The sequence below is a fragment of the Pseudoalteromonas sp. APC 3358 genome (genome assembly GCF_030408075.1).
GTDB classification, from domain to species: Bacteria; Pseudomonadota; Gammaproteobacteria; order Enterobacterales; family Alteromonadaceae; genus Pseudoalteromonas; species Pseudoalteromonas arctica.
On sequence record NZ_JASDCE010000005.1, the window covers coordinates 115344 to 230686 of the forward strand.

The following is a 115343-nucleotide window of genomic DNA, read 5'->3' on the forward strand; positions in this document are numbered from 1 at the left end:
CAATAACTAATAGGAATAATAATGAAGATCAAACAACAATTTTATACGCTAGAAGAAGTCGCTGATGCAATGCGTATTTCAAAACAGACTTTATACAATAAGCTTTGCGATAATCGAAAAGGTAAATCAGAGCACCTGCTACCACCATATATTAAACAAGGTGGGAAAACTTTATTCCCAATAAGTGAGTTTCATAACTGGATAAAAGAGCAACCACTGATAAAAAGTGAATCGGTGATGCACCAATGAGTACTGATGATCAGATTGAAGAGATTGTAAAATATTGTCCTTATAAGATGAAAACAGTTGGTTTTTATCCTGCATTTTTAATTGACCCGTGTGTTTTACCTCTTAAAGAAACAGATTTATCTGAGGTTAAGAGCTTCGGAAAATACGCAACAGTCATATTGAAAAGTTCGAAGCCTTTGCCGCATGGGCACTATGCGAGATTGATTATTACTTACCTAACAACTGAAATTGCCAGAAGACCAGAACTCCCATCTCATGTAATTGCTAATTCGGTAAGTGATCTGTTTAAGCAAGTTACTGGGCAAAAGGAAATATCAGGTGGTACATACGCAAACTTCATGCTAGCCCTTGAGAGAGTATTTGATATTACCTTTACTATTGAACCAACTGCAAAGTCTAAAGATAAATTGAGAAGAAGAGGCTTTTTTGCAGAAGCTGATAACTTACTGGGTGATCATCATTTAGGCAACTACAACGCAAAATACAAGGAAGTTCTCTATACCCCATCGAATAGCTTTAAAACACTTGTAGCCTATCAGAAGAGTATTATTTCTATCGACTTACGTTTTCTTAAGCTTGCAAGGAGTAAGGACATTGTTCTTGCTCATGATTTATACATCTACTTGGTTCGCCGAGGTTATGAAAAGGGTGGAGTTAGTTTCGTGCCGTGGGTCACTCTTCATAAAGATATATTTCCATATCTTAAAATGCTTGAACTCAGTAGATTTAAACGACGCTTTACACGTGCTTTAGATCTCATTCTTACATGCCATCCAAATGCAGGAGTTTCAATCGCCAGCTCAGATCTAGGTATTCTTATCGCTCCCAGTAATAACTTTCTCCGTGGAAAGAAATTAGATACCTCATGAGTAACGAAAAGCCTCACTGTATACTGAATAAGATATGTATAAGTAATAAATAGTAACGTCACTCATGGACAAAAGTTTGTCACTGGTGAACGATTTTATGTCACTGACGGCCAAATGTTTGTCACTGGCGTACAGATGTTTGTCACTGATGAACAGTAACACCTTTGCAGCCCTTTATTATCAGTAGATACAGCGTGCTACTTAATAGCTTTAATAACTAAAAAACAAAAAAACTTAATTTATTAGGCAACGAATTGTGAATAAAAATTATGTGTATGAAAAGAGCCGGCTTACATAAAAGACGTTTAGTCTTATATAGACTTACTTTGAGTTTGAATCACTTGCGAATAACTACTTAAGTGACATAATGAATAGAGATGATTAAGGTTTTATATGACACCAGAAGAACTAGAACAACAGGCTATATCCTTTGCAAAAAGCAATAGAACACGTATAGCTCGCGATCTAACAGATAAAAACAAGTTCCCATCAGACATAAGGCCAGTTTCTGTTTTCATGGCTGGTTCACCTGGTGCAGGTAAAACTGAAGCTTCAAAAGCCTTTTTGGAAGAAATTGGTGCTGATAATGTATTAAGGCTTGATCCTGATGAACTGAGAGAGCTTATACCTGGTTATACAGGTAATAACTCGTATTTATTTCATCGTGCTGTATCTTTTATTGTTGAGCGAACACTTGACCATGCGTTTAAAAACAAGCAGTCTTTTTTGTTAGATGGAACTTTGGCTAGTTATGATGTTGCAAAAAAGAATATTGAACGCTCTACCCGCAAAGGAAGGCAAGTACTAATTCTATTTGTATATCAAAAACCAGAGCTCGCTTGGGAGTTCGTTGAGGCAAGAGAAAAGCTAGAAGGACGTAGAATTCTACCTAATACTTTTATTGATCAGTTCTTTGCTTCTCAGAAGGTTATAAGGGAACTTAAGTTAAAGTTTGGTAGTCAAATTCAAGTGGATTTATTAGTTAAAAATAATAAGGGCAAAACACGTTTTTACCACGATAACGTTCAGGCAATAGAACATCATTTAGATGAAAAATTCACTAGAGAAGATCTGGAGAGCCTGATAGAATCACCATCCAGCTCAAAAAACGAGCTTTAGGAGTGTTTATGTTTTCAAATTTAATTAAGCCAAAGCCAACGCAAAACTCTAAGCTTTCAGATTTTGTGTTAGATTCTAGCTCAAGCGAGAAGAAGCGAGTTTATAGTCAAGTTATTGAGCGCGCTATTACCTCTCAAGTGCAGCTTGTCAATAAAGCGTCTGCAACTCAAAGATAATCAACAAAAAGTCCCACTAAGGGACTTTTTAGATTTAAAGTAAACTGATTCAGCATAAACTTTAATTTAGCAAAGTACTCATAAGCTCAATTTTTTGTTCTTTAGTTAAGTTCGCGAGCAAAATTTTCATTTCAGTCATTTTATTTTCTGGCTCTGGCTCGATCAAACCTGCATATTTGGCAATTGTTTCGGTTACTTTTTCTGCGGGCTCTTTAAGCTCCTCAGCAGTTAAAATTAAATAACCAGCAGTTACGTCGCTTTTATCTGTTATATGGTTCAGCAGGCGTTTTAGGAGGTACCCTGATACACCACTACTCTCAGCCATAGATGTAAATGTTCTGCGTAAATCATGCGAAGTGATTTTTACTCCTGCAATTTGGCATACATGTTTCAACGTTTTTTTAGGATCAGTTAAGTAGCCCTTTTTACTGTTTGTCCCAAAAACATAGTCAGATACCTTGTATTCTTTTCGTCGATTAAATATCTCAGCTAATCGATCTGTAATAGGAAACTCGACGTCCAAGCCATTTTTTGTATCCTCTAAAATGAATATCCTATCTTCAAGGTGTACTTGTGACCATGGGAGTTGCAGTAGCTCAGATCTCCTCAAGCCAGAAAAGGTTAAAAACTCTAAGTAATCACAAAAACCGACACGACTATTTTGACGATATTTAGCAGCTTCATTTCTAACTTCATATAATGCGTCTATGAATGGTTTTAGTTGTGAACGACGCAGTCTTGTTGTTTTACGCTTTACATTATTCCAGCTTCGTTTTTCAGAAAGTGCATCTACAGGGTTTTCTGGAAATAATGAGCGACCTTCTGAAGACTTGTATTCAGCTTTAGCAAAGTTAAATAAAGCACGCATTAGGCGCATGGTATAATTTGCCTGAGCAGGGCTTCTTGAGGTTATTTCTCGCTGGCGCTTTAAAATCATTGTTTGATTTATATCGGCTAGGCGCTTGTTATGCCAGTCTGGCAGGTAGCAGTTTATTTTTTGCTGATAACCACTTTCAGTTATAGGCTTTAGATCTCTAGATTCGATATATGAATCAAAGGCTTCTTTCAAGGTAATTGAAGCCGCTCTAAATTGGCGCTTAAGATCGTTTGGGTTTATACCCTCAGCAATATCTGCCATTACTTTTTTGGCCATTCGCCTTGCATCATCAAGTGTAATTGATGGGAAGTATCCAAGAGTGACATTAATAGGGGTATCTCTTCCTGGTATCTTTTTATAAACTCTAAATGATTTCTTACCAGCTACGGTTACATCTAAAATTAGTCCTGCCAATAGGTTGTCGTAATAGCGAGTGCGTTTACTGTTTGATTCTATCTTTTCAAGCGATAATTCTGTGAAGCGAAATTTTGTGTCTGACATATGGTGCTACCTCTGTGCTACTTTGAACGTAAAATTTAACGTTTTGAAATACATAATGATTTATGCATCAGAGGTGGGTTTTATTCAATAACCCTATGATATAGCTATGAAAATTAGTAAATAGTTATATCAAAAAGTAACTCGTAGTAAGTCCTTGTTTTGCAACTCATAATCGTTAGGTCCCCAGTTCGAGTCTGGGAGGGGCCACCACTTTTGCAAACTTTCCAAAAAATACCTACTCAAATTATTTGAAGCTACATGAACTTAATATCGTGTAATTTATTATTCTTTATTTACCTCTAATAATAAATATAATTTAAATAAAGTTAATCCATAGATTAAGCTAAGCTTTCTTAAATTTGAAAGAGTGCGAATGCACTATTAAATTCCAGCGTTAGATCGGACGCTATTCATGCTCTGTTTTGTAAATGACAATGAGCTGCACCTGATTTTAGAATACAAAAAAAGCCCCTATTGGGGCTTTTTACTTACTAGTGTTTACTTTTATTGCTCAAAACTACAAGAGTTAACTAATTTTTACGGTATATCTCATGCTCAATATCGTAAATATTTACGCTTAAACTGTCTGATGCTCTGCAGTATGTTTTTAAGCATGAAAGTAGCAGTTCGCTTAACATTTGTTTTTGCTCAATTGAGCGTCCCGCTAAAATATGTACCGCGATATGTATAAACCCTGATTTTCCTGCGCCAAGTTGATATTGCTGATAAGCAATAGCGCGTGTTTTGATGGTTTCTAATTCAAATAAGTTACTTTCGAAAGCGGTAGTGTGAATTTTTTCTACCAGTACTTGTGGTAAAACAGGGAGGTCTTCTGAGTGTTCAATAATAATGTGCGGCATTTAGGCGTTTCCTATTATGAGTTACTGCATGAGCGAGAGTTAATTGTATCAAATACAACAGGGTTCGCTAAACCCTGAGCTATCTAAAATCTTTACTTTAAACTAATTTAGTCGTATTTATTTTTGATGTTAGTATAAAAACAAACAGGTGAACCTTCGCTTAGTAACGTAGGTGCTAAGTTACTTATATATTAATTAAGGATAAGTATGAAATTACCACAAAAATTTAAACGTTTAGCTTTACTTACAGGTGCAGTTGTTACATTAAGTGCTTGCTCTGACGATGTTGCATCGGTAAGTCTGGGATTATTTACAACTAAAGATGTTGTGGTTAATTCGCAGCAAGATCCAATCCTTAAAGGTGTTACTTGTCATATTAGTCATATAGAGGCTAATTTGGACTTTTCTGATCCGTCTGATATGTCTATAGCATGTCGTCAAACAGGTCCTATTACAGCGCAGCAGCTACAAAAAATAGACCGTAGCAAGTCGGGCGAGGTGATATTCAAATCATCTAAAAGTATATTATTTAAATCACTAAAAGTGCGCCGTATTTACGATGCTGAGAATCGTACTTTATTGTACTTATCGTATTCAACTAAAGAATCCAGTGGTAGCCACCACCATGCACTATCAACAGTGCCGCTATACAATACTCAAGCGTGGGATTGGGCGCTTACACAAAAAAACTAAACTAGCACTAAAACTTATAAGAGCACCTTATGTTAGCTTTATTTAAATCGGCACCTTTATTGGAAGATCAAGAGCAGCAATGGCTTATTGATACATTTATTTGGGCTGTAGAAAATTTTGATGCAGAGTTTTTTACAAAGCACACTCAAATAATACTGCCAACGGCCACTTTTTTCCCTGATTCGGTATCGAGCATTGAGGAAATGGCGAGTAATGTTTTTACCCGCGTTACTAATTACGCGGGTATGAACGCATGGCCTATTCAATTAATCGCACCTCAGCAGTTACAACCGCAAGTTTTTCCGCACTTTGAATTTAGTGATGAAATACGTGGCGAAGGCAGCCATCTAATTGTGCCGCCAAGCCATAAGGTCAGTATCTCTTTTAATCCTAATCAGATTAATCAGCCACAAGATTTAGTGGCTAGTTATGCGGGTACTCTGGCCACCATACTTATTCATCACGTTGGGGTGCTACCGCCAGGCGGTAGGGAGTATTTACCACAAGCTGCCGATGCACTTGCCTGTTTTTTAGGGTTTGGTGTGATGATGAGCAACACGGTGTATCAGTTTAAAGGCGGTTGTGGCTCTTGTTATAATCCATACGCTAACCGTGAAGCTAAGTTAAGTGAAACACATACGGTATTTATGCATGCCCTGATTAGCTACTTTAAAAACGATAAAGTGTCTAAAAAGCATTTAAAGCCGCATTTACGTGGTCAGTTTAAAAAAGCACAAAAAGAAATTAAAGCATTGGTAAATAACTCGGCTAACCCGCTGTTATTAGCTTATTCGCCAAACTAGCAAGGATCTGCGTGGAATACTTAGATGAATTTTTACTGATTGTTATTGCTCATTTTTTTGCAGTAGCAAGCCCAGGGCCCGACTTTGCCGTAGTACTTAAGCAAAGTGTGCAACAAGGAAGGCGCAATGCATTGTGGACAAGCGCCGGTGTTGGCGCTGCTATTTTACTGCACGTTGCCTATTGCGTTTTAGGTGTTGCGCTTATTTTAACGCAATCGCCTAGTTTATTTATGGCGCTTAAGTATCTTGCCGGTGCATATTTAGCTTATTTAGGCGTACAAGCACTCAGAGCTGCAAAACCTCCAGCAAGTAATGAAGGCGAGGCTGCAAAAGATGTTGAAAACAAAACCGTCCAAGAAGAATCCGTTTGGCTTGCTTTTAGGCGCGGCTTTTTCACAAATGCATTAAACCCAAAAGCCACGTTATTTTTTATGTCGTTATTTACACTCGTGATTAGCCCAACAACACCGACTAGCGTACAGGTCGGTTACGGTGTGTACATGGCATTGGCTACTTGGGCGTGGTTTTCAATGCTTTCAATAATACTTTCTAGAAATAATGTAAGGGGTTTTTTCCAACAACGCGGTTATTGGTTTGACCGTGGAATTGGCGTTATTTTAATTGCCCTTGCAGTACGTGTTGTTATTTAACTTATTTAAAAAGTACAGGAGATAAAATGCCGTTATATAATTTCTCGTTTGGCTCTAATATGTCATCTAATCGTTTGTTAGCGCGCTTACCTAATGTAAAGCGTGTAGGAACAGCGGTACTTAAAGGTTACGAGCTAACTTTTGATATGCTATTTAAAGATGGCTCTGGCAAATGCAGTATTTGCCCAAGCGATAAAGAAGACGCGCTGGTTTACGGCGTTATTTATGAGCTTAATGAAGATGAAAAAGTTATTTTAGATGGTATTGAGGGCGTAGGTTACGACTGCGTAGATATAGCCCCAACGCTTCTAACGGGTGAGACTGTAACTGCACATTGTTATATAGCTAATACCCACAACAGCGATGTACTCCCATACGATTGGTACATAAAACACGTTCATCGCGGATCACTTGAAGCGGGCGTACCAAAAGAATACAGTGATGCGATATTAAATCGCGCACAAAAAAGCGATACCAATCAAGAGCGCGCAGCAATTGAATTTGCAGTTCATCAAAAATAATAAAATAGGATTGATATGAAATTAACCAAACTTGCCGCAATTGCACTACTAGCAGGCACTTCGTTTAGTAGCTGGGCACAAGTTGATACCAACAAAATTGATGACGTTATTAAAGCGTCAATGGCGCGTTTTGACGTACCCGGTATGGCAGTCGCCATTGTTGAAAACGATAAAGTAATATTTGCTAAAGGCTTTGGTGTAACTAACCTCGATACCAACAAAAAAGTAAACAAAGACACCTTGTTTGGTATTGCTTCAAACACGAAAGCGTTTACAACAGCAGCGCTTGCCAAGTTGGTTGATGAGGGGAAGTTAAGCTGGGATGACCGCGTAATTGATCATTTACCAGAGTTTAGATTATACGACTCATACGTAACACGCGAAATGCGTATTCGTGATTTATTAAGTCACCGCAGTGGGCTAGGGCTTGGGCAGGGCGATTTAATGATTTGGCCAAGTACCGATAAGTCAGTTGATGAAATTTTAGCGGGATTACAGTATTTAAAACCAGCGAGCAGTTTTCGTAGTAAATACGCTTATAACAACCTGATGTTTGTTACCGCTGGTGAGGTGGTTGCACGTGTGTCGGGTATCAGCTGGAACGATTATATCGAAAAAAATATATTACAGCCGCTGCACATGGATAACTCACGCGCGGGATTTTCACGTATTCCAAAAAGTAATAAAAATTGGGCGACAGGTCATATTCCTATGGATGGCACGCTTCATCCATTTTTTGTGAATTACTTAGAAGATTTTAGAGGCGCAGGTGCCATTGCTTCAAGTGTAAGCGACATGAGCCAATGGCTTCGTACGCAATTAGCGGGCGGTAAAATGCCAAGTGGCGAGCAGTTGTTTAGCGAAAAGCAACAAGCGCAAATGTGGCACCCACATATTACGTCTATGGCGTCTAAAAGTGCGTTTGAATCGTATCATCAGCAGTTTAGGGGTTATGGGTTAGGTTGGAGTATTGAAGACTACCACGGCTTTAAAAAGCTAGGTCATGGAGGTGGTATTTTAGGGATGGTATCGCAAGTTACTTTATTGCCTGAGAAAAAACTCGGTATTGTTATTTTATCTAATCAACAAGCTTTCGGTGCGCTTTCGGCAGTAACCCATGAAGTACTTGAAGATGCACTTGAGCTCGAAGATAAAGACTGGGTAGAGGATTTAGCTAAAAGTCATTTTGAAGGTAAACAACAGGCGTACGCTAATGCAAAACCAGAAGCACCCGCTGACTACCAACCACAATTACCAAATATTAACTATACCGGTACATTACATGATGATTGGTATGGCGATGTAATTATTGAACAGCTTGATAGTAAGTTACATATTGATTTTACGCATACCAAGCGCTTAAAAGGCACTCTTGAGCATTACACTGGTAATACATTTATAGTTAAGTGGGATGAAAAGCTGCTTGAAGCGGATGCGTTTATTCGTTTTGAAATGAGCTCACAAAACCGTGTAAACAGCGCTAAAATGCGTGCAGTATCAACACAAGTTACCGACTTTAGCTTTGATTTTAGAAACCTACATTTAAAAGCAAAATAGCTAATAACATTAGTATTTAAAGTACCGATATTTAAAGTATCGATATAAACCAAAGTCGCAAAGCCACCCGTCGGTGGCTTTGTTATATTAAGCATTCAATTTACTTTGGTTAGGAGCACTTTATGCGTACAGCAGTTATTTCACATCCTCATTGCCGTAAGCATAAAATGATAGACGACCATCCTGAGTGCCCAGAGCGCTTAGATGCAATTACCGACAGGTTATTAGCCAGCGGTGTAGATGTTGGCTTAACACACCTGCAGGCACCTAAGGCCGAGCGTGAGCATTATTTACTTGCTCACGATGAGGCTTTAGTTAAGCACGTAGAAACTACACTACCAACCGAAGGACTCGCTAATTTAGATGGCGATACGTGGCTGTGCCCCGATTCGTTTAAAGCGATAGAGCGGGCAGTAGGTGCAGGGTTGTTAGCTGTTGATGAAATACTTGCCGATAAACTCGATGCTGCTTTTTGCTCAGTTCGCCCGCCTGGGCATCATGCAAATAAAGATTCATCATCCGGGTTTTGTGTATTTAATAACTTAGCTATTGCCGTTAAGTATGCACAAAGCAAAGGGGTTAAGCGTATTGCGATTGCTGACTTTGATGTACACCACGGTAATGGCACGCAAGACATTTTTATCGATGACGAAAACGTGCTGCTTTGTTCGTTATTTCAGTATCCGTTTTACCCAAATACAGCGGTTAAAAATAATAGTCATATAGTTAATTCACCTCTGCCAATTGCTAGTAATGGCGACGACCTAAAAGAGGTGTTTACTGGGCAATGGTTACCAAAATTAAAAGCGTTTAAGCCTGAATTACTTTTTATAAGCGCAGGGTTTGATGCACACCTAGAAGATGATATGGCGAGCTTAAAGTTTGTAGAGGATGACTACATTTGGCTTACCGAGCAACTATGTGGTGTTGCTAAAGAGGGCGGCTGCAAAGGTGTTATTTCGTATTTAGAAGGTGGCTATGCGCTATCAGCTTTAGGTCGCAGTGCTGTAGCGCATATAAAAGTGCTTACTGATATCTAAATAAAGAGAGTGTTTATAGCCCTAATAAATCAAACGCTTGCGCTGTGCTTAGGGTTTTGATTTTACCAAGGCAGCATTGTCCTTCATTTAATAAGTAAGCTGTAACAAGCTGTGCTAGTTGCTCGCCATTCAATTCAGGGCAAGCAGTGCCTTGTAAATTAAGGTAGTCACCTTGCTTATTAAGTACTCGCACATCGCTTAGTTCACTTTGCATAACGCTGTGTAAGCACTCTTGTTGCTCTTGTTGGTTATGGGCTATCTCAAGCTCATTATAAATAACCAATAACTGTGGGTAGCTGTTTAACATAGCCCGTTAGCCTACGGTTACTTCATAAGACGTAAATTTACGAATATTAATAACGCCTTTTTCAAAAATTAAGTACTGGCCTTTAATACCTTGTAAAACACCACTTACAACAGGGTCTTTATCAAAGTTAAATGAGCTGATTTTTGTTGGGTATTCGGTTACTGGAAAGTTTAAATCAACCACATCTTCATCAAGTTGTTCTATTGCTGTTGCGCCAAATAATTCACTGAGCTCGTTTAGCTTTTCACTAATTTGTGGGATCAGCTCGGCTGCAGCTGCTTTTAAGTCAATTGCTTCGTTTTGACCTTTTAGCATATTGCGCCAATTCGTTTTATCGGCAATAAATTCAGCCAATGCAACTTCCACTAAACCTGATTGCAGGCGAGTTTGCACTTTAAAAATAGGTAATGCCTGAGTCGCGCCTTGATCAACCCAACGAGTCGGTATTTGTGTGTGGCGGGTAATACCTACTTTTAACCCAGAGGTGTTAGCGAGATATACATAGTGCGGGATCATGCAGTTTTCTTCGCCCCACTGTGGCTCTCGGCAAGTACCTTGATCGTAGTGGCAGGTTTCTGGTTTCATAATACACATATCGCAACTAGCGAGCTTGCGCATGCATACAAAACAGTGACCTTGAGAATAGCTTTTTTTGGTTTTTTTACCGCAGTTAGAACATAAAATAGTGCCACTAAAGGTAAGCGTAAGCTCCTTACCTATAAATGCATTTAAGTCTACTAGGTGTTCACCTACAGGTAAGTGATATTGTACTGGTTCGGTTAAGCTCGATTTTAATTTACGCAGTGTGCCTTGCATCTTTACTTGGCCCCTAAAGATGTTAAAGAGAGGAGTCTAACATTTTTAAGCTATATTGGCTTTTTAAGAAGTGTAAATAGTCGGTGTAAGGCAGTGCTTTTGCGTATAAATAACCTTGGGCGCAATCAGCATTCATATCTTTGAGCAAGTGATGGATTTCTTGGGTTTCTACCCCCTCAATTGTTATTGATAAATTGAGGTTATGCGCCATATCAATGGCTGTTTGTACAATAACCTGGTGAGTAGGGTTATTAGGTAAATCAAAAACAAATGACTTATCTATTTTAAGTTCACTAAAGTGATAATTGACTAAGTAGCTAAGTGACGCATAGCCTGTCCCAAAGTCATCCAGTACTACTTTAATACCTAATGCGGTTAGCTCATCAACTAACTTTATAAGTGCATCTTGGCTATCTACGAAGGCTGATTCGGTTAGTTCAAATTTAAGTAACTGTGCCGGCACTTGGTATTTAATTAAAATATTTTCTACTTTTTCGGCTAAGTTATTTATAGTTAAGTTTTTAGCGCTTAAATTTACGCTAATTGTGTGCTCGTTATAGCCATTTTTTGTAAGCTTGACTATGTCTTTACAGGCTTGCTCTATTACCCACAGTGTTAGCTCGTTAATAATGCCTGTGTGCTCAGCAAGTATTATTAGTTCTTCAATTGATAAGTTGCTGTAAGTTGGGTCGGGCCAACGTAATAAAGCTTCAGCACCACTTACGTGGTTACTTAATAAGTTTATTTGAGGTTGGTAATAAAGTGCCAGTTGATTTGTTTTGATGGCTTGTTGCAGCTTAGCGGCTAGAGCAACGTCCATCATTAGATTATTACCGTTTGACGATGACCCAACTTGATTAACGCTACCTTTTGCTTTTTTAAGCGCTAAATATCCACGCTTTAACCAATATTCAAAGTCGTTACTCTTACCTGCACTACTAATACCTATACTGTAACTAAGCTGCAGGTTTAGCCCTTTAATTTCATATTGTTTTGGTAGGCTGCTAATTATTTTAGTCAGTAGTGCTTCTAGCATTTCTTGGTTTTGTGTTTTAGTAGAAATACAGGCAAATACGCCACTGCTTAAATCGGCTAAGCGTGGGCTGGTGTTTAAATCTGTTTCGAGGTTTGTAAATTCGCGTTCATGGCTGAGTTCTAATTCAAGCTCTTTGGCTACATGCTTTATAAGTGTGTAGCCCTGAGAAGAGGTAATAATTGTATTGAGCGAATTAAAGTGACGTATTTTTATTAAACATAAAGTTGTTGAGCGGTTTTGGCTTTGTAGCGCCATAAATGCTTGTTTTAGCTTGGAGCTATTAAGTAACTTTGTTTGTTGTGTGTGCGTGGCATGGTAAAGCGCACGTTCGCGCTGATACCTTACTCGGTCAGCTAACGCCATTGCCATTAAAATAACTTCGCACAAAATAGCCATTAAAAAGGCATGGCGGGAGGTAAAGCTATAAGCCAAAAAGCCGGTGAGCTCCATAGGCTGTATTACCGCACCAAATATCAGCGGTATCCACGAGAGTACATAAAACTTAGCCCACCTAAAGCCGCTACGTAGCTTGTTATAAATTAAAATAATACAAACAACGTATAAAAGTGCCATTACACAAAAAAACAACGGGGCTGCAATGTACTCAGGAATAAATAAACTAGCTATAGCCATTACTGACATAAACAAAAGCAGTTTTACGCTCATTTTGTATCGCCAGCAATTGTCCTTGTGATAGCGTAAAAACATAGTACAAAAGGCGAGAGTGAAAAATGATATTGCGTAGTTAAAAAATATGACTTTTTCGTGAATATATAACTGCCATTGCACTGGCCATAAATAAAATCCAAAACCAAGCACTGCACCCAATAAGGTTAACGCACTAATGATATAGCCAATATAAATTAAATAAACACGGTCTTTTATGCCAAAATAAAGCACCAAGTTATAAAGCGCAGCCATCAATAGCACGCCTACAAAAATACCCCAGATCCCAGTTTGAGAGCGCACTAAGTCAATAAACTCTTTATCACGATATAAGTTTACAGGTGTTTTACTTATGCCGACTGTGTCTATTTTCATTACTAGGCGCTGTGACGATTTTCTTTCTACTAAAAAACGAATATGCGGTACGCTGTATTCAAACAAAGAGAGGGCTTCTTCTTTATCGCCGAGTTTGTATGTTTCAATTAGTTTGTTGTTTTTATCGAGGCGATACACCGTAAGGTGATCGACCATAGGGTTGTCAAAATGTGCCACAACATTTTGCTTGTTAAGGCTTTTATTTTCTAAATCAAGAAACAACCAATAGTTTTGCTGGCTAAAACTCCATGGAACATCTGAAAATGGTTGATGAGTAAGTAATTCAGGTTGGTTAATGATGGTATCGAATGTTTTAGTTTTGGTTTCGTCAATATAGTAGGCGTAATCGAGGTACATTGGAGCCGTTTTATCAATTGTATATCGTGTAGGCACGACAAGGTTTGATGCCAATGTACTGATTATAAAAAATATAAATATCAGTATGGCAACAGCAATTGCATGGTAACGTAAAGTTCTTAGTTCCAACGTTAATTTACTTTTAAAAAACCTTTTAATTAGTGTAGCACTAAAAAAGCGCAGATAAACTGCGCTTTTGTAGTTAAATTAACTGGTTATACCAATGAATAGGTATTACAGGCTATTGCTCGCGTGCAATAGCACGGTAAGCTATATCAGTACGATATTCCATACCATCCCAGCTAATTTGTTTAACAAGCTCATAGGCGCGCTGCTGCGCTTCTGTAACAGTGTTACCAAGTGCTGTTGCGCATAATACGCGACCGCCTGCGGTTACAACGTCATTGCCACTTTGCTTAGTACCCGCATGAAACACTTTTTCACCCGCAGGGTAATCAACTTTTAGCCCCGAAATTGCATCACCTTTAGGGTAATCACCAGGGTAACCTTTAGCTGCAAGTACAACACCAACGGCTGCGCGTGGGTCAAACTTAATCGTTGTTTTATCAAGTTCTACACGGTTAGCAGCTTCAATCAATTCAACTAGGTCTGATTGTAAACGTAGCATCATTGGTTGAGTTTCAGGGTCGCCAAAGCGACAGTTGTACTCAATTACTTTAGGGGTACCTGTTTCGTCAATCATCAAACCTGCGTATAAAAAGCCGGTGTACGGATGGCCTTCGCTTGCCATGCCTTCTACCGTAGGGTAGATCACTTCGTTCATAATACGCTGGTGGATTTCATCCGTAACAACTGGCGCAGGTGAGTATGCACCCATGCCACCCGTGTTAGGACCGGCATCGCCATTGTAAGCGCGTTTATGGTCTTGACTGGTAGCAAATGGTAATACGTTTTTGCCATCAACCATTACAATGAAAGACGCTTCTTCACCCTCTAAAAATTCTTCAATAACAACACGGCTTCCCGCATCGCCAAAAGCATTACCCGCAAGCATATCGCGAATAGCATCTTCGGCATCGGCTTCCGTCATTGCTACAATTACGCCTTTACCTGCAGCTAAACCATCTGCTTTTACAACAATTGGCGCGCCTTTTTCTTTTAAATAAGCTAGGGCTGGGTCAATTTGTTCAAACGTTTGATAATCGCCTGATGGGATATTGTGGCGCGCTAAAAAATCTTTAGTAAACGATTTAGAGCCTTCAAGCTGGGCTGCGCCTGCCGTTGGGCCAAAAATAGCCATGTTATGTTCACGAAACTTATCAACAACACCCAGTACTAACGGTATTTCTGGACCTACAATAGTAAGCTCTACCTTGTTTTGCTGTGCAAAACTAAGTAAACCATCTAAGTCGTCAACGTTTATTGCTACGTTTTCAAGTTTTGGTTCAAGTGCAGTACCTGCATTACCAGGGGCTACAAATACAGTATTTACTTTGGTGTTTTGAGCGGCTTTAAACGCAAGTGCGTGTTCGCGGCCGCCGCTGCCAATGACTAAAACATTCATGGCGAAAATTCCTATTTAAAGCGGTTTCTTAAATTTCAGCGTCATGCGGTCGCTTTCACCAATGGCTTTATATTTGTCAGCATCTTGTTCGCCGAGTCTTAAGCTTGGTGGTAGCGTCCATACACCTTTAGGGTGATCGGCTGTATCTTTTGGATTTGCATTTATTTCACTGCTTGCTACTAATTCAAACCCAGCTTGTTTAGCAAGGTCTACTACGTAGCTCTGCTTCATATAACCTGATGTTTTTTGATCTTCGTCAGCACGCTCTTCAGCTAAACGGTGTTCAACTAAACCTAATGTACCACCTGGTTTAAGGGCTTTATAAAAAGCTTGGAATGCACTTAATGCACCGCTTTTATCTTTGCCCATATACCAGTTATGCACATTACGGAAAGTTAAAACCATATCGGCACTGCCAGCTGGCGCAATATCTAAATGTGTTACAGGTGCAAACTCAGTAATTTTAACGCTACTAAAGCGCTCATCTTCAGCTACTTTTTGTTTAAAGCCCGCAAGAGAGCGTTGGTAGTAGCCAACTGATGAATCAGCAGGAAAGTGCGCGGCATAATAAGTACCTTGCTCTTTTAGTGCTGGCGCTAAAATTTCACTATACCAACCACCGCCTGGCGCAATTTCAACAACTGTCATAGTTGGTTTAAAGCCAAAAAATGCAAGTGTTTGAGCCGGGTGACGATATTCGTCACGAACGCTGTTTTTAGCGCTACGTTCGCTTGATTGAAGTGCATGCTCAAGGCTCGATTCGTGGTTATGGCTAAGCGCCATAGTCGATGTCATCGTTAGTGTGGCTACAAGTAGCGATTTTAGCGCAAATTTCATTGTTTGTTCCTTCACATTATAATTTTAAATAGGTTATTGAATAATCAGAATACGTGAATTTATAGCAAACAAAAAGGGTTAAACCAACGTTTAACCCTTTGTGTGATTAGTGGCGGAAATGGCGCATACCAGTAAGTACCATTGCCATGCCAGCTTCATCAGCAGCTGCAATCACTTCTTCATCACGCATTGAGCCACCTGGCTGAATTACCGCAGTAATACCAGCGGCTGCTGCTGCGTCAATTCCATCACGGAATGGGAAGAATGCATCAGACGCCATAACTGAACCTTTAACTTCAAGGTTTTCGTCGGCAGCTTTTATGCCTGCAATTTTAGCTGAGTATACGCGGCTCATTTGGCCTGCGCCTACACCAATGGTCATACCGTCACGGGCATAAACAATTGCGTTTGATTTAACAAACTTAGCTACTTTCCAACAAAATAGTAAATCTTTAAGTTCTTGCTCTGTAGGTTGGCGCTTAGAAACAACTTTTAAGTCGCCTTGCGTTACCATGCCTAAATCGCGGTCTTGAACTAAAATACCGCCGTTAACGCGTTTAATATCTTGGCCAGCTGCTTTACCTGTCCACTGTCCACATTCTAATAAACGAACGTTCTTTTTAGCTTCAACAATTTTTGCAGCGTCGCTCGAAATACTAGGTGCGATAATTACTTCAACAAACTGACGATCAACAATTGCTTGTGCAGTTGCGGCATCTAGCTCTCGGTTAAAGGCAATAATGCCACCAAATGCTGATGTAGGGTCTGTTTTAAAAGCGCGCTCGTATGCTTGTAGAATATTGTCCCCAATTGAAACACCACACGGGTTAGCATGTTTTACAATTACGCACGCAGGTACGTCAAATTCTTTAACACATTCAAGTGCTGCATCGGTATCTGCAATGTTGTTAAACGAAAGGGCCTTACCTTGCAATTGAGTTGCTGTTGCAACTGATGCTTCAGCAATGTCACTTTCAACATAAAAAGCAGCATCTTGATGTGAGTTTTCACCGTAACGCATATCTTGCTTTTTAGTGAACTGCATATTGATAGTACGTGGGAATTTAGTCTCTACAGCAGCTTCCTCGGTGTAATCAGGAACCATTTTACCGAAGTAGTTAGCAATCATGCCATCGTATGCGGCAGTGTGCTCGTAAGCTGCAATCGCTAAGTCAAAACGTGTTTTATATGTAGTAGAGCCATTATTGTTTTGCATTTCACTAATAACACGGTCGTAGTCACTCGCGTTTACCACGATTGTTACGTCTTTGTGGTTTTTAGCGGCTGCACGAACCATTGTAGGGCCGCCAATATCAATATTTTCAATAGCATCTTCAAGGCTGCAGTTTTCTTGAGCGACTGTATTCGCAAAGGGGTATAAGTTAACTACAACTATGTCGATAGCAGAAATGTTGTTATCTGCCATTACGCTTTCATCTTGTCCGCGACGGGCTAATATGCCGCCGTGAATTTTTGGGTGAAGAGTTTTTACGCGACCATCCATGATTTCAGGGTGGCCTGTGTGATCTGATACTTCAGTCACTTTTATGCCGTTATCAGCAAGTAGTTTACATGTGCCGCCAGTTGATAATATATCAACGCCTTGCGCTTCTAGTGCGCGGGCAAATTCAACAATACCGGTTTTATCAGACACACTTAATAGTGCGCGACGAATGGGACGATGAGTATCCATTGTAGTTTGATTTCCTCAGTTAATGAGCTAGCTTAGAAGCGGGCATTTTAACTGATTACAACTCAAAAAACGACTTATAAAGCGCCGATGAGGGTGAGCATTTTGCAACTCGGCTATTAAACTACGGGCATAAAAAAAGCACCCTAGGGTGCTTTTTTAATAATTAGCTGTGATAAATCACAGCCAGCATATTAGTTCATGCCGTATTTTTTAAGCTTTTTACGTAAAGTACCACGGTTGATACCTAGTAAAATTGCTGCACGAGTTTGGTTACCACGTGTATATGTCATTACTTCTTCAAGTAATGGCGCTTCTAGCTCTGAAAGAACAAGGTCGTAAACGTCTTGCACATCTTGACCGTTAAGCTGCTTTAAATAGTGGTGAACAGCTTTTTTTACTGCATCACGCAATGGCTGCGGTTTCTCGTGTGACTGAACATGAGGGTTAGTGATAAATGGAGAAGTCACGTTTTGTTCGAACATTATTAAGTCTCTTTCTTTCTTAGTTAGCTGCTAGTGTTTTAAAGTATTGCTCTAATGCGACGACCTGTGCTTGTGGGTTGTCGAGCGCATTAAATACTCGCCTAAACTGACCATCACTGTCATGGGTTTGCAAATACCAAGATACATGTTTGCGAGCAATTCGCGCTCCCATTGGCTCACCGTAAAACAGATGGAGGTTTGTTAAATGCTCCATTAAAATACTGCGCACCTCTGCAATAGCAGGCGGCTGTAAGTGTTCCCCAGTTCGCAAATAGTGGTCTATCTCCCTAAATATCCAAGGGCGACCTTGGGCGGCTCGGCCAATCATAATGGCATCTGCACCCGTATAGTCTAAAACCTGTTTTGCTTTTTCTGGTGATGTAATATCACCATTGGCAACAACAGGAATCGACACTGAACGTTTTATATCCCTAATCGTGGCGTACTCAGCATCACCTTTGTACATACATGCGCGCGTACGCCCATGTACAGCAAGTGATGCAATGCCATAACGTTCAGCTATTCTCGCAATCTCTACACCATTACGGTTATCCGGATCCCATCCTGTACGGATTTTAAGTGTCACAGGTATATCAACAGCATTAACGACTGCATCAATAATCTCTTCCACAAGTTCAGGAAACTGTAATAAGGCAGAGCCTGCGAGTTTCTTGTTCACTTTTTTTGCTGGGCACCCCATATTGATATCTATGATCTGTGCACCGTTAGCAACATTGAATTGTGCGGCCTGCGCCATAAGCTCAGGATCTGCTCCTGCAATTTGCACAGCGCGTATACCCGACTCACCGCTGTGATCCATACGGTTCATCGACTTTTCCGTTTTCCAAACCTTAGGATTAGACGATAGCATTTCAGAAACAGCTAGCCCTGCGCCTAAACGACGGCAAAGTTGTCTAAATGGTCTGTCTGTAATGCCAGCCATTGGCGCGACAATTACATTATTCTCAAGTTGGTATTTACCGATACGCACTATATTCAATAGGCCTCTTTTCAAGGGGCGCTAAGTTTACGGTTTTTTTCACAAAAATCAAAGGCTATAAATTGAACAAAAGTAACTTTTTTTTGCCCTTTTCGTATTGACATTTGATAACCACATGACAAGTAGGTTGATTTGTTTGAAATTTATACAAGTTTTATTTTTTACACAATAATCAGAAAACTTTTAATATGTAAAAAAATAGTAAAGCCTGTTAAATACAGGCTTTACATGCAGGTTTTGAGTTAATGCTCTAAATTTGGTTATGCAGTTTATTACGCTTTTTTAGTGCCACTTACTCGAGTCCAATCACCTTCAACGGCAATGTCATCTAGTTCAATAAACGGTGCATAAATATCAGCAACTGATTGTGCTTGTTCTTCTAAAATACCCGACATTGCAATCTTGCCGCCAGGCTTTAATAAACCTAAAATTACACTGTGCAATTCGCGAAGTGGCTGGGCTAATATATTTGCCACTACTATGTCGGCGGTAAACTCAGGTTGGTTTTCTGGAAGGTATACTTCAAGTTTGTCTGCAACGCCATTACGGTTAGCATTATCTAAACTTGCCTCAAGCGCTTGAGGATCAATATCAATCCCAATCATGCGCTCTGCGCCTAGTTTTATAGCTGCAATACCTAAAATGCCTGAGCCACAACCAAAATCAACAACCGTTTTACCTGTTAGATCTTGGCTTTCTAACCACTTAAGACATAAGGCCGTTGTTGCATGTGTGCCCGTACCAAAAGCAAGGCCAGGGTCAAGCAGTACATTTACTGCATCAGGATCTGGAATGTCGCGCCAGCTTGGACAAATCCATAGCCTTTCACCAAATTGAATAGGGTGGAAGTTATCCATCCATTCACGTTCCCAGTCTTTATCCTCAAGCTGCTCTATTTTGTATACTAAATTGTCCTTTAGTTCATCATGGCGTTTCAATAACGCAACGACTTCATTCATATCGTGATTAGCTTCAAACAAGCCAATTACTGTTGTATCAGCCCAAAATACAACGGTGCCAATTTTGGGTTCGTAAATAGGGGTGTCTTTTGCGTCAATAAAGGTTACTGAAGCACTACCCGCTTCCATTAATAGGTCACTTACTGCATCTGCTGTTGCAGCATTGGCGTTAATACGAATTTGGATCCAAGCCATGATTATTTCCTTCAAATAGAAAAAAGGCCGCTATAGCGGCCTTTTTAGTTTATATAGTAGCGCTAAATTATTTAGCGTCTAAAAAGCTTTTCAGTAAATCTGAGCGAGAAGGGTGGCGTAATTTACGCAGCGCTTTCGCTTCTATTTGACGAATACGTTCACGTGTTACGTCAAACTGTTTACCTACTTCTTCTAAGGTGTGGTCGGTATTCATATCAATACCAAAACGCATACGTAGTACTTTAGCTTCACGGGCTGTTAGGCCTGCAAGTACATCGTTAGTTGCGCCACGAAGAGACTCCATTGTTGCCGAATCAATTGGCGAATCAATAGTTGTATCTTCGATAAAGTCACCTAAGTGAGAATCTTCATCATCACCGATTGGTGTTTCCATTGAAATTGGCTCTTTAGCAATCTTAAGTACCTTACGGATTTTATCCTCAGGCATCATCATGCGTTCTGCTAATTCTTCTGGATTTGGCTCACGACCCATTTCTTGTAACATTTGACGAGAAATACGGTTAAGTTTATTAATCGTTTCAATCATATGCACTGGAATACGGATTGTTCTTGCTTGGTCAGCAATAGAGCGGGTGATTGCTTGACGTATCCACCACGTAGCATAAGTAGAGAACTTATAACCACGGCGATATTCAAACTTATCAACTGCTTTCATCAGACCAATGTTACCTTCTTGAATTAAATCCAAGAATTGTAAGCCACGGTTTGTATATTTTTTAGCAATTGAGATTACAAGACGTAAGTTAGCTTCAACCATTTCTTTTTTCGCACGGCGTGCTTTCGCTTCACCAATGCTCATTCGACGGTTAATGTCTTTAATACGCTCAATGCTTAAACCTGTTGTTTGTTCAATAACAGATAGTTTATTAATGCTACGAATGATTTCTGGCTTAACTTCTTCAAGTTTAGCTGAGTATTTTTCGTTACCTGAAATTTCTAAATCAACCCATGAAGCGTCAGTTTCGTTATTAGCAAAATGCTTAACGAATGTTTTCTTCGGTAATTTAGCAATTTGTACAGCTTGTTTCATGATTAGACGTTCTTGAACGCGAACGCGATCCATCATTTCACGCATGTTATTTACCATGCGGTCAAACTGTTTAGGTATTAATTTAAAGGTTCTGAAAAGCTCACCAATTTCAAAAATGGCTGCTTGTGATTCAGGATGCGAACGACCTTTAGCTTCAAACGTATCACGTGCTTTATTGTATAAATCACGTAAATTTTCAAAATGAATGCGCGCTTCTTCAGGATCTGGCCCTGTGTCTACTTCTTCTTCATCTTCGTCATCGCTATCAGCATCATCTTTGTCATCTTTATCGTCATCAAGTTGCTTAGCACTTAATTCTGAACCGATATTAGTTGCTGAAATTGGCGCTGTATCTTCATTAGGATCGATAAATCCAACGATGATATCGCTTAAACGCATTTCTTCAGCTTCAAACTTATCCCACTGCTCTAGCAGGTAAGTGATTGCTTCAGGGTACTCTGCAACAGAAATCTGTACTTGGTTAATGCCTTCTTCGATACGTTTAGCGATTACAATTTCGCCTTCACGTGTAAGAAGTTCAACAGTACCCATTTCACGCATGTACATACGAACCGGATCCGTTGTACGGCCGATTTCTTTTTCTACAGTCGCAAGGGCTGCAGCGGCAGCTTCAGCTGCGTCTTCGTCTGTCGTTGTTTCTTGCATCATTAATTCATCAGCATCAGGCGCGTTTTCGCTAACCTTGATACCCATATCATTAATCATGCTTATGATATCTTCTACTTGATCTGAGTCTATAATGTCTTGTGGAAGGTGATCATTTACTTCTGCAAAAGTTAAGTAGCCTTGCTCTTTACCTTTTTGAATCAGAAGTTTTAATTGTGACTGAGGAGTTGGATCCATAGAGATTGTTTCTTCCACTCTGATAAGTTGATACAACAGGCGCCATCATGTAGTTTGCATTAAAGCCAACTAGAATAATGTGACGCAGTGAATAGCACAGTATAACAGTTTAAATCAATTTTGACTAGCTGTTAGTGGCTTTTAACGCTGTCATTAACAAATGACACTCAAGTCTTTCGTCGCTACTAAGGCCTTGAGTCTTGTCCTTTATTAATAGGGTCTCGAGTCGATAATTTAAACACTGATCTTCAATAAACTTGAAAGTATTTTTAAAAACCGTCTCTAAACGCTCTTCATTTATGTCGTGTTGCCACGTTGCAAGCTTGATTAAGGGCTCGTAATCTTCAGTTCCTCTAAAAAATTCGAGTAGTTGCGCTGTGGTAATGCTTTCTTTTTCTAAAGCTTGCTCTTGTAAGCGTAATAATAGCCCTATACCAGCAATATTCATTTGTGCGAGTTCAGGTAAATATGGCACATTTTTAGCTAAGTTAGGATGTTGAATTAAAATACCAATCGCTTGACGCATTGGTGTTATTTTAAACTTACGTTCAATCGAATGCTGTTGCTTTGGGGTTTTTAAACGGTTATTTAATTGCTCACGTGTTCTTCCGATTAAACGCCCTAATTGTTCAAGAATGTTTTCTTGATAAAATTCACTTGGGATTTTTTCAATGAGTGGAAGTGCTGCACTGAGTAATTTAGCTTTTCCTGAGTCGAGTGTTAAATCAACTTCTTGGCTTAATTTATTAAACAATACTTTGGTAAAGTCATCTGCTTGGCTTAGGCGCAATTCGAATTGCTCCTTACCTTCTTTTTGTACAAGAGAGTCAGGGTCTTCGCCATCGGGTAAAAAAGTAAATTGCAGTGCTTTACCATCATTTAAATAAGGAAGTGCGTTTTCAAGCGCCCTCCAAGCTGCATCACGGCCAGCTCTGTCGCCATCGTAACAACAGATTACTTTATCTGTTGTTCTAAACAGCGTATGCATGTGCTCGCTTGTTGTTGCGGTACCTAGTGATGCAACGGCATATTCAATCCCTTGCTCGGCTAAGGCAACAACATCCATGTAACCTTCCACAACCATTACATGCTCAAGTTTTTTATGGGCTTGCTTTGCTTCATAAAGTCCGTAAAGCTCAAAGCCTTTATGAAAAATTCGGGTCTCTGGCGAGTTTAAATATTTTGGCCCTTGGTCGGCTTGCATTACACGCCCACCAAATGCAATAACGCGTCCGCGTTTATCGCGAATAGGGAACATTAATCGGTCGCGGAAAAAATCAAATTGTCTGCCCGGTGTTTTTTCTGAAGCTAGCTTTAATTCAACTAATTGCTCTTTTTGTTCTTTATTACGGCCAAGCTGAAGACATAATCCATCCCATTCGCTGGGGGCGTAGCCAATCATAAACTTTTTAACTGTCTCACCACTTAAACCACGGCCTTTTACATATTCAATAACGGCGGCAGAATTACTGTGGTGTTTTAATTGGTGCTGATAAAAGCGCGCAGTATGAAGCATTAAATCGTAATCAGAGCGCTTTTGCGCAGCAGTACGTTCTGGTGCTGAGTTTGTGCCTTGTTCTCGAGGTACTTCTAAGTTAAGCATGCTTGCTATTTCTTCAATAGCATCTACAAACTCAAGCTTTTCATACTCCATTACAAACGAAATAGCATTACCATTAGCGCCACAACCAAAGCAATGATAAAACTGTTTGTCTTGCGATACGGTAAATGAGGGCGATTTTTCGTTATGGAATGGGCAACAAGCTTGATAATCCTTACCTGCTTTTTTTAGACCTACTTTTGAGTCTATCAGGTCGACAATATCGGTTCTGGCAAGTAAATCGTCTATAAAGTTACGTGGGATCTTTCCAGCCATTAGTAAAATACAGTCCTGAAATAATAAGAAGAATAACGAATATGAAATTTACTTTTTTATACTTGCTTGATGCAAAGTATAGCGTGCTTTAACTTACCAAAATGATAACAAAATAAATAGGGAAGCTATAAAAAATTTCATTTTAAAGTAACCTAGTAGGTGTACTTTTTATTAAAGTTAAAAACAAAGAAACCGAGCGCAAGGCTCGGTTCACTTCAATCATACTTTAATGTATGTGGGAGTATTAGGCAGTTAATCGTTGCTTAATTAAACCAGAGATTTTGCCCATATCGGCACGACCTTCGGCTTTGCTTTTGATTATACCCATTACTTTACCCATGTCTTGCATACCTGCTGCGTTAGTATCAGCAATAGCCGCATCAATGAGAGCAATGATTTCTTCTTCACTCAATTTTTGAGGTAAGAAAGTTTCAAGTGCCACTATTTCATTGGCTTCAATATCAGCTAAATCATCACGCCCAGCATCTTTGTACTGAGTGTAAGAGTCACGACGTTGTTTAACAAGCTTCACTATAACGGAGGTAATACCTGCGTCGTCTAGTTCTATGCGCTCGTCAATTTCACGTTGCTTGATTGCAGCAAGTACCATACGAATAGGGTTAAGACGTTGTTTGTCTTTAGCTCTCATCGCATCTTTTTGCGCATCTTTTAGCGTTATTAAAAGGCTCATTTATACAAGACCTAATATATTAGTATAATTTAACGCGACGTGCGTTATCACGAGAAAGTTTTTTCATGTGACGTTTTACTGCAGCAGCTTTTTTACGCTTACGCTCAGCTGTTGGTTTTTCATAGTGCTCGCGACGACGAACTTCTGAAAGGATTCCTGCTTTTTCACATGAACGCTTGAAGCGACGAAGTGCTACGTCAAACGGTTCGTTCTCTCTTACTTTAATTACTGGCATTAAAAATTCACCTACCTAAATTATGAGCGTTGCTCAAGTTGATCAAACATTGATCAAGTGGTTCAAAAATGGTGCGGTATTGTAATCCGAAGCAACACCACATGTAAAGGACAATATTAACAGAAACGCATCATGTAAAACAGTATTAATTTGCTTGGCGCTGGTAGAGTTTGCAAAACACTTGGCCTGCCTTTTTTTCTTTAATTAACAACCAGTTGCTCGGGTTCTTGAAGGTGGTTAACTCTGTTTCTACTTCAACATAAATTAATGCATCATCGCTTAACCATTGGTTTTTTTCTAATAAATCGCAGGTTGTTTGCGCTAAATCTTTACGAAATGGTGGGTCAACAAATACAAGATTAAACGCTTCGTTTGTGTTTTTTTGCTCTAAAAAGGAGAGTGAATTAGTATGTTTAACGTATGCGTTGTCGAGTTTTAAAGTGCTAATGTTTTGTTCTAATTGCTTGGCAGCTGACGAGTCGAGCTCGATAAATGTGGCGTTTTTAGCAAATCGAGATAGCGCTTCAAATCCTAACCCACCAGAACCTGCAAAACAATCAAGTACATTTGTGTCACGCGTATCTTGCATTAGCCAATTAAATACAGTTTCTTTAATTCGATCGGTAGTAGGTCTTAAGCCTTCTACATTTTTAACAGGGAGTTTTCGGCCTCGAAATTGGCCACTAATCACTCTAATAAAGCCATCACTGGGCTTGTTAGTAGCTTTATTTTGCGTTGTTTTTTTTCTCATTTAGCTCACTAAAAAATGGTATATGGTATCTAGCTCAGATAATATTATGGGTGATTACGTGTAGCTTCATTTTTCAACCGTATTAAAAGTGTTACTATTGAACACTTACGTTTTGAATGGTTGTATTTATTAGCAACTATTGCTGGGCATTGCCAAGCTATTTCAAATTTTAGTTTATCAGATTTTTATAAGTGGTTATTAGCAAGTATGACAAAAAAAAGTAAATTCATGTCGTGGCTCGGTTTTGGCAAGTCAGATAAAAAAGAAGCAGAGCAAAAAGCAGCCGCTGATAAACAACAAGCATTAGCGCAAGAAGAAGCGCAGAAGCTAGAGCAAGAAAAGCTTGCACAGCAAGCTGAAGTTGAACGTTTACGAGCCGAGGCGGAAACAGAGCGTTTAGAGCTAGAGCGTATTGCTGCTGAACAAATTGAAGCCAAACGTTTAGAGCAAGAAAAGCTAGCACAGGAGCAAGCTGAAGCTGAACGTTCAAAAGCAGAAGCCGAAACAGAGCGCTTAGAGCAGGAGCGTATTGCTGCTGAACAAATTGAAGCTAAACGTTTAGAGCAAGAAAAGCTAGCACAGGAGCAAGCTGAAGCTGAACGTTTAAAAGCAGAGGCCGAAACAGAGCGCTTAGAGCAGGAGCGTATTGCTTCTGAACAAATTGAAGCAAAACGTTTAGAGCAAGAGCGTGCTGAAAACGCAGAAAAGATTGCCATTGAGCAGGCCAATGCTGAATTGCTTGCAAAACAACAAGCTGATGCAGAAGCGCAAAGACAAGAACATGCACAACGTTTAGCCGATCAAGAAACGCAGATGCTGTTAGAGCAAGAGCGATTGGCTGCAGAAAAAATAGAGGCTGAGCGACTAGAGCAAATACGCCTTGAAAAAAAGGATGAAGCTGTAAAGGCTGAAAAGCTTGCAATAGAGCAAGCGAATGCTGAGTTATTAGCAAAAGAACAAGCAGATGCTGAAGCACAAAGACAAGATCAAGCAAAACGTTTAGCAGAACAAGAAGCGCAAATGCGTTTAGAGCAAGAACGTATTGCTGCTGACAAAGCAGAAAGCGAACGTTTAGAACAAGAACGTATTGCGGCTGAAAAAGCAGAAAATGAACGTTTAGAGCAAGAGCGCATTGCTTTAGAAAAAGCAGAAAACGAGCGTTTAGAGCAAGAGCGCATTGCGGCTGAAAAAGCAGAAAACGAGCGTTTAGGACAAGAGCGCATTGCTTTAGAAAAAGCAGAAAATGAACGTTTAGAGCAAGAACGCATTGCTTTAGAAAAAGCAGAAAATGAGCGTTTAGAGCAAGAGCGCATTGCGGCTGAAAAAGCAGAAAAAGAACGCTTAGAGCAAGAACGCATTGCTGCTGAAAAAGCAGGAAATGAGCTTTTAGAACAAGAACGTATCACAGCAGAACTTGCAATTGAAGAAGCTAAAAAAGCAGAAAAGCCGAAAAAAGAAGGGTTTTTCTCTCGCCTCAAAAAGGGCTTGTTAAAAACTCGCGTTAATATAGGTTCTGGCTTTGCATCTATTTTTAGTGGTAAAAAAATAGATGATGAATTATTTGAAGATCTTGAAACACAGCTGCTCACCGCCGATTTAGGCGTTGATACCACCATGAAGTTGATTGATAGCTTAACTGATGCTGCAAACCGTAAGCAGTTAAAAGATGGTGATGCGCTTTATGAGTTAATGAAACAAGAAATGGCGGCGATGCTAAAAACGGCTGAACAGCCTTTAGTAATTACCAAAGATAAAAAGCCATTTGTTATTTTAATGGTGGGCGTAAATGGCGTTGGTAAAACAACGACTATTGGTAAGATGGCTAAGCAATTTCAAAGCGAAGGTAAGTCGGTTATGCTGGCTGCTGGCGATACGTTTAGAGCGGCTGCTGTTGAGCAACTTCAGGTTTGGGGTGAACGTAACAGCATTCCTGTTATTGCACAGCATACGGGTGCAGATAGTGCATCGGTTGTTTTTGATGCATTCCAAGCTGCAAAAGCACGTAATATAGATGTGTTAATTGCAGATACAGCGGGTCGCTTGCAAAATAAAGATAACTTAATGCAGGAGCTTGAAAAAATAGCTCGTGTTATGAAAAAAATTGATCCTGATGCGCCGCACGAAGTGATGCTAACCATTGATGCTGGCACAGGTCAAAATGCAATTAGCCAAGTGAACTTATTTAATCAATGCGTTGGCTTAACTGGTATTACGCTTTCAAAACTTGATGGGACTGCAAAGGGTGGTGTTATTTTTGCGGTTGCAGATAAGTTTAATATTCCAATTCGTTACATTGGTGTTGGTGAAGGTATTGATGATTTACGCGCTTTTAAAAGCGATGACTTTATTGATGCGTTATTTAGCCAAGATGAGGACGACGTTTAATTTACCAAAAGAGGGAGCTTGCTCCCTCTTTAATTGCGAGGAATACCAATTTTATTAGTAAACTAATTGAATTGGCATAATAAAAAGATGATAAATTTTCAGCAAGTAAGTAAGACTTATCCTGGAGGGCACCGCGCCCTCGAAAAAGTTAATTTTCATGTTAAACCGGGTGAACTTGCCTTTTTAACCGGCCACAGTGGTGCGGGTAAAAGTACATTGCTTAAGTTAATTAGCTTAATGGAACGTCCATCGGCAGGCACTGTATTTATCAACGGTGTTGATTTAAATAAAGTAAACTCGCGTCAAATTCCTTATGCTCGCCGTGATATAGGTATTATTTTTCAAAACCACCGTTTACTAGAGCGCTATACTATTTTTGATAACGTGGCACTGCCTCTTATTATTGAGGGTACTCACCATAAGCAAATAGCTAAACGTGTTCATGGTGCGCTTGATAAAGTAGGCCTGATAGACAAAATAAAATGTCATCCGTCTATGCTCTCTGGAGGCGAGCAGCAACGTGTTGGTATTGCCAGAGCAATTGTAAACTCTCCGCCAATTCTGTTAGCCGATGAGCCTACAGGTAACCTAGACCCTGAGCTTTCAATGGAAATCCTAAAGCTGTTTGAGGACTTTAATAAACACGGCACCACTGTTCTTATAGCGACGCATGACTTAGGTTTGGTTGCACGTATGAAGTACCGCAGTCTAACCTTAAAAGATGGCCGCATGCTTCAAGATCCGCTCGCTGAGGGAGCACTATGAGTTTACTTTTTAAAAGTCGTCAAAATAGTAACGACAAGCAAAAAAAATCAGTATTAGCTGGCGGTTACTTTTTCATTATTAATATTTTTCGCCAAGGTGTTCATAGCTTAGGTGAAATGTGGCGTACGCCGCTTGCATCTATGATGACTATTGCTGTACTTGGTTTGAGCCTAACGTTACCTGCAACACTTTATCTCGTTGTTAAAAACGTACAGCAAGTAAGTAGTGGTTTTGAAGAAGCGAGTGAAATATCGTTGTTTGTAAAAGAAAGTATGAACGAGCAAGAAACGCAAACATTAGTAAAGCGTTTAGCACTTTATCCAGAAGTGGAAAGCGTTGAATTTATTTCAAAGCAAAAAGCACTAACAGAATTTAAAGACGTATCTGGCTTTGGGCAAGCTTTAGAGTATTTAGATAAAAACCCATTACCTGATGTGGTACTTGTTACTCCTACAAAACGTCATAGACACCCAAATGCCGCTAAAGTACTGCTAACTAAATTAGAAAGTGAACGTGAAGTTGATTTTGGTAAGCTCGATATAGCGTGGCTAGAGCGTTTAAATGCATTACTAGATTTACTGAAAGAAAGTGTAATAACCATCGCATTATTACTGCTTACCTCGGTGACGCTTATTATTGGTAACACCATCCGTTTGTCGATCATGGATAAAAAAGAAGAAATACAAGTAATGAAGCTAGTCGGCGCAACTAACACCTTTATACATGCCCCATTTTTGTGGACCGGTATTTGGTATGGTGTAATAGGTGGTTTATTTGCCTTTATATGCGTAGGACTAATGATGTGGTGGCTTTCAAGCGCTGTGAGCAGTGTAGCGGGGGTGTATCAAACAAGCTTTTCGTTAATTGGATTATCGCTTAATGAGCTCGGCTTTTTAGTGTTACTTGCAACAAGCTTAGGATTTGTAGGCTCGTACCTTTCTGTAAATCGATATATTAAAGAAATAGAACCCGATAAAGTATAAAAAATCCTGCAAACTATAAGTGAACCAACCCAGCTTGATATGCGTATCTTACCGAACTGGGTTGTACCTCCTGTTATTAAAACTGTCATATTTATGTACTATCCTCCCATGAAGTAATGAGTTGTAAATAAGGTGATGCAGCGAGGTTAACCTGCTGCAGCCCCTCAATTCATCACTTATTCAGTCGCTTGTAGTAGACTAAACACATACTAAAAACTGCTTGATTTATACTTTAAAAAAGTTTTAAATTGGGGTTAGCACTCTTAAAGAAAGAGTGCTAAGATAGTTTCAAATGTTTATCACCGAGGTGAAAAATGAGTAAAGATTTATACGCAATGGCACTTACAGTCGGACAACAAAGCGCAAGCATGGACGGTTACCTTCAAGCGGTAAGCACTATTCCTATGCTTAAAGTTGAACAAGAGCAAGAACTTGCTAAAAAACTTCAGGAAGAAGGCGATCTTAGTGCTGCCAAGCAACTCATTATGTCGCATTTACGCTTTGTAGCGCATATTGCTAAAGGCTACTCGGGATACGGCTTACCACAAGCTGACCTTATTCAAGAAGGTAATATAGGCCTGATGAAAGCGGTTAAGCGTTTCGACCCTACTGTGGGTGTGCGTTTAGTATCGTTTGCAGTGCATTGGATTAAAGCCGAAATTCACGAGTTTGTGCTTAAAAATTGGCGCATAGTTAAAGTTGCAACCACTAAAGCGCAACGTAAATTGTTTTTTAATCTTCGTAAAAACAAAAAGCGTTTAGGTTGGTTTAATCAAGCTGAGGTTAGTACCGTTGCTAGCGAGCTAGGTGTGAGTGAAAAAGAAGTACGTGAAATGGAATCGCGCATGAGCGGCCAAGACATGGGCTTTGACCTAACGGGCGATGATAACGACGACGCACCAACAAGCACGTACTCTCCAGTGCAATATTTAACAGATGGCGCAGCTGATTTAGCTGACGACGTTGAACAAGAACAGTGGAAAGAGCAAGCGCATACTCGTTTATTTAGCGCACTTAAAACACTAGACGAACGTTCACAAGATATTGTTAGCGCACGTTGGTTGTCTGATGATAAGGCGACTCTTCAAGAGCTTGCACAAAAGTACAGTGTATCTGCTGAACGCGTTCGCCAGCTTGAAAAAACAGCGATGAAAAAGTTACAAAGCGCTATGAGCTAAACACACCTCTAGCAGTAAAATTTAAAAAGCCCTGCATGAAAATGCGGGGCTTTTTGCTTTCGCGTAAGTTGGTTTGAGCGAAGCGAAACCCAACGATAAAATATCCTATCAAGTAATACCGATACTCTGCATTATTGAATGGTTAGTTTATCATTCGGATATAGCATTATTTAAAGCTTATATCACCGAGCACTAATCTCTTTTCTCTTAGCTTGCGCTAACTGAATGTATTTACGCTCAACCAGCTGCGAAACCGGCACGAGCTCAAAACCTTGTTTAGTTAGCTCGGGTAAGGCATGACGTAAAAATTCGATTGTTTCTGGGTAGGGATGAGCAATTGCAATAGCGGAATTATGAGTGATGGCTAGTTGTTTTAATTCTTCAAGCCTTAGCTGCAGTTGTTCTGGTGTAGTTATATTGTCTAAGAACACTTGGCGACTAATATTGGCAACACCTAAAAAGTTAGCAGCATTTTGTGCTTGGCTTAAATCGGTTGTGCGGCTATCTAAAAAATATAAATGGCGCTTTTTAAGCACTTCCATTGTCCACTTCATAGCTTGGCTTTGCTGCGTAAGCGCTGAGCCCATGTGGTTATTAACGCCTTTAACTTGCGGTAAACTAGCGAGAGCGGTTCCTAGAGTTTGCTGAAGCTGCTCTTTATTCATATTTAAAGTAAGCGCGCCAGGTCCGAGTTCTTTACCGTTAAGTGCCTGCATAGGTACATGAAGTAATAACTCTTTATTTGATTGACTAGCAAGCGTTGCAAAAATTTGCGAATAAGGAGTATGGGGCAAAATTGAATACGACAATTGCCCTGGTAAGGAAAGGAACTCTAAGTCCCGTTGATGATAGCCTATATCGTCTATCACTATTGCTATTTGTTTAGCGCTAATTGTTGCTGAGCTAAAACAAATAGCTAATATTAGCCATTTTATTATTTTCACGTTTATAGTTTTTATTATCTTTTTAGCTTTATTTATACAGCTTATACAAGCTATTGCATGCTGAGTAATTGTTTTGCTTTAACTAATTGTAAATCTGCTAAGTTACCAGTAAGTAATTGCGCTTTACTGTTAGTGTGTTCATTTTTTATTATAACGGCTTTATTACTTTGTGAAAGGTTTGTTTGATTAACCGCCACATCTGGGGTTATTCCTATTCCATCAATCGATTTACCTAGCGGCGTAAAGTATTTAGCTGTGGTGAGCTTTAATGCAGTGTTGCCATCACCTAGAGGAATGAGCGATTGTACAGAACCCTTCCCAAAAGATTGACTGCCAACAACGGTTGCTCGTTTATTGTCTTTAAGTGCTGCTGCAAGTATTTCGGCTGCAGAGGCTGAATTTTCATTTATAAGCACAACAATGGGGGCATTTTTTAGAATGTCTCCACGCTTTGCATAAAATGCTTGGTTGGCATCGTAAAAACGTCCTTTAGTAGTCACTATAGTGCCACTTTGTAAAAATAGGTCTGATACCGCTACTGCGCTTTGTAATGTACCCCCTGGGTTATCACGTAAATCAATTACTAAGCCTTTAAGTGGGTAACCAAAGTGGCTTTGCAGGGCAGCAACTTGCAGAGCAACCTCATGCAATGTGTGGTTAGAAAAATTATTGATAGCTATATAACCAGTACCAAAATCTAGAAGTTCGCTTGTTACGCTTTCGAGGTTTATTTGGCGGCGTGCTACATGAAACGTGAGTGGGTTTTTATTGTTATCACGACTTATAATTAGTTCTATATTTGAAAATTTACTGTTTCTTATTAGTGTTGCTACTTCATCGATTGTAAGGTTTTGGGCTGCTTGGTTGTTTACACTTACAATAATATCACCTTGCAAAATACCCGCTGCTTTTGCGGGGGAGTTATTAACCACATTAACAATAGTCATATTCTCGTCGATATTTTTAACCTCAATACCAATACCTGTATAGCGCCCGTTTGTGTTATCAAATAATGAGGTTAGTTCGTGCTCATTTAAGTACTTAGAGTAAGAGTCGAGCTTTGAATATAAGCGCTCAAACTGTTGGCTATTATATTTAATGTGGTGGCTATTTTGTAAGGTGAGATCTTCAACGTAGTAGGCATGGATGTTAAAGAGTATTTCGTCTATTTGTTGTCTTTTAAGATCTTTAATCGAGCTTGCTAGTACGTTACTAGAAAAAGCGATTAAGGTTAGTAATACAAGTAAATACAGACTTATATAAAAGCCTGTATTTTTTTGAACAATGGTAATTACTGCAGTTTTTTTAGTTGTCATCAGCTGCTCCAGAGCGGTGCAGCGATTTATTTAATTAAATGCGTTTGCACCATTTTACAGGATTTACTGCGCGTCCTTTGTGGCGTATTTCAAAGTATAGACCAGAACTAGCTTGTCCGCCGCTTTGGCCAACTAAAGCAAGGGTTTCGCCTTCGCGTACCATGTCGCCTACATCTCTTAGCAGTGTTTGGGCATGACCATATAGGCTCATAAAACCTTCACCATGGTCTACAACAATTACCCAACCATAGCCCTTTAGCCAATCGGCAAATACAACTTGGCCGTTATGTACGCTATTAATATTAGTGCCTTCTTTTGCACCAATTAATACGCCTTTCCAATCAATACCACCATGTTTACGTTGGCCGAATGTGTGCTCTAACTTGCCTTTGCTCGGCCAGTCTAATTTGCCTTTGTTTTTATTTAGGCCCAGTAATTCAATTTTCTGTGTTTTTTCTTTTTCGAGCTCTTCAATTGTTGCTACTAAAGTTTGTTGGTTTTCTTTTAAATAGTTTATTGAACTTTTGGTGCTGTTGAGCTGAGCTTGTAAATTTTTAAGATTAGCTTGGCGTTCACTTTGTGCATTAAGCAATGCAGTTTGACGTCTTTTTTGCTCATCAAATAAAAGCGCTAGTTTTTCTTGTGTTTTAACAAGCTCTTCTTGGTTTTGTACTATTTGCTTTTGAAGGTCTTTTAGATCTTCAATTTGTTCAATACGGGCTTTATTTAAGTAGTTGTAATAACTAAGTGTGCGCTCAAATTTTGCAGTGTCTTCTTGATTTAACAGCATTTTAGAGTAGTCGTCGCCACCGGCCATATAGGCGCTTTTAAGCTGCGCGGCTAAAATTTTCTGAAATTGAGTGTGCTTTTTATCGAGCTCATCGGCTTTATTTTGTAGCTCTTTTTGCTGTGTTTTAGTTTCTTTTACTGATTGTTCTGCCATGTTAAGTGCTTTAGCATTTTTAGCTATATCGAGTTCATGGCTTTTTAGGTTTTTTTGTAGTGACGCTATTTTTTTTCTTTGGGCGTTATACTCAGCTTGGCTTTGCTCAAGTGCATTTTGAACTTCTGATAAGTCTTTTTTAGTACGATCTTCATTAGCAACTGCAGATGCAGTCACTAATGAAGTTAGTATTAAACCGCACTTAATTAACCGGTTAATACGTCTATTCATGTGTTATTTCAACATCATGATAGGCGTACCAGTCATTTCGTTTGGTTGCTCCATGCCCATTAAGTGAAGCATTGTAGGGGCTACATCACTTAATGCTTTACCTTGCATAGGCTCTGCATCGCGACCAACATAAATAAAATGTACCGGTTCACTAGTGTGAGCTGTATGCGCTTGGCCTGTTTTAAGATCAGCCATCTGCTCAGCATTACCATGATCGGCTGTTATTAGTGCTTCACCACCAAACTCTTCAAGTGCATCAACAACACGTCCGATACAACTATCTACAGCTTCACAAGCTTTAACAGCAGCTTCAAATACACCAGAGTGACCAACCATATCGCCGTTAGGGTAGTTACAAATAATAGCATCGTATTTACCGCTTTTAATTGCTGCTACTAGTTTGTCGGTTAGCATTTCTGAGTTCATTTCAGGTTGTAAGTCGTAGGTTGCAACTTGCGGCGAAGGAATTAGCTCGCGTGTTTCGCCTTTAAATTCACTTTCGCGCCCGCCACTAAAGAAAAACGTAACGTGTGCGTACTTTTCGGTTTCTGAAATGCGAAGCTGTGTTTTGTTATTTTTTTCAAACCACTCACCAAGTACGTTTACTAACGGTGTTGAACCAAAGGCAATAGGTGCATTTATATCAGCTGCGTACTCTGTCATCATTACAAATGCACTAAGCTCTGGCGTTCTTTTTCTTGCGAATCCATTAAAATCAGGCTCAACAAAAGCGCGAGTAATTTCGCGGGCTCTATCTGCTCTAAAGTTGGCAAAAATTAGAGTGTCGCCATCGTTTATTGAAGCAGGAGCAGCGCCTGTTGGTGTAATGGTTGTAGCGGCCACAAATTCGTCGTTTTCGTCGCGCTCGTACGCTGCATTAAGTGCCTCTACGCCGTTATCAAAATTAAAGTCACCTTCAGCTAATGCAATTACGTTGTACGCTTTTTCTACGCGGTTCCAACGGTTGTCTCTGTCCATTGCGTAGTAACGGCCAATAAGTGACGCCAAACGACCGCATTTAAGTTCGCTAAATAACGCTTCAATACGTTCGATTGACGCTTTAGCACTACGTGGAGGTGTATCGCGGCCATCTAAAAAGCCATGAAAGTAAACTTCTTTAGCGCCACGTTTTGCAGCAAGTTTTATGCTCGCAACTATATGGTCTTCATGGCTATGCACACCACCTGGGCTTAAAAGACCCATTATGTGAACTGCTTTTCCTGCACTTACCGCTTTATCTATGTTTTCAACTAAGGCTGGGGTTGAATCAAATTCGCCATCGTTAATTGCTTTAGTGATACGGGTAAAATCTTGATAAACAATGCGACCAGCGCCTAAGTTCACATGGCCAACTTCTGAGTTACCCATTTGACCATCAGGAAGACCAACATCTAAACCCGAAGCTGATATTAATGTGTGTGGCCGTGTGGCCCATAAATTGTCTAATACCGGTGTGTTAGCTGCAAGAATAGCATTACTTTGCGTATCTTCGCGGTATCCCCAACCGTCTAAAATCATTAATACCAGTGGTTTTTTATGCTCTGTCATAATAGCTCCTGAAAATTAGTATCTGTTGATGGATACTGTGCACCTAAAAGGTTTATTAGCGTGGTTTTAGCATACCGTGTTTTTAAGCTAGGATCAGCATTGAAAACAAGATATTAAATTTTTTCACTTATACCTCATTGACTAACCTGAACTCTGCTTGAGATAGATTTATTATCAAGAGTTCTTGTTAACTATATATGGGGGGCTTTATCGTTTTTTAAACGTCTCTAAGTGCTCCTAAACTCGCATTTTAGGTTGGTTTGGGTATACTTGCGTGGCTAAAGTACAAAATCCTTAAAATATTAGGGCGTGTTGCACTTTGGTGGTTGAATTTACAGCAGTATGTTTGGTTTTTAGGCAAGGCAGAGCCTATGAAGTGTGGTTACTCCCCATAAATAGGCGATAACGTAGCATAAAAACCAAACATACGCTGCCCGTTGGGTTCTTTCTAGGGACTATTATCTCTTTGTTGCTCGGTTTTTACTTAGCCCACTAGGTTACAAATCTCGCGCCGCGATTTAATCGCCCCTAGATTGAACAAATTTCAATCCACAAAGGCCAACACGCCCTAGGTTTAAAACATAATTTCATAGTGGAAGTAGAATGGATCAATATATTGAATTTATTACAAATCATCCCATTTTAAGCCTTGCTTGGGTTGGTATTGTTTTCCTTATTGTTAGTGGCTGGATAAAGAGTAAGCTTTCAGCTGTTCGTCAAATAAATCCTCAGCAGCTTACGTTACTTATTAACCGTGATGACGGTCAAGTAATCGATATACGTGCGCAAAAAGAGTTTAATGCAGGGCGTATTTCTGGTGCTGAGCACTTAAGCCCAGAGAATGCGAAAAAATCTGACTTTTCAAGCCTTGAAAAGTACAAGACTAAACCCATTATAGTTGTATGTACTACAGGTATGACTGCCCAAGGTACTGCAGCCGCTATGAGTAAAGCTGGTTTTGAACGAGTTTACTTATTAGCAGGTGGCATGGGTGCGTGGCAATCTGCCAGCTTACCAACTACAACAGGTCGCTAATCAGTTTAGCTAGGCCGATAGAGGATTTATTATGAGTAATGTTGTTTTATACACCAAGGCGTATTGTCCATTTTGTCAGCGTGCTCTTTCGCTTTTAAACAGCAAAGGCGTTGAATACACAAATTATGATATTGGTGTACAGCCTGAGCTACGCGATGAAATGATTGCCAAAGCAGGTGGTGCAAGCACAGTACCGCAAATTTTTATTAATGATGAACATATCGGTGGCTGCGACGACATGATGGCTATTGAAGCGCAAGGTAAACTTGACGCTAAGCTAAACGCTTAATTTAATTATAATAACGAACAAGTTAGGAATAACAATGAACGAAGAAAATCAAAACGTAGCAGCTGCACAAGACGGCGCACAATTTACTATTCAACGTATTTACACTAAAGATGTATCGTTTGAAACGCCAAACTCTCCGGCCATTTTTCAAAAAGAATGGACGCCAGAAGTTAAGCTAGACCTAGATACACGCTCTAACAAACTAGACGAAGGTGTATTTGAAGTTGTTTTAGCGCTAACTGTAACCGCTTCTCTTGGTGAAGAAACTGCGTTCTTATGTGAAATTCAACAAGCAGGTATTTTTACTATTGCTGAAGTTGAAGAAGTGCAACTTGCGCACATGCTAGGTGCATTTTGTCCTAACGTGTTGTTCCCATATGCACGTGAAGCTGTTTCAAACCTTGTTAACCGTGGTACTTTCCCACAGCTTAACCTTGCGCCAGTTAATTTTGATGCGTTATTTGCACAATACATGCAACAACGTACTGCGCAAGCTGACCAGGCTTCAGCAGACGCATAACTTATGAGTACAGCAACTACAGCTGTTACTGTATTAGGGGCGGGGTCTTACGGCACCGCCCTTGCTATTTGTTTAGCCCGAAATGGCCACCACGTGACACTTTGGGGAAGAAATAGCGACGACGTTGCCACGCTTGCAGCTGAGCGGAAAAATCAACGTTACTTACCTGATGCTCCTTTTCCAGATACTCTTACTCTTGAAGCTAACTTACAACATGCCGTTGCTAGCAGCGCTATTGTACTTGTTGTTGTGCCAAGCCATGCTTTTGGCGACACACTTGCGCAGATCAAACCTGCATTGCAAGACGGTGCTAAAGTAGCGTGGGCAACTAAAGGGCTTGAGCCTAATACTGGACGTTTGTTACAAGAAGTGGCTTTGCAAGAATTGGGTGATGATATTCCACTTGCGGTACTGTCGGGCCCTACGTTTGCAAAAGAAATGGCGATGGGGTCACCTACAGCTATTTCAGTGTCTTCTACGTCACCTGAATTTGCTCAGCAGCTCGCTGATTTACTTCATTGTGGTCGCTCATTCCGTGTGTATAACAATGATGATTTTATTGGTATACAACTCGGTGGTGCGGTTAAGAATGTAATTGCCATTGGTGCCGGTATTTCGGACGGTGTTGGTTTTGGCGCTAATGCGCGTACCGCACTTATCACCCGAGGCCTTGCAGAGCTTACTCGTTTAGGTTGCGCTCTTGGTGCTAAGCCAGAAACCTTTATGGGAATGGCAGGCCTTGGCGATTTAATACTAACGTGTACAGATAACCAATCACGTAATCGTCGATTTGGTTTAGCGTTAGGTAAAGGCGAAAGCGTTGATGCTGCTATTGAATCAATTGGTCAAGTAGTTGAAGGCTTTAGAAATACCAAAGAAGTGTATTTATTAGCGCAGCGTAGCGGTGTAGAAATGCCGATTACCGAGCAAATTTATAAAGTGCTTTATGAAAATAAAGATATGAAAGAAGCTGCAATGGCGCTATTAGGCCGAGAGCAACGTTCTGAATAATTTTATAAGCGTTTATAAAACTAAAAAACCGACGTTATGTCGGTTTTTTGTTGTTTAGCTCAAAGCTATTTACTGCGCGTTAGGAAAACCCAACTGGCGCCACGACTCGTAAACAAACACGGCTACTGCGTTTGATAAGTTCATGCTGCGGCTATTAGCTTGCATAGGAATACGCACACGCTGCTCTTTTGGTAATGCTTGAATCATATCATCAGGTAGACCGCGGGTTTCAGGTCCAAATACTAAGCAGTCGCCGGCTTCGTATTTAGCTTCATGATGGAATTGACTACCTTTGGTTGTACATGCATATATTTTTTTTGGTTTACATTTTTCAAGGTAATCTTCAAATGAGGCATGGCGTTGAACATGACTAAATTCATGATAATCAAGTCCTGCACGTTTCACGCGCTTATCGTCCCACTCAAAACCTAGCGGCTCAATTAAATGTAATGCATAGCCGGTATTAGCACATAGGCGAATAATATTACCAGTGTTAGGCGGTATTTCAGGTTGGTATAAAACAATATCCAGCATAATGAGCCTTATAAAATAATCTGTAGTTTGACGAAGGGCAGTATACACGAAACCTTTTAAAAAAATGATATACTCACACTATTGAGTACTCCTAATTATCGGATTAAAACGTGCATAACCGTAGCTACGAATTTTGGGTTAAAACTTCAAGCATTGTTACCATGGTAATGGTTAGTTTAATGATTGGCGCAAAAACATGGGCATGGCTGGCTTCTGGCTCTGCCTCAATGCTTGGCTCGTTAACTGATTCGTTAATGGATATAACAGCCACTGCTATGAGTTTTTTAGTGCTAGGTTACGCACTGCGCCCAGCAGATGATGACCATAGGTTTGGGCACGGAAAAGCTGAAGCACTAGCTGGACTTGGGCAAGCTGCGTTTATTGCAGGCTCAGGTTGCCTACTTGCTTTTCATGGTATTGAGCGGTTATTTAATCCTATACAGTTAAGCCATTCTTTATTAGGTGTGTGGGTAAGTATTTTTGCTATTGCGTGTACGTTGGTCATTGTATTTGTACAAAACAAGGTGGTTAAATACACCGATTCAATTGCTATAAAAGCCGACTCAGTACATTACAAAGGCGATTTAATATTAAATGCCGCTGTGCTATTAGCTATTTTGTTAGCTTATTATGGTGTGTTGTATGCCGATCCTGTTTTTGCGATAGGTGTAGCGGGCTACTTACTTTATAACAGTTGGGATATTGCTCGCGATAGTGCCGATCACTTAATGGATAAAGAACTGCCAGATGATGAAAAGCAAAGCATATTTGATATAGCCAGAGCCCATGCTGATGTACATGGTGTGCATGATATTCGTACGCGCCAAGGCGGAAAAGTTAAGTTTATCCAAATGCACTTAGAGCTTGATGATCATTTAAGTTTGATTCGCGCACATAACGTAGCTGATGAAGTAGAGGCAATGCTTAAAGAACGCTTTGAGTCTGAGGTAGATATACTGATCCACCTCGACCCTTTGTCGGTACTTATTAAGCCGTCACCGACTCACAAAACTGATACAAGCTCTTAAGTAATGGCTGGCGTATTTCATCACGTTCAAAAAACAGCTCGTGTTTAGCGCCTTCAAAGCTTTTAAGTACCGTGTTTACGTGCCTGTTTGCTAATTTATATTGGGCATTGTTATCAACCACTTCGTCGTTTTGCGCACTGGCAATATAAAGTGGAATAGTCACGCTCAAGTTATCCACAGAAGTTATAAATGCAAACGTCGCATTTAGCCAGCCGTAAGTAACACCGCCGAGCTGTAGTAATGGCTCTTCTTGATATGTTTGCCTAAATAGCTCGTAACGCACTGGGCTGCTGGTTAATACATTTGTAGCAAACTCATCGGGTATGTAATCGGTTTGCCCTAGTGCGTAATTGTCTTTTTGACCCAAAAGGGTTGCAGTACTTGCTATTAATTTAGCTAAAGGCTTTGGTGTGTTTTTTGTATAAATATCAAGCATAGGCGCTGATGAAAACGCGCCACTAAAGTTGTGTTCAAAATGCGCAAGATAGTCAAATGCTATGGCGCCGCCCATTGAATGACTCACTAACACCTTTTTACCTTGCCAATGAGTATCCACTATTTGTGTATTAAATAAGTTTAGGTCTGCGCTGTAATCTTTAAATTGATTAACATGGCCTTTGTGCTTATTTAGTAGGTGGCGATAAGAGCGGCCTTGTCCTTGGTGATCGGCTATGAATATGGCAAAATTATTGTTATACAGCTCCCATAACAACTCTTTATATTTATCTAACCCTTCAAGGCGCCCAGAGCTTATTACAATGGCATTTTTGGCTTTATCTGGTATGGCATAAGCATAAAATAATTGCCCGTTAGGTGTATCTAAATAAGCTTTAATTAGCGTGTTTTTATAAAAGTTATTAATTGTTATTTGATTACTCTTAAGCTCACGCTCACTACTATAAAACATGCTTTACTCTTTTATTAATGGCAAGGTTATATTAGCACACAAGCCACCTAGTTCTTTATTTGATAATACTAAACTGCCGCCATGCGCAGTAATAGCATTTTTAGAAATCGCAAGACCTAAACCCGTGCCACCACTTACGCGATCCCGCGCATCTGACTGTCTAAAAAAGGGCTCGCAAAGCTTACTCAGTTGATCATCTGGCACACCAGAGCCATCGTCACATATTTCTATATAAATGGCATCAGCATGCTTTAGAGTAATGCTAATCGTATTATTTGCGTATTTAATGGCGTTGCGAAGTAGGTTTTCAAGCGCACTGGCAATAAGGCCTTCGTCGCAATTAATGTTTATGTCTACAGCGCCCACTATATTTAGCTGCTTATTATTTTGTTTTGCTTCAAACTGCGCATCGTTAATAACGTGATCTACAATTATTTGTAATGATTGTTTTTGCAGTGAAAGTGCTTGGCTTTTTGCTTCTAAGCGAGAAACTTGCAGCACGTCGGCAATCATCTTATCAAGCTGGTTTGCTTCTTTTTCTATGCGTAATAAATACGATTGGCTAGCGTCGTTAGCTTGCATTTGTGCAAGTCCGGTAGCCATTTTTAAACGTGTAAGAGGCGATCGTAATTCATGTGATATGTCGGCTAATAAGCGTTTTTGTGAGCTGATTAAAAGCTCTAACTGATTAGCCATGCTGTTAAAATCTCGCCCTAGTATTCCTAGCTCATCTTTTCGGTTTACAGAAATGTCGGCTCTTGCGCTTAGGTTACCCGCTGATAGTTTAATTGCCGCTTTTTTAAGGCTATTTATAGGGGCTATTAAGTTACGGCTAAATACAAAGCTTAAAATAAGAGAGGCAACAATTGCGATGACTATTTTCATCCAATTAGGCATAAGCTTAAAGCGCATTATTAGCGGTGGTTGATGGTTAATATCTATTTCATAAAGATAAAAACTCCCTTCAGGCACGTTTATATTAACAGGACCGAAGGCTTGATATTTCTCAGTGAAAATAATTTGCGGTGACATATTTTGAGTGAAGTTTAATAAACTTAAATCGATGCTCTCTGGCACCTCTTTACTACTAAGAGAGTCCTCGCTTTGAGCTGCGCTTAAGTATAAAAGTTTACGCTTTGATAGGCGAGGGTGTACTAATACTTCGCTTAGACTGCGCTTATGCTTAATGGCAGTACGCTCAATACTTTTGGCGGTGTATATTAGGTTTTTTTTCATTGGGCCATAAAGTGGCTCGTTAGATACCGCATTAATAGCGGTTATATTACTTAAAAATATAAGCGCTGCTACGGTGCCGATTATAGTTAACCAAAACCAAATAAATACTTTAAAAAACAGGTAGTGCCCAGGGTGTTTTAACCAAGCAAAGTAAGTGCTTTTATTCGCCTTGGATAAAGACATAACCCGTACCTCGCATTGTTTTAATTCGCTCACCTGAAATATGCTCAGCTATTTTTTTACGGATATTACTTACATGCATATCGATAGAGCGATCAAAAGAAGCTAAACGCCTGCCTAGTACTTCTTCGCTAATTTGCTCTTTACTAACCACTTCGCCTGCATTTTTACACAATAGTGTGAGTATTTCGTACTCTGTACCAGTAAGGGTCAGTGTAGAGCCGTCGATTGAGGCCTCTCGCGCTGCAAGGTTAACAGTAATACCATTAACGAGTAACTTACTCGTTGTGGCTGCATTTAAGCTATTAATGTGCTCTATACGGCGTGTTATTGCTTTTACGCGGGCTAGTAATTCACGATGATTAAAAGGCTTTGGTATGTAATCGTCAGCGCCTAGCTCTAGGCCAAAAATACGGTCAAAGTCTTCACCTTTTGCAGTAAGCATTATTACCGGTGTGAGTTTTGTTTGCCTAAGTTGTTTAAGTACTTCAAAACCATCAAGCGTTGGTAACATTACATCTAGCAATATAAGGGCGTAGTCATTTGCTTGTGCTAGTTTAAGGCCCTGCTCACCGTCGTGTATGCTTTGTATTTCAAACCCTTGGGCCGTTAAATACTCACTTAATAGCTCACAAAGGCCAGTGTCGTCATCAATCATTAATAGTTTCATTTACAAACCCTTAGAGTTGTTTATAGCGTTATTTTACCCGCTAAATAGTGCAAAGGTGAATCTTTACACAACCTTTACACTGCTTTGCGTTACTTTGCATTGAGTTAGGTATAGTTAACTCACTGGCTTAGCAGCCACAATCGCTCAACCAACCAATTCAATATTAAGGTAATGATTATGACTAAATTAAACACACTTTCAAAATTAGTACTTATCTGTGGCTTAGCAACAGCAACGCTTGGTGCTGGTAGCGTATTAGCTAAAGGCGACGGACATAAACAAGGCCATTCTCAAGCTCGCTTTTTACTTTCTGAGCGCGGCGTTGAAAAGTTAAGCTTAACAGATGAGCAGCAAACTAAGCTAAAAGCTATTTTTGAAGCGCAAAAAACACAAATGAAAGCGTTGCGTGGCGACGATAAAGAAGCCCGTAAAGCGATGCGTGAAGCGCATAAAGCTAAAATGGATGCATTGCTTTCGGCGGCAACATTCGACGAAAATGCAGCAAAAGAGCTATTAAATGAACGTCATGAAAAAGGTGAGCAATTTGGTTTAATTAAACTAAAAACGCAACACCAAGTAATGCAAGTACTTAACGCTGAGCAAAAAGAGAAATTTGCTAAAATGCAAAAGCGTATGAATAAAAAGCACCGTAAACAAAAAAGTTAATTATACTTTTTGTAAATACTAAAAAACCAGCTTAATGCTGGTTTTCGTATTTAGGGCATAATGAAGATAAATTACTTAAAAAAGTCATCTTCATTTTTAGCCAGCATAGCTTCAATATCTTCAATCATGTCTTGGCTAAACTCTTCTGCGGACGTGATTGGTGCAGAAATTCTGTTATTTTCAAACGACCATTCACCTAAATCAATTAGCTGACAGCGTTTTGAGCAAAAAGGGCGAAATGGGCTTTGCTCTGACCATTCAACTTTAGTTTTACAGGTTGGGCAGTTTACAATAGTAGGCATAATTTACTCTTTACAATCTTTTTCTGCATTTTACATTACTTAGATATGAGTCTCTAGGTATAAGTAAGGCTCTGAATTTAGTGTTCAGAACCTTGTAGCTTTTACTATGGATCTTTAAAAATTAGTCACGCGATTAATTTCACCAAGGGATGTAAGGCCATCGGCTGCTTTGCGTAAACCCGATAAACGTAAATTATTAAATCCGGCTTTAAGTGAAACGTCAGCTATTTCAAGCGAGTTACCACCGCGCATAATAATTTGGGCAATTTCAGGGGTAATTTGCATTACTTCGTAAATACCCACTCGGCCTTTATAACCATCGGTACAGCTATCACACCCTTTAGGCGTATATAACGTCATTTCTTCAATTTGCTTGGCGCTAAATCCTTGGCGAGCCAGTTCTTCACTCGGAAGTTGTTCTGGCGTTTTACATTTAGGGCACAAACGACGTGCTAAACGCTGGGCTATAATTAAGCTGATCGAACTTGCTACGTTATAAGCGGGCACACCCATATTTAATAAACGGGTGATTGTTTCTGGTGCTGAGTTTGTATGCAATGTTGATAAAACCAAGTGACCTGTTTGCGCCGCTTTTATTGATATTTCTGCGGTTTCTAGGTCACGTATTTCACCTACCATAACTACATCAGGATCTTGACGTAAAAATGCACGCAGTGCATTGGCAAAAGTCATATCGGCTTTAATGTTAATTTGTACTTGGTTTACACCTTCAAGGTTAATCTCAACCGGATCTTCCGCAGTACTAATATTACGCTCAGGTTGGTTTAATATATTTAAACCTGTGTATAGCGATACTGTTTTACCAGAACCGGTTGGCCCTGTTACTAGTATCATCCCTTGAGGCTGGGCAAGTGCATCCATATAGAGCTTTTTCTGCTCAGGCTCATAGCCTAGTACATCAATGCCTAACATAGCGCTTGATGAATCAAGGATACGCATTACTATTTTTTCGCCCCACAAGGTAGGCATGGTACTTACACGAAAGTCGATACTTTTTCGTTCAGTTATTTTTAGCTTTATACGACCATCTTGTGGTTTGCGTTTTTCGGCAATATCGAGTCGTGACATAACCTTAATACGCGCAGAGAGCTTAGTTGCTAACGTATTAGGTGGGCTCGCTACTTCATGCAAAATGCCATCAATACGAAAGCGAATACGGTACTTGTGCTCGTAAGGTTCAAAGTGTAAATCAGAGGCGCCTTTTTTAATGGCATCCATTAAAATTTTGTTGATGTAAACGATGATAGGCGCATCATCTTTATCATCATCTTGTGGTGCTGTATCTCTTTGGCTTTCTGAGTCTAAATCAGCAAATTCCTGAAACTCGTCATCGGTTAGATTTAAACTGCCAGTAGCATCTAGTAATTGCTCAATTTTGGTATCGAGTTGAATATAATCAACAACAACAATTTCGCATGAAAGACCGGTACTAAACTCAAAGTTTTCGAATGCGCCGTAATCTGTTGGGTCTGATGCTGCTATATAAACTTTTCGATCTTTTTGAACAAGCGGCAAAATATGATGTTTACGTATAAGTTTTTCTTTTACGAGATCGGCCGGGATTCTTGTAGGATCAAAGTCTTTTAAATCAAAATAAGGTACGCGAAACAAATCAATACATTGTTCAGCTAAATCTTTACTATCGATTTTTCCACATTTAGAAATAAGCTCAGCTGTTGAGGCAAATTCATTTTGTTTGTTTTTAACCGTGTCGGCATCAATGCGGCCAAGGGTTATAAATTTTCTCAATAACGGTGAGTTAATATTCATTGCGCACCTGTTTTATTCCTTCAATAGTAAGCAATTTATCAGAAAAAAGAAGGTGATTACATCACCTTTCATTCTTTGTTGTGATTTTACTAACTAAAATACGAGTTTGTGTGAGTTAGGACAGTGTTAATGTGAGTTAGTTTTGTTGTGTAATGCATATTGTAGGTACTTTTTATGTAGATCAACAAGCTCTATATGCACTAGGTTTAAACTACGGTCATTATTTAAAATATCATCCGCTTTTTGCTGTTTATCGACGCGTGACATTTGCGAGGCAATAATACTTTTAACTTGCTCAATACTTGTGCTGTCGCGTTTTGCCGTACGCGCTATTTGTACTGAGGTTGGTACGTCAATAAGTAGGGTATGGTCGCAGTATTTATCAAGGTTGTTTTCAAACAATAAAGGTGCAACTAAAACAACATAAGGGCTGGTTGCATTGTTTAAATCGGTTAGTATTTTTATCCGTATAAGAGGGTGCAATAACGCATTAAGCCATTCTTTGTCATTGTTGTTAGTAAATATTTTTTCGCGAAGCTCTGCTCTATTTAATGTGCCATCAGGCAATAAAATATGTTCACCAAAGTGTTGGGTAATCGCTTTTAGCCCTTTGCTATTTGGGAGTACTACTTCGCGCGCAATTATATCGGCATCAACAATTGTAATACCAAGCTTTTCAAACATGTTACTGACGGCCGTTTTACCACAGCCAATACCGCCTGTTAAACCTAATACCCAGCTGTTTACTTTAGTAATTTGCTCACTCATTTTAATAACCAATTAAATTAAAATAAGTGCCTTGAATTTGGTTGCCCCAAAGCATTGCAATCCAGCCAGCTATCGCTAAATAAGGCCCAAAAGGGATAGGGGTCGCTTTGTCTTTACCTTGTATGCTCAGCAGTGCAATACCTATAATGGCACCCACTACGCTCGAAAGCAGAATAATAGTAAGTAATGACTGCCAGCCAAGCAAAGCACCAAATACAGCAAGCAATTTAAAGTCGCCATAGCCCATGCCTTCTTTTCCGGTTAGTAACTTAAATAACCAAAACACGCTCCACAAACTTAAATAACCGCAAGCCGCACCAATAATGGCATCGGTTGGTGTAATTGTGTAACCCATTACAGAGGCAATAAGTGCAAGCCATACCAGCGGAAGTGTAAGTTGATCTGGCAGCAGCATGTGGTCAATATCAATAAAGGTCAGTGCAACTAAAATCCACGTTACAAAAATATATAAAAGGGCTTGCTCGGTCGCACCAAAGCTGTAGGCAACAATTAAACTTAATATAGCAGTAATTAGCTCTACAGCAGGGTATCGGGCCGAAATAGGATTACTGCAACTTGCGCATTTACCTTTAAGTGCTAACCAACTAATAATAGGAATATTCTGCCAAGGCTTAATGGCAGTTTTGCATTTAGGGCAGGTAGAGTTGGGTTTTACTAAGTTAAAAGGCTTATTGATATTGGCTTGTTTAGATTTATTCCCTGTAAGTTCATCCTCTAGCAGTAGCCTGCATTCACTTTGCCACTCACGTTGCATCATCAACGGTAAGCGATAAATAACCACATTTAAAAAACTACCAATACATAAACTAATTAGGCCAATAGTGGTTAAATAAAACCACAGCTGGCTTTGCATTACTTCAATAATACTTTGCATTTATTTACCTAAAACTAAAATATTTCAATAATACAATTAGGAAGGCGCGATATAAAATCGCTGCTACATGTGCTTCCCTCTAAAATCGCAAGGTTTCTTATATTTTTTAAAGAAATTAAATAACAGCGCCAAGTTGGAAAATAGGTAAATACATCGCGATAATTAAGCCACCAATAAGCACACCTAGCACAGCCATAATAAGTGGCTCTAGTAGGCTAGAAAGGCCATCTACAGCATCATCAACTTCCTGCTCGTATATAGTAGCCACTTTTGCGAGCATGCCATCAAGGGAGCCTGACTCCTCACCAATCGCGACCATTTGTATTACCATATCAGGGAATATTTTTGAGTTACGCATAGCCCAGTTCATCTGATTACCTGAACTAACCTCAACTTTTATATCTAAAATAGCATATCGGTACACTGCATTACCGGAAGCCCCTGCAGCAGAATCAAGCGCATCAACAAGCGGCACACCTGCAGCAAACGTGGTCGAAAGTGTACGAGCATAACGTGCAACAGCTGCTTTATTTAAAATCATACCGATAACAGGGAGTTTAAGTATTAATCGATCAGTTGCATCTCTTAATTTTTGGCTTTTCAGCAGTGCTTCTTTATAGCCATAACCAAACGCAGCAATAATTAATGCAATTACCCACCAATATTCTTGCATGAATTCAGATATTGCAATCACGAGTAGAGTAAATGCAGGTAACTCAGCTCCAAAACCAGCAAAAATATCTTGAAATTGTGGAACAACAAAAATTAATAATATGGATGTTACAATTAGTGCTATGACTAATACGGCTGTAGGGTAGAACATTGCTTTTTTAATTTTTGATTTTAAAGCTTCTGATTTTTCTTTATATAAAGCGACACGATCAAATATTCTATCAAGCGCACCTGACTGCTCGCCCGATGCTACTAAGTCGCAATATAAGTCATCAAAATAGCGAGGGTGTTTTCTAAGCGCTGTAGATAAAGGTTGGCCTGCTTTTACTTCATCCGCAATGGTTTCCATTAGTTTACCGAGGCTTTTATTTGTTGCTCCGGTACCAATCATTTCTATTGATTGGATTAATGGTACGCCAGCCATGAGCATAGTTGCAATTTGCCTTGTGACCATTGCAATATCTTTGGGAGTGATTTTTTGAAGGCGAGTTCCAAAAAGAGGTTTAGGTTTCCGTTTTACTTTTGATGGTGTAATACCTTGCTTTCTAAGTTGAGCTTTTACAAGAGCAATACTATTTCCTGTAAGCTCGCCTTCAAGTTTTTTGCCTCTTGCACTTACTCCAACCCATACAAAGGTATCTTGCCCTTTTTTTTCTTGTTGTTTAGCCATTATGATCCTGAATATCAGTATGAGGTATAAGATTTAATCGAATAATATATAATAGCCACAAAGTTGAACTTAAACAATTGATGCACCTACTTTTAGTACTAAATAAATTACGGAGAATTTAAAGTGTTTTCTAAAAATATTAATAAAAAATTAAAGTGGTCAAGTATACACTTTATTACAGGCGCTATTTTATTATGCTTACTTGGATTATTTATTATAAATGTTTGGTTTGATAATGGGCGTTATTTATTAACTGATTTATTTGGTTTAGCTGTAATCATTTTATCACTAGACTTAATATTAGGACCTTTATTGAGCTTATGGTTACTTTCACCAATTAAATCATTTAAAGAAAATGCGATTAATATTAGCGTCATTTTGCTACTTCAGTTTAGCTCCTTAGGTTATGGAGTGTTGCAAATAGACAGCCAAAGGCTCGCTTACATCATAAAATGGCAAGGTTCTTTCTTTGCTGTTACTAAAGGCGATTCAAGAAAAGGTAATAACCAAGAGCAATTTTATACATTTAAAGAACCTGCAATTGGAAGTGAGCTGAGAGCTAATTACGAAAGTCTAATTAAGAGAGCTGTTTCGCCAATTGAAATGTTTGAGTTTTTTGAAAAATCAAGTTTTGAAAAAGAGTGCGGAACGATATGTGGGGTAATTACAAAAAAAGGTATTGTAAATGTAACAAAAGAAAACAAAGAGTTAGCTTTTAACAAGTCCCTTCACTGATACATGTACTAAGAGGAGAAACCTCCCACAGCAACTGATTGGAATTTATCGTTGCAGTCATAATATAAGTATCTCCTGAGCTTGATGCAGATGCTTCACTTGTTGCAGTTGATTTTATTTGATAAGTACCAGGTGAGTTAGATATTTCTATGTCAGATATGTAGCTAGGTGCTATAAAGTCAGATTTTTTAGAGCTTGTTTTTTCAAAAGAATCGCATTCATTAAGAGCATGCTTAGTATAAAAACAAATTTCTACTTGGCGCTGAAGTGCGTTAGAAGCAAGAACAACCTCGGTAAATTTAGAGCGTTTAAAGTGATTGTTATAAGCAGGTAGAGCTAATGATATTAATATCCCCATTATAGCGATAACTATCATTAGCTCTATTAAAGAGAAGCCAAAAGCTTTTCTCATTTTTATATTTCTATTAACAAATACCAGCGGCAATACATGTACCTGTTTGAGCCCAAGTAAGAGTGCCTAATTTAGTTGTTCCATCAACAGCTTCAGTAGGAGTCAATACGTAAGTTACGCTATCTACCGATGCTTCACCAGTAGCTGTAATTACTGCTGTAGTCGTTGCGATTGCAACGCTCGCTACATTAGTTCCCGCAGCTGCACCATCTTCATTTAAACCAATTTCACCTGCAGCATCACAATTAGCTAAATCACCAGCCCCACGCGTTTGATAACAAACATCAACTAAGCCTTTAGCTGAAGAAGCAGCTAGTACAACCTCAGAGAAACGTGCCTTTTTAGTGTATGTTTGGTACTGAGGTAAAGCGATAGCTGCCAAAATACCGATGATTGCGATAACAATCATTAATTCAATTAGGGTGAAACCCTGTTGTTTTTGAGTCATTGTTTTCATGTTTCCTCTCCTAAAGGATAGATTTTTGTAACTTAAATCACTTAAGCGGCAAAATGCCTCACTTAATTTAACCGATTTACTTTACAGTTTTACTTAAAATTAATTTTATTACACTTTAGCTTTAGATTATGAAACACAAAAGCCGTATGTGAATTCATTATGTTTAGTACTAGCTATAAAAGTTTACTAAGAGCACTACATGTTGTAGCAACAAATAGTATAGGCATAAAGTAAGTAGTTTAGTTGCTTTAGTTTTTAATTATGTCTTTAAAAACTAAAGGTACTAGTTATTTATGACTACCTTTTAAAATAAAATAGTACAACAGAATTAGTCTACCATTTTATTTTAGTATTTAGCACGTATCTTCTTATAAAAAAGCGATTTTATTTAACAAAATGTTACAAAGTAAGCCTTTCGGGTTATTTAATGCTTTTTTACTTAACTTGTCAATCGATTAGCGGTATTAATTGGCAGTTGTTGCTTTAAAATTGTTCAAAACGCATCGATAAATCGATTGATTGTAAGTTTTTTGTTAACGCTCCGCTTGATATAAAGTCGACTCCTGCTTGTGAATAAGTTTTGAGCGTTTCTAGGGTCATATTGCCTGAAACCTCTAGTTTTGCGCGTTTGTTGGTTAAAATTACAGCTTGCTTAATTTGCTCTACGCTAAAGTTGTCTAGCATAATTATGTCGGCGCCAGCTTCAATTGCTTGCTTAAGTTCAGGGAGTGATTCTACTTCGACTTCGACAGGTTTGTTCGGGTGGTTTTGTTTAGCTTGAGCTACGGCTTTGTTTATTGTGCCACAAGCCGCTATATGATTTTCTTTAATTAAAAAAGCGTCAAATAACCCAATACGATGGTTTGCACCCCCGCCACATTTTACTGCGTATTTTTGAAGAGCACGCAGACCAGGTATGGTTTTGCGTGTATCGAGTAGTTGCGTAGTTGTACCACTTAACTCTTTTACGTAATGCGCTGTAGTAGTTGCAGTGCCTGATAACGTTTGCACAAAGTTAAGGGCAGTTCGTTCGGCAGTTAATATTGAACGAGCCGAGCCAATAGCGGTAAATAATGTGCTGTTTGCTTTAACTGCGTCGCCGTCGTTTATTAGTACATTAACCTTAACGCTTGGGTCTACTTGTTTGAATACTTCAAGGATGATGTCTTTTCCGCAAAAAATGCAGTCTTCGCGAGTGATTACTTTGGCGCTTGCTTGCTCATTTTTTGGGATCAATTGCGCGGTAATATCGCCTTCTTGTGCGGTTTGATAATTTAGATCTTCGTCGAGTGCAAGAGTGACAAGTTGGCTAACTAAAGAGTGCGGGATAGACATAATAAAAGCTCATAAGCGTTAATAAATTAAGCAAATTTTACTATGTTTATAAAAGAAAGAGAAGCGATTGCCTTTTCGCTAATATAAAGATAAGCGCTTGAAGTAAATTCGCACCTACGTGTGGGTTTGAATTATTTGTAGGTGAGGTTTTATACCTCGCTTGTTACTATCATTTTTTTAATAAATCCTTTAGCATCAGCGATATGTATATCTTGATATTTATATAATAAACGTATCATGAAAATAGATTTAGACGGTGTTTTAAGTACGGTAGCACAGCGGCCTTGTTCGCATTTTGATGAGCGACCTGATGAGGCTGGTATTTCTTTATTGGTGATTCACAATATATCATTGCCAGCAGGGCAGTTTGGTACACCTTTCGTTGATGAGTTATTTATGGGTAGCATAGATTGTAATGCTCATCCGAGTTTTAGTGACTTAAAGAATTTACGTGTATCGGCCCATTGCTTTATAAAGCGCACCGGTGAGGTTATACAATATGTGCCTTTTGAAAAGCGCGCTTGGCATGCAGGGCAATCCGAGTTTGAGGGGGTATGTGCTTGTAATAACTTTAGCATTGGCATTGAGCTTGAAGGTACCGACACCACGCCATATTCTTTAGCGCAGTACAAAACATTAACTATTATTAGTAAATCTATAATGCAACGCTACCCAAAAATTACCCCTTCGCGTATTGTGGGGCATTGCGATATTGCCCCTGGGCGTAAAACAGATCCTGGCAGTAGCTTTAATTGGCCATTGTTTTTTAATATGCTTGAACAACTAAGTTAAGAGAGTTATTCCCATGATTTTAGTTTCTATAATAATTGCATTAATACTAGAGCGCTTAGGAGCTCGGTCTAATTACTGGCAGATAAGTTATTACGCAAATGGTTATTTAAATCGCTCTAATAAATTACTTGGTGATAAGGGCTTATTAAGCTCAGCACCGGGCTTTTTAATTTGGCTTTTACTTCCAGTGATTGCGATGGCACTAATTTATTGTTTATCTGATTTTGTTTTGTGGCAGTTGGGCATTAATATCGCGGTGCTTTTGGTTTGCTTTGGTTGTGCTAAGCAGCGTGCTTTATATAAGTCGTATTTAAATGCGTTAACGCGAGATGACGGTACTGCTGCATCTTTATATGCGTTGCAAATAGGTCAAAAGCGTACTGATGATCAAGATGGTGGCGAAACCTTTGGGCAAACATTGGCGTGGGTAAACTTTAGATTTTACTGTGCGGTTATTTTTTGGTTCGTTGTTTTAGGCGCGCCAGGTGCGGTTTTATATGCACTGGTACGTACTTTAGCTGATTTAGTACGAGAAGATCATAAAGTAATATTTGCTAAGCGTTTTAAACTTATACATAAATTATTGTTTTGGCTCGACTGGTTACCTGCACGTATTACCAGCTTTGGTTATTTAGTAATAGGTAACTTTAATAAAGGCACAAGCTGTTGGCTACGTTACGTACTTAACTTTAAATCTCCAAACCGAGAAGTAGTAACATGTACTGCACTAGCCGCAGAGCAAGTTGAAAAGCGTTATTACGGCTGTACCTACGAGGCCACTTGTATGATTAAGCTTGTTAAGCGCAATGTATTATTTTACTTAGTACTTATAGCGCTACTTACATTATTTGGTGGACTATCGTAGTCGCGATTTTACATCGCGCATCGTATTTTTCGGTTGGGAGATTAGTTGCCAAATGTCGCGGGGTAAACCCGCTGCTACGATATTGCGTAGTCGCGATTTTATATCGCGCATTGTGTTTTCCGGTTGGGAGATTAGTTGCCAAATGTCGCGGGGTAAACCCGCTGCTACGATTGCGTAGTCGCGATTTTACATCGCGCATCGTTTTTTCGTTTGGGAGATTAGTTGCCAAATGTCGCGGGGTAAACCCGCTGCTACGATATTGCGTAGTCGCGATTTTATATCGCGCATTGTGTTTTTCGGTTGGGAGATTAGTTGCCAAATGTCGCTGCTACGAGTTTAGATAAATACTATCCCAATATGGGTAGTCTGCAATATTTTCTATTAAATTTGCACGCAAAGGGTTTGCGACTATGTATCTAGCACTGCTATTTAAGTCTTCGGTATTTCTTATTAAGTGATCATAAAACCCTTTTTGCCAAAGCTTTTGTCTGCCAAATTGTCTATACACCGTGGCTGAGCGTCCTTTGAAGCTTCTAATTACCTCACTTAATGTTGCGCTATCGGATAATTGTAATAACCAATGAATATGGTTTGGCATTATCACGAAAGTATTTGATTTAATTAGTTGCTCTCTTTCTAATCCCCTCATTTCATTGATAATAGCTCTATTAATTATTAAGCTTGTGAATAGGTTGTTTCGCTCATGACAAACCAGTGTAATAGCGTAATAGTGATTTGCTTTTGATACTCTTCCCTTTCGTAATAAATATGAACGATGCATAACATACCCGTATTTTAGCAATCACAGACCCACGAATTTAAAGCATATGCAATTTTTATAAATTTGCGTAGTCGCGATTTTACATCGCGCATTGTGTTTTACGTTTAGGTAATTATTTGCACAATAGTCGCGGGGTAAACCCGCTGCTACGATATTGCGTAGTCGCGATTTTACATCGCGCATTGTGGTTTACGTTTAGGTAATTACTTGCACAATAGTCGCGGGGTAAACCCGCTGCTACGATATTGCGTAGTCGCGATTTTACATCGCGCATTGTGTTTTACGTTTAGGTAATTACTTGCACAATAGTCGCGGGGTAAACCCGCTGCTACGATATTGCGTAGTCGCGATTTTACATCGCGCATTGTGTTTTACGTTTAGGTAATTACTTGCACAATAGTCGCGGGGTAAACCCGCTGCTACGATATTGCGTAGTCGCGATTTTACATCGCGCATTGTGTTTTACGTTTAGGTAATTACTTGCACAATAGTCGCGGGGTAAACCCGCTGCTACGATATTGCGTAGTCGCGATTTTATATCGCGCATCGTGTTTTTTTGGTTGGGAGATTAGTTGCCAAATGTCGCGGGGTAAACCCGCTGCTACGATATTGCGTGATCGAAATTTTATAGCGCGCATTATGTTTTATATTTAGTTGACTGATCGTGTGTAAATTGCAGCTATTTCTTTGGTACTTTTATCCTGTTGTTAATTTCTTTAATAAATTCAACTAGAGTTAACACTCTATTTTTCTGGTCAGACCAATTGTTTTCATCCTATTAACGTTATAACAATTTTTGTAAATTGCGCATTGTTTAATCTTCGTTCAAAATGCGTTACGCTACTTTAATTGCTCAAGTTACCTGTAAATTGACAGCTAATAAGGTTTTTGATACCGTATTGAAAATTTTTGGTATGACCAATTTACCTTTTGGGTAAATCATACTACTCAAAGCCCCGCTTTATGGGCTCTTGGTATTTATACAACGCGGACGTTGATTCATGTCTTTAAAGATCAAAGCAGCAAAGTTATCTGATGTTATTTTACAGCAACTCGAGAACATGATTCTTGAAGGCTCGTTAGCACCAGGTGAAAAGTTGCCACCAGAGCGTGAACTAGCAAAGCAATTTGAAGTGTCTCGCCCGTCACTGCGTGAGGCAATTCAAAAATTAGAAGCGAAAGGTTTAGTTACGCGTCGCCAGGGTGGCGGCACGTTTGTAAAAAATCAGCTCGAAGAAGGGCTTACTGATCCACTTTTTGATTTGATTAGTAAACACCCTGAGTCGCAGTTTGATTTACTTGAATTTCGTCATGCATTAGAAGGGATTGCTGCTTACTACGCGGCACTGCGCGGGACCAGCAACGATTTTAGCAAAGTGAAAGAAAGCTTTGATAAAATTGCCCTTGTTAATGATGATTTACAGCAAAAAGCAAAAGCAATTAATGCATTTCACTTTAGCGTGGCAGAAGCCTCGCATAATGTGGTGTTACTGCATTTAGTAAGAGGCATGAAAGCGCTGCTTGAGCAAAATGTATTGCAAAATTTAACTGTTTTATTAAAAAAGTCAGATATTAGCAGTCAATTAGCCCAACACAGGCGTTTATTAATGGATGCCGTTATTGACGGTAATCCAGAACAAGCCCGTTTAGCAAGTAATGCGCACTTAGCATTTATAGAAGAAGCACTACTTGAAGCAGGCAAAGAACATTCGCGAATTGAACGTAGTTTAAGACGCACTAAACAAAATTAAGTTAGTACATAACTACTTTGAACACACAAATTAAGTAGCTGTGATATTAAATTAACAATATTCGTATTTTAAACATAAGGAAACCTCCATATGTCTGAAGTCAATAAAATTGACGTAGACGCGCTAGAAACACAAGAGTGGTTACAAGCTCTTGAATCAGTTGTGCGCGAAGAAGGTGTTGAACGAGCTCAGTTTTTACTTGAGCAAGTATTAGAGCAAGCCCGTTTAGACGGCGTTGATATGCCAACGGGTATTACCACGAACTACGTTAATACTATTCCTGTAGATCAAGAACCTGCTTACCCGGGTGATGTAAATCTTGAGCGTCGTATTCGTTCAATTATACGTTGGAACGCGATTATGATCGTTCTACGTGCATCTAAAAAAGATCTCGACTTAGGCGGCCATATGGCGTCTTACCAATCATCTGCTGCATTTTATGAAGTGTGTTTTAACCACTTTTTTAAAGCGCCAAATGATGTAGACGGTGGTGACTTAGTTTATTACCAAGGTCATATTTCTCCAGGTATTTATGCACGTGCATTTGTTGAAGGTCGTTTATCGGCTGCACAACTAGATAACTTCCGCCAAGAAGTTGATGGCGAAGGCTTACCATCGTACCCTCACCCTAAGTTAATGCCTGAATTTTGGCAGTTCCCTACGGTATCAATGGGCTTAGGTCCTATTTCGTCTATTTACCAAGCACGCTTCTTAAAATACTTAGATGGTCGTGGCTTAAAAGATACTAAAAACCAACGTGTATACGCGTTTTTAGGTGACGGTGAAATGGATGAGCCAGAATCGCGCGGTGCAATCTCTTTTGCTGCACGTGAAAAACTAGATAACCTTTGTTACTTAGTTAACTGTAACTTACAGCGTTTAGACGGCCCAGTTATGGGTAACGGTAAAATTATTCAAGAGCTAGAAGGCTTGTTTAAAGGCGCTGGCTGGAACGTAATTAAACTAGTGTGGGGCAGCGGTTGGGATATTCTTCTAGCTAAAGACACAACGGGTAAATTACTACAGTTAATGAACGAAACTGTTGATGGCGATTACCAAACATATAAAGCTAAAGATGGCGCGTACGTACGCGAAAACTTCTTTGGTCGTTACCCAGAAACAGCTGCACTTGTTGCTGACATGACAGATGACGAAATTTTCGCGCTTAAGCGTGGTGGTCATGAGTCATCAAAATTATTTGCTGCATTTAAAAAAGCAGAAGACACTAAAGGCCGTCCAACTGTAATTCTTGCTAAAACTGTAAAAGGTTACGGCATGGGTGAAGCAGCTGAAGGTAAAAACATTGCGCACCAAGTGAAAAAAATGGACATGTCGCATGTTGCGCATTTACGTTCACGCCTTGGTCTTGATGATTTAGTATCTGAAGAGCAACTTGCAGAACTACCTTATTTAGAGCTTGAAGAAGGTTCACCTGAGTATAAATATCTACATGCTCGTCGTGATGAACTTAAAGGTTATACACCTAAGCGTATTCCACGTTTTAGTGAAAAACTTACGTTGCCAGAAGTAGACGCGTTTAAGCCGCTACTTGAAGAACAAAAACGTGATATTTCAACCACTATGGGTTTTGTTCGTGCACTTAATATCTTATTAAAAGATAAAGGCATTGGTAAAAACATCGTACCAATTATTGCCGATGAAGCGCGTACATTTGGTATGGAAGGTTTATTCCGTCAAATCGGTATTTACAATCCGCATGGCCAAAACTATACGCCACAGGATCGTGATATTGTTTCTTACTACAAAGAAACTGTATCAGGGCAAGTGCTTCAAGAAGGTATTAATGAGTTAGGTGCAATGTCGTCATGGGTTGCTGCTGCAACTTCATACAGCACTAACGATTTACCAATGATCCCATTCTACATTTACTACTCTATGTTTGGTTTCCAACGCGTTGGTGACATGGCATGGATGGCGGGCGATCAACAAGCACGTGGTTTCTTATTTGGTGCTACTGCGGGTCGTACAACGTTAAATGGTGAAGGCTTGCAACATGAAGATGGTCACAGTCATATTCTTGCTAATACGGTTCCTAACTGTATTTCTTATGACCCAACTTACGCGTTTGAAGTAGCTGTTATTGTACAAGACGGTATTCGTCGTATGTACGGTGATGACCAAGAGAATATTTACTACTACCTAACGCTTATGAACGAAAACTACCATCAGCCAGCTATGCCAGAAGGCGCTGAAGAAGGTATCCGTAAAGGTATTTACAAGCTTGAAAGTTACGAAGGTAAAAAAGCCAACGTACAGCTATTAAGCTCAGGTACTATTATGACTGAAGTACGTAAAGCCGCTACGATTCTAAGCGAAGAGTATGGCATTGCGTCTGACGTGTTCTCTGTTACGTCTTTCAATGAATTAACGCGTGAAGGTCAAGATGTTGAACGTTTCAATATGCTTAACCCTGAAGGCGAGCAAAAAACAGCATTCATCACAAGCGTATTAAACGACTCTGTGACTGTTGCAGCAACGGATTACATGAAAAACTACGCAGAACAAGCGCGTTCATTCATTCCAAGCAGCAACTACAAAGTGTTAGGTACCGATGGTTACGGTCGTTCTGATAGCCGTGAAAACCTACGTCGTCACTTTGAAGTTAACGCGGGCTACGTTGTTGTTGCTACGTTATCTGAACTTGCTAAACGCGGTGAAGTTGAGAAGTCAGTAGTTGTTGAAGCGCTTAAAAAGTTCAACATCGACACTAACAAACTTAACCCACTGTACGCATAAGAGGTTTGCAATGAGTATTGAAATTAAAGTACCAGATATTGGTGACGACGAAGTAGAAGTAACCGAAATATTAGTAAGCGTTGGCGACAAAGTAGATGTTGACCAATCATTATTAAATGTTGAAGGCGACAAAGCATCAATGGAAATACCTGCTTCGCAAGCGGGTACAGTTAAAGAAATTAAAGTAAACGTTGGCGACACCGTTACAACTGGCTCTTTAGTATTTTTGTTTGAAGGCGAGAGTGAAAGCACTGGTGAAGAAAAAGCATCAGCCGCTGCTCCAGCTAAATCTGAAGAGGCAGCACCTGCTGCTTCTACAGGTTCTTCAACTAAAGAAGTAACCGTACCAGATATTGGCGATGATGAAGTTGAAGTAACTGAAATCATGGTTGCTGTTGGCGACACCGTTTCAGAAGAGCAATCTATCTTAAACGTGGAAGGCGACAAGGCAGCAATGGAAGTTCCAGCTCCATTTGCCGGTATAGTTAAAGAAATTAAAGTCGCCGCTGGCGATACAGTTAAAACAGGCTCATTAGTGTTTGTCTTTGAAGTAGCAGGAAGTGAATCTGCAGCACCGGCTAAAGAGTCGGCTCCTGTAGAAGCGCCAGCAGCTAGCTCAACAGCAAACGCAGCACCAAGTACTAAAGAAGTGAATGTACCTGATATTGGTGGCGATGAAGTTGAAGTAACTGAAATTATGGTTGCAGTTGGCGATACGGTTGAAGAAGATCAATCAATCTTAAACGTTGAAGGCGACAAAGCTGCAATGGAAGTACCCGCTCCATTTGCAGGTACAGTTAAAGAAATTAAAGTAGCCGCTGGCGATAAAGTATCGACTGGCTCATTAATTTTTGTATTTGAAGTTGCAGGCAGCGCGCCAGTAGCAGCACCTGCACCCGCTGAAAAATCAGCACCTGCAGCTGCGGCTAAAACTGAGTCGGCACCGGCTCAAGCGGCACCAGCAAAAGCAAGTAATGAAAGCTTCACAGAAAACAGCGCGTATGCTCATGCATCACCTGTTGTTCGCCGTTTAGCGCGTGAGTTTGGTATTAACCTAGCTAATGTTAAAGGCACTGGTCGCAAAGCCCGTATAGTTAAAGAAGACGTGCAAAACTACGTTAAAAACTTAGTTAAGCAAGTTGAGTCTGGTCAATTGTCAGCAGGTAGTAGCGCTGGTGGTAGCGAGCTTGGTCTTATTCCATGGCCTAAAGTTGATTTTGCTAAGTTTGGCGAAATTGAAGAGCAAAAGCTGTCTCGTATTCAAAAGCTATCAGGCAAAAACTTACACCGTAACTGGGTGCAAATCCCACATGTTACACAGTTTGACGAAGCTGATATCACAAGCCTTGAAGTATTCCGTAAAGAGCAAAATGTGCTTAGCGAGAAGAAAAAGCTGGGTGTTAAAATTACGCCGCTTGTGTTTGTAATGAAAGCAGCTGCAAAAGCACTTGCTGAATTTCCAAAATTCAACTCATCGCTTTCTGAGGACGGCGAAAGCTTAATCCTTAAAAAGTACATTAACATTGGTGTTGCAGTTGATACGCCAAACGGTTTAGTTGTACCAGTGTTTAAAGATGTTGATAAAAAAGGCATTATTGAACTATCACGCGAATTAATGGAAGTATCTGTTAAAGCACGTGACGGGAAGCTTACATCGTCTGATATGCAAGGTGGTTGTTTTACTATTTCTAGCCTTGGCGGTATTGGCGGTACGGCATTTACGCCGATTGTTAATGCACCAGAAGTGGCTATTTTAGGTGTGTCTAAATCTGAAATGAAACCTAAATGGAATGGCAAAGAGTTTGAACCAAAACTAATGGTTCCGCTGTCTATGTCATACGACCATAGGGTTATTGACGGAGCCTTAGCTGCACGCTTTACTGTGACTCTTGCAAGTTACATGAGCGATATTCGCCAATTGGTGATGTAATCGCTGGACAATGAATAGAATCAAATCCCAGCCAGTTGTTTTTAGCTGGGATTTTTACCATTTGCAATGATACAATCTTTGCACAAATTTGTGATCTGCTCTCACTTTCTGCCTTGCAGAAACATGGCAGTTAAACTTTAGGGCAGTGTCCCGTTCAAACAATTAAGGTAATAGCATGAGCAACGAATTAAAAACTCAAGTTGTTGTACTAGGCGGTGGTCCTGGTGGTTACTCTGCGGCATTCCGCGCTGCTGACTTGGGCTTAGAAGTTACATTGGTAGAATCTCGTGAAACATTAGGCGGCGTATGTCTTAATGTTGGTTGTATTCCTTCAAAAGCACTTTTACACGTAGCTAAAGTGATTGATGATGCAGCTGAAATGTCATCTCATGGTGTTACTTTTGGCGCACCAAAGATCGATCTTGACCAAGTTCGTACTTGGAAAGATTCTGTAGTTGGCCAGTTAACTGGTGGACTAGAGGGCATGGCTAAAATGCGTAAAGTGAAAGTTGTATCTGGTTACGGCAAATTCACTGGCAGCAATACTTTAGTAGTTGAAGGCGAGAAAGACTCTACAACTATCACGTTTGATAACGCGATTATTGCAGCAGGTTCTAAACCAGTTAACTTACCTTTCATCCCACAAGATGACCGTGTAATTGATTCAACTGGCGCGCTAGAGCTTAAAGATGTACCAGAAAAACTACTTGTACTTGGTGGTGGTATTATCGGTCTTGAAATGGGTACGGTTTACCGTGCACTAGGTTCTGCAATTGATGTTGTAGAATTTGCTGACCAATTAGTTCCAGCAGCTGATAAAGACATTATCAAAATTTACCAAAAATACGTAAGCAAAAAATTCAACGTAATGCTTTCAACTAAAGTTGTTGGTGTTGAAGCTAAAAAAGATGGCTTATACGTAACGTTTGAAGGTAAAAACGCACCAGCAGAACCTGTACGTTACGACAAAGTGCTTGTTGCAGTTGGCCGTACTCCAAACGGTAACTTACTTGATGCTGAAAAAGCGGGCGTAAACGTTGATGAGCGTGGCTTTATTAATGTTGATAAGCAATTACGTACTAACGTAAGCCATATTTTTGCAATTGGTGACTTAGTTGGCCAGCCTATGCTTGCGCATAAAGCGGTTCATGAAGGTCATGTTGCTGCAGAAGTTATTTCTGGTCAGAAGCATTTCTTCGACCCTAAATGTATTCCTTCGATTGCGTATACTGACCCAGAAATCGCTTGGGTAGGTGTTACTGAGAAAGAAGCAAAAGAGCAAGGCCTAAAAATTGAAACTGCGGTATTCCCGTGGGCAGCATCTGGCCGTGCTATTGCATCATCTCGTACTGAAGGTTCTACTAAACTTATTTTTGATAAAGAAAGTGGCCGTATAATCGGTGGTGCTATGATCGGTATTAACGCGGGCGAAATGCTTGGCGAAATCGGTTTAGGTATTGAAATGGGTGCTGATGGTGAAGACTTAGCGCTTACTATTCATGCTCACCCTACATTGAATGAATCAATCGGCCTTGCAGCTGAAATTTTTGAAGGTTCGATCACTGACTTACCAAACAAAAAAGCAGTTAAAAAGAAGTAATTTAACTTTTTAGCATTTGTTTGAAAAACCCAACTTCGGTTGGGTTTTTTTATGCCTGGTTTTTAATTTAAGAGATGTTGAATTAATTCAATGATACCAATCTGCTTATATATGGGTCTATTTAACGTTAAGAAAATTACGCTAGAACTAGGCAAAAGTTTTTGTATCTAGTTGTTCTAAATAAAAAATTTTTAACGAAGTTATAGTGCAATTTAATTCGTTAAATTGATCAAAGATTTATGCAGGTTGGTATGGCTATAAATATAAGATTAAATTGCGATAAGTCGTTACAATGCGCGCTTAATTAATTGAAGGTAAATACAGTGAAAAACTCAGTTTTAGCATTACGCGCTCAACAAATAAGTGAATCCCGTCGAGAGTTTAATGCTCGAGGCGGTAAATTAGATCGCTGTGAGCAATGCTTAATAGCTAAGCACTACTGTATTTGTAAAGGTGTTGAGCATGCAGATTGTAAAGCAGCTGTGTGCTTATTAATGTATCACAATGAGAGTTTTAAACCTTCTAATACTGGGCGCTTAATTGCTGAAATAGTGCCAGATAACCACGCATTTAGATGGGATAGAACAGACCCTAACCCCGCTCTTTTAGCTTTGATAAGCGATTCACAATATCAGCCAATGGTAGTATTCCCTGCTGAAGATGTAGAAGAGGGCAGGGCCATTACCGAAATAAGTATTGAAGAGGGTAAAAAACCGCTATTTATATTTTTAGATGGTACCTGGCGTGAAGCTAAAAAAATGATTCGCAAAAGCCCATACTTAGATAACTTGCCTGTACTTTCTGTTACTGCTGATAAACTATCTGATTACCGATTACGTGTTGCCCCTCATGCGCATCAACTAGGCACTGCTGAAGTGGCTATTATGGTGCTAGCGCTTGCGGGAGAAATGGATGCATCTTCTAAATTAGAACAGCATTTTATTAAGTTTCGTGATGCGTATTTGCTTGGTAAGCGCAATAAAGGCCGACCGCTAGAAGAGTAGTTTTACGCAGTTAAGCGAAAGCTTGCTGCTCTTTTAAGTGAGCAAGTGCTTTATTTTGAATTGCTCTGAAGCCTTCTTCAGATGTTAATTGTAAAACCGTATTATATAATTGGCTTACGCTGTTGTGAGCCTGAATAAACGAGGTGCAGTCCTCACCAATCATATCCTTAGCCTCTTCGACTCGCTTTAAAAAGTAACAGCTAATATCGGTTTTTCCCTTAAAGTGAGTAGTCGCAATAGCGTTTGCTATTCTATTAAGCTGATAACTAAATTCATCAGGTCGAGAACCCTCACCCCATTTACTAATAGAAATATCGCTTTCTAACTGGATAATTACGTTAAGTATGTTTTTAAACTCACTCATTGGCATATTTAAAAAGTTATAACCTTTGGGGCTAAATAAAGCTTTATACGGATTTTTGTTGGGAGTTTGGGCACTAAAAACACCAATTGGTTTTGCTGTACTTGCGTCTGATACTTTACATAAAAAGGTATTGCTTTGCGGCGTTTTAAAATTCATATCCATTGAGTATTTATGATCCTTGCGTTACTTAGTTATCGGCGCAATTAATGAAAAACTTAGCGAAATTTAAAATATTAATAAAGTATTTGAAGGTATTAATATTGATTAGCTGGGATGCAGTATTACCCTGCAAAAGTTAGTGGTAGTTGCTTAGAGCTTTACTAAACCCAAATTTTAGGCAAAGAAAAGCGCGCTCTATCTCTAGGCGCGCTTGCGGAATCTTCTAATTTTCTGCATCCTGCAATTGAACTTAATCAACTCCAATTTTTACTAATCCATGTTTATTACTATATTACTTTTTAGTTCTATGTAATGTAGACCATCCGGGCCTGTATCCTTAAATTCCTAAACATCCTGTAGGGTAAATACTATTACCAAATCCTTAATTACACTTCCTAGTGTATCCCTATTTTAACCAATCCATTGTGTTGCCTTAAAGGCCTGTCCATTTATTCCTTAAACATCCTGTTAAACAACTTAGCCGTGTTGTTATCCTTTTCGCATCTTCCTGACGCTGTCCTTTTTACAACATTGCGTTGTGATACTCATCCTGAGCCTGTCCTAAAATCCGTGTTGTCCTGGTAACCTAATCATTGGTTGGTTGAGTAAGCAGTCCATTTCCTTTTACTCAATAAGCGTCATTGCTTGGTTGATGCGTAAATTATAGTGCAATAGAGCAACTAAAATAAGGATAAAACTACATTCAATTAGTATTTACGCAATAGTAATAATGTGAAAACTCAATTAATACAGGTGCTTAGGTTGTTTTTGTGTGTTTTTTATCTTGATTTTTACTCATTAGCTGTCACATCCGTGAGACATCTCTTACGCTGCATTTCCTTTTTGGGCGTTATTTACATATTTACATTTATTTAAAGTGTGCACTTTTTGAATGAGCGCGGTAGAATTCGATGATAATAACAATTATTTAGGTGAAATAATGAAGACAGTATTTACACTTGTTTTAGGATTAGCAGCATCGGCACCAGCCTTTGCAAGTGACGTTGTTAATATCTATTCTTTTCGTCAGCCGTTTTTGATTCAGCCAATTTTAGAAGATTTTACAAAACAAACGGGAATAAAAACCAATGTTGTTTTTGCTAAAAAAGGGTTAATTGAGCGTGTTAAACGTGAAGGTAAACATAGTAAAGCCGATTTAGTATTAACCTCTAATTTTAGTGCGCTTATTCAATTAGAAGATTTAAAATTAACACAAACTATAAAAAGTGACAGTGTAAATAATAACGTGCCTGCAGCTTTTCGTGACGGTGATGGCCAATGGGTCGCGCTTACTAAGCGAGTTCGTAATGTGTATTCATCAAAAGAGCGAATTGGTGCGTTACCTAAGCTCACTTATGAAGATTTAGCAGATCCTAAATACAAAGGACAAATTTGTACGCGTTCTGGCAAACATCCATATAACTTAGGTTTAGTGGCTTCTATGATTGCACACCATGGTGAAGCGCAAACCAAAGAGTGGCTTGAAGGTGTTAAGGCTAATTTAGCACGTAAACCTCAAGGTAACGATCGTGCTCAAGTTAAAGCCGTTAAAGAAGGTTTATGTAACTTGGCATTAGGTAATAGTTACTACCTTGGTAAAATGCTAGAAGATAAAGAACAAAAAGGTTGGGCTGAGGCCGTAAATATTAACTTTCCGAATCAAACTAATCGTGGCTCACACATAAATGTTTCGGGTGCGGTTATTACCAAATATGCTAAAAACCCTGAAAATGCATTAAAGCTCATAGAATATATGACCGACGGTAAAGCACAAAACATGTATGCCTCATTAAATATGGAGTATCCAGTTAAGTCGGGTGTTGAACTATCAAGTTTGGTTGCCTCTTGGGGGAGTTTTAAAGAAGACAGCTTGCCACTTGATGAGATTAGTAAATATCGTCCGTTAGCGCTTAAGCTAATTGATGAGGTGAAGTTCGATCTTTAATGACTAATAAATTTAAGCTGTCTAAATGGCAGCTCTTTGCGTGGTCGACTGGCTTAATTCTATCGGCCCCGTTGTTTTTTCTTCTTTTTGAATCTCTACAAGGTAGCTCTGAGGTGTTTTCTCACCTGTGGGATACCGTGCTTTGGGATTACATAACCAATACCGTATTGCTTGTTTTAGGTGTTTGCGTCCTTAGCTGCGCCATAGCTTTGCCACTTGGGTGGCTAACGGCTTACTGTAGTTTCCCGGGTAAAAAACAGTTTGAATGGGCACTTATGCTGCCCCTTGCTATGCCCACCTATATTATTGCCTATGTATACACTGATTTATTAGATTATGCGGGCCCGGTGCAAATAGCGCTGAGAGAATGGTTTGGCTGGCAATCGCCTAATGACTATTGGTTTTTTGATATACGTACATTACCCGGGGCCATCGTTATGATTGCCTTGGTGCTTTATCCGTATTTATTTTTGATTTTTAAAACGGCTCTTCGCGAGCAGTCATTCAAATTAGTACAAGCTAGCCAGTTAATGGGATTATCTCCTTGGCAAAGTTTCTTTAAAGTAAGCTTAGTACTCTCTCGTGGGGCTATTGTGGCGGCTCTTGCGCTTATAAGTATGGAAACCATGGCTGACTTTGCAACAGTGAGTTATTTTGCCGTAAGTACATTAACGACTGCCGTATACGATACGTGGTTTGGTTATTACTCACTTACAGCGGCAGCTAAAATATCGGGTGTGATGTTATTACTGTTATTTTTAGCATTAATGGCGGAGCGCTTTAGTCGTCGTAACCAAGCGGTATTTGAGCGCCAATCAAGTGTAAATAGTGAATCTCTCTATGTATTAAAAGGAAAGTCAGCTTGGCTCGCAACGGCATTTTGCAGCTTTATTTTACTTATCGCGTTTGTAATTCCTATTGTAGTACTTATAAATTACGCCATTACTTACTTTGATAAAGCATGGAATGTAGAGTTTTTTAGTTACGCTTGGCAAAGTTTAAAAGTGGCAGGGGTTGTGAGCCTAATAACGATTACGTTGAGTGTTTTTGTCGTTTTTTATCAGCGTGTGGCAAAGCAAACGTATCCGCTTATTCCCGGACGTTTAGCAAGCACCGGATATGCGCTGCCTGGTACAGTACTCGCTATTGCGGTTTTGTTACCGCTTACATTGTTAGAGAACACCATTAACACAGCGCTCGAGCCGTATAATTTAGATATTGGCTTGCTGCTTACAGGTAGCATTTTTACTATTATTATTGCTTATATTGTTAGGTTTTACGCCATTGCACATGGAGCAATTGAGTCGAGTTTTTTACGTATTAGCCCATCACTTGATATGGCAAGCCAATCAATGGGTAAAAGCCAAGGACAAACACTGCGTTTAGTGCACCTACCTTTACTGCGAAGAGGATTGCTTACTGCTGCGTTATTGGTATTTATTGAGTGCATGAAAGAACTGCCAGCTGCGCTATTGCTCAGACCGTTTAATTTTGAAAGCTTAGCTACTCATGTATTTCAGTATGTGAGCGACGAGCAGTTAGAGCTTGCTTCAATATCGGCATTATTTATTGTTATTGTTGGGTTTATTCCTTTGTATTTTATTAATCGTTCTATGGAGCAGCGTAGTTAAATGAGTAGTTTAATTTTACAAGGAGTGAGCTATCACTATAACGGCACAAAGGTTATTCACGATTTAGATTTAACGGTGGGTAAAGATGAAATTGTTTGCCTACTCGGAGCGAGTGGGTGCGGCAAAACGACCACGTTAAAAGCGATTGCAGGTTTAATTGAAGCTAAGCAAGGGTCTATTTTTATAGACGGTAAATTAGTGAGTGATGAGCAATCGTTTGTCTCGCCTGAGCACCGTAACATCGGCATGATGTTTCAAGATTATGCATTGTTTCCGCATTTAACTGTAGCAAATAATATTGCATTTGGGCTTAGTAAAATGAGTAAAGCTCAAAAGCAGCAACGCGTTGATGAAATGCTTAAGCTGGTACATTTAATTGGCTGTGCCGACAGGTTCCCGCATCAGTTATCGGGTGGTCAACAGCAGCGTGTAGCTATTGCTCGTGCATTAGCTTATAAGCCTAGTTTATTGCTACTTGATGAGCCCTTTTCAAATATCGACACACAAGTACGCTTTGAATTAATTGCCGATATACGTCGAATTATTAAGGCAACCCAAGTATCTGCTGTGTTTGTTACACATTCAAAAGAAGAGGCGTTTGCCTTTTCAGATACACTTGCCATTATGCATCGCGGTAAAATTGAGCAACAAGGCACGCCTGAGCAGCTTTTTGCAGCTCCATGTTCAAAGGAGGTTGCAGAGTTTCTGGGTCAAGGCATATACTTGAGCGCAGAAGTATTAACAGCAACTGAATACAAAACACCATTTGGTTTAGTCGAGTCCTATGTTGAGAGTAAGCAAAACGTAAGCGTAGGGCTTATATATGTGCGCCCTCATCAAATAGAATTAGTGGCAGATAACCAAAGTGACAAACTCAGCAAGCGAGCTACAATCATAAGTCGTCGCTTTATTGGTTCGGCGTATGTTTATTCACTTGTTATTGATGAACAAGAAATTGAAGTTGCTGCACAATATGGCCAGTCATTTGAAAATAATGAGCAGGTTATAATAAAAATAAAACCTCACACGGTGAATTTTTTCGAATCGTAATTAATTTGTTATTCGCTGTGTTTTTATCTATAAAACTAAGGAATAACAATGGCGCAAGCGCAATCAGGGATTTGTGCTGAAGCAAACTTACACGGTTTGCACTTATTTTTTAATGTGTTTGATGGTCAAGATGAATCACTTCGCGCAAAGTTAAAACAAGTAAGCGCTATTGAAGAAGAATTTAGCGATCAATTTTCAGAATCAATGCTTTCTTGTATGGTTGCTATTGGTGCGCAATATTGGCCGCATATCCTCCCTGAATACATCCCAAGCGAATTACAGAGCTTTCCTAATATAAACCATAGCGATCATCAAATGAGCGTACAACCGTGCGATTTATTTGTGCAAATTCGCTCTGACCGTGAAGACGTTAACCATTTATTTGCGCTGCAAATTTTAAAACTATTTGCCCCCGATGTTGAGCTGGTGGAGCAAATTCGTAATTTTCGCTTTTTAGATGGTCGTGATTTTAATGGTTTTATTTATGGTGGCGACACCGCACATGGAAGAAAAAAGCGCGCTACGGCTTTAATTAGTAACCCTGGCAATTTTGAAGATCAGGGGAGTTATATTCATGTACAGCGTTATAAGCATGATTTAACTATGTGGCAGCACTTATCATTGAGCGAGCAAGAACAAATAATGGGACGTACGCGCCTTGATAACACGCTAATTACCCCTGCGATTGAAACCAGCCATGCTTCGCGAAGTGAGCTAAAAGACGAAGACGGACAACCGCTATTATTAAATCAGAGCATGCCTTATGGCGATGTGTATGAGCAGGGAATGTTATCAATTACATGCTCTTGTACGGGCACCGCATTTGAAAAAGTACTTAATAGTCGTTTAGGGGAAGGAGATTGTTACGACCACTGGCTTGATTTTACTCAAGCCGATATGGGTTCTGCTTTTTTCGCGCCTTCAGTCGGGTTTTTAAAACAAATTTAGTTTGCTATTAAACCGTATCAAATAAAATGCGAACACGTTCAAGTGTTACATCTATTTCAGATATTTTAGCAGGAGCGATAAAAATAGTATCGTCGCCTGCAATTGTTCCTAGTACGCCATCTGCTTTACCTAATGAATCTAATAAACGAGCGATAAGCTGAGCGGCGCCTGGACTGGTACGAATAATGATCATCATTTCGTTGTGCATAATGTCGATTACTAATTGGCGTAATGGACTTTTAGCCGTAGGTACACCCATTTCAGCAGGTAAGCAGTAAACCATTTCTTGTTTGGCGTTACGTGTGCGTACAGCACCAAATTTACTTAGCATGCGCGATACTTTACTTTGGCTTATATTGTCAAAGCCTTGATCTTTTAATGCATCAACTATTTCGCCTTGAGAGCCAAAATTTTCTTCTTTTAATAGTGATTTAAATGCTTTTACCAGTGCTTCTTGTTTATCTTGTGGTTGCATAGTCTTTATTCGTTTTTGTTATTTATGCCGCAAATTCTACACAAAAATGAATAATTATGCAGCAGTTGTTTAGTTAACTTGCCAGTTTGATGCGTTAAATCACAAAAGTTTACGACTATGGTCGAAAATATACTTGAAATAGACAGGATAAATTTGTTTTTAGTCGCTAATTTCATTATCTTAAGAGCCACAAATGTTTCCTACCTCAAATTACGGAGAATTCCAATGAAAGTTGCTGTATTAGGTGCTGCAGGCGGTATCGGCCAAGCGTTGTCTTTATTATTAAAAACAGGCTTACCAGCTGGCTCTGAATTATCACTTTATGATGTTGCACCAGTAGTACCAGGTGTTGCGGTTGACCTTTCTCACATCCCAACAGATGTTAAAGTAGCAGGCTTTGGCGCAGACGAATTAAACAAAGCGCTTGAAGGCTCTGACATCGTTCTTATCCCAGCGGGTATGCCACGTAAACCAGGTATGGATCGTGCTGATTTATTTAATGTAAATGCTGGTATCATCAAAACTTTAGCAGAAGGCATTGTTGCTAGCTGTCCTAAAGCGTTAGTAGGTATTATTACTAACCCAGTAAATGGCACAGTTCCAATCGTTGCTGAAGTATTCAAAAAAGCAGGTACTTACGACGCTAAACGCGTATTCGGTATTACTACGCTTGACGTTATTCGTTCAGAAGCATTTGTTGCTGAACTTAAAGGCGTAGACGTAGCAACTGTTAAAGTACCAGTAATTGGTGGTCACTCAGGCACAACTATTCTTCCTCTACTTTCTCAAGTTGAAGGTGTTTCTTTCACAGATGAAGAAGTTGCTGCACTTACTCCACGTATCCAAAATGCGGGTACTGAAGTTGTAAATGCTAAAGCAGGCGGTGGTTCAGCTACGCTATCTATGGGTGCTGCTGCAGCTCGTTTTTGTATGTCTTTAGTTAAAGGCCTACAAGGTGAGGAAGTTGTAGATTACGCTTACGTTGCTGTTGAAAATGGCGATGCAGAGTACTTTGCACATCCAGTACGTTTAGGTAAAAACGGCGTAGAAGAAATTCTTTCTTACGGCGAACTAAGCGCATTTGAAACAAAAGCAAAAAATGACATGCTTGAAACACTGAAAAAAGACATCAAAGAAGGTGTTGATTTCATGGCGTAATAGCCAAAGTAGAATAACAAAAAAGCCTGTATTTGCAGGCTTTTTTATTGCTCAGAATTAATTTCACACTGTGTAACTAGTTAAAACTAGTGGTCGCGGTCAACCGCAATACGAGCAAGGCTTATGAGTGCTTGCTTATAGTCAGACTCAGCTAAAAAGTCTAAACACGCAATAGCTTTGTCAGCTTCAAGCTCTGCTTTTTGCATTGTAAATTCAAGCGCATTAGTTTGCTTTAGTGCCGATAAAATTTCTTCTAAATGCTCCATACCATTACTGTGCTCTATTGCATCACGAATAAGCTGCGTTTGCTGCTCGCTACCATGTTGCATAGCATAAATAAGTGGAAGCGTTGGTTTGCCTTCAGCTAAATCATCACCAATGTTTTTACCCAACTGCTCAGCATCTGCATTGTAATCGAGTACATCGTCTACTAGCTGAAACGCAGTACCTAAATGCATACCATATAGGTTTAGTGCATCGAGAGTAGTTTGGTCTTGCTCAGTAATAATGGCAGCAAGGCCTGTCGCTGCTTCAAACAACTTAGCTGTTTTAGAGTAAATAACCTGCATATAACTGGCTTCGGTCGTATCTGGGTCGTTGCAGTTCATTAACTGCAATACTTCACCTTCAGCAATAATGTTTGTTGCATCGGCAAGTACTTGCATAATCTGCATTTTTCCAAGACCAACCATAAGCTGAAATGAACGAGTGTAAATAAAGTCACCAACCAATACGCTAGCAGCATTACCAAATTCAGCATTTGCTGTAGGCGTGCCACGTCGTAAGTTTGATTCATCTACAACATCATCATGCAATAGCGTTGCTGTATGAATAAACTCAACAATTGTTGCAAGTGTTATGTGATCTTTACCCTGATAACCGAGCGCTTTGGCTGCTAAAATCGCGAGCATTGGACGAACGCGTTTGCCGCCACTGCTAACTATATATAAACCAAGCTGATTAACTAACGCCACATCTGAGCGCATTTGCGCATGTATAAGTTGATTGACGTCATTCATATCGCTTTCGATTAACGCCTGGATAGCTTTTATATCCATTGATCTCCGAGCCAATTTTTATGTGTGAACGGCGCAGATTGTACAACAAAAAATGCACTAGCTCGATATTTTGTGACGATTGATTGAAAAAACACTATTAAAGTACTTAATTTAGACTGAATTAGCCAAGATAACTGATTAATTGATAATCAATATACAGTTTATGGTGTGCTTAGATATTAAGCTGTGAGGGTCATATTTGAGTACATTAATTTATTTCGACTAAGAGTTAAAAAGCGCTTGGCAAAAGGGCTAATTAATATAAAATGGGGTAAATATTGAATTGCTCTCAAAGCAGCTACTTTTTATTCATTTTAATTACAAAATAGGCTTGCTAGTTATTTCGCGTTAGCGTAAACTTCGCGCCCTATCGAAGAATATTTTAGTTGCGCCGATTTGAGGGTGCACAGACGGAGTTAATTATGTACGCGGTTTTCCAAAGTGGTGGTAAACAGCATCGTGTGACTGAAGGTCAAACGATTCGTCTTGAAAAATTAGACGTTGAAACTGGTGCGGCAGTAGAATTTGATTCAGTACTTTTAGTTGCTGATGGTGAGAAAATCGAGATCGGTGTACCGTTCGTAAACGGTGGCAAGATAACAGCTGAGGTTGTTTCACATGGTCGCGGTGAGAAGATTAAGGTTGTTAAATTTAGACGCCGTAAGCATTCTCGTAAGCAAATGGGCCATCGTCAATGGTTCACTGAAGTTAAAATCACTAGCATTAGCGCTTAATTAGAGGTACTTAGAAATGGCACATAAAAAAGCAGCTGGTAGTACTCGTAACGGTCGCGATTCAGAAAGCAAACGCCTAGGTGTTAAGCGTTTTGGTGGCGAATCAGTTCTAGCGGGTAGCATCATTGTTCGTCAGCGTGGAACTCGTTTCCACCCTGGTACTAACGTAGGTATCGGTAAAGACCACACTATCTTCGCAAAAGCAGATGGTAAAGTTCAGTTTGAACAAAAAGGTCCTTTAAACCGTAAATACGTAACTATCGTAACTGAGTAATCAGTAAGGTAGTTAAAAACCCCGCCTTTGCGGGGTTTTTTGTTTTGTAGTCAGTCAAAATATATACCCAAGCCTGCATTTGTGTTGGCTTGGGTATATAATAGAGTTATTAAACAAGCCAATCCCTAAAGTGAGTAATCATGAAGTTTGTAGATGAAGTAGAAATTCGCGCAGAAGCTGGAGACGGTGGCAGCGGCATCGTGTCTTTCCGTCGTGAAAAATATGTTCCAGATGGTGGACCAGACGGCGGTGACGGTGGAGACGGTGGTAGTGTTTATCTACAAGCTGATGAAAACTTAAATACCCTAATTGATTATCAGTTTGAGCGCTTTCATAGAGCTGAACGTGGTACTAACGGTCGTAGCCGTAACTGTACAGGCCGAAAAGCCGATGACTTATTTGTTATGGTGCCTGTAGGCACGCGCATCATGGATGTTGATACCCAAGAGGGACTTGGCGACTTAACTCAAGATGGTCAACGAATTTTGGTTGCAAAAGGTGGTTTCCACGGCTTGGGGAATGCACGTTTTAAATCAAGTACTAACCGAGCACCTCGTCAAAAAACATTGGGCACACCCGGTGAAGTACGTAACTTAAAGTTAGAGTTACTATTATTGGCTGATGTAGGCTTACTAGGATTACCAAATGCAGGTAAATCTACGTTTATCCGCAGTGTATCTGCAGCAAGACCAAAAGTAGCTGATTACCCATTCACGACGCTTATTCCTAATTTAGGTGTGGTACGTCCTGAAGCAAATAAATCATTTGTTATAGCCGATATTCCGGGTCTAATTGAAGGTGCATCTGATGGTGCAGGCCTAGGTATTCGCTTCTTGAAGCATTTAGAGCGTTGTCGTGTGTTATTGCACATTATTGATGTAATGCCGGTAGATGGTTCAAACCCTGTTGATAATGCATTCTCGATTATTAACGAGCTACACCAATACAGTCCTAAATTAGCTGAAAAACCACGCTGGTTAGTGTTTAATAAAATAGATTTATTACCAGCAGATGAAGCAAAAGCGCTATGCGAAGCGATTGCAGAAGAGCTGGGCGAAACTGAAAATATTTATCACATTTCAGCAATTAATAAACTTAATACTCAACCTTTAATCCACAACATAATGACACTACTTGATAGCATGCCTAAAGAGAAGTTTGTACAAGTTGAAGATGAAGAAGTTGAATTCAAGTGGGATACCTATCATGAAAAAGCCACTAAAGGTAAAGGCAATGATGATGATTGGGACGACTGGGATGAAGACGATTACGACGTAGAAGTTGTCTACGAGCGTTAATTAAATAGAATTTATTAAAAAGGAGCTTATGCTCCTTTTTCTTTGTTTAAGAATAAAGTACTAGGTGTTTATTATGATAATTTCAATGATTGCAGCAATGGCAAATAACCGTGTAATTGGCCTAGATAATAAAATGCCATGGCATTTACCTGCGGATCTTCAGCATTTTAAAAAAATAACTACGGGTAAACCTGTGATCATGGGTCGTAAAACTTTTGAGTCAATAGGCCGTCCTTTACCTGGGCGTCGTAATATTATTATTACTCGAAACAGCGAATATACAGCACAGGGTATTGAAGTGGTAACCACACCAGAGGCCGCACTAGAACTGGTTTGTGCTGTTGAAGAAGTAATGATTATTGGTGGCGGTAATATTTATGAGCAATTTTTACCAAAAGCAGAACGCTTGTATTTAACCTTTATTGATTTAGATATTAAAGGCGATACACAGTTTCCTGATTACAATAAAGTTGCTAATTGGGACGTGAAAGAAGAGCAAGAAAACCTTCCTGATGAAAAAAACAAATCTAGTTATAAATTCGTAACTTTGTATAAAGAACATTAACATTATTGCGTAATTTTTGATAGATTGATATAATATTTGATAGTCTATATAAGAACAAAGTATTATAAAGGGTTTGTCATGTTTAAATTACCAAAGCTAGTTGCACTTACTGCTGTTGTCGCTGTAAGTTCTTTTTCGTATACAGCACCTGCAAATGCTGAAGATCAATTAGCAGTATCTATTTGTGAATATATTGCGGCAGACGATAAAAACCGATTACGCAGCAAGCTTAAAAGCTCTCGTGTAAAAATTCGTAATATTTATGATGCAGTACAATGTAATGGTAATAACTTATTACGCCATGCTGTTGCTAGTAATGCAGTGGATACTGGTGAGTATATAGTTAAAAACTTATCAAAAAGTGCGTTAACAGATGGTGCTGATATTGCTTGGGCTGAAGGCAACTTTGCTAGCTCACCACTTATTGCAGTGATTAAAGATCGCGCTGGTCTTTAATTATAAAAAGGTTTTATAACTCTACCTTCAGTAAGGTATTGTTAAATATTGATTAGTCTGAAGTTGTTATTAATAACAATCTCAGGCTTTTTTATTTAGCTAATGTAATCTCACCCCCCAACAAAATCATTAATAAGTTCACTATTTACCTATCTATTTTATATTCCCAAAGTGTAGAGTCTTCACTTTAAAAGCAGCTTCAAATTTACTTCTTCAAAAGAGGTAACTTTATTCAGCTGGTATCTATTTTGTATCTGCTAGTTTATTTACAAACTTAATCACTAAGGATAGATATGAAAGCTGTAATTCCAGTAGCAGGCTTAGGGACGAGAATGCTCCCTATGACAAAAGCTATTCCAAAAGAAATGCTCCCTATAGTTGATAAACCTCTAATTCAATATATTGTCAGCGAATGTGTATCTGCCGGTATTAAAGATATTGTATTAGTTACACACAGCTCTAAAAATGCAATCGAAAACCATTTTGATACAAGTTACGAGCTAGAAGCTACTCTTGAAAAACGTGTTAAACGTGCTTTATTAGATGAGATTCGCTCTATTTGTCCGCCTGATGTCACCATTATGAGTGTACGCCAAGGTGAAGCTAAAGGGCTAGGGCATGCTATTTTGTGTGCTAAGCCAATAGTTGGTGACGATAACTTTGTAGTGCTCCTGCCAGATGTGATACTTGATGCTTATACAGCGGACCAAAAAACTGAAAACTTAGCGGCCATGATTAAACGCTTTAAAGAAACTCAAGCAAGCCAAATAATGCTTGAGCCGGTAGCTAAAGAAGACGTTAGTAAATATGGTATTGCTGATATAAACGGTGTTGAGTTAATGCCAGGTAAAAGTGCTGCAATTAAAGCAATGGTTGAAAAACCTGATGCTGATTTAGCACCTTCAAATCTTGCTGTTGTAGGGCGATATGTACTGAGTAAGAATATTTGGCCTCTACTTGCAAAAACGTCTGTAGGTGCTGGCGGTGAAATACAACTTACAGATTCTATTGACGCATTAATGGCACAAGAAACCGTTGAAGCATTCCATATGAGTGGTCGCTCTCACGATTGCGGAGATAAGTTAGGCTATTTAAAAGCAATTGTAGAGTACAGCATGCGGGATAAAAAGTTAGGTAATGACTTTTCTCGCTTTATAAATGATTTGAATTTACCTTAACTACAGAGCAATAAATTTTATGAAAACTATAGAAGCTAAAATAGTTATCATAAAATGTAGTGAACTCGGTCTATAAACCTTTGCTAGACTACTCTGGGTTACTAAGTTAGTTACACTTTACCTACACTGTAATAGGTTACGTAGTATGATTGTTACTTATTCTGTATTGATCTTTTAAAGGAACCACCATGATTGAGCAAGGCCAAGAATTACCATCGGTTACGTTAACGCAATTAACTGACGACGGTATGCAATCTCTTACAAATAAAGAGTTGTTTGAAGGTAAAAAAGTCGTGTTATTTGCAGTGCCAGGTGCATTTACACCAACGTGTTCAAATGCACATCTACCTGAATTTATTACTCTTGCTGATAAAATTAAAGCAAAAGGTGTTGATGCTATTTACTGTGTATCTGTTAATGATGCATTTGTTATGAAAGCATGGGGCGACTCGCAAAACGCGCAAGAAATTACCATGCTTGCCGATGGCGATGGAAGTTTCACTAAATCGTTAGGGCTTGATAAAGATACCGCTAGTTTTGGTGGTTTACGTTCAACGCGTTACGCTATGATTGTTGAAAATGCAGTAGTAACTGGTTTATTTGTAGAGCAAGACAAAGAGTTTGTTGTAAGCCGCGCAGAATCAGTACTAGAGAAGCTATAACAGTAATAAAGTGCAGGTTTTAGCTTTAATTAATCAGCTACTTACTATTTAAAAACCGATGTTGGAAACAACATCGGTTTTTTATTTACGGCTCAAATTTTAAATTACGGTTGGTATTGTCCGCTAAGTGTTAAACCAGAGAAAGTGCTATAAGCGTTAACGCTCAAGTGCCAAGTACCTGCTTGTGGATTGGTAAATGTACATGTTTCTGCGTTGCCATTTTTATAAGGGCGACAATCGTACGTAGTGGTTGTTGGTTGGCTGCCATATTTTACAAATAAGTCTGCATCGCCACTTCCACCCGACGTTGTTACTGCAAACGTACTCATTCCTGCAGGTACATCTAACGTGTAATGTTTCCACTGACCGGTATTGGCTGTCACATCGCTTATAGTGCCGCCGCCAGCTTGTGGAGTGCCTGTACCGCCACCAGACGATGAACCACCAGTAATATTACCTACCAAGCTCACAGCTGAATACGCAGAGTAGCCGTTAAGCATTACGTGGTAAGTGCCTGCTGTAGGGTTATCAATAGAACACTCTTCGCTATTACCGCCTTTATAAGGGCGACAGTCATAGGTAGTAGTTGTAGGTTTACTGCCCGCACGTACGTATAAATCAGCATCACCAGTACCACCACTCATAGTGAATGTTACGTTAGTTGCACCGCTTGGTACGGTCATAGTGTAAAACGCTTGTGCATTTGCAGCCCCACTTAAACCTGTTTTAGCTTCACCATTAATAAGCTCGCTATCACCGCCTGTAGGCGGAGTAGTGCCGCCACTTGCTGCTGCAACAGCTGCGGCTGCATCAACAATACCCGTACCACAGCTAGTACATGTAGCAGGGAATGAACGGGTTGTTGATTTTAAAATACTTTCTATTTCGTCAGGCGTTGCATCTGGTTTTGCTTGCTTAATAAGTGCCGCAACACCTGCTACGTGAGGCGCAGCCATTGATGTACCTTGCGAATAACCGTAACTGTCGCTTGAAGGTGTAGACGAACCTGAATTGTAAGTTGATAGAACACCTTCAGAGTCGTTTGCAAAACTTTGCGCGCCACCCGGTGCTGCAACATCAATATTGCTACCGTAGTTTGAGTAATAAGCTCGACCGCCATTACGACCTACTGATGCTACGTTTACTACACCATTACAGTTACCTGGGTTGTAGTTTGCTGAGTTATCGTTATCGTTACCTGCAGCAATAACTACCACAGTGCCGTTACTACGCGCGGTGTTAATTGCATTTTGAGTTGTCGAGCTACATGAACCGCTGCCACCTAAACTCATATTTATTACATCTGCAGGGTTTGAGTTAGCAGGAATGCCTGAAACACTTCCGCCAGATGCCCAAATAATACCATCTGCAATATCAGAGGTTAAACCACCACACTTACCAAGTACACGAACAGGCACTACTTTTGCGTTATAAGCTACGCCTGCAACACCTTCGCCGTTATTGGTTACCGCAGCAACTGTGCCGGCTACGTGCGTGCCGTGCCAGCTAGAGTTTTGTGCACCGTTAGTGCCACATTCATTCGCAGCAACTGCATCACCAGGATCACGTGCATCGCTATCGCGACCACCGCCATCGTTAGCTACCGATAGGTTAGAGATCATATCGTAACCCGGTAAAATGTTAGCATTTAAATCGGCATGTGGGCGGTAACCCGTATCTAGTACAGCTACAACTACACCGCTACCCGTTGCGGTATCCCATGCAGTAGGTAAGTTTAAACCACCGGCTTGCTCGTAGTAGTGCCATTGGTCATCAAAGCGTGGATCGTTAGGAGTTGAAAACGGCTTTAACATTTGATCCACTTCAATGTATTCAACATTGCCAGAATCAACCATTTCTTGCATAAACTCTTGGGCTTCTGCTGTACTTAATTTTTTATCAGCACGCATTACGTGGTGGTTATTAAGTGCCATTGCACGAATATATTTTGCTTTTACTTTGCCTTTTTTAGAAGCGAAGTTTTTAACAAAGCTTTGTGCGCGCTTTTTCATGCTAGACGGGCTTGCGTCAGCAGTTGAAAAGCTCGCCATTTCGTTATTATTTTTATATTTAATAATGAACTGAGTTTCGAAACTGCCTTGGCTTTGTAGTTTAGCCGATGTTTCAGCCATTGAACTTGAAACTGATTGAGCCATGCCAGATGTTGCTGCAAAAAGCGTACTAACTGTAATTGCAATTGCGCATCTTTTAAAAGTTTTACTAGTTGTCATAATTATCCCTAGATTTTTATTTATTATTTCGTGATATAAGATCACGATGCGGGAACAAAAGTAAACCATCTGTTAACTATGTTAAAATATCAATTTATTATGTACCTCTTTCATTTAGTTATAACCCAGGTTTTTAGCGGTTTACTCGTTGTTTAGTATTTGTAATATAAATTAAAAATAAGCATAAAGGGTTGTTTTATTGTGAGGGTAATTATTCCCTACTTATTACTGATGCGTTTTTGTTGTGTTATTACTAATAATTCAAATGCTGCGTTGTTAGCTATTAAACTTTGCTATAATCGAGCAAATTTTTTAATGAGATAAATAAATGACCCAAGTAGATGTAATTGTAATAGGTGCGGGAGCAGCAGGATTAATGTGTGCAGCGCAAGCTGGATACCGTGGCCGAAGCGTTACAGTACTTGATATGGGGAAAAAACCAGGTCGTAAAATTTTAATAAGTGGTGGTGGGCGTTGCAATTTTACAAATGAAAATGCAACCCCGGATAACTACTTATGCACAAACTCTCATTTTGTTAAATCATGCTTAAGTCGTTATACACAGCATGACTTTATTGAGCTGGTGGACAGACATGGCTTGGCGTATCACCATAAAACACTAGGCCAGCTTTTTTGCGATAACAATGCACAAGACATTGTTGATATTTTACTAACAGAATGTGAGTGGGCCGGAGTAAATATAAAGCTACGCAGTGAAGTGATCAGTGTATCAAAAACCGAAACCGGCTATAGCGTTACCACAGAGCAAGAAACCTTAAGCTGTGAGTCGTTAGTTATAGCATCAGGTGGCTTAACCATGCCAAAACTAGGGGCTACACCAATAGGTTATAAAATTGCAGAGCAGTTTGGCTTAAGCGTGTTACCAACTATGGCTGCACTTGTGCCGTTTACTCTGCATCAGCATGATAAAGAGCGTTTTGAAGGGCTTTCGGGAATTAGTATTCCATGTGAAGTTTCAAGCGAAGACGGCACCGTATTTAAAGAAAATATCCTCTTTACTCACCGAGGGTTATCGGGCCCTGCAATATTGCAAATAAGCTCATTTTGGCGAGCAGGGCAGGTTGTCACTATAAACCTGCTACCTGAAATTGATTTAAGGCAACAACTTGCTGATTGGCGTGAAACACAAGCCCAAAAGTCGTTAAAAAACAGCCTTTCGACTATTTTACCTAAACGCTTTATAGAAATACTGCACGAAAGCAAAGCGATACCAGATTGTAATATTAATCAGCTTACACATGCCCAAATAGATGAGTTAGTAAATTACATTCATGCGTGGCAAATTAAACCCAATGGCACAGAAGGTTATAGAACAGCAGAAGTAACATTGGGCGGTGTAGATACCGACGAGTTGAGCTCAAAAACCTTTGAAGCTAAAAAAGCTAAAGGCCTATACTTTATAGGCGAAGTAACTGACGTAACGGGTTGGTTAGGGGGCTACAATTTTCAGTATGCTTGGAGCTGTGGATTTGCTTGTGGGCAGTATGCATAGGCTGTGTAGAGACAATAAAGTTAAGGGGTGAAGCGTTCACCCCAAGGTTACAAACTTTATTATCGCTACAACAGACTAAATTACGGCCATTATTTTTAGCTTCGTATAGTGCTTTATCAGCCCGTTCCAATATATTTAGTACAGTATCACCCGTTTGAATAGGGGCTAAACCTATACTGATAGTAAGAGATATATTTGCAATTGGATGAGTGCCCACATACTCTTTTAGCTCATTGGCTTGTGCCATCGCATCGGTTATGGAGGTGCCTGATAAAATAACAGTAAACTCTACACCTCCCCATCGTGCAATTAGAGAGCTATTTGGCATTTAATTTTTTAGTATATTGGTAAATTCACTTAAAACGCTATTACCTACTAAACGACCATAGATATCGTTAATATTTTTAAAGTTATCTATATCGTAAATAAGTAAGTAGTTAGAGATTTTTGGAATTGTATTTTTAAAAATAGGCTAACACTTAAGAAAAAAACCGCCAAACTGGCGGTTAAAAGGTCTACACAATACTGTAAAAGTTATAACTACATAGTTACTTTAATAGTTCGAGCACATCAAAACAGGCACCCATTGTATGGTAATCAGTTTTACCTATTGGGCTTTTCATCGTGTCTATTTTTTTATTGTCAGCGGTTAAAATTCTAAACCAGGCTCCGTATTTATGATCAACTAAATGCTGCCACGAATACTGCCAAATTTTGTCATACCATTGCTGATATTTTTCATCCCCTGTTGCTTGATAAAGATACGCGGCACAACACAGAGTTTCGGCTTGCACCCAAAAGTATTTATCGTCATCGCAAATAGTTTTATCAGGGGCAAAGCCGTAGCAAATACCGCCGTGTTTTTTATCCCACGCTACATTTATTGAGTTATCAAATAAGGCTTGAGCGCGTTCAATAAGCCATTTTTGTGGCTTATGCTTATTTAAAAACATAAGCAGTTTTGACCACTCTGTTTGATGTCCAGGTTGAAAGCCCCACGGACGAAATAAATTTTTAGGATCGTCTTTGTTGTACTCTAAATCGACCTGCCAATTTATATCGTAATGCTCCCAAATTAGCCCACCCATTAAATTAGCTTGGCGATTAACCATGTTGTCGGCAAGTGTGAGCGCACGGTTTAAAAATATTTCGTCTTTTGTGGCTTCATAGGCGGCAATAAGTGCTTCGCAGGTGTGCATGTTGGCGTTTTGGCCGCGGTATGAATCACATGTTGTGAAGTCACTGTTATGCTGATCTTTATATAACCCTGCTTTTGCATCCCAAAAATGTGTTTCCATTGTTTGAAATGTATCGTTTAGGTATTCGCGCGCCTCAGTAACACCTGCGCGATATGCCCAGCTGTACGCTAAAATAACAAATGCAAAGCCATAGCAATGATTGGTGTTATCAAGCACGGTGGCTTGACCGTTTTCAACTTTTAATAACCAGTTGTAGCCGCCTGTTTGCTCTATAAGGTGATGCTTACGAATAAACTCAATCCCCGACTTAACACGATTAAGATACTTTTCGTCATTAAAGGTTTGATACGCGCGTGCATAGTTAAATACAAAACGAGTAGAGCTTACTAAGTGGCGAGTGTGTTTATCAAATACCTCACCGTTATCAGAAAAGTTTTGGTAAAAACCACCGTGTTCGTCGTCAATATTTGGCTCATAAAATGCTAGTGTGTCGCTAATGTGCTGCGTTAAAAATTCACGGCTTTTAAAGTTATCAGGTGTGCTTTTCATCGTTCGCTCCTAAAATCGTATAGAGACTTTTGGTTAGGTAGGGAGTTAAATGCCCCTTTGTAAGATGCGGCATGGGCACCACATAGCGAAGCAAATTCAAAAATAGTATTTAGCTTTGCATTATTTTCACAAAGGGTACTAAAGCTCGCTGGTGTTAATGCGTGTAAACCAAGCTGGTATAGTAAACCACCAACAAACGCATCTCCTGCAGCAGTGGCATCAACCATAGTAACCTTTTTAGGGTGAAGCGTTTGCTTGGCATTTTTTGTATACCAATGCATAGGGTTGCATGCATCGGTAACTACAAATAGCTCGCAACCGTTATTAAGTGTTTGTGCAATAAACTCATCGCTCGATTGCTCACCCGCTAAGTATTCAAGCTCTTCTTTTGAGGCTTTAATAATTGAGCAGTCTTTTAATAACGGTAAAATATACTCGCGAGGGTTGGCATCGCTTGGCCATAAATTGAGGCGCAAGTTAATATCAAAGCTCACAATTGAGTTATTTTTTTTTGCAAATTTAACACCGTAAGCGGTGGTGTTTCTGATGTTTTTGTCGGTTAATGTGTTTGAGCAAATATGAAAAATATCGCATTGCTCAAACCATTCGCGACTAAAGTCATCGTTACTAAAGTGCAAATCGGCGGTGTTATCACGGTAAAACTCAAACGTGCGATCGCCATCGTTATCGAGTGATACAAACGCGAGAGCTGTTTTTGCTTGGTTGGTAAAACGCATAAAGTCGGTTTTTACACCTTGCTCTTTTAATGCATTATGTAAAAAGTCGCCAAAGCTATCAGTGCTTAGCATTCCTGCAAAGTAGGCATTACCGCCTAGCTTTGCAATGGCAACGCTTACGTTTGCAGGCGCACCGCCTGCAAACTTGGTAAACGCTTCGTGTTCGTTGCTGTTTTGGCTTAATTTATTTGAAAGTAAATCAACCAGTACTTCACCAAAGCATATTGTGTGTTTCATGATCTTGCCTTAGTTGTTAGTCAAGTAGCCAATGTAATGCTATTGCAGCTGTCCACGAGAAATCTTTACCACCACAGCCTGCACCTGTTTCTGGGTTAAAATATTCGTAGTAGCCTGACTTAACAACTAGGTTGCGCGTATCATCTTGAATTTTTTCGGCGGTTGTTACAAAGCCGGCTTCTTTAAGGCCTATGGCTATCATCCAGTTGATGTGTAGCCAAATAGGGCCGCGCCAGTAGCGTTGTGGCTCGTATTTTTCTTCTTTAGGGTGAGTAGATGCCACACTAAATTGGCTCGATTCAATAAAATCTTCGGTGGCTGTATTAATTATTTTAGTTTGCTCATCGCTTGTTAAACCTGCATATACAGTTAATAGCGCGGCTGATGTTTTAACTTTAGCCAAGCTGTTAGTTAAAACATCTCTGCAATAAAAGTACTGGCTTTGTTCACACCATAAAGTATTTATGGCTTGCTCTGTTATTTGTAAACGCTGTGCTAAGTAATCAGTGCGAGCATCGATTAAGCCAAGTTGTTCACCCATTTTGAGTAAATCTTTGGTTGCACGATGCAAAATAGCAATAATACCTAGGTCATTCATTTTGTACGGACAGGTTTCGTAAATTACTTTGCTGTCAAAGTTGTTACGTTTGAAAAAGTCTACAAGGTATAAAAAGCGGTCGTACTCACTTTTATGTGGACGCTGAGAAGAATCTACATGACTTGTATCACGGCGCGTATATTCCCAATCTACACATGGCACAGCATGAAGAGCGTCATCCCACGATGGGCTGTTATCCATGCCCGATTCCCACGGGTGGTAGGTTACTACTAAGCCTGTTTTTTCAGGATCTCGGTCGTTGTACCACCATAAATGATAATCAACTACTTGTGAAAATAACGCTTTAACTTTTTGTTCTGCAAGTGCTTTATCTTTAGCGCTGGCAAGCATTTCTTTCATTACGGTGGCGACTACTGGCGGCTGTGAAATAGACGTACTTTTAATTTTTTTATCCGAACCCCATACGTCAGGACCAGGAAAATAAGTATCAGAATCTTTATGAAACAAGATGTGCGGCACCATGCCATCATCCCATTGGCCTGAAAATAACACATCAATTTCTTGCCATGCGCGGCTTTCGTCTGATTTCATCCAGCCTAGTGCTGTAATGGCTGAATCCCAGTTCCACTGAAACGGGTATAAGCCATGTGTTGGTACTGTATAGCCACCTAAGTCATTTGCTATAAGTGTTTTAGTAGCAAGGTCTGCAAGCGATGAAGCCGTTGCTGAGTCAATTTTACCGCTGTTTATAGTAGTCATATTGGGTGCTCTTTGTGTGTTATTTCCGATTTGGATAATATTAAAGCACTCATTATGGGTTGTAAATGTTTTTTTTCTGTGCTTAAATCCTGTTCGAAGTAACAAAAAACTAACATGTTTACTTGATTATTTCGGCTTTGCTTAGCCACACTCTAAGTAAATACACACAAACAACTAGCACAATTGGAGAATACCCGTGAATAAAACAACGATCGCCTCTATTGTATCTTTATGCCTCGCACAGGGCGCTTATGCAGCAGAAGAAGCTGCACCAGATACAGCAAAAAAAGCTAACAACGTTGAGCGTATTATCGTCTCTGGTACCAGTAAAGGGCGTGTTATTTCAGACACTCCACAATCAGTAACATCTATTAGTGAAGACGAGCTGGTAAAGCTGTCTTCAAGTAGCCAAGCGGATGTGCTTCGCTATATTCCGGGTATTAAAGTAGAAGGCGGTGGCGGTGAAGTCGCTACTAACCTACAAGTAAGAGGATTACCTTCATCGGGTCAGTTTCAATTTACGCCGCTGTCTTATGATGGTTCACCTACACTGAGTGTTTTTGGTTTAAACTCATCGGCGTTTGATGTGTATTACCGTAATGATTTGGGTATTGAGCGCGTAGAGTTTGTGCGTGGTGGTGTATCTAATTTATTTGGCCAAGGTTCTGTGGCCGGCATTATTAACTATATTTCTAAAACGGGCAGTGATGATCCGCAAAGTACCGTACAAATGGAGCTTTCTGACCAAGGGCGTACTCGCTTAGATTTTGCAACGAGCGGTCCGCTTAACGAAGATGGCTTATATTATGCGCTTTCTGGCTTTTACCGTTACGACGAGGGCCCTTTAGATACAGGCCTTGAGACTAAAGGTACACAGTTGCGTGGTAATATTCGTAAAGAATTTGATGATGGCTCTGGCTCGTTTACTGTTTACGGACAGTACATTGACGACCAAGCTCAGTTTTACTTACCTATTCCACTTGATGGCGACAGCCGCGAGCGCTTAATTGGTAATGATGGTCGTGAAGTCGAATCACTGCAAACGGCGCAAGTATCTAACTTAACGTACGATACAGCAAATGGTCGTTATGAATCGCCAATCAGCGATGGTGTAGTTACTAAAGGTGGTTCTATTTCAGTGGTGTTTGAAAAAGAACTCGCTAACGATTTTGCCATTAATATGCGCAGTAAATACGCTAAATACCAACACGAATTTAATTTATTTTTAGACGGCGACGGTATTATTAATGTACCTGAAAGCCAAGACGACTTTTTAGCTAACAGAGGGCTAGGTGATGCAAGCGGTGCTGAGTTTTCTTATGTTAATTCAGGTGTCGCACTTGCAAGTGATGACTTACTATTTGCTAACCGTATTTTAGACCGCGACCGCCCAGCTGAAGATTTTTCTGCAGAATTTAATATCATCAAAAGTATTTTTGTAGGTGATTTTAGCCATGATATTACAGTCGGTACATTTTTCTCGCACAGTGAAGCCGACGACGATAACGTTATTACAACTTACTTAGGTGAGTTTAATAACAACCCTCGCTTAATCGACTTAACGTATACCGATGTTAATGGCGATGAGGTTCAGTACACTCAAAATGGTATTAGTGGCCCAGGCATTTCTTATACTAACCAAACCATTAGCGCTACCCGCAGAGCATTGTACGTAGCGGATCAAATGGAAAGTGACGATTGGATTTTTGACTTTGGTGTTCGCTACGAAGAAATTGAAGGAAAAATTAGTCGCGAAGGCAGCCAAGTAGTTCAGATTTCTGATGATCCAACGCTTGCACCTAACTTACAAGTTAACACTACGGGCAGTGGTGTAATGACTTACGGCGAAGTCGACACGTCTGAATTTGCTGTATCAGGGGCGGCGTTATATCGCTTAACTGATAATTTAAATGTATATGCCAATGCATCTCGCGGGTTTTTCTTCCCAGAAATTAGAGGTATTCAGTTTAATGATTTAGGCGAGCCTGCCAGCTATGAAGCCGAAATTGTTGAGCAAGGCGAGCTAGGTGTTAAGTTTTTTGATAACGACTTTAGCGGCAGCATTGCGTTATTTAGAACTGACTTAAAAGACAGACGCAGCGTAGACTTTGTAAATGATGGTAATGGGGGCGTATTAGAGCTGCCAGTTATGCAATCAACTAAAGCAACGGGTGTTGAGCTTACCGGTCGTTACGATATTACCGATGAGTGGGCTGTTGATGCCAATATGACCTATACCGATCACGAATTTACTGAATTTGACTCAGACCCTTCTATTATTGGTAACGAATTACGTCGTAAACCAAAAATATTATTTAACTCATCTATTAGCTACACCGCAGATAACTGGGATGCATCGATTTACCATAACTTTACCGGTAAAAACTATGCTAACGACTCAAACTCGGTAGAACTTGATTCATTCCACTTATTTAGATTTGATGCAGGCTATAACTGGCAAGTTGCACCAGAGCAAACAGTACGCTTAAGCGTTGGGGTATTTAACCTGTTTGATTCTGACGGTGTTACTGAAGGTTCACCTCGTCTAGGTAATAGCCAAACGGCAGATAACCCATACTTTGTCGGTCGCCCAATTCTCCCACGACGCGTTACTTTAAGAGTTAAATACGACTTTTAAATAAATGCTTTATGCCTATTAACTCACTTTGGGGTTAATAGGTTTTTTGCATTGTGATGCATTTTTCAGCTAAGTTAGCTACAGGTTTATCTTTTTGACTAGGCTCGTTTATTAAAAAGATAAGGGCAGGTAGCCATTTGGTATTTTATTTTTGAAAAGGCGCAGTGTTTTCATATTGTGAATACGCGAATTAATTATGAATATATTAGATTTTTCAATAGTTGCTCTTTATCTTGGTGCCTTATTGGTAATGGGATTTATGCTACGCGAACAAACCAATAAAAATGATTACTTTTTAGGGGGTAAAAGCTTAGGTTGGAAACCTTTGGCTTTGTCGGTAATGGCCACTCAGCTTTCGGCTATTAGCTTTATTTCAGCTCCTGCATTTGTTGGTTTGCGTGAAGGTGGAGGTATGCAATGGCTCTCGTATGAGCTGGGTGTTCCGCTGGCGATGATTTTAATTTTAGCGACTATTTTGCCCAAGCTTTATAAAAGCGGCATTGTCAGTATTTACGACTATCTAGAAATGCGCTTTGGGCGCTCAACCCGTGTACTTATTAGTGTGGTTTTTCAATTTAGCCGTGCGTTTGCGACCGGCATTATGATTTACGCGGTATCGCTTATTTTACAAGGCACCATGGGAATAGAAGCATGGCAAGCTATTGTACTAACGGGCGTTATAACCGTTTTATATTCACTGCAAGGCGGGATGAAAGCCGTAGTGTACGGTGATGCGATTCAAATGATCATCATTGTATTGGGTACTATTGCTTGTATTGGGTTTGGACTATATCACTTGGGTGGGGTTGATACCTTTATTGCCAATGTTGATTCGAGCCGATTAGAAGCGATTAAGTTTGATTCATTTGGTTTTAGTGGAGATGGCTTTGGCTTTTTACCGATGATTTTTGGTGGTGTGGTACTTTACGCTTCTTACTATGGGTGTGACCAAACGCAAGCGCAACGTGCGCTCAGTGCAAAAGATCCTAAAAACCTACGCTACATGATTTTAGCAAATGGTGTAGTGCGCTTTCCAATTACTATTTTATATTGCGTGTCGGGTTTAATTGTTGGCACTCTGGCAATGAGTAACCCTGAATTTTTAGCAAAAATTCCAGCAGATAACCCTGATTGGATGATGCCTATATTTATTTTAGATTACCTACCGCATGGCTTAATTGGTTTATTGGTTGTCGCTATTTTGTCGGCAGCGATGTCGTCACTTAGCTCTGCAATTAATTCACTTTCGGCGGTAAGTATTGAAGATTACAGCCGTATATCTAATAAAGAGCTAGACCAACCATCTTACTTAAAGTTAGCTAAATACTTAGGTTTAGCATGGGGCGCAATTACCTTAGTACTATCACTTTTTGCCGGTGACATAGCGCCGACCATTATTGAAGCTATTAACAAAGTCGGCTCGTTATTTTATGGCCCAATACTGGCAGTATTTTTAGTTGCTGTACTAAGTAAACGCAGTGCTGCATTGCATGCCAATATTGGCTTAATTAGTGGTGTATTAATTAACTTGTTGGTGTCGGTATTTACGCCTGATATTTTCTGGTTTTGGTGGAATTTTATCGGTTTTGTAAGCGCTGCTGTGATTATTTATGTTACGAGTCGTTTAATTCCAAGAGAGGTAAACGAAGTAACAAAAGTACAAAATGCCGAGACAGTGTCAAACTCAATTTTAACTGGCAAAGATATCGTTATGCTACTTAGCATGTTTATTGTGATGATATTAATTTGTTTAGCTATTCCTTCAATTTTTTCGTGAGCTGTGACTAATGGATTCTAAAAAGTCGTTTTTAATTGATTTATTTACCACTGCGGTAAATGCCTGTAAACCGAGTGCTTGCATGAGTAAGTATTTAGAAAATATAGATGCAAGCAAAGGTTTATGTGTAGTGGGGGCGGGTAAAGCCGCCGCTGAAATGGCCGCCGAAGTTAATCGCTTTTATGGTGATAAATGTTTTGGCGCAGTGGTAACGCGTTATGGCTACGAAAGTAGCGGCGATACTGGGCGAATTAAAGTGCTTAGTGCAAACCACCCAACACCAGACGATAACAGCTTAGCTGCTGGCAAAGAGTTATTGGAGCTTGTAAGAAATAATCCAGCTGATATTCCTATTTTGTTTATTATTTCGGGGGGCGGTTCGTCGTTGATGTGCCTACCAGTTGATGATGTGCCTTTTTCACAAAAGCAAAAGCTTAATCAGTTTTTACTTAGAAGTGGTGCAAGCGTTGATGAAATAAATGTAGTGCGTAAGCAGTTGTCACTTGTTAAAGGCGGTAAGTTAGCGCAGGCCGCTAAGTCGGATTACGTTACGCTCATTATTTCAGATGTAGTAGGGGACAAACCAAGTGATATAGCATCAGGCCCTACCATTAGCGATGGCAGTACTAAAGCCGATGCACTGGCTGTTTTACAAAAGTACAATTGGCCGGTAATTGCAGAGGTTGAAGCGCATTTATTAAAACCAGAGCAAGAACGAGTTGCTGATACCGTGGGTGAGTACTTTATTGTTGCAAATGCACAGCATGCTATTGATAGCGCTATAAGTGTTGCACAACATCAAGGTTGGGAAACCCAGGTACTAGGGTATGATATTCAAGGCGAGGCTAAAGAAGTTGCAAAGCAACATGCGGCTATCGCTCTTGAGCAAAAAGCCCAAGGCAAGCGCGTTATGTTGTTCTCAGGTGGCGAGCTTACAGTAACCGTTGCTGATGTTTATGGCGATGGCGGGCCCAATCAAGAATACTTAATGGCGTTGGCTGAGGCACTTAATGGCGAAGCGGGTATTTACGCACTTGCTTGTGATACAGATGGTGTAGATGGTAGTAAAGATGTAGCGGGTGCTTACATAAATAGCACAACGGTTATACGGGCACAAAGCGCAGGAGAGAGCCTTCAAGCGCAATTAGAAGGACATAATAGCCATCAGTTTTTTAAAGCAATTGATGATTTAATTATTACTGGGCCAACTAACACAAATGTGAACGATTTTAGAGTGATAGTGATTGAGTAGGCGCAGTTTGCCCACTTGTTCTTTATAATGGTTTCACGTAATCTTGTGCTCCAATTTTGTTAGGGTTAATACCTATGTTTTCGTTAAACAACAGTAACTTATTACGCTCTGGTTTTGAGCTTGGAAAAGGCGAAAAGCTATTTCAAGATATTGAGCGCGATATTATAAAAGTGGTGTTTTGGGAAAAGTGCGTAACTCAAAGTCATATTGTGAGCGCAACTCGTATTCCACAGCAAACTGTGTCGCGTTTACTTAAGTCGTTAACCCAGCACGGTGTAATTGTACAAAGCGATACGCTTATTCCTAATAAAAAAGGTAAGCCGGGGTTTGGCATTGCCCTTAACCCCGATTACGGATTTACCTTTGGCTTAGCTATTTTACTTGATGCTATTTCGCTTGCTGTAATGGATTTTACGGGAAAGGTGGTTTACACCCATATGCAGCTAATGTCGGATATGAGCATTAATAATGTGCTTAAATGTGCACAAAAGCTGGTGGAAGAAATAAGCGCTGAGCGTGACATTCCAAGTGAAAAAGTACTGGGAATGGGCGTGGGTATCTCTGGCTTTTTTAGCTCAATGGATGGGAAAATGAATACCCACCATATGCTAGAAGAGTGGTCGCAGGTTGATATTATCGATATTGTGTCGCAGCATTTTCAGCTCCCAACTTGGGTTGTTAACGATGCTACAGGCGCAGCCGCAGGTGAAGGTGTTGCTGGTATTGGTCGTGAATATAAAAACTTTGTTTATATGTTTGTGTCGGCCGCATTTGGTGGTGGTATTGTAAATAATGGCGACGTACTGCGCGGTACATACGGAAACGCAGGTGAGCTTGGCGACATGCTACCGCCTAAATTATATGCCCACCCTAATCTTGAATTACTAAAACGTATTTTGAAAAAAAATGGCGTAGCGGTTACTTCTATTTACGACCTGCATGACAACTTTGACCCCGATTGGCCTGGCGTTGAAGAGTGGCTGTTTAAAGTTCAAGACTCATTTGATTTAGTGGCAACCTGTTGCTCTGCATTATTAGATGCTGAAGCGATTATTATTGGTGGCCATATTCCAAAAGAGTTGGCTGAAAAAGTTATTGCACGAACTGAGGTTTATGCACAATTTAGACGTGGCGCTAAACGCCCTATGCCAAAGCTGGTGGTTTCTAATATTGATAATTTTCCGGTATCAATTGGCGCAGCCACATTGCCATTTAGAGAATTGTGTTTGTAGCTTAATACCAATCCGCAATAATACTTAATCATTTTGCGGGGCTAAACGTGTCGCTACCTGCGTTAAAAAATTCTCATTTAGAACAACTAAATATCGAATTTTTTGCCTAGCTATCAACACGTTTTTCCAGCCTCAAAATAGCTTATTTAATTAAGCGAATTGGTATAAGAAATACAAATTTAAAAACAAAAAAGCCGATATTGTTTTATGCAATATCGGCTTTTGTGTGTGGGTTATTTACTCTTCAACGAATGCCTCGCCTTGTGTCATCCACTTTGCAGCTGGTTTGCCTTTTAAGTAATGATCAAAGTACTGCATCATACGTACTGAAAAATCGACCTGATTAGGAAACTTTTTCAAGTGGTGTGGTTCACCTTCGTATTGTAAAAATGTAGCATCTTTTCCTGCACGGCGCAGAGCTAAGTAGTACTGCACGCTCTCATGCCAAGGCACTGCATCGTCTTTGTCGCCAGACATTATTAAGATAGGCGTATTAACTTTGTCTGCAAAAAATACTGGTGAGTTTTCTATATAAAGTTCTGGTGCTTCAAATAAGTTTTTGCCAATACGGCTTTGTCCTGTTTCGTATTGAAATTGACGAGCAAGGCCCGATTTTAAACGTATGCCACTGTAAGCACTGGTCATGTTTGATACTGGCGCGCCAGATACAACCGCTTTAAACATATCTGTTTGGGTTATCATAAACGCACTTTGATAACCCGCCCAAGAGTGACCTTGTAAGCCTATTTTATCTGGGTCGGCTATGCCTAAATCTATTAATTTTTGGGTAGCGTTTATCATGGTTTGCGTTGACGATTTACCAGGGTGACCTATTTCAAAGCGAATATCAGGTAAAAATACCGCATAACCGTTTGAGGTAAACATAGGAAAATTAGGGCGGTGGTTTAATTCCATTTTTGGAAAATCAAACATACGCTGGCTCATGTAACGGTAAAAATACACAACCACAGGTACTTTATCGCCTTTTTTATATCCCGCTGGTTTTATTAGGACGCCTTGTAAATCTTCGCCGTCAAAGCCTTTATAGCTTATTAGTTCTGGCTTTTCGCCCCAGGCAAAATTACTAATTTGTGGGTTTAGCGTGGTTACTTGTTTTGGTGCGCTAAAGCTAAAATCAGTTTGGTAGTAATCAGGAAATTGGCTATAAGTTTGCGAGGTGAACAAGTACTTGTCAGCCTTTTTGGCTTTTTTAACCATATCAAAGCGTTTATTACCGCTAAGCACCTTAGTTATTGTGTTAGTGGTTAAGTCGAGCTTTGCAACTTCGCTTTGTTTAGTTTGTAAGTTAATAGCAGAGACAAGTAATGTATCGCCTTTTTTAAAGCCCACTTGGGTTTTATCAAGCTTAATAACACGGTACTGCGTATTGCTTTGCTTACCATTAGTTAGGCGTTTAGCTTGCTGCGTTTTTACGTCAAATGCCCAAATATCGTATTTACTATAAGCAAGCACTTGGCTGCTATCGGTCATCCAACCAGCAAAACCATAACCAGGTTGAGTAGATGGGTAGTCGTGTTTATCATCAGCAAAGGTTGCCTGAATCGCTTTTGTAAGCGGTGTTACTTTATTATTTTTTAAATCTTTTAACTGTATTTGGCTATCGCTAAAATAAGCCGCAAACTCACCATTAGGTGCAAGGCTTGGCCTAAACGGGTAGCTACTAATAATGGGAGTTTGTTTACCGGTGTTTATATTTACTGCAAAGTAATCAGCAAAAAAACCGCCGTACATTATTTTTTCTAGGTAGGGGATGCTAGATGAGCCAATTAAAGACACATCTCGCTGAGGGTTTAGTGCAACCTCAGGCATGTTTGGTGTACTAAGTTGCGCAACTTTTTGCGAGTTAACGTGATACACCGCACTGTAATGACGATTTTTATTAACTTCGTTCCATTGCTGCTCTTCACGTGGTTTTATTTGCGCATCGTTGTTGTGCCATACATCTAAACCTTTATGTTCACGTATGGTATCAAAGTCGTACAATGAGGCTTCGTCGGTATATTCTTTGGCTTTTACTTTAGCTGCTAATTTTGGATGGTTTTCAAAATATAAGCGCTCGCCATTTTCTGACCATTTAAGGGTGGCTGTTTTCCCTAAAACCCAGGTTTTATTAGGTGAATCTATAGTTGAGAGCTTCTCGTTTTTATATAGCTGTAAAGTGTAGCTTCGACGGCGGGTGTCATCATTTACATAGTTACCCAATGTAAACGCTGCAATATTGTCAGTTGGGTGCCACGCTATTTTATTTGCGATTACGCCCGGTTCATCAATTAATACGCTGCTATTAAAGTCACTGAGCTCAATTAACGCTATTTGGTTGTTATTACCATCGCTGTAACTTTGACTCACTAATAGCTGGCTGTTAGCTGAGTTAATAGCGTAGCTAAATACGTTTTCTATTGTATGGGAGCGTTTATCAGATAAATTTACGATAACAAGCGCATAGCTCTTATCTTTTTTATCGGGCGTGATAGCGTTGTCTTCTTCGTTTTTAGTGCTATCGGTTTTATCTTCTACTTTTGCGTCATCGTCTTTTTTATTTAAACGATAAGCAAGCCACATACCGTCATCAGATAACGTGTAATCTTTTACATCAGCAAAGCTTTGTTGGGCACCTGATTGTGTGTTTACGAGTACCAGATTGTTTTTAAGTGTGTCTTTTTTTTTGGTTGTTTCTTTTTCAAGTAAGGTAGGTACTTGTGTAAAAGCGACCCAGTTAGCGGCTTTATTAATATGAGGCTTAGTGCCTCGCTCTACTTCTGCGATGAGTGTATTGCTTTGTAGTGAATAAACTTGGCCCGTTGCATTACCACGATACGGCGTTGCACTAAAAGTGAGTACTTGACCATTGTCAGATAGTTGCGTGCTTTTAGCTGATTTAAAACTAAAAACGTCTTTAAATTGTAGCGATTCTTTGGCGTGTATGCCGGTGCTAGTTAAGCTGGCAACGAGTGCCGTGCTTAATAAGGTGAGTTTTGTTTTCATTATTGATTCTCGTATTATGACATTGTTTCATTGTAACGAGTTTGGCTCACAATTCGAGCGGATCAGTTAAATGGCAGCTACATACGACAAAACGACCCGTAGGTCGTTTTTTGGTATTTAATTTATTAATTTAGCAAACATTACAGCCAAATTTTTTGTAGCTCAAGCCATTGTTTTTCAAATTGAACACTTGGCTTTGCTTTAAAGTCGCTACGTACAAACTGATTCATTTTACCTTCAACGTAGGCAAGTAAAAAGTTTGCAAGTGTAAGCTCATCACTTTGAAAGTTTTTACCTTCACGTAATTTACGCTCACGAAGTACTTGTTTAAACTGAGTTTCTAGTTTTTCAAACAGACTTTGTACCCGCTCGCGTAAACGTTCCTGCTCACCTTGTAATGCGTCGCCAGTTAAAATACGAGTAATGCCTGGGTTTTTTTCAGCAAAGGTTAGAAGTAATAATAGAATGTTATAAATGCGCGTTTGGCTTTCTTTTTCGTTTTCAATAATAATATTTATACGAGATAAAAGGGTATCTTCAATAAACTCAATTAAGCCCTCAAACATACGCGCTTTGCTCGGAAAATGACGGTATAGCGCAGCTTCAGACACACCCACCTCAGCAGCTAGTTTTGCTGTGGTGATGCGTTGTCCTAAATTAGTTTCTAACATTTGTGCGAGTGCTTGCAGTATTTGCTCTTTGCGATTACTTCTTTTTGTCGCAGGCATGAACATTCCTTTTTATTAGTTATTCTTAGTGGCGCAGTTAAGAACCCTAGTCATTTTTTGTTCAAATGATTGGCGTATGTTAATGTTTTATTCAGTTTGTTTCCAGCCTTTTTATAGATGTTTAGCCAGCTGTTCGATCACCTTGCGAGCTATTTCTATTTTACTTGTTGTTGGTAATTCTAGTTGTTCGTTATGCCAGTACAGTGTTAAGGCATTATGATCGGAATTAAACCCTAAGCCACTTTTTGATACGTCATTAGCGCAAATCATATCTAGATTTTTATTTTGTAGTTTACCTTTAGCATAGCTTTCTACATTTTGAGTTTCGGCGGCAAATCCAACCGTATAGGGGCGGTTTTGTGTAAGGTTGGCAATAGCTGCAATTACGTCAGGGTTTTTAGTTAAAGTAAGGGTGAGTTCGTCGCCTTGCTTTTTCATTTTTTGAGTCGCAATGTTTGCAGCTCGATAATCCGCAACAGCAGCGCAACCTATAAAAGCATCTGATTGTGGTGCATAGGTAAGTGACTCAGTTAATAGCTCCTCAGCGCTTTCTATATTGATAAGGTTTACGCCAGTAGGGGCTTTTATAGTGACTGGACCCGAAATTAAATTAACCTTAGCACCGAGTTGCAAAGCGGCTTCTGCCAGTGCATAACCCATTTTTCCAGAGCTGTGATTTGATATAAAACGTACCGGGTCGAGAGGCTCACGCGTTGGGCCTGCTGTTATTGTAATTGTTTTTCCTGCAAGTAATTGCGGTTGCTCTTTTGCTATACATAGCGCAACTAGCTCATGAGGCTCTAACATGCGCCCAGCGCCTATATCACCACACGCTTGCTCACCTTTACCCGGGCCCCAAATAAGTACGTTACGTGCTTTTAATGTGGCTAAATTAGCTTGTGTTGCTGCGTGTGCATACATTTGCTGGTTCATGGCTGGTGCAACTGCGACTTTTGCAGGCGTTGCTAGCAGTAACGTCGTTAGTAGGTCGTCAGCAATGCCGGCTGCCATTTTAGCAATAATATTACACGTCGCTGGAGCAACTAAAATTAAGTCAGCCCATTTTGCAAATTCAATATGCCCCATTGAAGCTTCAGCAGAAGGGTCTAGTAATGAGTCAGAGACTGTTTCCCCACTAACGGCTTGCATGGTCAGTGGTGTAATAAAGTGTTTAGCTGATTCAGTCATAACTACTTTTACTTCACAACCAGAGTCTTTTAATCGCCTAACGAGTTCTGCACATTTATAAGCTGCAATACCGCCGGTAATACCTAGTACAATTTTTTTGTTTGTTAAGTTAGTCATGGATGTTCATCAGCTTTTATTAAATATTGGGCTTAAAATAACAAATCTTTACCCATACAGCGAAGTTTTTTAATTCGAAATAACAGGCTAAATTTCAAATTTGCATTACATTTATAAGACACTTTCGCCTCTCAAGGATGAATAATGCAACTTACTTCACTACCAAACTCACTTCGACCTCGTGAAAAGCTCATAGCAAAGGGAGCTAAGGCGCTGACTGACGCAGAGCTTCTTGCCATATTTTTACGAACAGGGTTACCGGGAATGAATGTAATTGAGTTGGCTCAGCATTTATTAAACGAGAATAAAACACTTCATAATTTGTTTAATGCCAGCATTGAGGAGTTTTGCTCTCAAAAGGGGTTAGGGACCGCTAAGTATGTTCAGCTACAAGCTGTGTTAGAGCTAAGCCAACGTTATATGCAGGAGCGTTGCCAACGAGACGCCGTGTTTAATTCGCCAAACTCAGTTTACGATTACCTAACAATTCAAATGCGAGGTTTGCAACAAGAAGTATTTATGGTGTTATATCTGGATAGCCAAAATAGATTAGTAAAAGATGAAATACTTTTTTATGGCACAATTAATTCTGCCAGCGTTTATCCGCGTGAAGTGGTAAAGGCTGCCCTTAAAAATAATGCAGCCGCTGTTATTTTTGCGCATAATCATCCAAGTGGTATTGCAGAACCGAGCCAAGCAGACAAACTTATTACTAATAAATTGCAGCAAGCACTGCAATTGGTCGACATAAGTGTGCTCGATCACATCATTGTTGGTGGAGAAACGTGTGTTTCGTTTGCCGAGCGAGGCCTGATTTAGCTTTGTTAGATACAGAAGTGTGTTAAAAATGAGCTGTTTAACGTGTTTTGGCAAATTAGTTTAATTTAAATGCAGTTTTTACTTTCCCTAAGGGCATTCGATCTTTATAATTAGCCGCTATCAAATTTACATATATGAGCTGATTGGATAGATCAGTGTTTGATCTTTGCCTGTAAAAGCTGTATAAAGAGCGCCCTTCGATTTATCTCTAGGGCGGAAATACACGGCCTTAGATTAAATTAAGCTCGAGCGAAGTTATTGGAGATATATAGACATGTCTAAAGTATGTCAAGTTACAGGTAAGCGTCCTGCGGTTGGTAATCACCGTTCACACGCGAGAAACGCGACTAGACGTCGTTTCCTACCTAACCTACAAACACACCGTTTTTGGGTTGAAAGTGAAAAACGTTTTGTAACATTACGCACTACTACTAAAGGTATGCGTATTATCGATAAAAAAGGCATCGACACGGTTCTTACAGAAATCCGTGCTCGCGGCGTTAAAGTTTAAGGATCTGAATCATGCGCGATAAAATCCGTTTAGTTTCAACTGCCGGTACTGGTTTTTTCTACACTACTGACAAAAACAAACGTAACATGCCTGAGAAGATGGAAATCAAAAAGTTTGATCCAAAGATTCGTAAACATGTTCTTTTTAAAGAAGCTAAAATTAAGTAATTTTAGTTCTTTTAGAATTTAAAAACCCAGCTTAGGCTGGGTTTTTTGTTTTTAAAAATATGATTAGTGAATTGATATAAAAAAACCTCGTTGGCATAACCAACAAGGCTTTTAAATCAATAAATGAAAACACAATTAGATTTTTGTGAATGCATCTTGTAGTGGTGGTACTACTTGCTTTTTACGGCTCAGTACACCATCTAACCATACTTTATCATTCTCTGGTTTTACACCGTAAGCCTGCTCAACTAAGTTTGCATCGTCAGATACAATTAGCATTTCTGAGCCTTCTTTCATTATATCGGTAAGCAGTAAAAATACAGAGTGGCGATTACCCTCAACTTTTAGCTTAGCAATATCGGCTGCAAGGTCTGCTTTAATATCGTCAAAAACAGCAAGGTCGATTACTTCTAGTTGGCCAATGCCTACCAGGTTACCGTTCATGTTGAAATCTTTAAAGTCACGCATTACTAAATCACGTGCTGGTGTGTCTTCTACCGCAGATTTAACGCGGAACATATCCATACCCAGTTCTTTAAAGTCTTCTACGCCTGCAATTTCAGCTAGCGCTTCAACACATTTAATATCGGCAGTGGTACATGTTGGTGATTTAAATATGACTGTGTCGCTTAAAATTGCACACATCATAATACCCGCGATGTCTTTAGGGATTTCTACGCTGTAGAAGTCGTACATCATTTTAATAATGGTGTTTGAACAACCAACAGGACGAATCCAACATTCAAGCGGAGTAGATGATGTTAAGTCACCTAATTTGTGGTGATCTACTACGCCAACAACGCGAGCTTGGTCGATATCATCGGGTGCTTGTGTTTTTTCTGTGTGATCTACAATATACACATCTTCACCCGCGTAGCTTAATTTAAGCTCTGGTGCTTCGAAGCCAAATTTATCAAGGATAAATTGAGTTTCAGGTGAAATTTCACCAAGACGAGTTGGAATTGCAGGCTCATCGATTTGGTTTTTTAAATAAGCCAGTGCAATTGCACCACAAATAGAATCTGAATCTGGGATTTTATGGCCCACTACATACATAGACATTGACGGAACTCCTTTAAATTTGCCGATATTCTAACAAAGTCTGCGGCCTTTAACATATAGACAGCGCAATTAAGTTTTAGTTACACTTTAAAATCTTGAATTTACTAGGTGTATTAATATGCGACTGGGCCGTAAAGGTTGGAACAACGTTATAATATTTTCGATGTTGATTATGATCTTCTTCTTAAATGGCTGGCATAAGCAACTTTTGGGAGGGGAGGATAAACCAACATTACAAGCCGTACTCCCCCAGCAAAGTTTTGTACTGACACTGCAATTTGTTGATCAAAAAATTGAGCGAATAGGAACAAGCTGGCGTACAACCCCACTACAAAAAGACATACCGCTTGTGTGGCAAGCATCTGAGCAGCAACTTAGTGATTTAATTAACCAATGGCAAAGCGCGCAGTTAATGGGTGTTAACGAATCTGTTGTTTTTAATCCTAATGCACCTTTATATGTTGCTACATTTGATTTGGCTGGCGAGAGTTTACCTTGGGTTTATTTGCTTTATAAAGGCGATGGGCAATATTACTTACTCGAAAAGAGTAGCCAACGAATACTCGCACTCGATTTAAAAACTGCACAGCAGTTATTTCCTAGTTTTGATTTTTCACAAAGTGAGTCTAATTAATGCCTGAATTACCAGAGGTAGAAGTGAGCCGAATGGGCATCACTCCCCACGTACAAAACCAAGTTGTTACAAAGGTAAATATTTACAATGCCAGTATGCGCTGGCCAGTGCCAGATGACGTGTATCAACTTGAAGGGCTAATTGTTACTAGTATTGAACGACGAGCTAAATACTTACTTTTACACTGTGAACTTGGGAGCACTATTTTACATTTGGGTATGTCAGGTAATTTACGTGTTGTAGATAAAAGTGAGCCGCTTAAAAAGCATGACCACGTAGAGTTTATTTTTGGTAACGGTAAAGCACTGCGCTTAAATGATCCTCGTCGCTTTGGTTGCTGCTTATGGCAAGAGCCAGGTGAAGTGCATAAGCTACTCTCTAAGCTTGGTCCTGAGCCGCTTACCGATGATTTTTTTGCTAAACGCGTGTACGAACAGTCGCGCAATAAAAAAGTACCCGTAAAGCAATTTATTATGGATAACGCAGTGGTGGTTGGTGTTGGTAATATTTACGCGAATGAATCGTTATTTAAAGCGGGTATACATCCAAAGCGAGAAGCGGGAAAAGTATCGCTAAAACGTTATCAAGCACTTATCCCTATTATAAAAGACACGCTTGCTGCGGCCATTATGCAAGGTGGTACAACGCTTAAAGACTTTGCACAAAGTGATGGTAAGCCTGGGTATTTTGCTCAAGAGTTATTAGTATATGGGCGCAAAGGCAAGCCATGTATGACGTGCGAAAACGAATTAGAAGAAATTAGATTAGGGCAGCGCAGTACTATTTTTTGCTCAAATTGCCAAAAGTAGTTATCCAGGGCGTGTTGACCTTTCGTGATTGATTTTGCAGCAGACTGTTTGGTATTTAGGCAAGGCAGAGCCTATGTAGTGTGGTTATTCCCCATAAATTGGCGATAACGCAGCATAAATGCCAAACATGCGCTGCCCTTTGGGTTCTTTCTAGGGGCGATTAACTCTTTGTTGCTCGATTTTTACTTAGCCCGCTAGGTTACAAACCTCGCGCCGCGATTAAATCGCCCCTAGATTGAACAAATTTCAATCCACAAAGATCAACACGCCCTAGTTATTTGAATATTCAGTTATTTAAATTTTATCGATTCTAAATTTAATGATATTTAAGGGCCAGCTTTAAAAGATGGCCCTTTATTTTAAAGCTCGAACGGTGCTACACCGACCGCTTTCATTTTATATCCTACCTGCGCGATTTCGCCCGACCATGTTTCTGTACTTATTATTCCGGTTACAACGATTGCGTCGTACAGACTATCTATAGGCACACCACCTTTAATCGTTACATGGACTATTTGATTTGGCGGTGGTGGTGGTACGTGTATACAGGCGCCAAAATAAGGCACGAGTAAAAACTCAGTAATGACTTCGCTATCGCCCTCAAGTGGCACAACAAAACCTGGCAAACTTACCAATTGACCATCAAGCGCTTTTACCACTGGAGCATCTAAATCGGGTTGCACCCAGTTTTGATCGCTGTCTTCGTGATTAGCTTGTGCTTGATTGTCTATTTGCATATGACCTTTGGGAATTAAGTCTTCCCAAAAAATTTCTTTTGGTGGATTGGCACAGCTCGCTACGCTTATAAATAATAAGCTAATAGCAGCAATGTATTGAAAAGCTGTTTTAAAAAATGTCATAAAATACCTAAAAATTATGCTTTTATACTCATGCCATCGCTGAGTGAATAAAAATAAGCGCGAGTAGCGGGTATTAAGCCAATAATAAAACCTGCGGCCATAATAACCCCGATTAAGCCCAGTTCATAGTAAGAGAGCATTGTGATATTTACGCTTATACCGGCATGGCTTTGTAAGTAACCGCCGGCTGAAAAAATAACTAAATAGTAAAGCGCACTACCCACTAGGCAACCAAGTAAAGTTGTCAGTAATGATTCAATACTTATAAGTGTAAATAAATGCCAAGGGCGAGCGCCCACCGAACGTAATATAGCAAGTTCGCGGCGACGCTGACTTAAATTTGCAAGCAATGTCGTTAACATGCCAAGTAGGCTTACTAACACGACAACAGCTGAGAATAGCAAAAGTATTTTTTCTACTATGGCGAGCATTTCCCATAACTCTTTAAGTGTTACGGTTGGCATAATCCCAAGCAAGGCTTCTGGCTTATATTGATTTATATTGCGTCTAATTTGTAGTGTGTATAAAGGCGATTTGAATCCCATTAAAAAAGCTGTGATTTGTTTTGGGTGCCCAACTAGGTTGTTATGTTCGCCATGCTCATGCTCATGCTCATGCTCAAGGCTCGCTTTACCGCCGTGAATTAAATCGATTGCAGCCAAAGGAATATGCAGCGTTTTATCAACAGGCGTGCCTGTAGGGTTTAAAATACCAACGACTTTAAATGGGTTATCGTCATGATGATGAAAACTGGTGTTCCCCATACCGTGCGATATAACAATAGAGTCGTTAAGTTTATAACCTAATTTATTTGCAACTTCACTACCTAGCACCACTTCGTTAATTGCAGCAAAAGGGTAGCCTTTGTTAAAGGTTAAATTTTGTTTTTTTGCAAAGCGATAATGGCTAAAGTAATCAAGTGTTGTGCCTAGTACCGCTTGGCCTTTATGGCTGTCGCCTAGGCTTATAGGTATGCTCCATTTTACGCCTCGCTGACTTGTTATGTATTCATAACTTTTCCAGCTTACGCCGTTATTAGTATGGCCAATTCTAAATACTGACGAAAGCAGCAACTGTATGTCGCCGGTACGCGCACCAACAATTAAATCAGTGCCCGAAATAGTATTACTAAAACTACTTTTAGCATCAATTCGTACACGTTCAATACTTAAAAGTAGCATTACACTAATTGCGATAGTAAATAATGTAAGCAGTACACTTGCGCGGCGGTTTAATAAGCTTTTGTAAGCAAGTTTAGCGAGAATCATACTTGTTCCTGCAAGCTTATAAGGTCAATGGAGCGGTCAAATAAAGGCTTTAGTGTTTCATCGTGGCTCACAAATACCAGCGTACTATTAGATAACTTTGCCTGCTCAAACAGTAACTTTATAAAGCTTTCACGGTTATTTGTATCGAGTGCAGAGGTGGGCTCATCAGCAATTATTAATTCAGGGCTGCCTATAAATGCGCGAGCGGCAGCAACGCGCTGTTGCTGTCCAATACTCAATGTCGCTACATCTTTATGGTGATACTGCGCAGTAAGGCCTAAAGCATTTAATAACCGCATCGCTTCTTTTTGTAAGGCAGAGCTTTTATTTGATGATTGCTTTAATATTTTTTGTTTTCGGCTTTTTGAAAACTCACACCCAAGCGTTATATTTTCAATGGGAGTTAAATAAGGAAGCAGGTTAAAGTTTTGAAAAATGTAGCCAATGTGATCCGCTCTAAAAACATCACGGGTAGTATTGCTTAATGTAGTTAGGTTTTTGTCTAAAATTGATACCTCACCGCTAGTGGCTGTATTAATGCCAGCAAGAATCGCTAATAAGGTCGATTTACCTGAGCCACTAGGACCGTGTAAAAAAATATGCTCACCTTTTTCGATAACTAGCTCTTTTATGTTGAGCGTGGGTGAGCTATCGCTTTTATGCCACTTAAAAGTTACGTTTTTTAGGTTTATCATTATCTTGTTACCAACCCCAGTAGTTTAGATCTTTGCGCATTTTTAGCTGTCTTATTATATTTAATGGCTTGGGTTTTAGTTTTTCGTTACTTTGTAAAAATTCATTAGCTGCATTTAATACGCGTTGGCTAGATTGACCATCGGTATACGGATGAAGTTCCTGGCAATAGCTTTTAATATTTTGCATTAAATCACTAGGTTTAGTAAGCGCGTGTTCAATAGCTGCTTCTACTTCATCAGCGTCGGTAATATCAAGTAAATGAGGAAGTGGTTTTTGATTACAAAATGTGACTACCGGTTTACGCAGTAGTAAAAACATTAAAAGAACTGACGATGTATCGCACAGCATAACATCGGCAGCTTGCAATAACGGCAAAACGTTATCGGTTTCAATAAATGTTAGACTTTCGTTACTCAGCGCTTTGTATTTATTAACCCATTCAGCAGGCATTTTAGGATGAAATTGCATCAAAATACGCCACTTACCTTGTTCACTAAAATGTTTTATTTGCTCATATAATTTAGGAGCAAGTGATAGCTTTCGTGAGAAAGTAGAGCATATAAGTAAAGTAGGGCGAGGGTCGTCACTTACATAAGGATTATTTGAAGTATTGCTAAAAAGTGGATCGAGTGTTGGCCAGCCAGTTTCAGTTACTTTAAAGAAACCATGCTGCTTAGCTAGCTCTTTAAATCGGGTTGTTGTATTTGGACCTTGCGTACAATATAAATCGTAACAACCACGAATGTTAAAGTGATCCTCTTGCCCTTTCCGATTTAATTTTCCTGAATTGAACCCGTGAAATACAGCCACTTTTTTACCAGGAATAAAATTAGGAATTATATTGCCCGGTATAAATGTAATGTTTGGAGCCCAGCTTTTAACATCTTTTATGGTATGTAAACGCTGCTCGTTTGTGGTTAAAAAATCGGGGTTTACTTCGTTACCCGCTAAAAACCAGCGCACTTCGCCACCATTAGCTAGTACTGCAGCCTGAATAGGCCTCAAGATAGCGTACGAATAATTTTGAGAGATATACATCAAGTATTTTTTATTTTTAGTGGCAGTTAAGTAGTTCAAGCTATCTCCTCAGGCTGGTTGGCACATTAAGTTTACCCCATTGCGACTCGCTTATAAATATATGCCTTTATTTGTTTTAAGCATCCGATTGAGCTTTGAGGTTGGCTAGATTATTATACAGCCCATATAACCCCATACCATACTTTGCTCAAAGAGCATCCCTAACCCCGGAGATAGCATGACTAGCTATAAAGTTTTAGACGTAAACGATGATTTACCCATTCGTACCAAAGGTGAAGTACACAGCGGTAAAGTTCGTTCAGTTTATTGGTTAACTGATGAAGACAGCGCTCGATTAATTAAAGATAAAGGCTATCAAGTACCGACTGGTACTGAGCTTGCTATTATGGTTATTTCAGACCGAATTTCTGCATTTGATTGCATTTGGCAAGGCGAAAACGGTTTAAATGGCGTACCAGGTAAAGGTATAGCTTTAAACTCAGTGGCAGCCCATTGGTTTAAGTTATTTGATAAAGCAGGCCTTGCGGGTAATCATATTGTTGATATTCCGCATCCGTATGTGTGGATTGTACGCAAAGCCAGTACAGTAAAAGTAGAGGCAATTGCTCGCCAATATATTACGGGTAGCATGTGGCGTGACTACGCTAAAGGCATACGTAACTTTTGTGGTATTGACTTGCCAGAAGGCTTAAAAGCGAACCAAAAGCTTGATAACGTTTTAATTACGCCATCAACAAAAGGTATTATTGAAGGCGTTGCTGATATTCCGCCAGTTGATGATGTAAATATAACTCGCGCTAACATTACTAATAACTTAGATGTATTTAACTTTAAATCGGCAGATGACGTAACCAAATACGAAAAACTGTTAGTTGAAGGTTTTAAATTAATTAGTGATGAGCTAGCGAAGCTTAACCAAATTTTTGTAGATACAAAATTTGAGTTTGGTTATGTAGAGGATTTAAATGGCGCGCAACAGCTTATATATATTGATGAAGTAGGCACGCCTGATTCGTCACGTATTTGGGATGAAGCTGCATACAAAAATGGTAAAATTGTTGAAAATTCTAAAGAAGGTTTTCGCCAATTACTTATTAATAATGTGCCAGAGAGCGACGTATTATTAAATAAAGATCGCATGAGTGAGCGTGAGCAATTAGCAAAAGATTATATTTTACCAGAATCAGTAATGCTTGAAGTGTCAAATACCTATGTTGGCATAGCGAGCAAAATTGTAGGTAAAGATATTGTGATCCCAGAGAATCCTCGCCAAGAAGTAATTACTATTTTAGATAACGATTACGGATTAATCGTTAAATAGCAGCACTTAAGTGCTAACAAAGCCAGTAACTAAGTCTTTATTTTTAGTTACTGGGCTATAATTCTTGCAATTAGTGCTCGTCTCTAATTAACTTAACCTAACATTAATATTTAGGTGTTGTTATGTTTGAACGGGCATTGCAAAAGTTTGCTAAAAGTCATTACTTTTTAGCTATAGGTTTGTTTTTTAGTCAGTTTGCTTTAAGTGCGAATATTGAATTAGTAATAGAAGATCAACACGGCCAAAAGTTATCAGGTGCAGTGGTTGAGCTTAATATTGCTGACAAACAAGCCACACCATCAAATTTGCCCATTGCTATAATGGATCAAGTCCATAAGCAGTTTTTACCCGAATTATTAGTTGTACAACAGGGTCAAAAAGTTAACTTTCCTAACAGCGATAATATTCGCCATCATGTTTATTCTTTTTCACAAGCTAAGCCTTTTCAACTAAGATTATATTCAGGGCAACCAAAAGAGCCCATTACGTTTGAGCAACAAGGGGTTGTTGTTTTAGGGTGTAATATTCATGACTCTATGGTTGGCTATATCTATGTAGCGAGTAGTGAATCCGTATATAAAACAGATAAAAAAGGCTATGTTAGTTTGCCTATTAATACGCTGCCTGCACAAGTGAGTGTGTGGCACCCTTTACAAACAGCGCCATTGGAGAATAAAAAAATGATAACAATTAATTCTCAAAAACAGTTACAGATAACAGTAAACACATCGACCCCAGCACCTAGAAATACCTTTGGTAGTAAGTTTAAGGCTGGTAATGACTAATAGTTTACGAAATCGCATAACCATTTTATGTGTTGGCTTAGTGTTATTAACCACTATGGTCAGCTTGTTTAGTTTTTGGTGGTCTACGAGTAAGTTTCAAGAAGAAAAAGTAAATCAAGACATTACCGTAGCGCAAAATGTTTATAAGCAATATTTAAAATCAAAAGAAAGCCTACTACTAACCGCAGCAAAAGTACTCACCTCCGACTTTGGTTTTAAGCAAGCTGTAGCAACGCGGGATGCCGGGACAATAAGCAGTGTGTTGTTTAATCATAGCCAACGTATTGATGCCGAATTAATGCTGTTACTTGATTTATCGGGTAAGCTAATTTCCGCCAATACTGACGAAGACGCTTTTGCACATAACTTAAAGCCGTTAATGGAAGAGCTTTTAAGTGCGCCAGAAGAGTCTAGTTTTGTGGTGCTTAATAACGAGCTTTACCAAATTATTTTATTACCCGTAAGAGCGCCACGTACAGTGGCCTATAGTTTGGTGGGCTTTAAAATTGATGACAATGTAGCCCATGAACTAAAAAGCTTAACAGGCATGGATGTGAGCTTTATAGGTAGCGCTGACGATATTGTTATTAGTTCATTAGCTAATCGCCCTGAGCAATTTGAACCTGTTAGCTATTTTAGTACCGTAACCACTTCGCGGTTTTTTGGTGAGTATTTGGTGTATCGTAACCGAGATATAGATTTACCATCGTTGTTGACCCATCCTATAATTATTTTACTGAGCGCCGATTTAACACAAAGTTATAGTGACTTCGAAAAACTTCTTTTTACACTTATTATTTTAGCTATTTTAACTATGTTTGTAGGTGTTATTACGAGCAGCATATTTGCAAATAATTTAACTACGCCACTTACTCAACTAGCTGTAATAGCAAGGCAATTTGCACAAGGTAATTATGCTTTTGAATTTAAAGGGCGAAGGCAAAGTACCGAAATAGACACGCTAGTCGCAGCGTTTGATAGCATGGGTAATGATATTAATCAGCGCGAGCAACAAATTAGTTTTCAAGCCAGACACGACTCCCTAACAGGCTTTTATAACCGCTCAGCCATGCTTGAGGTGCTTGATGATGAGTTAGATTCATCAGCCGAGTATACGCTCGTTGCAATAGACATAAAAGGTCTTCGCCATATAAACGATAAGCTCGGTCCGCGCATTGGTGATGACTGCCTAAAGGCGGTTGCTTGCAGAATAAGTGAGTTTTCGGATGAGTTAGGGGGCTTTCATGCTCGTATTGGCGGCGATGAGTTTTTAACTGTGTTTCCGACGGCTGCAGCGCGCGAACACAAAAGCGGGATTGTTGGCTTAATGGCACAATTACAAGCGTGCTACACCATTCAAAAACTAAAAATTAACTTACGCTTTAGTGCGGGCATTGTGCAGTATCCTACCCAAGGAGTTGCAAGTGATGACTTAATGCGCCGCGTGCTAATTGCTGTTGAAAGTGCTGCAAACACACAAGAGAGCATACATTATTATCAAAATGGTGAAGACGAGGCGCACTTAGAGCGCTTAATAATGCTTGATGAATTAAAGCAGGCTATTAGTGATGATGATGGTCAGCTATTTATGACCTATCAGCCAAAATTACACATGAAAACGCAAAAAATAGATAAAGTTGAGTCACTTATTCGTTGGCAGCGAAAAGATGGTAGCTGGGTTAATCCTGAACTGTTTATTGATTTAGCTGAGCAGTCGGGCCTTATTGTTGAGCTTACCGGGTGGGTTGTTAATACGGTTGTAGCACAAGTAGCTGATTGGCAGTTTAAAAATATAAACTTACAGGCTGCAATAAATGTATCTGCGCAAGACATAGCATTTCCGGGCTTTCATGCTGCATTAGTTCGTACGCTTAAAAAGTACAAAGTAGATCCTAAGCTGATCACTATTGAGCTTACTGAGCGTGATATGATCGAAAACGAAGAAAAAGGTATTAAAGCGCTCGAAAACTTAAAGGCAATTGGCGTTAAAATATCATTAGATGATTATGGTGTAGGGCAAACATCACTTGGTCGATTAAAAATGTTACCGATTGATGAGCTTAAGCTAGATAAGTGCTTTATTCTAAAACTTGATGAATCGCAAAAAGATCAATTTATAGTGCAATCATCAATTACGTTGGGGCATCAGCTAGGTTTCTCGGTTGTAGCTGAGGGGGTTGAAACACTTGGCTCATTAAATTTACTTAGAGGTATGCAGTGTGACCATGCACAAGGCTATTACTTAAGTAGGCCTTTAAAAGCAGAACTATTAGAAGAATGGCTGGAGGAATACTATGAAAAAAATTAAATACTTATTAGCAAGTTTGTTTTTAATAATTAGTGTACCGAGCATTGCAAGCAATGGAAAACTGCTAGCTACGCCGGGAGTTTCTCAAATTGAAGGCAGTGGCGGCGGCGGTATTGTACCGTGGGCACAACTTGCTGGGTACGCAAGTGATGACGAATTTTCGGTAAATGGCTTTTGTAGCCGCGCAGATGTAACCGACTACACACTTGACGTATGTGGTGCACAACTTAATTTATTTAATCGTGTTGAGCTCAGTTATGCCCAACAGCGCTTTGATGTACCAGCACTTGATGCTGAAATAGAGCAGTCAATTACAGGTGCTAAAATACGTTTATATGGCGATATTGTTTACAGTGATTGGCCACAACTTAGCTTAGGTATTCAGCATAAATCACTGGATGATGGCAGTATTGCAACACTTGTAGGCGCAGAAGATACTAGCGGCACTGACTATTACCTCGCTGCTAGTAAATTACATTTAGGGGCCATTGCTGGTTATAACTGGTTTTGGAACGTAACTACACGATACAGCGAAGCTAATCAACTTGGTTTGCTTGGCTACGGTGGAGAAAATGGTAGTGGTAAAGTGCTATTTGAAGGCAGCACAGCTATATTTTTTAGTCGTGAAGTAGCCGTAGGTGTTGAGTATCGTCAAAAATCAAATAACTTAAACTTAGGCGAACAAGATTGGAAAGACTTATTTGTAGCATGGATGCCTAATAAGCACGTAAGTGTGACAGCGGCTTACCTTGATTTAGGAAGCATTGCAGGAGCTGACGATCAAACAGGTTGGTATTTATCGGTAACAGGGTATTGGTAATGAAAAGCGTTGGTATTTTTATAGTATGCGTAGGATTGCTTTGTAGTTGTGCTAGCTCAACACAATTATCGCTTTATCAAAAGCTCGATGGTAAAGCGGGGATAGGCAGAATTGTTGATAGCTTTATCTATCAAATAGGTAATGACGAGCAGATAATTCATTACTTTGAACACAGCAATATAGCGTACTTTCGCCAAGGGTTTATTACTCATATGTGTATGTTAGTAGAAGGCCCATGTACATACGATGGCGACTCTATGGTAGCAATCCATACAGGTATGCATATTACAGAGAAAGACTTTAATCATGTGGTTGATTTACTTATAAATGCAATGAATGAGCAGAACATTAGCCATAGTTTGCAAAACGATATTCTCTCTAGAATGGCACCACTTCGTGGTGAAATTATAAAAATGTAGCCATAAAGGCTTTAAAGTAATTATTAAGTAAAGGGAACCTTGCTTTGATGTCATTGTCCACTTAGAATTATTTCATAAAAACAATAATTGGCAAATATAGCTTGTATGGCTTACCTATTTATCTCTCGCAAAAATGTACACGCAAAATACTATAGAAAAATAATCAAAAAATTGTCGATGGATTGCCAATTACATATCATGGGAGCCCCTAAGCTTTCTGCTGTTAAGTATTTAAAAGATGCGTTTCAAGTTAATTTTACTGATGTAGTTAACTCTCAGCTAAAACGCAAAAGAGCACGTAATGCTATCTGGAATAGTCCTATTATTACTGCTGTTTACAGTGCTGGGTTAGTTTTATTTGAACGATTACGATACGCTAAGTATTTAGCCTTATTAACCGAGACTAATCCTGACTGCATTGTTATTTGGAACGGCAATAAACTTCCAAATACGACCGTTGCTATGGCTGCAAAAGCATTAGGTGTTAAGCAGTTTTATTATGAAAATGGTTTACTACCCGGTACAAGCAGTTTAGACCCTAATGGTATTAACTATAATGCGTCGTTAAGCCGTGACCCTTCTTTTTACCTAAATTTTGACCCACAAAATAAGCTAAACTTTTGTGCGCCGGATTTAATTCCAAGAGCTGATCATAAAAAGCGCTGTGAATTTGAATGCGCCGATGTGCCAGAACGCTATATATTTGCGCCTTTTCAAGTACCTCACGATACTCAATTAGCTAGCTTTTCTCCGTGGATAAACTCTATGGACATGTTTTACGACGAGGTGATTAAAGCGGTCAAAAGCTTAAACGATCCAAGTTTAAAAGTGGTTTTTAAAGAGCATCCGTCGTGGCATAAACATTACGCTCATCTTTATGAAAAAGATCCGATTGCAATTTTTGCTAATGGAAATCAAACAAGTGATTTGATTAAGTGCGCTGAAGCCGTATTAACGATTAATTCAACGGTCGGCTTAGAAGCATTGCTGCTCAATAAACGAGTTTTAACTCTTGGACAAGCCTGTTACAACATTGAGGGTTTGGTAAAGCATGCAAGCACTGCAGAGCAGCTAGCAGAGAATATGAACGAAGTAGTGCAGGGCTGGCAACCAAATACATTATTAAAGGATAAGTTTTTTAGCTTTATTGAACATGTATATTGTATTCCTGGCGTTTGGAAACACACTGAAGATAAACACATTAAAGCGATTGAAGCGCGTTTTACGGGTAATGACGAGTTTGCTAAGTATCATGGTGATAAGGAATCGTAGTGAAAAACCTAATTAGCTGTCAGCAATTACACGAGCAACTTAATAATCCTGCATTAGTGATATTTGATGCAGGTATGCTGCGCCCAGGTGTTTTGGGTACTTATTCGCCGCAAGCAATGCTGCCTAACGCTAAACGTTTTGACATAAAAAACGAATTGGCCGATAGATCAAATCCCTTACCAAGTATGGTATGCAGCGAGCAGCAGTTTACCCACATGATGCAAAATGCAGGTGTAAATAACGACTCGTTTATAGTTGTATACGAAGATGGCGGTTTATTTAGCGCAGCAAGAGCGTGGTGGATGTTTAAAGCTATGGGGCATCACAATGTTAAAGTACTCAGTGGTGGCCTTAAAAAGTGGTTAGAGAGCGATTACGCCACACAACAAGGTTATAGCAAAGCGTCAGGTAAAGGTGATTTTACGGCAAACTATAACTCTGCGTATTTTATTAATAGCCAACAAGTGGTTGACGTAATCGATGAGCCCAGCACTGCATTGCTAGATGCACGTGCTTATAAGCGTTTTACAGGCGAAGAAAGTGAACCCCGAAAAGGCATGCGTAGCGGGCATATCCCAAATAGTCGCTCGTTACCTTTTATGGATTTACTTAATAAAGGTGAAGCAAAACCACTTACTGAAATTAAAGCGATATTTAATGACGTGGTCGGGGATGCACAGCAGCTACAATTTAGCTGTGGCTCAGGTATTACAGCCTGTGTTTTAGCGTTATTTGCTACTGAATGTGGTTACAGTAATTTAAGTGTTTTTGATGGCTCGTGGAGTGAGTGGGGCGCAAGTGATTCATTGCCCATCGCCACGGGAGAAAAGTAGACGTGTTGGATATGTAAAGCTTGCTCACGTTAAAAACGCAGCGCCTCTAAACCTCTTTGTGAATAACAGCATTTAAAATATTACTCACAAGGAGAAGTGAAAGAGAAGAAAATGAGAAGGTAAAAACCAATGTTTGCTCGTATTTGTATTAAATGGTTTTTATTTTCTAAAACCATAAGGGCAATTTTTACAACCATTTTTGCAGCACGAACCACGCTTTAAAAAAAACCACTTACTAAATATCATGTAACCACTTTGCATGGTGTAGTCGAGCCCTTCAATTAAATTGTCGTTACCTCTAAATTGTTTTGCAAAGTCTATTTGGGTTTTAATAGGTTGTGTATAAACACCCTCTAAAAAAGTATTTATTCTATTAAGCGTGCACTTGCGGCATAAACAACTTGTTGCTGTGATATCAAGCGGTAAAATAGCCGGCAGCTCATTGCACCAACACGCTGATATATCGTCTACATTACACGTTAGAGTACTGTGGCATTGAGTGCAGTTAAGTTCAGTCATTATAATTCTTTTTAGTAACAGTGAGCCAAGAATAACAAATATTATGAATACACAAAAAGCATTAGCTGAATTTATTACATTTGGTGAGCAAAGGGACGAAGCTATATCGGTTATCGTTTCAAGCCCTGCTGATAGCAATAAAACTCATTATACTCTCTCAACCGAGGTTTTAATCGATGTCCTTAAACGCTGTTTAAGTAACGAAATAGACTTAGATGATTTAGAGCTTTGGGCAAACGTAATTGAATCGCGAGATGACATTGATTGTGCAGAGCATGAAGGTTTTATTTATGCGCTCAGTAATAGCGAGCAAATGGGAGAGCTTAATCATCAAAAGCTTGCTCAAATAGTTGCGTTAGTAAAAATTTGATTTGTTTAAAAAGCGAGGTATAAAACCTCACCTACAATATATGCAACCCTGTAGGTGCGAATTTACTTCGCGCTCATGTAACGTGGCTTTGGTGTTTAGAAAGCGAGGTGTAATACCTCACCTACAATATATGCAACCCTGTAGGTGCGAATTTACTTCGCGCTCATGTAACGTGGCTTTGGTGTTTAAAAAGCGAGGTGTAAAACCTCACCTACAAAAAAACCGCACTTCAATTGAATGCGGTTTTTTAAATTGAAGACAATCGTTTTAAGCGATTATTTATGATATCCCAAGCACGTTTCTACTTCGTTTTTAGAACCTAAAATAACGGCTACACGCTGGTGGATTGCATCAGGCTGAATATCCATAATACGCTCGGTACCGGTTGATGCGATACCGCCAGCTTGCTCTACTAACATAGCCATTGGATTTGCTTCGTAAAGTAGGCGTAATTTATTTGGCTTTTTAGGATCTTTAGTGTCGGTAGGGTAAGTAAACAAACCACCACGGCTAAGTACGCGATGCACATCGCCCACCATTGCTGCAATCCAGCGCATATTAAAGTTTTTAGCGCGCGGGCCTGTATCGCCTGCTAGCAAATCATTGATATAGTTTTGCATAGCTGGTTGCCAATGGCGTTGGTTAGACGTATTAATGGCAAATTCGTTTGTATCAGCAGGGATTTCGGCAAAATCTTGTGTAAGTAAAAAGCTGCCTTGTGTTTTATCAAGGGTAAACATGCGCGTGCCTTTACCTGTAGTCAGCGCAAGCATTGTTGACGGGCCGTAAAGTACGTAACCTGCTGCAACTTGCTTGTGGCCTGGCTGCATGAAAATGCTTTCATCAGCAGCGTCTGAGCCTTCAGGCGCTTCCATAATGGAAAATATAGTACCCACAAGTGAGTTAATATCGGTATTTGACGAGCCATCGAGTGGGTCAAATGCCACTATAAATTTAGCGTCTGGGTTACCTGCTACTGTGTAGTCTTCTTCTTCAGAAGCGATTGCTTTAACCGTACCTGATTCCAGTAAAATATCTTTTAACAGCTGATTAGATAATACATCGAGCTTTTTTTGAGTTTCACCTTGAATGTTTTCATCAAGGGTTGAGCCCAATACGCCAGAAAGCGCGCCTTGACCAACGCGAAACGAAATTTCTTTACATGCCGCTAAAATTGTTCGAATTAATGATAAAAGTTCTCTTGAACAACCATCTTCAAGTAATACTGGGGGGAGTCTACGCATTCTATTTTCCTGATAACGTGTTAAAACCAATCATAATGTGAGAGAGATTAGCTTAGAGCGCTGAAATTCGTCTTAAATAACTGTATTGTTTAAATAGCACCCTATAATGGGACCACCTAATCGTACTTAAAACACAAATAACAAAGATAAGATTATGAAAAAAATACCACTACTAAGTTACATATTCTTTACTGTGCTGTGCTCTATCATAACTCAAGCGCACGCAGCAATTAAGTCAATTGATGAATTTACTACGCAAATGAATCATTTTCCGGGCTATTATTCGTTTTTTTACGATACCCAAAACGGAAAAGTATATTTAAAAGTTGATAAGTTTGAACAACAATTTTTACTGCAGCAAAGCTTGCCTTACGGTATTGGCTCTAACGACATA

109 protein-coding genes and 1 pseudogene (1 of these 110 only partly in view) are annotated in these 115343 nt (G+C 39.6%); 59 read left to right on the forward strand and 51 right to left on the reverse strand.

Annotation, left to right across the window (positions count from 1 at the left end; all coding sequences use genetic code 11):
• Positions 1-21 precede the first annotated feature (21 nt).
• The 4 genes from QL995_RS09660 to QL995_RS09675 all read left to right on the forward strand — a co-directional run bounded on the left by QL995_RS09660 (position 22) and on the right by QL995_RS09675 (position 2413).
• The gene (locus QL995_RS09660) at positions 22-249 is read left to right on the forward strand and encodes a helix-turn-helix domain-containing protein (protein WP_008138913.1); all 228 of its coding nucleotides are present in this window, start codon (positions 22-24) and stop codon (positions 247-249) included.
• Complete coding sequence (locus QL995_RS09665) at positions 246-1118, forward strand: hypothetical protein (RefSeq protein WP_290294061.1); 873 nt, start codon at positions 246-248, stop codon at positions 1116-1118. The genes QL995_RS09660 and QL995_RS09665 overlap by 4 nt, the downstream gene beginning before the upstream one ends.
• A gap of 393 nt (positions 1119-1511) precedes the next feature.
• Positions 1512-2237: a zeta toxin family protein gene (locus QL995_RS09670; RefSeq protein ID WP_290294062.1), complete on the forward strand. Its 726-nt coding sequence runs from the start codon at positions 1512-1514 to the stop codon at positions 2235-2237.
• Between the two features lie 8 nt (positions 2238-2245).
• Positions 2246-2413, forward strand: coding sequence for a hypothetical protein (locus QL995_RS09675; RefSeq protein WP_008136936.1), 168 nt, complete (start codon positions 2246-2248; stop codon positions 2411-2413).
• 61 nt (positions 2414-2474) lie between these two features.
• Here QL995_RS09675 and QL995_RS09680 read toward each other — a convergent pair whose 3' ends face one another.
• Both QL995_RS09680 and QL995_RS09685 read right to left on the reverse strand, forming a co-directional pair.
• A complete protein-coding gene (locus tag QL995_RS09680) occupies positions 2475-3791 on the reverse strand; it encodes an integrase family protein (protein WP_290294063.1) in 1317 nt (438 codons plus the stop codon).
• A 530-nt stretch (positions 3792-4321) separates the two neighbouring features.
• A complete protein-coding gene (locus tag QL995_RS09685; RefSeq protein ID WP_002957818.1) occupies positions 4322-4651 on the reverse strand; it encodes a 5-carboxymethyl-2-hydroxymuconate Delta-isomerase in 330 nt (109 codons plus the stop codon).
• Between the two features lie 207 nt (positions 4652-4858).
• On the opposite strand from QL995_RS09685, the gene QL995_RS09690 reads away from it, so the two are divergent.
• The 6 genes from QL995_RS09690 to QL995_RS09715 all read left to right on the forward strand — a co-directional run bounded on the left by QL995_RS09690 (position 4859) and on the right by QL995_RS09715 (position 9915).
• The gene (locus QL995_RS09690; RefSeq protein WP_007586492.1) at positions 4859-5344 is read left to right on the forward strand and encodes a CreA family protein; all 486 of its coding nucleotides are present in this window, start codon (positions 4859-4861) and stop codon (positions 5342-5344) included.
• Between the two features lie 29 nt (positions 5345-5373).
• Positions 5374-6147 (forward strand): hypothetical protein, encoded by a 774-nt coding sequence (locus QL995_RS09695; protein ID WP_290294064.1) that lies wholly within the window; start codon positions 5374-5376, stop codon positions 6145-6147.
• A gap of 11 nt (positions 6148-6158) precedes the next feature.
• On the forward strand, positions 6159-6797 hold the full coding sequence (locus QL995_RS09700) for a LysE family transporter (RefSeq protein WP_007586498.1): 639 nt from the start codon (positions 6159-6161) through the stop codon (positions 6795-6797).
• Between the two features lie 26 nt (positions 6798-6823).
• Complete coding sequence (locus QL995_RS09705; protein ID WP_290294065.1) at positions 6824-7318, forward strand: gamma-glutamylcyclotransferase family protein; 495 nt, start codon at positions 6824-6826, stop codon at positions 7316-7318.
• 15 nt (positions 7319-7333) lie between these two features.
• Positions 7334-8875, forward strand: a complete 1542-nt coding sequence (locus QL995_RS09710) for a serine hydrolase (protein ID WP_197119699.1) — start codon at positions 7334-7336, stop codon at positions 8873-8875.
• Positions 8876-8997: 122 nt separating this feature from the next.
• Complete coding sequence (locus tag QL995_RS09715; RefSeq protein ID WP_290294067.1) at positions 8998-9915, forward strand: histone deacetylase family protein; 918 nt, start codon at positions 8998-9000, stop codon at positions 9913-9915.
• Positions 9916-9928: 13 nt separating this feature from the next.
• Here QL995_RS09715 and QL995_RS09720 read toward each other — a convergent pair whose 3' ends face one another.
• From QL995_RS09720 to rsmD, 14 genes are all read right to left on the reverse strand, one after another.
• On the reverse strand, positions 9929-10222 hold the full coding sequence (locus tag QL995_RS09720) for a hypothetical protein (RefSeq protein WP_010553373.1): 294 nt from the start codon (positions 10220-10222) through the stop codon (positions 9929-9931).
• 6 nt (positions 10223-10228) lie between these two features.
• On the reverse strand, positions 10229-11038 hold the full coding sequence (locus tag QL995_RS09725; protein WP_010553372.1) for a DUF2797 domain-containing protein: 810 nt from the start codon (positions 11036-11038) through the stop codon (positions 10229-10231).
• 22 nt (positions 11039-11060) lie between these two features.
• A complete protein-coding gene (locus QL995_RS09730; RefSeq protein WP_290294068.1) occupies positions 11061-13601 on the reverse strand; it encodes an EAL domain-containing protein in 2541 nt (846 codons plus the stop codon).
• A gap of 112 nt (positions 13602-13713) precedes the next feature.
• Positions 13714-14997, reverse strand: a complete 1284-nt coding sequence (gene purD, locus QL995_RS09735) for a phosphoribosylamine--glycine ligase (protein WP_197111581.1) — start codon at positions 14995-14997, stop codon at positions 13714-13716.
• A gap of 15 nt (positions 14998-15012) precedes the next feature.
• A complete protein-coding gene (locus QL995_RS09740) occupies positions 15013-15834 on the reverse strand; it encodes a class I SAM-dependent methyltransferase (RefSeq protein WP_007586523.1) in 822 nt (273 codons plus the stop codon).
• Positions 15835-15940: 106 nt separating this feature from the next.
• Positions 15941-17527, reverse strand: coding sequence for a bifunctional phosphoribosylaminoimidazolecarboxamide formyltransferase/IMP cyclohydrolase (gene purH, locus QL995_RS09745; protein WP_007586526.1), 1587 nt, complete (start codon positions 17525-17527; stop codon positions 15941-15943).
• Between the two features lie 191 nt (positions 17528-17718).
• Positions 17719-18009 carry a DNA-binding transcriptional regulator Fis gene (fis, locus tag QL995_RS09750; protein WP_002957804.1) on the reverse strand — a complete coding sequence of 97 codons (291 nt, stop codon included), beginning with the start codon at positions 18007-18009 and terminating at the stop codon, positions 17719-17721.
• Positions 18010-18028: 19 nt separating this feature from the next.
• Positions 18029-19000 carry a tRNA dihydrouridine synthase DusB gene (gene dusB / locus QL995_RS09755; RefSeq protein ID WP_010553368.1) on the reverse strand — a complete coding sequence of 324 codons (972 nt, stop codon included), beginning with the start codon at positions 18998-19000 and terminating at the stop codon, positions 18029-18031.
• 281 nt (positions 19001-19281) lie between these two features.
• Positions 19282-20163 carry a 50S ribosomal protein L11 methyltransferase gene (gene prmA, locus QL995_RS09760; RefSeq protein ID WP_010553367.1) on the reverse strand — a complete coding sequence of 294 codons (882 nt, stop codon included), beginning with the start codon at positions 20161-20163 and terminating at the stop codon, positions 19282-19284.
• 67 nt (positions 20164-20230) lie between these two features.
• A complete protein-coding gene (gene rpoD, locus QL995_RS09765; protein WP_007586533.1) occupies positions 20231-22078 on the reverse strand; it encodes an RNA polymerase sigma factor RpoD in 1848 nt (615 codons plus the stop codon).
• A gap of 124 nt (positions 22079-22202) precedes the next feature.
• Positions 22203-23954: a DNA primase gene (gene dnaG / locus QL995_RS09770; RefSeq protein WP_007586534.1), complete on the reverse strand. Its 1752-nt coding sequence runs from the start codon at positions 23952-23954 to the stop codon at positions 22203-22205.
• A gap of 244 nt (positions 23955-24198) precedes the next feature.
• Complete coding sequence (locus tag QL995_RS09775) at positions 24199-24645, reverse strand: GatB/YqeY domain-containing protein (protein WP_007586535.1); 447 nt, start codon at positions 24643-24645, stop codon at positions 24199-24201.
• A gap of 19 nt (positions 24646-24664) precedes the next feature.
• Positions 24665-24880, reverse strand: coding sequence for a 30S ribosomal protein S21 (gene rpsU, locus QL995_RS09780; protein ID WP_002957797.1), 216 nt, complete (start codon positions 24878-24880; stop codon positions 24665-24667).
• 145 nt (positions 24881-25025) lie between these two features.
• Positions 25026-25631, reverse strand: a complete 606-nt coding sequence (gene rsmD / locus QL995_RS09785; protein ID WP_007586536.1) for a 16S rRNA (guanine(966)-N(2))-methyltransferase RsmD — start codon at positions 25629-25631, stop codon at positions 25026-25028.
• A gap of 207 nt (positions 25632-25838) precedes the next feature.
• Between rsmD and ftsY the strand changes: the two genes are divergently transcribed.
• The 4 genes from ftsY (at position 25839) to rpoH (ending at position 30942) form a co-directional block, all read left to right on the forward strand.
• Positions 25839-28016, forward strand: a complete 2178-nt coding sequence (gene ftsY, locus QL995_RS09790; RefSeq protein ID WP_290294070.1) for a signal recognition particle-docking protein FtsY — start codon at positions 25839-25841, stop codon at positions 28014-28016.
• 87 nt (positions 28017-28103) lie between these two features.
• Positions 28104-28781, forward strand: a complete 678-nt coding sequence (gene ftsE, locus QL995_RS09795) for a cell division ATP-binding protein FtsE (RefSeq protein ID WP_290294071.1) — start codon at positions 28104-28106, stop codon at positions 28779-28781.
• On the forward strand, positions 28778-29764 hold the full coding sequence (ftsX, locus tag QL995_RS09800; protein WP_007582840.1) for a permease-like cell division protein FtsX: 987 nt from the start codon (positions 28778-28780) through the stop codon (positions 29762-29764). The genes ftsE and ftsX overlap by 4 nt, the downstream gene beginning before the upstream one ends.
• A gap of 314 nt (positions 29765-30078) precedes the next feature.
• The gene (rpoH, locus tag QL995_RS09805; protein WP_007582838.1) at positions 30079-30942 is read left to right on the forward strand and encodes an RNA polymerase sigma factor RpoH; all 864 of its coding nucleotides are present in this window, start codon (positions 30079-30081) and stop codon (positions 30940-30942) included.
• 182 nt (positions 30943-31124) lie between these two features.
• On the opposite strand, the gene QL995_RS09810 is transcribed toward rpoH, so the two are convergent.
• The 4 genes from QL995_RS09810 to gpmM are packed head-to-tail and all read right to left on the reverse strand — an operon-like array spanning position 31125 to position 35924.
• A complete protein-coding gene (locus QL995_RS09810; protein WP_290294072.1) occupies positions 31125-31886 on the reverse strand; it encodes a divergent polysaccharide deacetylase family protein in 762 nt (253 codons plus the stop codon).
• 50 nt (positions 31887-31936) lie between these two features.
• Positions 31937-33202 (reverse strand): S41 family peptidase, encoded by a 1266-nt coding sequence (locus QL995_RS09815; protein ID WP_290294073.1) that lies wholly within the window; start codon positions 33200-33202, stop codon positions 31937-31939.
• Between the two features lie 34 nt (positions 33203-33236).
• Complete coding sequence (locus QL995_RS09820; RefSeq protein ID WP_165722453.1) at positions 33237-34376, reverse strand: peptidoglycan DD-metalloendopeptidase family protein; 1140 nt, start codon at positions 34374-34376, stop codon at positions 33237-33239.
• A 3-nt stretch (positions 34377-34379) separates the two neighbouring features.
• Entirely contained in the window at positions 34380-35924 is a 1545-nt protein-coding gene (gene gpmM / locus QL995_RS09825) for a 2,3-bisphosphoglycerate-independent phosphoglycerate mutase (RefSeq protein ID WP_290294074.1), read from the reverse strand.
• A 603-nt stretch (positions 35925-36527) separates the two neighbouring features.
• Between gpmM and QL995_RS09830 the strand changes: the two genes are divergently transcribed.
• From QL995_RS09830 to gpsA, 4 genes are read left to right on the forward strand one after another with little or no spacing between them, the layout of a single operon-like run.
• A complete protein-coding gene (locus tag QL995_RS09830) occupies positions 36528-36959 on the forward strand; it encodes a rhodanese-like domain-containing protein (protein ID WP_002957784.1) in 432 nt (143 codons plus the stop codon).
• Between the two features lie 31 nt (positions 36960-36990).
• Positions 36991-37248, forward strand: coding sequence for a glutaredoxin 3 (gene grxC / locus QL995_RS09835; RefSeq protein WP_002957783.1), 258 nt, complete (start codon positions 36991-36993; stop codon positions 37246-37248).
• A gap of 34 nt (positions 37249-37282) precedes the next feature.
• The gene (gene secB, locus QL995_RS09840; protein ID WP_007582825.1) at positions 37283-37768 is read left to right on the forward strand and encodes a protein-export chaperone SecB; all 486 of its coding nucleotides are present in this window, start codon (positions 37283-37285) and stop codon (positions 37766-37768) included.
• Positions 37769-37771: 3 nt separating this feature from the next.
• Entirely contained in the window at positions 37772-38779 is a 1008-nt protein-coding gene (gpsA, locus tag QL995_RS09845) for an NAD(P)H-dependent glycerol-3-phosphate dehydrogenase (RefSeq protein WP_007582822.1), read from the forward strand.
• A gap of 69 nt (positions 38780-38848) precedes the next feature.
• Here the strand turns inward: gpsA and trmL are convergent, their stop codons facing one another.
• Positions 38849-39313, reverse strand: a complete 465-nt coding sequence (gene trmL, locus QL995_RS09850; RefSeq protein ID WP_197118245.1) for a tRNA (uridine(34)/cytosine(34)/5-carboxymethylaminomethyluridine(34)-2'-O)-methyltransferase TrmL — start codon at positions 39311-39313, stop codon at positions 38849-38851.
• 161 nt (positions 39314-39474) lie between these two features.
• Between trmL and QL995_RS09855 the strand changes: the two genes are divergently transcribed.
• Positions 39475-40341, forward strand: a complete 867-nt coding sequence (locus tag QL995_RS09855) for a cation diffusion facilitator family transporter (RefSeq protein ID WP_290294154.1) — start codon at positions 39475-39477, stop codon at positions 40339-40341.
• On the opposite strand, the gene QL995_RS09860 is transcribed toward QL995_RS09855, so the two are convergent.
• Genes QL995_RS09860 through QL995_RS09870 form a run of 3 tightly spaced genes read right to left on the reverse strand, consistent with a single transcriptional unit; the run spans position 40301 to position 43334 of the window.
• Complete coding sequence (locus tag QL995_RS09860) at positions 40301-41248, reverse strand: alpha/beta fold hydrolase (RefSeq protein WP_290294075.1); 948 nt, start codon at positions 41246-41248, stop codon at positions 40301-40303. The two genes, QL995_RS09855 and QL995_RS09860, sit on opposite strands and share 41 nt — an antisense overlap.
• 3 nt (positions 41249-41251) lie before the next feature.
• A complete protein-coding gene (locus QL995_RS09865) occupies positions 41252-42667 on the reverse strand; it encodes an ATP-binding protein (RefSeq protein WP_290294076.1) in 1416 nt (471 codons plus the stop codon).
• Complete coding sequence (locus QL995_RS09870) at positions 42645-43334, reverse strand: response regulator (RefSeq protein ID WP_290294077.1); 690 nt, start codon at positions 43332-43334, stop codon at positions 42645-42647. Before QL995_RS09870 ends, QL995_RS09865 begins: the two co-directional genes overlap by 23 nt.
• 177 nt (positions 43335-43511) lie before the next feature.
• Between QL995_RS09870 and QL995_RS09875 the strand changes: the two genes are divergently transcribed.
• Entirely contained in the window at positions 43512-44000 is a 489-nt protein-coding gene (locus QL995_RS09875; protein ID WP_101217072.1) for a Spy/CpxP family protein refolding chaperone, read from the forward strand.
• Between the two features lie 71 nt (positions 44001-44071).
• Here QL995_RS09875 and yacG read toward each other — a convergent pair whose 3' ends face one another.
• The 5 genes from yacG to QL995_RS09900 all read right to left on the reverse strand — a co-directional run bounded on the left by yacG (position 44072) and on the right by QL995_RS09900 (position 49098).
• Entirely contained in the window at positions 44072-44302 is a 231-nt protein-coding gene (gene yacG / locus QL995_RS09880) for a DNA gyrase inhibitor YacG (protein ID WP_007586146.1), read from the reverse strand.
• Between the two features lie 114 nt (positions 44303-44416).
• Positions 44417-46093, reverse strand: coding sequence for a type IV-A pilus assembly ATPase PilB (pilB, locus tag QL995_RS09885; protein WP_024608869.1), 1677 nt, complete (start codon positions 46091-46093; stop codon positions 44417-44419).
• Between the two features lie 126 nt (positions 46094-46219).
• Entirely contained in the window at positions 46220-46861 is a 642-nt protein-coding gene (gene coaE / locus QL995_RS09890; protein ID WP_290294078.1) for a dephospho-CoA kinase, read from the reverse strand.
• Between the two features lies 1 nt (position 46862).
• Positions 46863-47756: an A24 family peptidase gene (locus QL995_RS09895; RefSeq protein WP_290294079.1), complete on the reverse strand. Its 894-nt coding sequence runs from the start codon at positions 47754-47756 to the stop codon at positions 46863-46865.
• Positions 47757-47871: 115 nt separating this feature from the next.
• Positions 47872-49098, reverse strand: coding sequence for a type II secretion system F family protein (locus QL995_RS09900; RefSeq protein ID WP_290294080.1), 1227 nt, complete (start codon positions 49096-49098; stop codon positions 47872-47874).
• Positions 49099-49221: 123 nt separating this feature from the next.
• Between QL995_RS09900 and QL995_RS09905 the strand changes: the two genes are divergently transcribed.
• Positions 49222-49833: a fimbrial assembly protein gene (locus tag QL995_RS09905; protein WP_290294081.1), complete on the forward strand. Its 612-nt coding sequence runs from the start codon at positions 49222-49224 to the stop codon at positions 49831-49833.
• On the opposite strand, the gene QL995_RS09910 is transcribed toward QL995_RS09905, so the two are convergent.
• The 3 genes from QL995_RS09910 to nadC all read right to left on the reverse strand — a co-directional run bounded on the left by QL995_RS09910 (position 49814) and on the right by nadC (position 52037).
• Positions 49814-50245 carry a prepilin-type N-terminal cleavage/methylation domain-containing protein gene (locus QL995_RS09910; RefSeq protein WP_290294082.1) on the reverse strand — a complete coding sequence of 144 codons (432 nt, stop codon included), beginning with the start codon at positions 50243-50245 and terminating at the stop codon, positions 49814-49816. The genes QL995_RS09905 and QL995_RS09910 overlap by 20 nt on opposite strands.
• A gap of 13 nt (positions 50246-50258) precedes the next feature.
• A complete protein-coding gene (locus tag QL995_RS09915) occupies positions 50259-50702 on the reverse strand; it encodes a prepilin-type N-terminal cleavage/methylation domain-containing protein (protein ID WP_290294083.1) in 444 nt (147 codons plus the stop codon).
• 483 nt (positions 50703-51185) lie between these two features.
• Entirely contained in the window at positions 51186-52037 is an 852-nt protein-coding gene (nadC, locus tag QL995_RS09920) for a carboxylating nicotinate-nucleotide diphosphorylase (RefSeq protein WP_290294085.1), read from the reverse strand.
• 237 nt (positions 52038-52274) lie between these two features.
• Here nadC and ampD point away from each other — a divergent pair, with 237 nt between their 5' ends.
• Both ampD and ampE read left to right on the forward strand, forming a co-directional pair.
• A complete protein-coding gene (gene ampD / locus QL995_RS09925) occupies positions 52275-52829 on the forward strand; it encodes a 1,6-anhydro-N-acetylmuramyl-L-alanine amidase AmpD (protein WP_290294086.1) in 555 nt (184 codons plus the stop codon).
• 13 nt (positions 52830-52842) lie between these two features.
• Positions 52843-53694, forward strand: coding sequence for a beta-lactamase regulator AmpE (gene ampE / locus QL995_RS09930; protein ID WP_290294087.1), 852 nt, complete (start codon positions 52843-52845; stop codon positions 53692-53694).
• A gap of 328 nt (positions 53695-54022) precedes the next feature.
• Here the strand turns inward: ampE and QL995_RS09935 are convergent, their stop codons facing one another.
• Positions 54023-54475 (reverse strand): transposase, encoded by a 453-nt coding sequence (locus tag QL995_RS09935; protein ID WP_290294088.1) that lies wholly within the window; start codon positions 54473-54475, stop codon positions 54023-54025.
• 1001 nt (positions 54476-55476) lie between these two features.
• Here QL995_RS09935 and pdhR point away from each other — a divergent pair.
• The 5 genes from pdhR to QL995_RS09960 all read left to right on the forward strand — a co-directional run bounded on the left by pdhR (position 55477) and on the right by QL995_RS09960 (position 63517).
• A complete protein-coding gene (pdhR, locus tag QL995_RS09940) occupies positions 55477-56226 on the forward strand; it encodes a pyruvate dehydrogenase complex transcriptional repressor PdhR (RefSeq protein WP_007586129.1) in 750 nt (249 codons plus the stop codon).
• A 90-nt stretch (positions 56227-56316) separates the two neighbouring features.
• Positions 56317-58983, forward strand: a complete 2667-nt coding sequence (gene aceE / locus QL995_RS09945) for a pyruvate dehydrogenase (acetyl-transferring), homodimeric type (protein ID WP_290294089.1) — start codon at positions 56317-56319, stop codon at positions 58981-58983.
• A 10-nt stretch (positions 58984-58993) separates the two neighbouring features.
• Positions 58994-60913 (forward strand): pyruvate dehydrogenase complex dihydrolipoyllysine-residue acetyltransferase, encoded by a 1920-nt coding sequence (gene aceF, locus QL995_RS09950; protein WP_007586126.1) that lies wholly within the window; start codon positions 58994-58996, stop codon positions 60911-60913.
• A gap of 175 nt (positions 60914-61088) precedes the next feature.
• Positions 61089-62513 carry a dihydrolipoyl dehydrogenase gene (gene lpdA, locus QL995_RS09955; RefSeq protein WP_007586124.1) on the forward strand — a complete coding sequence of 475 codons (1425 nt, stop codon included), beginning with the start codon at positions 61089-61091 and terminating at the stop codon, positions 62511-62513.
• A 323-nt stretch (positions 62514-62836) separates the two neighbouring features.
• Entirely contained in the window at positions 62837-63517 is a 681-nt protein-coding gene (locus QL995_RS09960; RefSeq protein WP_024590630.1) for a tRNA-uridine aminocarboxypropyltransferase, read from the forward strand.
• A 10-nt stretch (positions 63518-63527) separates the two neighbouring features.
• Here QL995_RS09960 and QL995_RS09965 read toward each other — a convergent pair whose 3' ends face one another.
• A complete protein-coding gene (locus QL995_RS09965) occupies positions 63528-64043 on the reverse strand; it encodes a hypothetical protein (protein WP_290294090.1) in 516 nt (171 codons plus the stop codon).
• A gap of 937 nt (positions 64044-64980) precedes the next feature.
• Between QL995_RS09965 and QL995_RS09970 the strand changes: the two genes are divergently transcribed.
• The 4 genes from QL995_RS09970 to QL995_RS09985 are packed head-to-tail and all read left to right on the forward strand — an operon-like array spanning position 64981 to position 69614.
• Positions 64981-65985, forward strand: a complete 1005-nt coding sequence (locus QL995_RS09970; protein ID WP_290294091.1) for a Fe(3+) ABC transporter substrate-binding protein — start codon at positions 64981-64983, stop codon at positions 65983-65985.
• A complete protein-coding gene (locus QL995_RS09975) occupies positions 65985-67616 on the forward strand; it encodes an iron ABC transporter permease (RefSeq protein WP_290294092.1) in 1632 nt (543 codons plus the stop codon). Before QL995_RS09970 ends, QL995_RS09975 begins: the two co-directional genes overlap by 1 nt.
• On the forward strand, positions 67617-68666 hold the full coding sequence (locus QL995_RS09980; RefSeq protein ID WP_024593609.1) for an ABC transporter ATP-binding protein: 1050 nt from the start codon (positions 67617-67619) through the stop codon (positions 68664-68666). It begins immediately after the preceding gene.
• A 48-nt stretch (positions 68667-68714) separates the two neighbouring features.
• Positions 68715-69614 (forward strand): Dyp-type peroxidase, encoded by a 900-nt coding sequence (locus QL995_RS09985; protein WP_024590635.1) that lies wholly within the window; start codon positions 68715-68717, stop codon positions 69612-69614.
• Positions 69615-69621: 7 nt separating this feature from the next.
• Here the strand turns inward: QL995_RS09985 and argR are convergent, their stop codons facing one another.
• On the reverse strand, positions 69622-70089 hold the full coding sequence (gene argR, locus QL995_RS09990) for a transcriptional regulator ArgR (protein ID WP_002957753.1): 468 nt from the start codon (positions 70087-70089) through the stop codon (positions 69622-69624).
• A 225-nt stretch (positions 70090-70314) separates the two neighbouring features.
• Between argR and mdh the strand changes: the two genes are divergently transcribed.
• Positions 70315-71247 carry a malate dehydrogenase gene (mdh, locus tag QL995_RS09995; RefSeq protein ID WP_007586102.1) on the forward strand — a complete coding sequence of 311 codons (933 nt, stop codon included), beginning with the start codon at positions 70315-70317 and terminating at the stop codon, positions 71245-71247.
• 86 nt (positions 71248-71333) lie between these two features.
• Here the strand turns inward: mdh and ispB are convergent, their stop codons facing one another.
• Positions 71334-72305: an octaprenyl diphosphate synthase gene (gene ispB / locus QL995_RS10000; RefSeq protein ID WP_165722156.1), complete on the reverse strand. Its 972-nt coding sequence runs from the start codon at positions 72303-72305 to the stop codon at positions 71334-71336.
• Positions 72306-72727: 422 nt separating this feature from the next.
• Here ispB and rplU point away from each other — a divergent pair, with 422 nt between their 5' ends.
• The 7 genes from rplU to QL995_RS10035 all read left to right on the forward strand — a co-directional run bounded on the left by rplU (position 72728) and on the right by QL995_RS10035 (position 77472).
• On the forward strand, positions 72728-73039 hold the full coding sequence (gene rplU, locus QL995_RS10005) for a 50S ribosomal protein L21 (RefSeq protein ID WP_002957748.1): 312 nt from the start codon (positions 72728-72730) through the stop codon (positions 73037-73039).
• Between the two features lie 16 nt (positions 73040-73055).
• Complete coding sequence (gene rpmA, locus QL995_RS10010; RefSeq protein WP_002957747.1) at positions 73056-73313, forward strand: 50S ribosomal protein L27; 258 nt, start codon at positions 73056-73058, stop codon at positions 73311-73313.
• A gap of 140 nt (positions 73314-73453) precedes the next feature.
• A complete protein-coding gene (gene cgtA / locus QL995_RS10015) occupies positions 73454-74611 on the forward strand; it encodes an Obg family GTPase CgtA (RefSeq protein WP_010553337.1) in 1158 nt (385 codons plus the stop codon).
• A gap of 73 nt (positions 74612-74684) precedes the next feature.
• Entirely contained in the window at positions 74685-75176 is a 492-nt protein-coding gene (gene folA, locus QL995_RS10020; protein WP_024590638.1) for a type 3 dihydrofolate reductase, read from the forward strand.
• A 78-nt stretch (positions 75177-75254) separates the two neighbouring features.
• Positions 75255-75632 (forward strand): DUF3718 domain-containing protein, encoded by a 378-nt coding sequence (locus QL995_RS10025; protein WP_007586082.1) that lies wholly within the window; start codon positions 75255-75257, stop codon positions 75630-75632.
• 293 nt (positions 75633-75925) lie between these two features.
• The gene (gene galU, locus QL995_RS10030) at positions 75926-76810 is read left to right on the forward strand and encodes a UTP--glucose-1-phosphate uridylyltransferase GalU (RefSeq protein ID WP_007586080.1); all 885 of its coding nucleotides are present in this window, start codon (positions 75926-75928) and stop codon (positions 76808-76810) included.
• Positions 76811-76998: 188 nt separating this feature from the next.
• A complete protein-coding gene (locus QL995_RS10035) occupies positions 76999-77472 on the forward strand; it encodes a peroxiredoxin (RefSeq protein ID WP_007586078.1) in 474 nt (157 codons plus the stop codon).
• 104 nt (positions 77473-77576) lie between these two features.
• On the opposite strand, the gene QL995_RS10040 is transcribed toward QL995_RS10035, so the two are convergent.
• The gene (locus QL995_RS10040; protein WP_290294093.1) at positions 77577-79703 is read right to left on the reverse strand and encodes a S8 family peptidase; all 2127 of its coding nucleotides are present in this window, start codon (positions 79701-79703) and stop codon (positions 77577-77579) included.
• Positions 79704-80031: 328 nt separating this feature from the next.
• Here QL995_RS10040 and QL995_RS10045 point away from each other — a divergent pair, with 328 nt between their 5' ends.
• Positions 80032-81216 (forward strand): NAD(P)/FAD-dependent oxidoreductase, encoded by a 1185-nt coding sequence (locus QL995_RS10045; RefSeq protein WP_010553332.1) that lies wholly within the window; start codon positions 80032-80034, stop codon positions 81214-81216.
• On the opposite strand, the pseudogene QL995_RS10050 reads toward QL995_RS10045, so the two are convergent.
• The 4 genes and pseudogenes from QL995_RS10050 to QL995_RS10065 form a co-directional block, all read right to left on the reverse strand.
• Positions 81122-81685: pseudogene (locus QL995_RS10050) on the reverse strand (GGDEF domain-containing protein). The gene QL995_RS10045 and the pseudogene QL995_RS10050 overlap by 95 nt on opposite strands.
• Positions 81686-81764: 79 nt before the next feature.
• Complete coding sequence (locus QL995_RS10055) at positions 81765-82964, reverse strand: AGE family epimerase/isomerase (RefSeq protein WP_290294094.1); 1200 nt, start codon at positions 82962-82964, stop codon at positions 81765-81767.
• The gene (locus QL995_RS10060) at positions 82961-83938 is read right to left on the reverse strand and encodes a carbohydrate kinase (protein WP_290294095.1); all 978 of its coding nucleotides are present in this window, start codon (positions 83936-83938) and stop codon (positions 82961-82963) included. Before QL995_RS10060 ends, QL995_RS10055 begins: the two co-directional genes overlap by 4 nt.
• A gap of 16 nt (positions 83939-83954) precedes the next feature.
• A complete protein-coding gene (locus tag QL995_RS10065) occupies positions 83955-85256 on the reverse strand; it encodes a trehalase family glycosidase (RefSeq protein WP_007586071.1) in 1302 nt (433 codons plus the stop codon).
• 196 nt (positions 85257-85452) lie between these two features.
• Between QL995_RS10065 and QL995_RS10070 the strand changes: the two genes are divergently transcribed.
• The 4 genes from QL995_RS10070 to QL995_RS10085 all read left to right on the forward strand — a co-directional run bounded on the left by QL995_RS10070 (position 85453) and on the right by QL995_RS10085 (position 92155).
• Complete coding sequence (locus QL995_RS10070; protein ID WP_010553327.1) at positions 85453-87894, forward strand: TonB-dependent receptor; 2442 nt, start codon at positions 85453-85455, stop codon at positions 87892-87894.
• 196 nt (positions 87895-88090) lie between these two features.
• The gene (locus QL995_RS10075) at positions 88091-89671 is read left to right on the forward strand and encodes a sodium:solute symporter (protein WP_290294096.1); all 1581 of its coding nucleotides are present in this window, start codon (positions 88091-88093) and stop codon (positions 89669-89671) included.
• Positions 89672-89681: 10 nt separating this feature from the next.
• On the forward strand, positions 89682-90923 hold the full coding sequence (locus tag QL995_RS10080) for a DUF4147 domain-containing protein (RefSeq protein WP_290294098.1): 1242 nt from the start codon (positions 89682-89684) through the stop codon (positions 90921-90923).
• 74 nt (positions 90924-90997) lie between these two features.
• Positions 90998-92155, forward strand: a complete 1158-nt coding sequence (locus QL995_RS10085; protein ID WP_007586058.1) for an ROK family transcriptional regulator — start codon at positions 90998-91000, stop codon at positions 92153-92155.
• Between the two features lie 237 nt (positions 92156-92392).
• Here the strand turns inward: QL995_RS10085 and QL995_RS10090 are convergent, their stop codons facing one another.
• From QL995_RS10090 to coaBC, 3 genes are all read right to left on the reverse strand, one after another.
• Positions 92393-95161 (reverse strand): prolyl oligopeptidase family serine peptidase, encoded by a 2769-nt coding sequence (locus tag QL995_RS10090; RefSeq protein ID WP_290294099.1) that lies wholly within the window; start codon positions 95159-95161, stop codon positions 92393-92395.
• A gap of 140 nt (positions 95162-95301) precedes the next feature.
• Positions 95302-95889: a nucleoid occlusion factor SlmA gene (gene slmA, locus QL995_RS10095; RefSeq protein ID WP_007581932.1), complete on the reverse strand. Its 588-nt coding sequence runs from the start codon at positions 95887-95889 to the stop codon at positions 95302-95304.
• A 111-nt stretch (positions 95890-96000) separates the two neighbouring features.
• On the reverse strand, positions 96001-97194 hold the full coding sequence (gene coaBC, locus QL995_RS10100) for a bifunctional phosphopantothenoylcysteine decarboxylase/phosphopantothenate--cysteine ligase CoaBC (RefSeq protein ID WP_165735476.1): 1194 nt from the start codon (positions 97192-97194) through the stop codon (positions 96001-96003).
• Between the two features lie 144 nt (positions 97195-97338).
• Here coaBC and radC point away from each other — a divergent pair, with 144 nt between their 5' ends.
• From radC to rpmG, 3 genes are all read left to right on the forward strand, one after another.
• Positions 97339-98013 carry a DNA repair protein RadC gene (gene radC, locus QL995_RS10105; RefSeq protein WP_007581936.1) on the forward strand — a complete coding sequence of 225 codons (675 nt, stop codon included), beginning with the start codon at positions 97339-97341 and terminating at the stop codon, positions 98011-98013.
• A gap of 274 nt (positions 98014-98287) precedes the next feature.
• The gene (rpmB, locus tag QL995_RS10110; RefSeq protein WP_004335549.1) at positions 98288-98524 is read left to right on the forward strand and encodes a 50S ribosomal protein L28; all 237 of its coding nucleotides are present in this window, start codon (positions 98288-98290) and stop codon (positions 98522-98524) included.
• An 11-nt stretch (positions 98525-98535) separates the two neighbouring features.
• Positions 98536-98691: a 50S ribosomal protein L33 gene (gene rpmG, locus QL995_RS10115; RefSeq protein WP_004335545.1), complete on the forward strand. Its 156-nt coding sequence runs from the start codon at positions 98536-98538 to the stop codon at positions 98689-98691.
• Positions 98692-98826: 135 nt separating this feature from the next.
• Here rpmG and QL995_RS10120 read toward each other — a convergent pair whose 3' ends face one another.
• Positions 98827-99753, reverse strand: a complete 927-nt coding sequence (locus QL995_RS10120) for a manganese-dependent inorganic pyrophosphatase (protein WP_007581938.1) — start codon at positions 99751-99753, stop codon at positions 98827-98829.
• Positions 99754-99871: 118 nt separating this feature from the next.
• Here QL995_RS10120 and QL995_RS10125 point away from each other — a divergent pair, with 118 nt between their 5' ends.
• Both QL995_RS10125 and mutM read left to right on the forward strand, forming a co-directional pair.
• Entirely contained in the window at positions 99872-100387 is a 516-nt protein-coding gene (locus QL995_RS10125) for a hypothetical protein (protein WP_290294100.1), read from the forward strand.
• Positions 100387-101196, forward strand: coding sequence for a bifunctional DNA-formamidopyrimidine glycosylase/DNA-(apurinic or apyrimidinic site) lyase (gene mutM / locus QL995_RS10130; RefSeq protein WP_007581941.1), 810 nt, complete (start codon positions 100387-100389; stop codon positions 101194-101196). The genes QL995_RS10125 and mutM overlap by 1 nt, the downstream gene beginning before the upstream one ends.
• Before the next feature lie 359 nt (positions 101197-101555).
• Here the strand turns inward: mutM and QL995_RS10135 are convergent, their stop codons facing one another.
• From QL995_RS10135 to QL995_RS10150, 4 genes are read right to left on the reverse strand one after another with little or no spacing between them, the layout of a single operon-like run.
• The gene (locus QL995_RS10135; protein ID WP_290294101.1) at positions 101556-102056 is read right to left on the reverse strand and encodes a DUF3299 domain-containing protein; all 501 of its coding nucleotides are present in this window, start codon (positions 102054-102056) and stop codon (positions 101556-101558) included.
• A 14-nt stretch (positions 102057-102070) separates the two neighbouring features.
• On the reverse strand, positions 102071-103324 hold the full coding sequence (locus QL995_RS10140; protein WP_290294102.1) for an ABC transporter permease: 1254 nt from the start codon (positions 103322-103324) through the stop codon (positions 102071-102073).
• Positions 103321-104019, reverse strand: coding sequence for an ABC transporter ATP-binding protein (locus QL995_RS10145; RefSeq protein ID WP_007581947.1), 699 nt, complete (start codon positions 104017-104019; stop codon positions 103321-103323). Before QL995_RS10145 ends, QL995_RS10140 begins: the two co-directional genes overlap by 4 nt.
• Before the next feature lie 7 nt (positions 104020-104026).
• Entirely contained in the window at positions 104027-105097 is a 1071-nt protein-coding gene (locus tag QL995_RS10150; protein ID WP_290294103.1) for a CDP-glycerol glycerophosphotransferase family protein, read from the reverse strand.
• 178 nt (positions 105098-105275) lie between these two features.
• Between QL995_RS10150 and QL995_RS10155 the strand changes: the two genes are divergently transcribed.
• The 7 genes from QL995_RS10155 to QL995_RS10185 all read left to right on the forward strand — a co-directional run bounded on the left by QL995_RS10155 (position 105276) and on the right by QL995_RS10185 (position 112816).
• Complete coding sequence (locus QL995_RS10155) at positions 105276-106379, forward strand: phosphoribosylaminoimidazolesuccinocarboxamide synthase (RefSeq protein ID WP_010553317.1); 1104 nt, start codon at positions 105276-105278, stop codon at positions 106377-106379.
• Between the two features lie 122 nt (positions 106380-106501).
• Entirely contained in the window at positions 106502-107164 is a 663-nt protein-coding gene (locus tag QL995_RS10160) for a methylamine utilization protein (RefSeq protein WP_007581955.1), read from the forward strand.
• Positions 107157-109472 carry an EAL domain-containing protein gene (locus tag QL995_RS10165; protein WP_290294104.1) on the forward strand — a complete coding sequence of 772 codons (2316 nt, stop codon included), beginning with the start codon at positions 107157-107159 and terminating at the stop codon, positions 109470-109472. The genes QL995_RS10160 and QL995_RS10165 overlap by 8 nt, the downstream gene beginning before the upstream one ends.
• Positions 109459-110292, forward strand: coding sequence for a DUF3034 family protein (locus QL995_RS10170; protein ID WP_024606990.1), 834 nt, complete (start codon positions 109459-109461; stop codon positions 110290-110292). Before QL995_RS10165 ends, QL995_RS10170 begins: the two co-directional genes overlap by 14 nt.
• Positions 110292-110711, forward strand: a complete 420-nt coding sequence (locus QL995_RS10175) for a group 1 truncated hemoglobin (RefSeq protein WP_007581961.1) — start codon at positions 110292-110294, stop codon at positions 110709-110711. The genes QL995_RS10170 and QL995_RS10175 overlap by 1 nt, the downstream gene beginning before the upstream one ends.
• Before the next feature lie 105 nt (positions 110712-110816).
• On the forward strand, positions 110817-111983 hold the full coding sequence (locus tag QL995_RS10180) for a capsular biosynthesis protein (protein ID WP_024590655.1): 1167 nt from the start codon (positions 110817-110819) through the stop codon (positions 111981-111983).
• Positions 111983-112816 carry a sulfurtransferase gene (locus tag QL995_RS10185; protein ID WP_290294106.1) on the forward strand — a complete coding sequence of 278 codons (834 nt, stop codon included), beginning with the start codon at positions 111983-111985 and terminating at the stop codon, positions 112814-112816. Before QL995_RS10180 ends, QL995_RS10185 begins: the two co-directional genes overlap by 1 nt.
• Before the next feature lie 159 nt (positions 112817-112975).
• Here QL995_RS10185 and QL995_RS10190 read toward each other — a convergent pair whose 3' ends face one another.
• Positions 112976-113335, reverse strand: coding sequence for a DUF5522 domain-containing protein (locus tag QL995_RS10190; RefSeq protein WP_169044315.1), 360 nt, complete (start codon positions 113333-113335; stop codon positions 112976-112978).
• Between the two features lie 43 nt (positions 113336-113378).
• On the opposite strand from QL995_RS10190, the gene QL995_RS10195 reads away from it, so the two are divergent.
• Positions 113379-113705 (forward strand): hypothetical protein, encoded by a 327-nt coding sequence (locus tag QL995_RS10195; RefSeq protein ID WP_007581969.1) that lies wholly within the window; start codon positions 113379-113381, stop codon positions 113703-113705.
• A gap of 275 nt (positions 113706-113980) precedes the next feature.
• Here QL995_RS10195 and QL995_RS10200 read toward each other — a convergent pair whose 3' ends face one another.
• A complete protein-coding gene (locus QL995_RS10200) occupies positions 113981-114949 on the reverse strand; it encodes a class 1 fructose-bisphosphatase (RefSeq protein ID WP_166376454.1) in 969 nt (322 codons plus the stop codon).
• Positions 114950-115103: 154 nt separating this feature from the next.
• Between QL995_RS10200 and QL995_RS10205 the strand changes: the two genes are divergently transcribed.
• Positions 115104-115343, forward strand: partial view of a zinc-dependent metalloprotease gene (locus QL995_RS10205; RefSeq protein WP_290294107.1) — the beginning only. It continues 2190 nt past the right edge of the window; the window shows 240 of its 2430 coding nt (coding positions 1-240); it begins with the start codon at positions 115104-115106; its stop codon lies beyond the right edge, outside the window.

Bases quoted from the DNA above. Each gene is read 5' to 3' on its own strand.
- rpmG (WP_004335545.1), top strand. From the start codon at position 98,536: ATGCGCGATAAAATCCGTTTAGTTTCAACTGCCGGTACTGGTTTTTTC.
- aceE (WP_290294089.1), top strand. From the start codon at position 56,317: ATGTCTGAAGTCAATAAAATTGACGTAGACGCGCTAGAAACACAAGAG.
- ftsE (WP_290294071.1), top strand. From the start codon at position 28,104: ATGATAAATTTTCAGCAAGTAAGTAAGACTTATCCTGGAGGGCACCGC.
- QL995_RS09675 (WP_008136936.1), top strand. From the start codon at position 2,246: ATGTTTTCAAATTTAATTAAGCCAAAGCCAACGCAAAACTCTAAGCTT.
- QL995_RS10075 (WP_290294096.1), top strand. From the start codon at position 88,091: ATGAATATATTAGATTTTTCAATAGTTGCTCTTTATCTTGGTGCCTTA.
- QL995_RS09895 (WP_290294079.1), bottom strand. From the start codon at position 47,756: ATGCAAAGTATTATTGAAGTAATGCAAAGCCAGCTGTGGTTTTATTTA.
- coaBC (WP_165735476.1), bottom strand. From the start codon at position 97,194: ATGACTAACTTAACAAACAAAAAAATTGTACTAGGTATTACCGGCGGT.
- QL995_RS09695 (WP_290294064.1), top strand. From the start codon at position 5,374: ATGTTAGCTTTATTTAAATCGGCACCTTTATTGGAAGATCAAGAGCAG.
- fis (WP_002957804.1), bottom strand. From the start codon at position 18,009: ATGTTCGAACAAAACGTGACTTCTCCATTTATCACTAACCCTCATGTT.
- lpdA (WP_007586124.1), top strand. From the start codon at position 61,089: ATGAGCAACGAATTAAAAACTCAAGTTGTTGTACTAGGCGGTGGTCCT.
- QL995_RS09820 (WP_165722453.1), bottom strand. From the start codon at position 34,376: ATGAATAGACGTATTAACCGGTTAATTAAGTGCGGTTTAATACTAACT.
- slmA (WP_007581932.1), bottom strand. From the start codon at position 95,889: ATGCCTGCGACAAAAAGAAGTAATCGCAAAGAGCAAATACTGCAAGCA.
- QL995_RS10165 (WP_290294104.1), top strand. From the start codon at position 107,157: ATGACTAATAGTTTACGAAATCGCATAACCATTTTATGTGTTGGCTTA.
- QL995_RS09975 (WP_290294092.1), top strand. From the start codon at position 65,985: ATGACTAATAAATTTAAGCTGTCTAAATGGCAGCTCTTTGCGTGGTCG.
- trmL (WP_197118245.1), bottom strand. From the start codon at position 39,313: ATGCTGGATATTGTTTTATACCAACCTGAAATACCGCCTAACACTGGT.
- QL995_RS09715 (WP_290294067.1), top strand. From the start codon at position 8,998: ATGCGTACAGCAGTTATTTCACATCCTCATTGCCGTAAGCATAAAATG.
- mdh (WP_007586102.1), top strand. From the start codon at position 70,315: ATGAAAGTTGCTGTATTAGGTGCTGCAGGCGGTATCGGCCAAGCGTTG.
- rpoH (WP_007582838.1), top strand. From the start codon at position 30,079: ATGAGTAAAGATTTATACGCAATGGCACTTACAGTCGGACAACAAAGC.
- QL995_RS09690 (WP_007586492.1), top strand. From the start codon at position 4,859: ATGAAATTACCACAAAAATTTAAACGTTTAGCTTTACTTACAGGTGCA.
- QL995_RS10190 (WP_169044315.1), bottom strand. From the start codon at position 113,335: ATGACTGAACTTAACTGCACTCAATGCCACAGTACTCTAACGTGTAAT.
- prmA (WP_010553367.1), bottom strand. From the start codon at position 20,163: ATGGCTTGGATCCAAATTCGTATTAACGCCAATGCTGCAACAGCAGAT.
- QL995_RS09915 (WP_290294083.1), bottom strand. From the start codon at position 50,702: ATGAAAACAATGACTCAAAAACAACAGGGTTTCACCCTAATTGAATTA.
- ftsX (WP_007582840.1), top strand. From the start codon at position 28,778: ATGAGTTTACTTTTTAAAAGTCGTCAAAATAGTAACGACAAGCAAAAA.
- QL995_RS10125 (WP_290294100.1), top strand. From the start codon at position 99,872: ATGCGACTGGGCCGTAAAGGTTGGAACAACGTTATAATATTTTCGATG.
- QL995_RS10145 (WP_007581947.1), bottom strand. From the start codon at position 104,019: ATGATAAACCTAAAAAACGTAACTTTTAAGTGGCATAAAAGCGATAGC.
- QL995_RS10055 (WP_290294094.1), bottom strand. From the start codon at position 82,964: ATGAAAAGCACACCTGATAACTTTAAAAGCCGTGAATTTTTAACGCAG.
- QL995_RS10135 (WP_290294101.1), bottom strand. From the start codon at position 102,056: ATGACATTTTTTAAAACAGCTTTTCAATACATTGCTGCTATTAGCTTA.
- pdhR (WP_007586129.1), top strand. From the start codon at position 55,477: ATGTCTTTAAAGATCAAAGCAGCAAAGTTATCTGATGTTATTTTACAG.
- radC (WP_007581936.1), top strand. From the start codon at position 97,339: ATGCAACTTACTTCACTACCAAACTCACTTCGACCTCGTGAAAAGCTC.
- gpsA (WP_007582822.1), top strand. From the start codon at position 37,772: ATGAGTACAGCAACTACAGCTGTTACTGTATTAGGGGCGGGGTCTTAC.
- QL995_RS10200 (WP_166376454.1), bottom strand. From the start codon at position 114,949: ATGCGTAGACTCCCCCCAGTATTACTTGAAGATGGTTGTTCAAGAGAA.
- rpoD (WP_007586533.1), bottom strand. From the start codon at position 22,078: ATGGATCCAACTCCTCAGTCACAATTAAAACTTCTGATTCAAAAAGGT.
- QL995_RS09900 (WP_290294080.1), bottom strand. From the start codon at position 49,098: ATGGCTAAACAACAAGAAAAAAAAGGGCAAGATACCTTTGTATGGGTT.
- QL995_RS10040 (WP_290294093.1), bottom strand. From the start codon at position 79,703: ATGACAACTAGTAAAACTTTTAAAAGATGCGCAATTGCAATTACAGTT.
- QL995_RS09935 (WP_290294088.1), bottom strand. From the start codon at position 54,475: ATGCATCGTTCATATTTATTACGAAAGGGAAGAGTATCAAAAGCAAAT.
- QL995_RS09775 (WP_007586535.1), bottom strand. From the start codon at position 24,645: ATGAGCCTTTTAATAACGCTAAAAGATGCGCAAAAAGATGCGATGAGA.
- rpsU (WP_002957797.1), bottom strand. From the start codon at position 24,880: ATGCCAGTAATTAAAGTAAGAGAGAACGAACCGTTTGACGTAGCACTT.
- mutM (WP_007581941.1), top strand. From the start codon at position 100,387: ATGCCTGAATTACCAGAGGTAGAAGTGAGCCGAATGGGCATCACTCCC.
- QL995_RS09965 (WP_290294090.1), bottom strand. From the start codon at position 64,043: ATGGATATGAATTTTAAAACGCCGCAAAGCAATACCTTTTTATGTAAA.
- QL995_RS09855 (WP_290294154.1), top strand. From the start codon at position 39,475: ATGGTAATGGTTAGTTTAATGATTGGCGCAAAAACATGGGCATGGCTG.
- QL995_RS09875 (WP_101217072.1), top strand. From the start codon at position 43,512: ATGACTAAATTAAACACACTTTCAAAATTAGTACTTATCTGTGGCTTA.
- QL995_RS10170 (WP_024606990.1), top strand. From the start codon at position 109,459: ATGAAAAAAATTAAATACTTATTAGCAAGTTTGTTTTTAATAATTAGT.
- secB (WP_007582825.1), top strand. From the start codon at position 37,283: ATGAACGAAGAAAATCAAAACGTAGCAGCTGCACAAGACGGCGCACAA.
- QL995_RS09660 (WP_008138913.1), top strand. From the start codon at position 22: ATGAAGATCAAACAACAATTTTATACGCTAGAAGAAGTCGCTGATGCA.
- QL995_RS10035 (WP_007586078.1), top strand. From the start codon at position 76,999: ATGATTGAGCAAGGCCAAGAATTACCATCGGTTACGTTAACGCAATTA.
- coaE (WP_290294078.1), bottom strand. From the start codon at position 46,861: ATGAGTGAGCAAATTACTAAAGTAAACAGCTGGGTATTAGGTTTAACA.
- QL995_RS09910 (WP_290294082.1), bottom strand. From the start codon at position 50,245: ATGAGAAAAGCTTTTGGCTTCTCTTTAATAGAGCTAATGATAGTTATC.
- QL995_RS09860 (WP_290294075.1), bottom strand. From the start codon at position 41,248: ATGTTTTATAGTAGTGAGCGTGAGCTTAAGAGTAATCAAATAACAATT.
- QL995_RS10045 (WP_010553332.1), top strand. From the start codon at position 80,032: ATGACCCAAGTAGATGTAATTGTAATAGGTGCGGGAGCAGCAGGATTA.
- galU (WP_007586080.1), top strand. From the start codon at position 75,926: ATGAAAGCTGTAATTCCAGTAGCAGGCTTAGGGACGAGAATGCTCCCT.
- QL995_RS09710 (WP_197119699.1), top strand. From the start codon at position 7,334: ATGAAATTAACCAAACTTGCCGCAATTGCACTACTAGCAGGCACTTCG.
- QL995_RS10090 (WP_290294099.1), bottom strand. From the start codon at position 95,161: ATGAAAACAAAACTCACCTTATTAAGCACGGCACTCGTTGCCAGCTTA.
- aceF (WP_007586126.1), top strand. From the start codon at position 58,994: ATGAGTATTGAAATTAAAGTACCAGATATTGGTGACGACGAAGTAGAA.
- dnaG (WP_007586534.1), bottom strand. From the start codon at position 23,954: ATGGCTGGAAAGATCCCACGTAACTTTATAGACGATTTACTTGCCAGA.
- nadC (WP_290294085.1), bottom strand. From the start codon at position 52,037: ATGTCTATCCCGCACTCTTTAGTTAGCCAACTTGTCACTCTTGCACTC.
- QL995_RS09685 (WP_002957818.1), bottom strand. From the start codon at position 4,651: ATGCCGCACATTATTATTGAACACTCAGAAGACCTCCCTGTTTTACCA.
- purD (WP_197111581.1), bottom strand. From the start codon at position 14,997: ATGAATGTTTTAGTCATTGGCAGCGGCGGCCGCGAACACGCACTTGCG.
- grxC (WP_002957783.1), top strand. From the start codon at position 36,991: ATGAGTAATGTTGTTTTATACACCAAGGCGTATTGTCCATTTTGTCAG.
- rsmD (WP_007586536.1), bottom strand. From the start codon at position 25,631: ATGAGAAAAAAAACAACGCAAAATAAAGCTACTAACAAGCCCAGTGAT.
- QL995_RS10120 (WP_007581938.1), bottom strand. From the start codon at position 99,753: ATGTCTATGTATGTAGTGGGCCATAAAATCCCAGATTCAGATTCTATT.
- QL995_RS10065 (WP_007586071.1), bottom strand. From the start codon at position 85,256: ATGACTACTATAAACAGCGGTAAAATTGACTCAGCAACGGCTTCATCG.
- QL995_RS09815 (WP_290294073.1), bottom strand. From the start codon at position 33,202: ATGACAACTAAAAAAACTGCAGTAATTACCATTGTTCAAAAAAATACA.
- ampE (WP_290294087.1), top strand. From the start codon at position 52,843: ATGATTTTAGTTTCTATAATAATTGCATTAATACTAGAGCGCTTAGGA.
- ampD (WP_290294086.1), top strand. From the start codon at position 52,275: ATGAAAATAGATTTAGACGGTGTTTTAAGTACGGTAGCACAGCGGCCT.
- QL995_RS09980 (WP_024593609.1), top strand. From the start codon at position 67,617: ATGAGTAGTTTAATTTTACAAGGAGTGAGCTATCACTATAACGGCACA.
- argR (WP_002957753.1), bottom strand. From the start codon at position 70,089: ATGCAACCACAAGATAAACAAGAAGCACTGGTAAAAGCATTTAAATCA.
- ispB (WP_165722156.1), bottom strand. From the start codon at position 72,305: ATGGATATAAAAGCTATCCAGGCGTTAATCGAAAGCGATATGAATGAC.
- gpmM (WP_290294074.1), bottom strand. From the start codon at position 35,924: ATGACAGAGCATAAAAAACCACTGGTATTAATGATTTTAGACGGTTGG.
- QL995_RS10175 (WP_007581961.1), top strand. From the start codon at position 110,292: ATGAAAAGCGTTGGTATTTTTATAGTATGCGTAGGATTGCTTTGTAGT.
- yacG (WP_007586146.1), bottom strand. From the start codon at position 44,302: ATGCCTACTATTGTAAACTGCCCAACCTGTAAAACTAAAGTTGAATGG.
- purH (WP_007586526.1), bottom strand. From the start codon at position 17,527: ATGGATACTCATCGTCCCATTCGTCGCGCACTATTAAGTGTGTCTGAT.
- ftsY (WP_290294070.1), top strand. From the start codon at position 25,839: ATGACAAAAAAAAGTAAATTCATGTCGTGGCTCGGTTTTGGCAAGTCA.
- QL995_RS09720 (WP_010553373.1), bottom strand. From the start codon at position 10,222: ATGTTAAACAGCTACCCACAGTTATTGGTTATTTATAATGAGCTTGAG.
- rpmB (WP_004335549.1), top strand. From the start codon at position 98,288: ATGTCTAAAGTATGTCAAGTTACAGGTAAGCGTCCTGCGGTTGGTAAT.
- QL995_RS09865 (WP_290294076.1), bottom strand. From the start codon at position 42,667: ATGTCTTTATCCAAGGCGAATAAAAGCACTTACTTTGCTTGGTTAAAA.
- QL995_RS09985 (WP_024590635.1), top strand. From the start codon at position 68,715: ATGGCGCAAGCGCAATCAGGGATTTGTGCTGAAGCAAACTTACACGGT.
- QL995_RS10160 (WP_007581955.1), top strand. From the start codon at position 106,502: ATGTTTGAACGGGCATTGCAAAAGTTTGCTAAAAGTCATTACTTTTTA.
- QL995_RS09740 (WP_007586523.1), bottom strand. From the start codon at position 15,834: ATGAAATTTGCGCTAAAATCGCTACTTGTAGCCACACTAACGATGACA.
- QL995_RS09970 (WP_290294091.1), top strand. From the start codon at position 64,981: ATGAAGACAGTATTTACACTTGTTTTAGGATTAGCAGCATCGGCACCA.
- pilB (WP_024608869.1), bottom strand. From the start codon at position 46,093: ATGAATATTAACTCACCGTTATTGAGAAAATTTATAACCCTTGGCCGC.
- QL995_RS10080 (WP_290294098.1), top strand. From the start codon at position 89,682: ATGGATTCTAAAAAGTCGTTTTTAATTGATTTATTTACCACTGCGGTA.
- QL995_RS09830 (WP_002957784.1), top strand. From the start codon at position 36,528: ATGGATCAATATATTGAATTTATTACAAATCATCCCATTTTAAGCCTT.
- QL995_RS09705 (WP_290294065.1), top strand. From the start codon at position 6,824: ATGCCGTTATATAATTTCTCGTTTGGCTCTAATATGTCATCTAATCGT.
- cgtA (WP_010553337.1), top strand. From the start codon at position 73,454: ATGAAGTTTGTAGATGAAGTAGAAATTCGCGCAGAAGCTGGAGACGGT.
- QL995_RS10060 (WP_290294095.1), bottom strand. From the start codon at position 83,938: ATGAAACACACAATATGCTTTGGTGAAGTACTGGTTGATTTACTTTCA.
- folA (WP_024590638.1), top strand. From the start codon at position 74,685: ATGATAATTTCAATGATTGCAGCAATGGCAAATAACCGTGTAATTGGC.
- rpmA (WP_002957747.1), top strand. From the start codon at position 73,056: ATGGCACATAAAAAAGCAGCTGGTAGTACTCGTAACGGTCGCGATTCA.
- QL995_RS09670 (WP_290294062.1), top strand. From the start codon at position 1,512: ATGACACCAGAAGAACTAGAACAACAGGCTATATCCTTTGCAAAAAGC.
- QL995_RS09680 (WP_290294063.1), bottom strand. From the start codon at position 3,791: ATGTCAGACACAAAATTTCGCTTCACAGAATTATCGCTTGAAAAGATA.
- QL995_RS10140 (WP_290294102.1), bottom strand. From the start codon at position 103,324: ATGATTCTCGCTAAACTTGCTTACAAAAGCTTATTAAACCGCCGCGCA.
- QL995_RS10195 (WP_007581969.1), top strand. From the start codon at position 113,379: ATGAATACACAAAAAGCATTAGCTGAATTTATTACATTTGGTGAGCAA.
- QL995_RS10155 (WP_010553317.1), top strand. From the start codon at position 105,276: ATGACTAGCTATAAAGTTTTAGACGTAAACGATGATTTACCCATTCGT.
- QL995_RS09665 (WP_290294061.1), top strand. From the start codon at position 246: ATGAGTACTGATGATCAGATTGAAGAGATTGTAAAATATTGTCCTTAT.
- QL995_RS09870 (WP_290294077.1), bottom strand. From the start codon at position 43,334: ATGAAACTATTAATGATTGATGACGACACTGGCCTTTGTGAGCTATTA.
- rplU (WP_002957748.1), top strand. From the start codon at position 72,728: ATGTACGCGGTTTTCCAAAGTGGTGGTAAACAGCATCGTGTGACTGAA.
- QL995_RS09725 (WP_010553372.1), bottom strand. From the start codon at position 11,038: ATGCAAGGCACACTGCGTAAATTAAAATCGAGCTTAACCGAACCAGTA.
- QL995_RS10085 (WP_007586058.1), top strand. From the start codon at position 90,998: ATGTTTTCGTTAAACAACAGTAACTTATTACGCTCTGGTTTTGAGCTT.
- QL995_RS10180 (WP_024590655.1), top strand. From the start codon at position 110,817: ATGGCTTACCTATTTATCTCTCGCAAAAATGTACACGCAAAATACTAT.
- QL995_RS10025 (WP_007586082.1), top strand. From the start codon at position 75,255: ATGTTTAAATTACCAAAGCTAGTTGCACTTACTGCTGTTGTCGCTGTA.